The 115,343-nt window shown below is 35.0% G+C and carries 111 protein-coding genes, 4 pseudogenes, 2 riboswitches and 1 other annotated feature (2 of these 118 only partly in view); of the genes and pseudogenes, 23 read left to right on the forward strand and 92 right to left on the reverse strand.

Annotated elements, in window-relative coordinates:
• Positions 1-1,109 carry the 3' portion of an MFS transporter gene (locus AB1280_RS09155; RefSeq protein WP_429755636.1) on the forward strand. The gene continues 97 nt to the left of window position 1, outside the view, so the window shows 1,109 of its 1,206 coding nt (coding positions 98-1,206); the start codon falls outside the window, past its left edge; its stop codon occupies positions 1,107-1,109.
• Positions 1,110-1,205: 96 nt separating this feature from the next.
• Here the strand turns inward: AB1280_RS09155 and AB1280_RS09160 are convergent, their stop codons facing one another.
• From AB1280_RS09160 to AB1280_RS09170, 3 genes are all read right to left on the reverse strand, one after another.
• Entirely contained in the window at positions 1,206-3,398 is a 2,193-nt protein-coding gene (locus AB1280_RS09160; RefSeq protein WP_429755637.1) for a transglycosylase domain-containing protein, read from the reverse strand.
• Between the two features lie 88 nt (positions 3,399-3,486).
• On the reverse strand, positions 3,487-3,711 hold the full coding sequence (locus tag AB1280_RS09165) for a hypothetical protein (RefSeq protein ID WP_251228677.1): 225 nt from the start codon (positions 3,709-3,711) through the stop codon (positions 3,487-3,489).
• Between the two features lie 700 nt (positions 3,712-4,411).
• A complete protein-coding gene (locus AB1280_RS09170) occupies positions 4,412-4,651 on the reverse strand; it encodes a P-II family nitrogen regulator (RefSeq protein WP_429755638.1) in 240 nt (79 codons plus the stop codon).
• A 512-nt stretch (positions 4,652-5,163) separates the two neighbouring features.
• Between AB1280_RS09170 and AB1280_RS09175 the strand changes: the two genes are divergently transcribed.
• On the forward strand, positions 5,164-5,883 hold the full coding sequence (locus tag AB1280_RS09175; RefSeq protein WP_429755639.1) for an MIP/aquaporin family protein: 720 nt from the start codon (positions 5,164-5,166) through the stop codon (positions 5,881-5,883).
• A 654-nt stretch (positions 5,884-6,537) separates the two neighbouring features.
• Here AB1280_RS09175 and AB1280_RS09180 read toward each other — a convergent pair.
• The 6 genes from AB1280_RS09180 to AB1280_RS09205 all read right to left on the reverse strand — a co-directional run bounded on the left by AB1280_RS09180 (position 6,538) and on the right by AB1280_RS09205 (position 14,092).
• Positions 6,538-7,932 (reverse strand): PepSY-associated TM helix domain-containing protein, encoded by a 1,395-nt coding sequence (locus AB1280_RS09180; RefSeq protein WP_429755640.1) that lies wholly within the window; start codon positions 7,930-7,932, stop codon positions 6,538-6,540.
• Positions 7,933-8,141: 209 nt separating this feature from the next.
• The gene (locus AB1280_RS09185) at positions 8,142-10,007 is read right to left on the reverse strand and encodes an FtsX-like permease family protein (protein WP_429755641.1); all 1,866 of its coding nucleotides are present in this window, start codon (positions 10,005-10,007) and stop codon (positions 8,142-8,144) included.
• Between the two features lie 12 nt (positions 10,008-10,019).
• Positions 10,020-10,787, reverse strand: coding sequence for an ABC transporter ATP-binding protein (locus AB1280_RS09190; protein WP_429755642.1), 768 nt, complete (start codon positions 10,785-10,787; stop codon positions 10,020-10,022).
• A 146-nt stretch (positions 10,788-10,933) separates the two neighbouring features.
• On the reverse strand, positions 10,934-12,562 hold the full coding sequence (locus AB1280_RS09195) for a YndJ family protein (protein WP_429755643.1): 1,629 nt from the start codon (positions 12,560-12,562) through the stop codon (positions 10,934-10,936).
• Positions 12,550-13,179 carry a DUF4166 domain-containing protein gene (locus AB1280_RS09200; RefSeq protein ID WP_272189423.1) on the reverse strand — a complete coding sequence of 210 codons (630 nt, stop codon included), beginning with the start codon at positions 13,177-13,179 and terminating at the stop codon, positions 12,550-12,552. Before AB1280_RS09200 ends, AB1280_RS09195 begins: the two co-directional genes overlap by 13 nt.
• Before the next feature lie 4 nt (positions 13,180-13,183).
• Positions 13,184-14,092, reverse strand: a complete 909-nt coding sequence (locus AB1280_RS09205; RefSeq protein ID WP_429755644.1) for a DoxX-like family protein — start codon at positions 14,090-14,092, stop codon at positions 13,184-13,186.
• Positions 14,093-14,292: 200 nt separating this feature from the next.
• Positions 14,293-14,480, forward strand: a riboswitch (Lysine riboswitch).
• 370 nt (positions 14,481-14,850) lie between these two features.
• On the opposite strand from AB1280_RS09205, the gene AB1280_RS09210 reads away from it, so the two are divergent.
• Positions 14,851-16,080, forward strand: a complete 1,230-nt coding sequence (locus tag AB1280_RS09210; protein WP_429755645.1) for an aspartate kinase — start codon at positions 14,851-14,853, stop codon at positions 16,078-16,080.
• A 163-nt stretch (positions 16,081-16,243) separates the two neighbouring features.
• On the opposite strand, the gene asnA is transcribed toward AB1280_RS09210, so the two are convergent.
• A complete protein-coding gene (gene asnA, locus AB1280_RS09215; RefSeq protein ID WP_429755646.1) occupies positions 16,244-17,227 on the reverse strand; it encodes an aspartate--ammonia ligase in 984 nt (327 codons plus the stop codon).
• Positions 17,228-17,300: 73 nt separating this feature from the next.
• Positions 17,301-17,560: a binding site (T-box leader), on the reverse strand.
• Positions 17,561-17,774: 214 nt separating this feature from the next.
• Here asnA and AB1280_RS09220 point away from each other — a divergent pair.
• Positions 17,775-18,971 carry an MFS transporter gene (locus tag AB1280_RS09220; protein ID WP_429755647.1) on the forward strand — a complete coding sequence of 399 codons (1,197 nt, stop codon included), beginning with the start codon at positions 17,775-17,777 and terminating at the stop codon, positions 18,969-18,971.
• Positions 18,972-19,196: 225 nt separating this feature from the next.
• On the opposite strand, the gene AB1280_RS09225 is transcribed toward AB1280_RS09220, so the two are convergent.
• From AB1280_RS09225 to AB1280_RS09235, 3 genes are all read right to left on the reverse strand, one after another.
• Positions 19,197-20,090 (reverse strand): sigma-70 family RNA polymerase sigma factor, encoded by an 894-nt coding sequence (locus AB1280_RS09225; RefSeq protein ID WP_429755648.1) that lies wholly within the window; start codon positions 20,088-20,090, stop codon positions 19,197-19,199.
• 236 nt (positions 20,091-20,326) lie between these two features.
• Positions 20,327-21,178 carry an NAD-dependent epimerase/dehydratase family protein gene (locus AB1280_RS09230; RefSeq protein WP_429755649.1) on the reverse strand — a complete coding sequence of 284 codons (852 nt, stop codon included), beginning with the start codon at positions 21,176-21,178 and terminating at the stop codon, positions 20,327-20,329.
• A 152-nt stretch (positions 21,179-21,330) separates the two neighbouring features.
• Positions 21,331-21,837: a uridine kinase gene (locus tag AB1280_RS09235; RefSeq protein ID WP_429757318.1), complete on the reverse strand. Its 507-nt coding sequence runs from the start codon at positions 21,835-21,837 to the stop codon at positions 21,331-21,333.
• A 603-nt stretch (positions 21,838-22,440) separates the two neighbouring features.
• On the opposite strand from AB1280_RS09235, the gene AB1280_RS09240 reads away from it, so the two are divergent.
• On the forward strand, positions 22,441-22,617 hold the full coding sequence (locus AB1280_RS09240) for a DUF3934 family protein (RefSeq protein ID WP_429755650.1): 177 nt from the start codon (positions 22,441-22,443) through the stop codon (positions 22,615-22,617).
• A 252-nt stretch (positions 22,618-22,869) separates the two neighbouring features.
• Here the strand turns inward: AB1280_RS09240 and AB1280_RS09245 are convergent, their stop codons facing one another.
• The 7 genes from AB1280_RS09245 to cls all read right to left on the reverse strand — a co-directional run bounded on the left by AB1280_RS09245 (position 22,870) and on the right by cls (position 32,404).
• Entirely contained in the window at positions 22,870-23,802 is a 933-nt protein-coding gene (locus AB1280_RS09245) for a response regulator (RefSeq protein WP_272189413.1), read from the reverse strand.
• 4 nt (positions 23,803-23,806) lie between these two features.
• Positions 23,807-25,111, reverse strand: coding sequence for an ATP-binding protein (locus AB1280_RS09250; RefSeq protein ID WP_429755651.1), 1,305 nt, complete (start codon positions 25,109-25,111; stop codon positions 23,807-23,809).
• A 73-nt stretch (positions 25,112-25,184) separates the two neighbouring features.
• A complete protein-coding gene (gene malS, locus AB1280_RS09255) occupies positions 25,185-26,918 on the reverse strand; it encodes an oxaloacetate-decarboxylating malate dehydrogenase (RefSeq protein ID WP_429757319.1) in 1,734 nt (577 codons plus the stop codon).
• A 52-nt stretch (positions 26,919-26,970) separates the two neighbouring features.
• On the reverse strand, positions 26,971-28,410 hold the full coding sequence (gene aspA, locus AB1280_RS09260; protein WP_429755652.1) for an aspartate ammonia-lyase: 1,440 nt from the start codon (positions 28,408-28,410) through the stop codon (positions 26,971-26,973).
• 168 nt (positions 28,411-28,578) lie between these two features.
• Positions 28,579-29,850, reverse strand: a complete 1,272-nt coding sequence (locus tag AB1280_RS09265) for a cation:dicarboxylate symporter family transporter (RefSeq protein WP_272189410.1) — start codon at positions 29,848-29,850, stop codon at positions 28,579-28,581.
• 211 nt (positions 29,851-30,061) lie between these two features.
• Positions 30,062-30,736 carry a hypothetical protein gene (locus AB1280_RS09270; RefSeq protein WP_429755653.1) on the reverse strand — a complete coding sequence of 225 codons (675 nt, stop codon included), beginning with the start codon at positions 30,734-30,736 and terminating at the stop codon, positions 30,062-30,064.
• Between the two features lie 456 nt (positions 30,737-31,192).
• Positions 31,193-32,404 (reverse strand): cardiolipin synthase, encoded by a 1,212-nt coding sequence (cls, locus tag AB1280_RS09275; RefSeq protein ID WP_429755654.1) that lies wholly within the window; start codon positions 32,402-32,404, stop codon positions 31,193-31,195.
• Between the two features lie 152 nt (positions 32,405-32,556).
• Between cls and AB1280_RS09280 the strand changes: the two are divergent.
• Positions 32,557-32,844: pseudogene (locus AB1280_RS09280) on the forward strand (acetyltransferase); the annotation flags it as partial.
• A gap of 210 nt (positions 32,845-33,054) precedes the next feature.
• On the opposite strand, the gene AB1280_RS09285 reads toward AB1280_RS09280, so the two are convergent.
• The 11 genes from AB1280_RS09285 to AB1280_RS09335 form a co-directional block, all read right to left on the reverse strand.
• The gene (locus tag AB1280_RS09285; protein ID WP_429755655.1) at positions 33,055-33,570 is read right to left on the reverse strand and encodes a phosphoribosylanthranilate isomerase; all 516 of its coding nucleotides are present in this window, start codon (positions 33,568-33,570) and stop codon (positions 33,055-33,057) included.
• 277 nt (positions 33,571-33,847) lie between these two features.
• Positions 33,848-34,993 (reverse strand): ABC transporter permease, encoded by a 1,146-nt coding sequence (locus tag AB1280_RS09290; RefSeq protein WP_429755656.1) that lies wholly within the window; start codon positions 34,991-34,993, stop codon positions 33,848-33,850.
• A gap of 1 nt (position 34,994) precedes the next feature.
• Positions 34,995-36,104, reverse strand: coding sequence for an ABC transporter permease (locus tag AB1280_RS09295; RefSeq protein WP_429755657.1), 1,110 nt, complete (start codon positions 36,102-36,104; stop codon positions 34,995-34,997).
• Between the two features lie 24 nt (positions 36,105-36,128).
• Complete coding sequence (locus tag AB1280_RS09300; protein ID WP_429755658.1) at positions 36,129-37,067, reverse strand: ATP-binding cassette domain-containing protein; 939 nt, start codon at positions 37,065-37,067, stop codon at positions 36,129-36,131.
• Between the two features lie 136 nt (positions 37,068-37,203).
• On the reverse strand, positions 37,204-38,304 hold the full coding sequence (locus tag AB1280_RS09305) for a sensor histidine kinase (protein ID WP_429755659.1): 1,101 nt from the start codon (positions 38,302-38,304) through the stop codon (positions 37,204-37,206).
• A gap of 4 nt (positions 38,305-38,308) precedes the next feature.
• Entirely contained in the window at positions 38,309-38,947 is a 639-nt protein-coding gene (locus AB1280_RS09310; protein ID WP_429755660.1) for a response regulator, read from the reverse strand.
• 185 nt (positions 38,948-39,132) lie between these two features.
• The gene (locus AB1280_RS09315) at positions 39,133-40,020 is read right to left on the reverse strand and encodes a virginiamycin B lyase family protein (RefSeq protein ID WP_429755661.1); all 888 of its coding nucleotides are present in this window, start codon (positions 40,018-40,020) and stop codon (positions 39,133-39,135) included.
• Positions 40,021-40,280: 260 nt separating this feature from the next.
• Positions 40,281-41,528 carry a DUF445 domain-containing protein gene (locus tag AB1280_RS09320; RefSeq protein WP_429755662.1) on the reverse strand — a complete coding sequence of 416 codons (1,248 nt, stop codon included), beginning with the start codon at positions 41,526-41,528 and terminating at the stop codon, positions 40,281-40,283.
• A gap of 157 nt (positions 41,529-41,685) precedes the next feature.
• Positions 41,686-43,353: a potassium-transporting ATPase subunit KdpA gene (kdpA, locus tag AB1280_RS09325; RefSeq protein WP_429755663.1), complete on the reverse strand. Its 1,668-nt coding sequence runs from the start codon at positions 43,351-43,353 to the stop codon at positions 41,686-41,688.
• Positions 43,354-43,482: 129 nt separating this feature from the next.
• Positions 43,483-43,621, reverse strand: a riboswitch (cyclic di-AMP (ydaO/yuaA leader).
• Positions 43,622-43,734: 113 nt separating this feature from the next.
• On the reverse strand, positions 43,735-44,157 hold the full coding sequence (locus tag AB1280_RS09330; protein ID WP_272189397.1) for a DUF3995 domain-containing protein: 423 nt from the start codon (positions 44,155-44,157) through the stop codon (positions 43,735-43,737).
• A 106-nt stretch (positions 44,158-44,263) separates the two neighbouring features.
• On the reverse strand, positions 44,264-45,526 hold the full coding sequence (locus AB1280_RS09335) for an MFS transporter (RefSeq protein ID WP_429755664.1): 1,263 nt from the start codon (positions 45,524-45,526) through the stop codon (positions 44,264-44,266).
• Positions 45,527-45,805: 279 nt separating this feature from the next.
• Here AB1280_RS09335 and AB1280_RS09340 point away from each other — a divergent pair, with 279 nt between their 5' ends.
• Positions 45,806-46,357, forward strand: coding sequence for a DUF1697 domain-containing protein (locus AB1280_RS09340; protein WP_429755665.1), 552 nt, complete (start codon positions 45,806-45,808; stop codon positions 46,355-46,357).
• Between the two features lie 37 nt (positions 46,358-46,394).
• Here the strand turns inward: AB1280_RS09340 and AB1280_RS09345 are convergent, their stop codons facing one another.
• A complete protein-coding gene (locus AB1280_RS09345; protein ID WP_429755666.1) occupies positions 46,395-46,547 on the reverse strand; it encodes a hypothetical protein in 153 nt (50 codons plus the stop codon).
• 185 nt (positions 46,548-46,732) lie between these two features.
• On the opposite strand from AB1280_RS09345, the gene AB1280_RS09350 reads away from it, so the two are divergent.
• On the forward strand, positions 46,733-47,452 hold the full coding sequence (locus tag AB1280_RS09350) for a class I SAM-dependent methyltransferase (RefSeq protein WP_429755667.1): 720 nt from the start codon (positions 46,733-46,735) through the stop codon (positions 47,450-47,452).
• 19 nt (positions 47,453-47,471) lie between these two features.
• Positions 47,472-48,392 (forward strand): DMT family transporter, encoded by a 921-nt coding sequence (locus AB1280_RS09355; RefSeq protein ID WP_429755668.1) that lies wholly within the window; start codon positions 47,472-47,474, stop codon positions 48,390-48,392.
• 234 nt (positions 48,393-48,626) lie between these two features.
• On the opposite strand, the gene AB1280_RS09360 is transcribed toward AB1280_RS09355, so the two are convergent.
• The 8 genes from AB1280_RS09360 to AB1280_RS09395 form a co-directional block, all read right to left on the reverse strand.
• Positions 48,627-49,490 (reverse strand): SMP-30/gluconolactonase/LRE family protein, encoded by an 864-nt coding sequence (locus AB1280_RS09360; RefSeq protein ID WP_429755669.1) that lies wholly within the window; start codon positions 49,488-49,490, stop codon positions 48,627-48,629.
• Positions 49,491-49,644: 154 nt separating this feature from the next.
• Positions 49,645-50,973, reverse strand: a complete 1,329-nt coding sequence (locus AB1280_RS09365) for an MATE family efflux transporter (RefSeq protein ID WP_429757320.1) — start codon at positions 50,971-50,973, stop codon at positions 49,645-49,647.
• A gap of 63 nt (positions 50,974-51,036) precedes the next feature.
• On the reverse strand, positions 51,037-51,393 hold the full coding sequence (locus AB1280_RS09370; protein ID WP_272189391.1) for a GIY-YIG nuclease family protein: 357 nt from the start codon (positions 51,391-51,393) through the stop codon (positions 51,037-51,039).
• 225 nt (positions 51,394-51,618) lie between these two features.
• A complete protein-coding gene (locus AB1280_RS09375; protein WP_429755670.1) occupies positions 51,619-52,383 on the reverse strand; it encodes a DUF2087 domain-containing protein in 765 nt (254 codons plus the stop codon).
• Positions 52,384-52,860: 477 nt separating this feature from the next.
• Positions 52,861-53,559, reverse strand: a complete 699-nt coding sequence (locus AB1280_RS09380; RefSeq protein WP_272189389.1) for an ABC transporter ATP-binding protein — start codon at positions 53,557-53,559, stop codon at positions 52,861-52,863.
• The gene (locus AB1280_RS09385; protein ID WP_272189387.1) at positions 53,556-54,368 is read right to left on the reverse strand and encodes an ABC transporter permease; all 813 of its coding nucleotides are present in this window, start codon (positions 54,366-54,368) and stop codon (positions 53,556-53,558) included. The genes AB1280_RS09380 and AB1280_RS09385 overlap by 4 nt, the downstream gene beginning before the upstream one ends.
• 51 nt (positions 54,369-54,419) lie before the next feature.
• Positions 54,420-54,938, reverse strand: coding sequence for a nitrous oxide reductase accessory protein NosL (locus AB1280_RS09390; protein ID WP_272189386.1), 519 nt, complete (start codon positions 54,936-54,938; stop codon positions 54,420-54,422).
• The gene (locus tag AB1280_RS09395) at positions 54,935-56,212 is read right to left on the reverse strand and encodes a right-handed parallel beta-helix repeat-containing protein (protein WP_272189385.1); all 1,278 of its coding nucleotides are present in this window, start codon (positions 56,210-56,212) and stop codon (positions 54,935-54,937) included. The genes AB1280_RS09390 and AB1280_RS09395 overlap by 4 nt, the downstream gene beginning before the upstream one ends.
• Positions 56,213-56,717: 505 nt before the next feature.
• Between AB1280_RS09395 and AB1280_RS09400 the strand changes: the two genes are divergently transcribed.
• On the forward strand, positions 56,718-57,479 hold the full coding sequence (locus tag AB1280_RS09400) for a glycosyltransferase (protein ID WP_429755671.1): 762 nt from the start codon (positions 56,718-56,720) through the stop codon (positions 57,477-57,479).
• Between the two features lie 355 nt (positions 57,480-57,834).
• Here AB1280_RS09400 and AB1280_RS09405 read toward each other — a convergent pair whose 3' ends face one another.
• The 5 genes from AB1280_RS09405 to AB1280_RS09425 all read right to left on the reverse strand — a co-directional run bounded on the left by AB1280_RS09405 (position 57,835) and on the right by AB1280_RS09425 (position 64,596).
• Entirely contained in the window at positions 57,835-58,692 is an 858-nt protein-coding gene (locus AB1280_RS09405) for an RNA polymerase sigma-70 factor (protein ID WP_429757321.1), read from the reverse strand.
• Positions 58,693-58,709: 17 nt separating this feature from the next.
• Positions 58,710-59,993, reverse strand: coding sequence for a phytoene desaturase family protein (locus AB1280_RS09410; protein ID WP_429755672.1), 1,284 nt, complete (start codon positions 59,991-59,993; stop codon positions 58,710-58,712).
• Positions 59,994-60,454: 461 nt separating this feature from the next.
• The gene (gene fumC, locus AB1280_RS09415) at positions 60,455-61,843 is read right to left on the reverse strand and encodes a class II fumarate hydratase (RefSeq protein WP_429755673.1); all 1,389 of its coding nucleotides are present in this window, start codon (positions 61,841-61,843) and stop codon (positions 60,455-60,457) included.
• Between the two features lie 174 nt (positions 61,844-62,017).
• Positions 62,018-63,421: a Na+/H+ antiporter NhaC gene (nhaC, locus tag AB1280_RS09420; RefSeq protein ID WP_429755674.1), complete on the reverse strand. Its 1,404-nt coding sequence runs from the start codon at positions 63,419-63,421 to the stop codon at positions 62,018-62,020.
• Positions 63,422-63,720: 299 nt separating this feature from the next.
• Complete coding sequence (locus AB1280_RS09425; protein ID WP_429757322.1) at positions 63,721-64,596, reverse strand: LysR family transcriptional regulator; 876 nt, start codon at positions 64,594-64,596, stop codon at positions 63,721-63,723.
• Between the two features lie 109 nt (positions 64,597-64,705).
• On the opposite strand from AB1280_RS09425, the gene AB1280_RS09430 reads away from it, so the two are divergent.
• Complete coding sequence (locus AB1280_RS09430; protein WP_429755675.1) at positions 64,706-65,119, forward strand: tautomerase family protein; 414 nt, start codon at positions 64,706-64,708, stop codon at positions 65,117-65,119.
• Positions 65,119-65,427, forward strand: coding sequence for a carboxymuconolactone decarboxylase family protein (locus AB1280_RS09435; protein ID WP_429755676.1), 309 nt, complete (start codon positions 65,119-65,121; stop codon positions 65,425-65,427). Before AB1280_RS09430 ends, AB1280_RS09435 begins: the two co-directional genes overlap by 1 nt.
• A gap of 345 nt (positions 65,428-65,772) precedes the next feature.
• Here the strand turns inward: AB1280_RS09435 and AB1280_RS09440 are convergent, their stop codons facing one another.
• From AB1280_RS09440 to AB1280_RS09475, 8 genes are all read right to left on the reverse strand, one after another.
• Positions 65,773-66,276, reverse strand: a complete 504-nt coding sequence (locus AB1280_RS09440) for a DinB family protein (protein ID WP_429755677.1) — start codon at positions 66,274-66,276, stop codon at positions 65,773-65,775.
• Positions 66,277-66,508: 232 nt separating this feature from the next.
• Positions 66,509-67,330 carry an ABC transporter ATP-binding protein gene (locus AB1280_RS09445; RefSeq protein ID WP_429755678.1) on the reverse strand — a complete coding sequence of 274 codons (822 nt, stop codon included), beginning with the start codon at positions 67,328-67,330 and terminating at the stop codon, positions 66,509-66,511.
• 33 nt (positions 67,331-67,363) lie between these two features.
• The gene (locus tag AB1280_RS09450; RefSeq protein ID WP_429755679.1) at positions 67,364-68,341 is read right to left on the reverse strand and encodes a FecCD family ABC transporter permease; all 978 of its coding nucleotides are present in this window, start codon (positions 68,339-68,341) and stop codon (positions 67,364-67,366) included.
• The gene (locus AB1280_RS09455) at positions 68,338-69,369 is read right to left on the reverse strand and encodes a FecCD family ABC transporter permease (protein ID WP_429755680.1); all 1,032 of its coding nucleotides are present in this window, start codon (positions 69,367-69,369) and stop codon (positions 68,338-68,340) included. Before AB1280_RS09455 ends, AB1280_RS09450 begins: the two co-directional genes overlap by 4 nt.
• 13 nt (positions 69,370-69,382) lie before the next feature.
• Entirely contained in the window at positions 69,383-70,345 is a 963-nt protein-coding gene (locus tag AB1280_RS09460) for an ABC transporter substrate-binding protein (protein WP_429755681.1), read from the reverse strand.
• Between the two features lie 147 nt (positions 70,346-70,492).
• Entirely contained in the window at positions 70,493-71,590 is a 1,098-nt protein-coding gene (locus AB1280_RS09465; RefSeq protein ID WP_429755682.1) for an alanine/ornithine racemase family PLP-dependent enzyme, read from the reverse strand.
• Positions 71,591-71,775: 185 nt separating this feature from the next.
• On the reverse strand, positions 71,776-73,581 hold the full coding sequence (locus tag AB1280_RS09470; RefSeq protein WP_429755683.1) for an IucA/IucC family protein: 1,806 nt from the start codon (positions 73,579-73,581) through the stop codon (positions 71,776-71,778).
• Complete coding sequence (locus AB1280_RS09475; protein ID WP_429755684.1) at positions 73,565-74,758, reverse strand: MFS transporter; 1,194 nt, start codon at positions 74,756-74,758, stop codon at positions 73,565-73,567. Before AB1280_RS09475 ends, AB1280_RS09470 begins: the two co-directional genes overlap by 17 nt.
• A gap of 129 nt (positions 74,759-74,887) precedes the next feature.
• On the opposite strand from AB1280_RS09475, the gene AB1280_RS09480 reads away from it, so the two are divergent.
• Entirely contained in the window at positions 74,888-76,867 is a 1,980-nt protein-coding gene (locus tag AB1280_RS09480) for an IucA/IucC family protein (protein WP_429755685.1), read from the forward strand.
• Between the two features lie 220 nt (positions 76,868-77,087).
• On the opposite strand, the gene AB1280_RS09485 is transcribed toward AB1280_RS09480, so the two are convergent.
• The gene (locus AB1280_RS09485; RefSeq protein ID WP_429755686.1) at positions 77,088-77,591 is read right to left on the reverse strand and encodes a GNAT family N-acetyltransferase; all 504 of its coding nucleotides are present in this window, start codon (positions 77,589-77,591) and stop codon (positions 77,088-77,090) included.
• A 333-nt stretch (positions 77,592-77,924) separates the two neighbouring features.
• Here AB1280_RS09485 and AB1280_RS09490 point away from each other — a divergent pair, with 333 nt between their 5' ends.
• A complete protein-coding gene (locus AB1280_RS09490) occupies positions 77,925-79,109 on the forward strand; it encodes a GTP-binding protein (RefSeq protein WP_429755687.1) in 1,185 nt (394 codons plus the stop codon).
• Positions 79,110-79,655: 546 nt separating this feature from the next.
• Here AB1280_RS09490 and AB1280_RS09495 read toward each other — a convergent pair.
• A complete protein-coding gene (locus tag AB1280_RS09495) occupies positions 79,656-79,841 on the reverse strand; it encodes a Fur-regulated basic protein FbpA (RefSeq protein WP_272189362.1) in 186 nt (61 codons plus the stop codon).
• Between the two features lie 208 nt (positions 79,842-80,049).
• Entirely contained in the window at positions 80,050-80,811 is a 762-nt protein-coding gene (locus AB1280_RS09500; protein ID WP_429755688.1) for a protein phosphatase 2C domain-containing protein, read from the reverse strand.
• 152 nt (positions 80,812-80,963) lie between these two features.
• Between AB1280_RS09500 and AB1280_RS09505 the strand changes: the two genes are divergently transcribed.
• The 4 genes from AB1280_RS09505 (at position 80,964) to AB1280_RS09520 (ending at position 82,775) form a co-directional block, all read left to right on the forward strand.
• Positions 80,964-81,371 carry a transcriptional regulator, SarA/Rot family gene (locus tag AB1280_RS09505; protein WP_429755689.1) on the forward strand — a complete coding sequence of 136 codons (408 nt, stop codon included), beginning with the start codon at positions 80,964-80,966 and terminating at the stop codon, positions 81,369-81,371.
• The gene (locus tag AB1280_RS09510; protein WP_429755690.1) at positions 81,355-81,684 is read left to right on the forward strand and encodes a DUF3147 family protein; all 330 of its coding nucleotides are present in this window, start codon (positions 81,355-81,357) and stop codon (positions 81,682-81,684) included. Before AB1280_RS09505 ends, AB1280_RS09510 begins: the two co-directional genes overlap by 17 nt.
• Before the next feature lie 12 nt (positions 81,685-81,696).
• Positions 81,697-81,852: a hypothetical protein gene (locus AB1280_RS09515; protein WP_429755691.1), complete on the forward strand. Its 156-nt coding sequence runs from the start codon at positions 81,697-81,699 to the stop codon at positions 81,850-81,852.
• Between the two features lie 341 nt (positions 81,853-82,193).
• Entirely contained in the window at positions 82,194-82,775 is a 582-nt protein-coding gene (locus tag AB1280_RS09520; protein ID WP_429755692.1) for an SMI1/KNR4 family protein, read from the forward strand.
• Between the two features lie 263 nt (positions 82,776-83,038).
• Here AB1280_RS09520 and AB1280_RS09525 read toward each other — a convergent pair.
• From AB1280_RS09525 to AB1280_RS09545, 5 genes and pseudogenes are all read right to left on the reverse strand, one after another.
• Positions 83,039-83,188 (reverse strand): annotated as a pseudogene (locus tag AB1280_RS09525) (MepB family protein); the annotation flags it as partial.
• A 446-nt stretch (positions 83,189-83,634) separates the two neighbouring features.
• Positions 83,635-84,024, reverse strand: coding sequence for a hypothetical protein (locus tag AB1280_RS09530; protein WP_020060554.1), 390 nt, complete (start codon positions 84,022-84,024; stop codon positions 83,635-83,637).
• Between the two features lie 89 nt (positions 84,025-84,113).
• Entirely contained in the window at positions 84,114-84,686 is a 573-nt protein-coding gene (locus AB1280_RS09535; RefSeq protein WP_272189353.1) for a histidine phosphatase family protein, read from the reverse strand.
• A 243-nt stretch (positions 84,687-84,929) separates the two neighbouring features.
• Positions 84,930-85,091, reverse strand: coding sequence for a peptidase (locus tag AB1280_RS09540; RefSeq protein ID WP_272189352.1), 162 nt, complete (start codon positions 85,089-85,091; stop codon positions 84,930-84,932).
• Between the two features lie 97 nt (positions 85,092-85,188).
• Positions 85,189-86,463, reverse strand: a complete 1,275-nt coding sequence (locus AB1280_RS09545) for an MFS transporter (protein ID WP_272189350.1) — start codon at positions 86,461-86,463, stop codon at positions 85,189-85,191.
• A gap of 116 nt (positions 86,464-86,579) precedes the next feature.
• Between AB1280_RS09545 and AB1280_RS09550 the strand changes: the two genes are divergently transcribed.
• From AB1280_RS09550 to AB1280_RS09565, 4 genes are all read left to right on the forward strand, one after another.
• Positions 86,580-87,794 (forward strand): helix-turn-helix domain-containing protein, encoded by a 1,215-nt coding sequence (locus AB1280_RS09550; protein ID WP_272189349.1) that lies wholly within the window; start codon positions 86,580-86,582, stop codon positions 87,792-87,794.
• A 106-nt stretch (positions 87,795-87,900) separates the two neighbouring features.
• Positions 87,901-88,080, forward strand: a complete 180-nt coding sequence (locus AB1280_RS09555; protein WP_090912300.1) for an H-type small acid-soluble spore protein — start codon at positions 87,901-87,903, stop codon at positions 88,078-88,080.
• A 255-nt stretch (positions 88,081-88,335) separates the two neighbouring features.
• On the forward strand, positions 88,336-88,659 hold the full coding sequence (locus AB1280_RS09560; RefSeq protein ID WP_272189348.1) for an antibiotic biosynthesis monooxygenase family protein: 324 nt from the start codon (positions 88,336-88,338) through the stop codon (positions 88,657-88,659).
• A complete protein-coding gene (locus AB1280_RS09565; RefSeq protein ID WP_429755693.1) occupies positions 88,659-89,255 on the forward strand; it encodes a dienelactone hydrolase family protein in 597 nt (198 codons plus the stop codon). The genes AB1280_RS09560 and AB1280_RS09565 overlap by 1 nt, the downstream gene beginning before the upstream one ends.
• Positions 89,256-89,387: 132 nt before the next feature.
• On the opposite strand, the gene AB1280_RS09570 is transcribed toward AB1280_RS09565, so the two are convergent.
• The 18 genes and pseudogenes from AB1280_RS09570 to AB1280_RS09655 form a co-directional block, all read right to left on the reverse strand.
• A complete protein-coding gene (locus AB1280_RS09570; protein WP_272189346.1) occupies positions 89,388-89,681 on the reverse strand; it encodes a hypothetical protein in 294 nt (97 codons plus the stop codon).
• A 26-nt stretch (positions 89,682-89,707) separates the two neighbouring features.
• Complete coding sequence (locus AB1280_RS09575) at positions 89,708-89,914, reverse strand: DUF3951 domain-containing protein (RefSeq protein WP_272189345.1); 207 nt, start codon at positions 89,912-89,914, stop codon at positions 89,708-89,710.
• Between the two features lie 116 nt (positions 89,915-90,030).
• Positions 90,031-90,351 (reverse strand): AzlD domain-containing protein, encoded by a 321-nt coding sequence (locus AB1280_RS09580; RefSeq protein WP_429755694.1) that lies wholly within the window; start codon positions 90,349-90,351, stop codon positions 90,031-90,033.
• The gene (locus AB1280_RS09585; RefSeq protein WP_429755695.1) at positions 90,342-91,061 is read right to left on the reverse strand and encodes an AzlC family ABC transporter permease; all 720 of its coding nucleotides are present in this window, start codon (positions 91,059-91,061) and stop codon (positions 90,342-90,344) included. Before AB1280_RS09585 ends, AB1280_RS09580 begins: the two co-directional genes overlap by 10 nt.
• Before the next feature lie 302 nt (positions 91,062-91,363).
• Entirely contained in the window at positions 91,364-92,050 is a 687-nt protein-coding gene (locus AB1280_RS09590) for a class I SAM-dependent methyltransferase (protein ID WP_429755696.1), read from the reverse strand.
• Between the two features lie 61 nt (positions 92,051-92,111).
• A complete protein-coding gene (locus tag AB1280_RS09595) occupies positions 92,112-92,885 on the reverse strand; it encodes a flagellar hook-basal body complex protein (protein WP_429755697.1) in 774 nt (257 codons plus the stop codon).
• Positions 92,886-92,931: 46 nt separating this feature from the next.
• Positions 92,932-94,197 carry a flagellar biosynthesis protein FlhF gene (gene flhF, locus AB1280_RS09600; protein WP_429755698.1) on the reverse strand — a complete coding sequence of 422 codons (1,266 nt, stop codon included), beginning with the start codon at positions 94,195-94,197 and terminating at the stop codon, positions 92,932-92,934.
• A 17-nt stretch (positions 94,198-94,214) separates the two neighbouring features.
• Positions 94,215-96,281: a flagellar biosynthesis protein FlhA gene (locus AB1280_RS09605; RefSeq protein ID WP_272189339.1), complete on the reverse strand. Its 2,067-nt coding sequence runs from the start codon at positions 96,279-96,281 to the stop codon at positions 94,215-94,217.
• Between the two features lie 23 nt (positions 96,282-96,304).
• Entirely contained in the window at positions 96,305-97,351 is a 1,047-nt protein-coding gene (gene flhB, locus AB1280_RS09610) for a flagellar type III secretion system protein FlhB (RefSeq protein WP_429755699.1), read from the reverse strand.
• 10 nt (positions 97,352-97,361) lie between these two features.
• Positions 97,362-98,123, reverse strand: coding sequence for a flagellar biosynthetic protein FliR (locus AB1280_RS09615; RefSeq protein WP_429755700.1), 762 nt, complete (start codon positions 98,121-98,123; stop codon positions 97,362-97,364).
• 19 nt (positions 98,124-98,142) lie between these two features.
• Complete coding sequence (locus AB1280_RS09620) at positions 98,143-98,415, reverse strand: flagellar biosynthetic protein FliQ (RefSeq protein WP_272189336.1); 273 nt, start codon at positions 98,413-98,415, stop codon at positions 98,143-98,145.
• 46 nt (positions 98,416-98,461) lie between these two features.
• Entirely contained in the window at positions 98,462-99,220 is a 759-nt protein-coding gene (locus AB1280_RS09625; RefSeq protein WP_429755701.1) for a flagellar biosynthesis protein flip, read from the reverse strand.
• A complete protein-coding gene (locus tag AB1280_RS09630) occupies positions 99,217-99,540 on the reverse strand; it encodes a flagellar motor switch protein FliN (RefSeq protein ID WP_272189333.1) in 324 nt (107 codons plus the stop codon). Before AB1280_RS09630 ends, AB1280_RS09625 begins: the two co-directional genes overlap by 4 nt.
• A 12-nt stretch (positions 99,541-99,552) precedes the next feature.
• Complete coding sequence (locus AB1280_RS09635; RefSeq protein ID WP_272189331.1) at positions 99,553-99,912, reverse strand: FliM/FliN family flagellar motor switch protein; 360 nt, start codon at positions 99,910-99,912, stop codon at positions 99,553-99,555.
• Positions 99,913-99,929: 17 nt separating this feature from the next.
• Positions 99,930-100,916 carry a flagellar motor switch protein FliM gene (gene fliM, locus AB1280_RS09640; protein ID WP_429755702.1) on the reverse strand — a complete coding sequence of 329 codons (987 nt, stop codon included), beginning with the start codon at positions 100,914-100,916 and terminating at the stop codon, positions 99,930-99,932.
• A gap of 14 nt (positions 100,917-100,930) precedes the next feature.
• Positions 100,931-101,155, reverse strand: coding sequence for a flagellar motor switch protein FliN (locus tag AB1280_RS09645; protein ID WP_272189329.1), 225 nt, complete (start codon positions 101,153-101,155; stop codon positions 100,931-100,933).
• Positions 101,156-101,211: 56 nt separating this feature from the next.
• Positions 101,212-101,916 carry a lytic transglycosylase domain-containing protein gene (locus AB1280_RS09650; protein ID WP_429755703.1) on the reverse strand — a complete coding sequence of 235 codons (705 nt, stop codon included), beginning with the start codon at positions 101,914-101,916 and terminating at the stop codon, positions 101,212-101,214.
• Positions 101,917-102,274: 358 nt separating this feature from the next.
• Positions 102,275-102,755 (reverse strand): annotated as a pseudogene (locus AB1280_RS09655) (DinB family protein).
• 239 nt (positions 102,756-102,994) lie between these two features.
• Here AB1280_RS09655 and AB1280_RS09660 point away from each other — a divergent pair.
• Entirely contained in the window at positions 102,995-103,816 is an 822-nt protein-coding gene (locus AB1280_RS09660) for a flagellin (protein WP_272189327.1), read from the forward strand.
• Between the two features lie 307 nt (positions 103,817-104,123).
• On the opposite strand, the pseudogene AB1280_RS09665 reads toward AB1280_RS09660, so the two are convergent.
• From AB1280_RS09665 to fliE, 13 genes and pseudogenes are all read right to left on the reverse strand, one after another.
• A pseudogene (locus AB1280_RS09665) lies at positions 104,124-105,066 on the reverse strand (DNA-binding domain-containing protein).
• A 185-nt stretch (positions 105,067-105,251) separates the two neighbouring features.
• A complete protein-coding gene (locus AB1280_RS09670) occupies positions 105,252-106,160 on the reverse strand; it encodes a chemotaxis protein (RefSeq protein ID WP_272189325.1) in 909 nt (302 codons plus the stop codon).
• Positions 106,161-106,223: 63 nt separating this feature from the next.
• The gene (locus AB1280_RS09675) at positions 106,224-106,709 is read right to left on the reverse strand and encodes a FliG C-terminal domain-containing protein (protein WP_429755704.1); all 486 of its coding nucleotides are present in this window, start codon (positions 106,707-106,709) and stop codon (positions 106,224-106,226) included.
• Between the two features lie 114 nt (positions 106,710-106,823).
• Positions 106,824-107,159, reverse strand: coding sequence for a DUF3964 family protein (locus AB1280_RS09680; RefSeq protein WP_429755705.1), 336 nt, complete (start codon positions 107,157-107,159; stop codon positions 106,824-106,826).
• A gap of 56 nt (positions 107,160-107,215) precedes the next feature.
• On the reverse strand, positions 107,216-108,496 hold the full coding sequence (gene flgE, locus AB1280_RS09685; RefSeq protein WP_272189322.1) for a flagellar hook protein FlgE: 1,281 nt from the start codon (positions 108,494-108,496) through the stop codon (positions 107,216-107,218).
• Between the two features lie 36 nt (positions 108,497-108,532).
• Positions 108,533-109,039 (reverse strand): flagellar hook capping FlgD N-terminal domain-containing protein, encoded by a 507-nt coding sequence (locus AB1280_RS09690; RefSeq protein WP_429755706.1) that lies wholly within the window; start codon positions 109,037-109,039, stop codon positions 108,533-108,535.
• A gap of 3 nt (positions 109,040-109,042) precedes the next feature.
• Complete coding sequence (locus tag AB1280_RS09695; RefSeq protein ID WP_429755707.1) at positions 109,043-110,149, reverse strand: flagellar hook-length control protein FliK; 1,107 nt, start codon at positions 110,147-110,149, stop codon at positions 109,043-109,045.
• Positions 110,150-110,159: 10 nt separating this feature from the next.
• Complete coding sequence (locus AB1280_RS09700; RefSeq protein WP_272189319.1) at positions 110,160-110,570, reverse strand: cytoplasmic protein; 411 nt, start codon at positions 110,568-110,570, stop codon at positions 110,160-110,162.
• A 179-nt stretch (positions 110,571-110,749) separates the two neighbouring features.
• Entirely contained in the window at positions 110,750-112,054 is a 1,305-nt protein-coding gene (locus tag AB1280_RS09705) for a flagellar protein export ATPase FliI (protein ID WP_272189318.1), read from the reverse strand.
• Positions 112,051-112,752 (reverse strand): FliH/SctL family protein, encoded by a 702-nt coding sequence (locus AB1280_RS09710; protein WP_429755708.1) that lies wholly within the window; start codon positions 112,750-112,752, stop codon positions 112,051-112,053. Before AB1280_RS09710 ends, AB1280_RS09705 begins: the two co-directional genes overlap by 4 nt.
• Positions 112,739-113,743 carry a flagellar motor switch protein FliG gene (locus AB1280_RS09715; RefSeq protein WP_272189316.1) on the reverse strand — a complete coding sequence of 335 codons (1,005 nt, stop codon included), beginning with the start codon at positions 113,741-113,743 and terminating at the stop codon, positions 112,739-112,741. The genes AB1280_RS09710 and AB1280_RS09715 overlap by 14 nt, the downstream gene beginning before the upstream one ends.
• Before the next feature lie 12 nt (positions 113,744-113,755).
• Positions 113,756-115,309, reverse strand: coding sequence for a flagellar basal-body MS-ring/collar protein FliF (gene fliF / locus AB1280_RS09720; RefSeq protein WP_429755709.1), 1,554 nt, complete (start codon positions 115,307-115,309; stop codon positions 113,756-113,758).
• Positions 115,310-115,332: 23 nt separating this feature from the next.
• Positions 115,333-115,343: the 3' portion of a flagellar hook-basal body complex protein FliE gene (gene fliE / locus AB1280_RS09725; RefSeq protein ID WP_272189314.1), read on the reverse strand. The gene runs 286 nt beyond the window's last position; the window shows 11 of its 297 coding nt (coding positions 287-297); the start codon falls outside the window, past its right edge; its stop codon occupies positions 115,333-115,335.

The raw sequence follows: 115,343 nt of genomic DNA on the forward strand, positions 1-115,343 counted from the left end.
TGCTAGCGATGCTACTACATGTAACCGGTTCAGGATTCGCTGTAGGAATGACTTTAGCAATCCGTCTCATACCCTCTTTAATTTTTGGACCAATTGGCGGAATGTTAGCTGATCAATTTTCAAGAAAAACAATATTAGTTATAACAGACCTTATAAGAATTCCATTTGCCTTATCCTTTCTATTTGTTCAAAGTAAAGAAGATATTTGGATCGTTTATTTTAGTTCATTTATTTTGGCAGCAGGAGAAGCTATATATGGACCTGCAAGAAAATCAACAATACCGCAACTTGTTAATAAAAAACATCTTATAAAAGTAAATAGTTTGGAACAAGTAATGATAGGGATTGTTTTAACCATTGGAGCACTTTCAGGCGGAATAGTTTCGTCTATTTTCGGACCTAATGTGACTTATTGGTTAAATGCAGGATCATTTTTAGGGGCTGCTGCTATCAACTATACGATTAGGTTTCCAGGAAATGAAGATGTAAAAAAAGTAGGGAAGTCCGAAAATCTACTCTTTACCTTTAAAAAGGTAATCTTGATTTCTATTACGGTGCAAATTCTTTTTTTCTGTGAAATATTAATAGCTTCAATAAATGGAATTGATAATGTTTTAATTAGTGTCTATGCGATTAACGAGTTCCATCTTGGGGATGTTGGTGTAGGTCTTTTTTATGCCGCATTAGGTATTGGCTTAATATTAAGCTTTTCTGTTGCAAATCAACTACGAAAAAATTTCCTTGTTACAGGTTTAGTATGTTTATTGCTTGAGGGAATATTTCAACTGTTATTAAGTCAAACACATTTAATAGTTTTTGCATTTCTTATGTTTTGCGGGATCGCATTTATGTCCGGGATTGGTAATGCATGTTTTGATACCATTCTTATGAAGAAAATTCCTGAACAACACCAAGGAACCATGTTTGGACTATTAGCAACAATCATAAATACCGTATTGGGAATATCTATGTTTATTTCTGGATTGGCGCTCCAATACCTTACGCCACGTGCCTTAGGTTTGACTGGAGGTATCGCCTATATCCTTATTGCCATTTCCCTAATTGTAACTATTTCAACGAAAGCATATCGAAAAAGAGGTACCATTTGAGAGGTACCTCTTTTCTTATGAAGACTTTTTCCTACATCTTCAATTAACTAAAACTATTACAAGTTATAACTAAGTTACACCTTGTTTGTGCACATTTTAGTCATGCTTATGTTTATGTTTATCTTTTTTATCTTTATCTTTTTTATCTTTATCTTTTTTATCTTTATCTCCACCATGATGTGAGTCTTCATTATCATTCCCTTTACTATCATCCTGTTCCGGTTTTTGAGTTTCCGGTAAAACAACTGTGGATAGGACTGCTGCTGGTGGAACAGTGTCCGGACTAACCCCCTTAATGTATAACTCATTATTCATTGGATATACGCTACTCGGCTGTTGGAATCTGGATGTGTCTGTTCCAAACGCTTGAATCATTGCTTTAAAAATAAGGTGTGAAATTTTTGTTGTATCTCCAAGTATATAATTGTCTGGGCCATTCTTCGCATAGCCAGTCCAAACAACCATTGTGTATTGTGATGTATAACCGGCAAACCAACTATCATTTGTCGCTTTAGATGGATAGTCGAACTGACTGAGTGTCTTTTCGTCAAAGTTTGTTGTTCCCGTTTTCCCTGCAATATCAAGACCCGCTACATTAGCCGCTGTACCTGTTCCGTTAGAGGCATTCACTACACCACGAAGCATATCGGTAATCATATAAGCCGTATAGTCATGCATAACTCGTTTACCTTTCGACTTAAAGCTTATTTCTTTGCCACCTGAGAAAACAACTTTTGTAACAAAATGCGGTTTTGTATACACACCATCGTTTGCAAATGCACCATATGCTCCTGCCATCTCAAGAGGAGATACAAGATTACTTCCAATTGCGTAAGACTCATAAACCTGATTATCTGGAAACGCAATCCCAAGTGATTGCGCAAACTCTCTTGCTTTATTCAAACCAACTTCCTGTAATGTTTTCAAGGCTGGAATATTACGTGACTCTACTAAAGCATTTCGCATAGACATAAAACCTTTATAATCTGTATACACGTTTCGTATAGGTTTTCCATTTGAGTAATGATACGGTTCGTCTACAAGTTGGTGGTACGTTGACCATTTTAAATTTTCAATCGCCGGACCATAATCAAAGATTGGTTTAAACGTCGAACCTGGTTGACGGTTTATATCAATAGCGAAATTATTTCCTCGGAATGTTGCTTTGTATTCATTGCGGCCACTTCCAATCGCACGTACTTCACCCGTTTTCGAATCCATAAACGTGAAAGCTGCCTGGAAACGGTCATTCGGATAACTCACAATGTCTTGCGTATTCATGATTTTATCGGCATACTGCTGTGCCTTCGGATCGAGTGTCATATAAATTTGAAGACCATCCGTACCGATATTGATATCTTTCAACTTGTCTTCAACTTCTTTTGTTGCAGCATCTAAAAACGCTTCGTAAGGCATAGCTTCTTGATTAATTTTTGAAACAATCCCATTCGCTACTGGAGCTTTCATCGCATCCTGCATTTGTTGCTTCGTGATATATCCTTGTTTATGCATAGAAATTAAGACCAGGTTACGGCGCTTTGTCGCTGCTTCTTCGTTTTCCGGTTTGGACGGATCGTAGTTATTTGGACTTTGCGGTAGTCCTGCCAACATAGCAGCCTGCGGAAGGGTCAATTTTTTCAAATCATTCGCTTCAATACCGTAGTAATTTTTGGCTGCAGTAGCAACGCCGTAAGAGCGGTTTCCAAAATTAATTTTGTTCAAGTATATTGTCAAAATATCATATTTGGAATATTTTTTCTCCAACTTATACGCCAAGTACCATTCCTGTATTTTTCGTTTTAACGTTTTTTGAGGAGACAAAAATGAGTTTTTAATAACTTGCTGTGTAATGGTACTTCCACCCTGAGATCCGAAGTCCCCAGTCAAGTTTTCGAAAATTGCTTTACCCGTTCGTTTTACATCTATACCATGGTGTTCATAGAAATGAGCATCTTCAGTAGCAATAAATGCTTGTTCCAACACTTCTGGAACTTGATCATACGTGATTTTTGTTCGTTTTTCCTTTCCATATTCATAGATAAAATTTCCATCTTTATCATAAAACTTCGTGGATAGCGGGTCCTCCAATTTTGAGGCCTCTATTTTGGGAGCGTCCTTAATCATATAATAGAAAATAACGACTCCTGTCCCTACTAAACTGATGCCAATCAGTAAACAGACAAGTAAGACTTTTTTCAACAATGATCCTTTTTCGGAGGACTTTCCACTCCCTTTTTGTTTTTTCTTTATCTGTTTTCGTTCTTCACGAGAACGATACATTTCTGACATTATTCTTCTCACCTACGTTTGTTTAGTTTACTTATGAAAGTTGAAGACCATGTTAATTGTTAGCTTACTACCTACTAAATTATGAATACTATATTTGACCTAGTACTTTCTCATCTATAACACGTACATAACGTACTAAATAAGAATTTATGATATAATCTCCTTCATCACTTTTCGCAACAAAAAACTTGTCATGTTTCACCTTTTCTAAGACTTCTTGTATAACCTCTTCCTTTTTAACACCTAATCCTTTAATTATTTTTTCTTTTTTAATATCATTATCCAAAGTATAGCAAACAGTAAATTCCTTCAAATTGAATCTCCCTTTCTAGTACGTTTTCCAGTGTTTTAAATTGAATTTCTATTTATTCAGACAGTATAGGTGTAGAATTTATATACTACATACGCACCTAGGTATCACTCAGTTTTGTCTTTCATAGATTTCATAAGCGAAATAAACGTCCATATCGATAAAGTGAAACTTCTATCAGTGATTTCACCTATCTTTCTCGCTTCTCTCTAAATCTTGAGGAGGAGACCTTACTGCACCAAAATAGCAGAACAAAATTAAGGATAGTATTACATACCCATCTATGTTGTCTATATATGTTTATACATAGTAAAAATAAGACCTAAAAAGATAATATGAACCATTCGCAGGAATTCTAATTGTTCTCACTCCTATATGGCTTCTATCTATATTTATTTCGCAGGAAACCTTATTTTTAAGGGGGTCAAAAAAGTTTTTTTAGAAAACAATTTCATCCTCGAGACCAATTCCATCCAAAAATAGGAATCATTAGTTTTTGAAGTTTTATAGGAAAAGCTAAAGCGGTTGCGAAAGTAGAGAATATGATTGTTTGCGAAGTAGAAATTCCTTTTGTCTAACTAATAAAACAGCATCCACATACAGGATGCTGTTTGAATTTATATAACTCCATTTTAATTTTTCGACATATAAGTCGCTGCTATGTTATTCATAAAAAGCTCTTTTTTCTTGATCCATCTCATCCTCATAAGCTCATGGCTCTGGAATCGCCACCATCTTCACCTGTTTGGACAGAAGCAATAATAGCCTTTATCGTCCTTTCCACCATATAGTCTGAGAGAACGATTTTAAGTTTTATTTTCGGATGAAGAGTAACTTTATAATTCCTCCCACGATACATCACTGATCCAATGTTTCCCAACCCCTTAACCGTATCCGTTAACCTTTCAGGTCTTATAATAGCAATAGCTTCAATCTGCTTCATCCAGCACCCTCCTATACGAGGTTTTCTAACATCGATTGAAATGAATTATAACAACAAACAAAAAGATGCCAATCCATTGTTAGAATATTTTTTAATATTCTAATTGAGCGGAAAGAAAAATAAACCTTGAGAAAAAAATGCATTTAATTGAAGAAAGTCAAGTTGCTAATCCTAAAGTTATACAACTCACGAAACACCAAAATCCATATATAGTAAATATATTGCCATTTTTACCAAAACAGATTATTCATAGAGATACACATCTATCTAATTTAGTTTTGCTGGGAATTGATTTGCAGGATTTTTAGACTTTGAAATTGATGGAATAAACATAAGAATTTTTGATATTTGTTATTTTCTAACGAGCATATCGAGTGAACTATTCACTAATGAAAAGTAAAAAAACAATGTTTTAGCTTAATTAAACTATTTATTGAAAGTTACAATAATCTCCTGCGTTTTTAAGCAAACTATATTTAGTATTTAATTTACATATCTAGAAAGGAGATACTATGACAGCATACATCGCAGAAGTATTTGCCACCACTTTACTTGTCATATTAGGAAACGGCGTGGTTGCAAATGTTCATTTAAAAGGAGCAAAAGGTCACAAAACAGGTTGGATGGTAATAGCTACTGGCTGGGGGTTTGCAGTTGGAATCCCTGCTGTTATCTTCGGTGGTATTAGTGGGAATCATATTAATCCTGCCTTTACCATTGGTTTGGCGCTGAACGGCAAATTCCCATGGGAAAAAGTTGTTCCCTACATTACAGCACAACTCATCGGTTCATTTATTGGCGCTGTCATTGTGTGGATAATGTATAAACCTTTTATGGATGATACAGAAGATACTATAGAAGTGCTAGGTTGCTTCGGTTCCGTCCCGTCTTACAAAAAGACATATTTTAACGCATTCATAACGGAATTCATTGGTACGTTCATCTTAATTTTTTGTGCATTAGGGATCGTACATTCTCCGCTTATGGGAAAGGAACATCTAACAGCCCATGTAGTTATCGGCTTTTTAGTATGGGGACTCGTTCTTTCAGTAGGAGGTCCAACTGGCCCTGCTCTAAATCCCGCCCGTGACATTATGCCTCGTCTGGCTCACACACTTTTGCCAATTAAGGGAAAAGGAAGCTCACACTGGCACTATGCATGGGTACCTGTTATCGCTCCAATTGTCGCCTCTATTGTAGCCGTATACACCTACTTTCATCTATTTAAATAAAATGAAAATTCCGTCAGTGGGGTTTTCTTCACCCCCCACTGACAGTTAGTTGAACCAATCGGGCTTTTACGGGCAGTTATCCCTCACCTATCTTCTTTGCTCTCTCTAAATCTTGAGGTGTGGGTCTTACTGCCCGTTAATGCGGGATAAACAAAACGAAAAAACGTAAGAAATATAAAACAGAAAATTACGGAAATATCATTCAAAACATTCTGTTCAATATACGCTAGCAGGAACAATAATAATCAAATGACGTTTTAAAATAAATTAAATTTTCCAACAGTGAGGGTTTTTCATCCTCCACTGTTGGTTGGTTAAAGCAATCAGGCTTTTACAGACAGTTATCCCCCACCTATCTTCTTCACTTTTCTCTGAATCTTGAGTTTGGAATCTTACTGTCAATTATTGCGAGATAAATATTAAAACTTTTGTGAATACAATTGTGCTTTCTTATTTCTCTTAAAATGATCCACTATTTTCAGTACTCTACTTGTTGGTATGACAGGGCGGCGTATCTGTAACTTTTGTTTCATATGTTTTATAATAGTCTATATATAGATATATACCTATTATTAATAAAACACTCCCTACTATGTATACAAAGTTTTTCTTTTTCATATAATTCCCCTTACTTTATCATAAATGTAACCTACATTAACCAAACCATTTTTTCAAAGTTGGCACTCTCTTTATTACCAGCCAATCAAGCGCCAAAGCCACAAGCAACGAAATACCTACTAGCGGGAACAAAATCCCTAGCATGATAATTAGTATTACTGCTCCTTTCATTAATTTAAAGTTCTTTGGTAAAGAAGGTGCACCTAACGTACTAGATGGCTTGCGTTTCCACCACATCATGCAGCCTGTTACAGCAATTCCGATTAATACAAGACAAATTACAAGATCCAATAGTTGATTAACTAATCCGAAATAACGCCCTTCATGCAGCGCAATCCCTATAGAAATTGCCTTAGCTAATATTCCATAATCTGCAAATTGCAAATTCGCTAACACATTTCCGCTGTACTGATCAATATGCAGCGTTGCTTCCCCTTTTGGATTATCAGGTTTAACGGATAATGTGTACACACCTTTTTCTCCTTTAGGGAATGTAATTACGTATCCATCTTCTAAATGGTTTTTTTCTGCTATTTCCATAATGTCTGCCACCATAAGAGTAGCTGTTTTATTCTCCTTAGATTCTGGAACTGGTAACTTTTCTGCTGCCCAAGGAACATCCGCTACCGCTTTAGATGGAACAGTAGACTGCGGCAATTTACCATCCCATAGTCCTGTCGGGTATCCTGTTTTTGTAGCCGTTGCGATTTTATTAATATAATCTCCCCATAATCCAGACCAAGGAAGCCCTGTCAGTATAAATAGAGAAATGAACAGTGAAAACCAAAACGCCGGAACAGAGTGTAAATCCCTTAGCATGATCCTCTTTCCTTTAGAAACCCTTGGAATCAATGTACCAAAAATTGATTTTTTATTGCGCGGCCACCATAAATATAGACCGGTAATCAACAAAATCATGGCCCAGCAAGCAGCCATTTCTACAATCCGATCTCCTGCCTTGCCAATCATTAGCTCGCCATGCATCCGCTCCACTTGGCTCATAAATTTCTCTTCTTTCTTTAAATCGCCTAAAATCTTTCCATTATGTGGGTTTACGAATACCGTCATTAGAACTTCCTTATCTACGATTCCTACTTCTGCTGAACGATTTGACGCAAAAGATGGCTTGTACTTTGTAATAGAAGCACCAGGATACGCTTTTTTGACTGCTTCTATTTGCTCTTCAGCAGTCAACTTTTCTTTTGTAGCCTGTACATAGTAATAATCCTTGTATATAACATTTTCAATTTGCGGTTTAAATAAATAGATTATACCTGTGATTGCTAATAAGATTACAAAAGGTGCAAAAATAAGACCAGCATAAAAATGCCAGCGCCATACAGCTCGATATAAAAATTGTGCTTTTGAACTGTCTACCTGAGCCTCATGTCCTCTAGTAGAATGATTTACTGTTTGTTGTTTTGCAAACATATTTCATTTTCCTCCTAAATGATACTTATCCTTCCTATCTTTATAGAAACTTATAAAACTATAATTTTAATTTTTAATATATCGGATATATGTGAACATTTTGTGAGGAATTTTCAAACTTATTTGTAATTCTTTTATGAAACTTCCTTTATATATTTTATTATTTACAAAAAACGATTGCTTTTTTCAAGCAATCGTCTATCCCTTTACTATCCTTTTGGCAGTACCATACCTTTATATAATTGTACTGTTATCCAGTAATATGCAAGATAAATGAAGACAAACAAACTAATTGGCATCCAAATTTTCACATACGGATCAAGTAAAATGAATGAAAATAGATTCATGCCAACTAATACATGAGCAATTCCTACAATCCCAGGAAATAAGAAGATGAAGAATACTTCTTTATAGATACTGCGAGAAAGCACTCCTTTTCGAACACCAATTTTTCGAAGCATAGCATAGCGGCGTTTATCTCTAGATGCTCCTGTTAAAATTTTAAACATAAGTGAACTAGCCATCATCGCAAGAAAAGAAGCGCCTAGGAAAAAACCCATAAACATTGTGCCACTCATAAAAGTATACATAAACTGGTACGTTGTCATTTTCGTTTGCATCGGTACTTCTTCACCAACATGTTTTTCAGCGGCTTCTTTTTGGCGTTGATCAATTTTCGTAAGAAACGATTTATATTTTTGCAGATCATCAACACGAACTAAAAGGAGTAAATGTGTTGTCCCTTGTACTTTTTCATAATTTTCTTTGTCAGCAATGCGGAGCGGCTTTCCTTCAAATTGATTGTAACTAATTTGAAATTCACGAACGAGCGCCTCCTCCCATTGCTGAGGCATGCTTGGATATTTCCTTGTTGATGGATTCTCAAGCGATGTATATATAGATTCAGGTAGTGTCTCACTTACGCGGACACGAATTGGCTCTTTACCTTTTTTCGCACTTTTGTGCTCTGAAATAAGCGGTGGATGATCAAGTAAATCGTCACGTAAAAAGTATACCGCTTCTTCAGTTTCTTTATAAGCATACTTCTTTTCTTCTAAAATGTTCATTTGCTTTAATTCTTTTATTTCTTCAGCATTGGGATCATGAATCGTCGCATCATACACTCGCGAAAATTCCGTTGTCATCCCAACATTTTTTTGAAATGCCATCCCAGCTGTCATCGCACCAGCACCTAGTGCAATCAACATAGAAACTGTTCCTAGCACTCTTGATAAACTATTAATTCGAAAACGTAGCTGTGCAAGCGTAAAACTATTAAGTCCTGCTTCGTTTCTTTTTTTATTTCTTTTTAACATCGTAACAAATAAAGGAAATAATGAACCAAATATAAAATAAGTTCCAATTGTTGTACAAAATGTTGCAACTATAAGTCCCAGTTTCTGCAAGTCATTCACATGAATGATTGCGTAATATCCAATACCTAACATCAAAATTCCGAGCACCGTAAAAACCGTAATACGAAGTTTACTTTTTTCAACCTCATCTTGCGTTTCATCTTCTCGTATAAGCTCTAATTCTGTTTTGCGCAGAAGACGAAAGCTATTAATTATCCCTGTCACTACAAAAAGAACAAAGAAAAAAAGGAACGTTGCAATTAAAGCAGGAAAATAAAATACCTCATATCCCTTCGCTGATACATCCATACTTTTTATAAGAGTCTTTCCTACTGCACTGGCTAATCCAATCCCTACCGCATTTCCAATCATTAAAGCAACTATTCCAAGCCCTAATGTTTCGATAAATAGCAACTGTGCAACCTTCTTCTTTTTTGCCCCAAGCATCATATACATACCTAATTCTTTTCGGCGCAATGTAAGCAAAAATGAATTTGCATAAAGAATGTAAAATAAGGTAATAAACGAAAGTAACACAGAACCAATCCCGAAGACAATACGAATGCTGTTAATGATACTATTTTCTTTCGTAAATTCAGTATTTAAGGCCATCGTTTGAAACATATAAAAAATACTTATACTAACGATAAGACCAATTAACAAAACAAGATAATCTTTCATCATCTTTCGTATACTATGTACAGATAATTTCAGTAACATGTCCCCACCTCCTTATATCGCTTCCTTAGAAGAACTCATTTTTCCTAGCACATTTAAAATATCTTGATAAAATGCTTCTCTACTTCCATTGCGGTGAATTTCCTCATAGAGCAATCCGTCTTGGATAAATAATATTCGTTCGCAATAACTAGCACTAAATGCATCATGCGTTACCATCATAATGCTAACTTGATGATTTTCATGTAAATCACGCATCGCTTCTAATAAACTTTTCGCATTTTTACTATCAAGCGCTCCTGTTGGTTCATCTGCAAGAATAATAGCTGGATTATGTACGAGTGCACGAGCTGCTGCCGTACGCTGCTTTTGACCACCAGAAACTGTAGTTGGATATTTGTCTAAAATTGCTTCTATCCCAAGTTTTATCGCTACCTCTTGTACTTTTCCATCAATATCTTTTGAAGGCACTCCTTGCAGTGACAACGGCAACACAATATTTTCATAAATTGAAAGGTTTTCAAGAAGATTAAAATCTTGAAAAATAAACCCTAGCTTTTGCGCTCTAAAATCAGATAATGCATTTCCTTTCATATTTGTTATGTCTGTTCCAGCAATTTTCACGGTACCACTAGTCGCTTGATCAAGTGTCGAAATTACATTCAACAACGTCGTTTTCCCTGATCCCGATGGACCCATTATTCCAACAAACTCACCTTCTTTTACCGATAACGTTATTCCTTTTAATACCCTTGAATGGTTTTCTTTTTTCTTTCCATATATTTTTTCTACTTGATTTACTTCTACTACATCATTTTTCATCACTTCATCCCCTATCTCTTAGTATCTATTAGTATCTTCCCAGAAATTTTTTAAGTTTCTTGTAGGTAAATTCTTAAGAATTCTTAAGATTTACGATATAAATACGAAAAAAAATGAACTTGGTATCATACCAAACTCATTTTTCGTTAAGCAATATTCTCTTTTTGTTCTATCTCGTAATCAATCTCGAGAAACTTCACACCAAACAGCCACATTTGATGATGTGCTGTTAACGTTGTTGTAGCCTTCTCTCTTATCGTAAACGTTTCTGCGAGTGGCAAGCGAATGGTAAAGAAGCGGTTATGTAAATATATCCCCTCATCCCCTCTTGCACTATTCCTTAATCGACTCGTAATGATAAGATTGTTTTTATCATTACGAAATTTTAATATCCCCGTCATATTTGCATACGGTAATGGCAATGCAATATTCATGTATGTTTCCTCGTTATATTCATGCTGAGAATAGAGCGCGACAAAGATTGTTTCATTTTGTTCATTTTTCCGAACCCACGCTCTAACATCATTTCTACCATCTTTTTCATCTTTTATAGCAACAATTTCCCCATACATCCTCTCTAAGCGATTTCCCATCCCTAAATGAATTTGTTGTACACGCCGACTTATTTTTTCATATAGAAAAGCAAATGGCAAAAACCAACGTGACCAGTGAATAGTTGCTTTTAACTCATATTCTTTCGTGTTCTCATAAAAATCAATAATAAGCGGTGATACATTCTTTGTATTAAACTGTTTACTGTCAAAATCTATCACTTTATTTATAAGGCCTGTATATTCCTTCTCCTCTATTAAACTATTTTCTAATAAAATATTTTCTCCAATTTTCATCTTACCTTTTATACGACTCACCGGTTTTCCATAACGAATATATATAGGTGCAGCTTTTTCAATCATCCAGCCAATACAACCAGGTAATGCTACGCCCAATCCATTCACAACGCCATGAATCCAAACCATTTGCGCAATTGTAATCGTCATGACTTGCTTAAAGTTGCCATATGAATAGAAAATCGAAAAAAGAATAGTTACCATAAGTGTACTAGAAGAGATGATAAGAAGAATCTTTGCACTCTTTGAAGTAAACTTTGTTTTCCATACAAAAATCCCGTACATATAAAGGGAAATAAGATAAAGTAACACTGCAAAAAATTCAAACGTTCTTGAATATGTAATCCCAATTGCAACTGTCATTGGTGAAATAATCATAATGAACATAGCGACTGTATACAACTTACTTTTCTCTTGTTGTTTTCTTCCTAATAAACCTGCAAACAAAGGAAGTAAAAAAGCAGAGTAATGAAAATGAGCCGCTGTGAGTAAAACAATATCTGAACTAAACTGCATAATTGGTATATTTGCTACAGAGGCAAAGAACCAAAATCCACCTAAAAATAAATATATAAATCCACTATCAATTGCAGTTTCTTCTAACGGTTTCCATCCTCTTTCTAACAATCGGGATACTCCAAACAGTGCGACAATACCGGTATATAAAAACCAAATTATTGCAAATAGAAAATAGTCTGTTACAAAAGCAAGCATTGCACTTATTGCTGCAACCGGATAAAAAAATGCTGCGAGCTTATAACAAAACAGTTCGTCTCCATTTCTTTTTTTCTTATCTACAATAGAAAACGCTATTGGGATAAATAAAAGAATAGACAATAATATAATCGATTCAACAGGGTGTAATTTTGGCCATTCTAATATAAGAAAAATGACATAGCACATGCAGCCAATCATTATATTTCGCATAGATTTGTATCCCTTTCTGTAAACGTCCCCTTATAGGAGAAAAGTGGTCCTAATAATGAATTTTGTACTTGTACATGTATCCGATAACACTCTAATTCATCATCATAGCTTTCTACAATCTTTGCCTGCCCATATAAAAACTTTGGCAATGGAATCTTCATTCCGTATAAGTAGAACCATTGTTTTTTAGATGAAATATGCATTGCTCCTTTTGAATCAACATGAAACGCAAGCGTCGATACAAGCAAATGCGGTTCACCAAAATAATCGACAATTTCATTTTGTTTATCATTCAAATACATGACAGCATGAAAATAACGCTTTTTTTCACCGAACAAAAACATCCGATTCCATCTTATAAATGTCTTTCCTTCCCTGTCTTTCTCTGCTTTATTTTGGATAATAAACGGTACTCCTGTCCCTCTTTCTGAAAAGAACATCCGGAATTTTGCTGCTACTTTTAAAAACATTCTTACAGCAGCAGAACCTTCTGTAATTTCATCCATTTTCCCTTCTCCTGTAAAACCAAGTTCCTCTGTAATCGCATACCGTTTTTGTAATTTTGGATGTAACCGATGATAGGATTCTCCTAATAATGTTTCATAAATGGAAGACAATTTTCTACTCCTTTCTACTTCTCTTACAATTTCTCGCTTGCGGTAAGTCATTACTATTCATATAACCGATTATTGAGAATCCGATTAATATGATGTTTAACGTAATCGGATTAAAAGGTTGCATAAAACTAGCGATATTTGTAAATCCCGCCGCAACTGTCAAGATTAATAGTATGAAACTATGAAGAAAAAATAATTTCTGTTTTTTGAAAGGTAACAACCAGATCACCCCAAACACAATTTCCAAAGATCCAACCACTTTAATCATTGCGGACGCATAATTTTCTGAACCTATAAGCTTGGAAAGCATCTGTACCTCTTCTGGATGAGTATATAATATTTTCGGAATAAGACCTTGATAGATCCACACAAAAGATAGCAAAAAGCAAATGAGATAATATGTAACAGCTCTTTTTAATAATAAACGTGGATGAAATCCTTTTTCTAACCACAATTTTAAAGCATCAAAACTCCAAGCCGTTGCCCATCCTAATAACGGACGAAATATGTATGAATCTATACATCTTCCTATACCTCCAAACCTCGTTTCATAATCATACTGCGTTTCAAAACGAACCTTATTCTCATTCGGTATATACTTCCAATAGCCTCTCCCTACCGAAATTAACGAAAGCTTACTATCTGTCCAAAATTTCAGTGACGAAATACATTCCCCGCCTTCTTTTTGTAATTCTCCTATTGATTCTCCTTCTCCAGCAATTTCAAATCCGAAACCAATTTTTGTTTTGTATAAAAAACGCTGTGGTTCACCTTCGTTCTTCTCTAAATACGATATTTCTGTAAACCGTGCATCCCATTCCGTATGTATCTTTGGATCTTGTGTATACTTCCAAAGTTCATCCATTTTAGTTTCTATTTCTGTTTTTACATAAATAGGATTTTGTTTTTTCATTCTCACCCCTCCACTCCAATTACATGTAAAATTTTGTTGGAACTACTTCTTTTAACCACATTTTATACCACTTTTATTTTTTTCCACGATAGTTTAAATATTCAAAATAATTATAACCTACTTGATTTCTCTCGACATTTTGATTACTATGAAACAAATGTTACAAACAACTTCATACAACCAATTACTCTCGCCTAATGACGTGAGATAGAGGTCGCAACTATTATGAGTATTCTATAGGAGACACAGAGATTGTCAGTGAATGTAGATGAAAGGAAAAGTTGCCGAAATGTATATGTGCCTCTGAGCATATACATTGGGGCTGTTTTCGAATAGAAACAGAACTGTCATATATACAGCGGTGTATATATGAAGAGCTATCTACAAAAAAGAGTGATCATGTTTTTTATGATCATCTTCTTTTTTGGCGGTTTTTTTGTTAGCTCCGTTTTCTGTTCCCTTTTTCCTGTAACAGCACCATCCTCACCTATTTGAGATGGTGTTTTTTTATTTACTTTTTTACAGGAGTAAAAGGAATCTATATTCCCCATCTTATGTTTAACAACATTTTTCCTAATTTATCCCGCACTAACGGACAGTAAGACTCCCATCTCAATATTCAGAGGAAGCAAAGAAGTTATGTGGGAGGTAACTTCCCGTAAGTGCCCGATTGGTTCAACTAACCATCAGTAGGGGATGACCCCCCCACTGACGAAAGTTTCACTTTATCTATATCAACTTGAAAGAGGGCTTTTATCATGGAAATTATTGTTCAAAAATTTGGTGGCACATCTGTCGGAAATATTGAACGGATTCAACATGTTGCGAATTTAATCATTGAAGAATATGAAAGAGGACACGGAATTGTAGCGGTTGTTTCTGCAATGGGACATAGTACAGATGAACTTGTATCTTTAGCTGCTAATATTACAGATCAACCAAGTAAACGAGAAATGGATATGTTACTTACAACAGGTGAGCAAATTTCAATTTCTCTATTAACAATGGCTTTACAAACGAAAGGGTACGAGGCAATTTCACTTACAGGCTGGCAAGCTGGGATTACAACAGAATCCATACATGGCAGCGCTAGAATTACCGACATAAATACAGAGCGGATTCAATCTTATGTACAAAAAGGAACGATTGTTGTTGCAGCCGGTTTCCAAGGATTAAGCGCAGAACAAGAAATTACAACACTTGGTCGCGGCGGTTCTGATACAACCGCAGTTGCGTTAGCTGCAGCATTACAGGCAAAAAAATGTGATATTTATACAGATGTAACAGGCGTTTACACAACCGATCCACGCGTTGTAAAGAACGCTTACAAATTAGATGAAATTTCCTATGATGAAATGTTAGAACTCGCAAATCTAGGTGCTGGCGTACTTCATCCAAGAGCAGTCGAATTTGCCAAAAATCATAGCGTTATGTTAGAAGTTCGTTCAAGCATGGAACAAGAAAATGGAACAATAGTAAGGGGAGAATGTAACATGGAGCAACAATCAATCGTAAAAGGCATTGCATTTGAAGATAATATAACACGTGTAACAATGAAAGGCTTACAACCAGAAAAGCTTTCCACAGTCTTCTCCACATTAGCGAGCGCTCATATTAATGTAGATATTATCATTCAAAGTATTACAAATGAAGGAACTGTACATTTATCCTTCTCTATACATTCAAATGACTTAAATGAAACATTAACCGTTTTAGAAGAAAATCGTGAATCAATGCAATATGAATCTGTAGAGCATGAAAACCACTTAGCAAAAGTATCAATCGTTGGATCAGGTATGGTATCTAATCCAGGTGTCGCTGCGAAAATGTTTTCCACATTACAAGAAGAAAATATTCACATTAAAATGGTAAGTACATCGGAAATTAAAGTATCTGTCGTAATCGACCGCCTTCATTTGGTAAAAGGTGTCGAAGCACTTCATGAATCATTTATGACAAAAATCGAACCTTTTGTATCAATCAATTAAAAAACAAAGAGCCGACTCCCCAAAGCACCTATGTGCCTTTGGGAAATCGGCTCCTTCTTACGTGTTCATCGATATATCGGTGAACATGGTACATTTATCAGTTCTTTTCACAATATATCGACGATTCGACACAAGAATAATCTAGCACCTGAAGCAAAGTCTTTTAGAACAAGTGAATGTTTTGCTTTTTACACTCTTCACGCATTTCATCTGGCCATACTGAAGACTGTACTTCACCGATATGTGCTTTACGTAAGAAATACATGCACATTCTTGATTGTCCAATGCCACCGCCAAGTGTTAACGGCAGTACATCTTCTAAAATTCCTTTGTGGAAATCGTATTCACGTTTGAAATCTTCTCCTGCTATTGTTAATTGTTCATCAAGAGATTTACTGTCGACGCGAATCCCCATAGAAGAAAGCTCAAATGAAGACTGCAATACTGGATGCCAGAATAAAATATCACCATTCAATTTCCAATCATCATAGTCCGCTGCACGCCCATCATGTTTTTCACCAGAACGTAATGCCCCGCCAATCCCACTAATAAAGACAGCACCGTATTCTTTTGCAATCGCATGCTCACGATCCTTCGGTGTTAATTCTGGATATTTATCCTCAAGCTCCTGTGATGTGATAAATGCAATATCTTCTGGTAAATATTTACCAAGGAACGGGTATTTTTCAAACAGATAGTCTTCTAAATCTTTGAATATTCCGTAAATTGTCCGTACTGTTTCTTGTAAATAATCCATTGTACGCCATTCTTTTTGAAGAATTTTCTCCCAATCCCATTGGTCAACATAAATGGAATGCGTTGCATCTAACTCTTCATCACGGCGAATTGCGTTCATGTTTGTATATAAACCTTCACCCGCTTCATACCCATATTCATGCAGTGCGAATCGTTTCCATTTTGCAAGTGAATGTACAATTTCTAACTCTTCTCCCGAATATAGCATATCAAATTCAATTGGACGCTCTACGCCGTTTAAATGATCGTTTAATCCTGATTTTTTCGTTACAAATAATGGTGCAGATACGCGGAATAATTCAAGACGTTTTGATAATTGCTCTTCAAAAAACGTTTTAACTTCCTTAATTGCGATTTGTGTTTCTCTTACTGTCATTAATGTTTGATACATGATGTATTCCTCCTAAAATGTTTTGATGTAATGAGGAAAGAAACCAATAAAAAAAAGCCCTTCTTTCCCAAAAAACTGGGACGAAAGACTTTGGTTCCGCGGTACCACCCAAATTAGCAACAGAGGTTGCTCACTTATCAGTACGGAGATTAGAGATAACTCGATACTGTTCTTCTTGTAACGGCGAAGTTCCCGGCTAAGTCTACTCTCCTAAAAAGGATTTTGGTTAGCGACTCCAGGAGGTTCTTCATAACAGGCTTCGTATCAGGCTCACACCACCCCTGACTCGCTTGGACTACGTCCTATTACTACTCTTCCTTTCACAGTCGTTTTACTGTCACATCTCTGAAACATTTTATTAATGTTTATTCTATACAAAAAAAGAAGAAAGTCAACAAAAAGTTCTAAAATGTTTTTTAATTTTTTATTTTATGTATTTATGAATAATTTGTTATAAAGAAACATTCGCAAATTCACAATACAATGTGTCACACTTCAACAAATTAATCTGTCTTATTAATACAGATTAATTATAAGGAGGATCTTCATGAGTAATTTAACCAATAAAGCTCCTGAATGGTTATACGTATTTATTTTTTGCATTGCTGGGATAAGTGTCGTTTCTCAAGGGTTCATCATGATTCCAATCGAAAATCAACTTATATTCCATCTTCAAATCCCTAAAGATACTGCTTATCTCTCAAGCAGTACATTTTCCATTTTCTACGCCATCGGATTCTTAATTTTCGCTCCTCTATCCAATCGATTCGGAAAGAAAAATATACTAGTTCTCGGGCTATTCGCTTTGTCTTTTTGTACACTAACGATTAGCTTTTGCAAAATATACAACCTATTTTTGTTCCTTAGAGCTCTGCAAGGACTAGTAGCAGCAACATTTACACCTTTAGCTCTTGCATATGCATTTGAATTGTTTATTCCAAAGCATCAAGGCTATGTCATCGGAATCTTAAGTACAGCGTTCACAATGTCTAGCATATTAGGACAAATACTCAGTAATTGGTTTATATCTCAATATACTTTTCCTACTCTTTTTTATTTTTTCGCTTTCATTCATCTTTTATGCGGGGCAATTTTGTATTTCATTCTGCCTACATCTATCAAAAGTAATCGTCCATTATCTATCACATACTGGCTTGATATGTTTAAATTATTTCAAAATCGCTACTTAGCAATTTGTCTTGCGATTACCTTTACGCAATTTCTTTCATTCGTTGCCATTTATAGTTCTTTGCATCACTTATTAACCCAAATGTATCACCTTACAAATCATGAAATTTTGCTCTTTCAATGCCTTGGCTTAATTGGAATGTCTGTTTCTCCTTTTATAAATAATTTTATTACACATACTAAGGCCCCAAAAATAATTACTCTAGGGCTTATTATTACGTGTACAGGAGTGCTTTTGTTCTTAAAATGGGATCGTCTTTATTTTCTATCTGTCACTACAATTATATTTGCGGCTGGAATTTCAATTGTACTACCCTCTATCATTTTTCATATTGGACAAATAAGCGGGAAGAAAAAAGGAGTTGCAATGGCACTTTATACATTTACTTTATTTTTAGGATCTAGTATTGGTCCATATATCGGGACAAAGATGATATTTAAATATGTCGTGCTTATTATTTTCTCGGTCCTATTCTTGACTATCCTAATATCACTTTCTTTACGAAAGAAGCAAAGTTATTTCTACGAAAATATACAAGTTAATCAAAATGATTAACTTCTAACAATATAAAGTGAAACTTTAATCAGTGGGGGTTTTCTTCATCCCCCACTGATTATTAGTTGAACCAATCGGGCTTTTACGGGCAGTTTATCTCCCACCTAACTTCTTTGCTTTCGCCAAATTTTGAGGTGGGAGTATTACTGCCCGTTAATGCGGGATAAATAAGAGCTGTTCTAAATGTCATGACATTTAGAACAGCTCTATGTTTCAATCTTAATTTTAATATCCTGAGATACGTTTGAGCTTATCTGGATTTACGACATAAAAAATTTGCTCAATTTGATTGGTATCTTGTTTCCAAGCGAAACTGAAAACACCAACTACTTCTTTACCTTTTACTATGAGAACACCTGGTTGATTATTTACCAATACTGCTTGCGCTTTTTTCCCGGCAAAGAATTTCGTAGCAATAGCAGATAGCAACCTTAGGACATGTTCTTTACTAATAATTTGATTAATCGCTGTAACGACATTCCCTCCGCCATCTGCAATAAGAGTTACATCAGTAGTAAGAATTTCTGAAACTTCTTGAACATTACCTCTTGATAAAGCTGAAATAAACTTCGTAATTTGACCTTGTTGAATTTCGTATGATGTAGGATTTTCATCAAAAGATACGTCCATCTTCTTCTTCGCTCTACTAAATACTTTACGACAATTCATCTCTGTAATATTTAGTAAATCTGCTATTTCACTATGTTTTACATCTAATGCTTCTTTTAGAACATAAACGGCTCGCTCTGTGGCAGAGAGTTTTTCCATAAGAACAACAAATGTATAATATAGTTGATCATCTTGAATGATTTTCTCCGAAGGATCCCATTTCATATCCTGTACAATCGGTTCTGGCAACCAAGTACCAACATAAGTTTCTCTTTTTTTTCGACTTGATTGTAATTCATTTATACAACGATTTACAACCATTCTACTTACATACGACTTTATATTGTTAATATCAGTTAAATGAACCTCGTTCATCTGTAGCTTTAGAAATGTATCTTGAACAATATCTTCAGCGTCACTTATCGATCCAAGCATTTTATAGGCAATAGCAATAAAATAAGGTTTGTACATTACATACAATTCATTTATGTCTAAATGATTTTCTTTCACCCTACCCCTCCTCGAAGTTAACTCACCCAAATTTTAACATGATATACAATCACAAATACCCTAGAAAAAACTTTCTAGGGTATACCTATGTAAATTTCTCAAAAAACATTTTTTGAAAATAATATTTACAAAAAATTACGAACTAAATAAATCTATTCTGATTTTCCAGATAGAAGTTACTGCTATGCATAACTAGACGCTCTCTCCCACCTAACAATTTGTATTTATAATTGATTCTACAAATGATTTTGAAACCCTTTAGACCAAGAAGAATGAATGGGCTCCCACCCATATTCTTTTCGGGCTTTTGTATTGGAAGCGCCGCGTTCCCCTCGATTACTACCAGTTTGAGCAGAAGGCTGAGGCGCGCCGATTGCAGAAGCATAAACTGGCAACCAATCCTGTCCCTGTGCAGGATAATCATCAACAATGTTGACCGGACCAGATGGCCATTCTAGTGCTAGTAATGCCGCTCTAGCTGCATCGTCTACATGTAAAAAAGAAACGATACCATCCGTTGCGGCCATTTCTTGTCGTCGTACTTGTTCAGCGATCATTCCATCCGTTGCATACCAAGTTCCTGGGCCATAAAGCGTTCCGTAACGAAGTATAACAAACTCTGGCATTTGAGACACTTTTTCTTCTAACGCCATAATACCTTCTATCGTTGTTTTTCGCGGAAACGAAGCAGTAATATCTAACAGTTCTTCCTCTGTAGCTGGAACCTCTCCAGGTTCATACGCCCATGAAATACTTTGTGCAATGATTCGTCTAACTCCCACCGATTTTGCAGCCTCTACAAGATTTTCTGTCCCCTCAATTCGCATTTTTGCATTATCTACCGAGCTTCCCTCACTTAACGATGTAAGTTGATGAATCACTACATCTGGCTGACTATTTTGCAATGCAGTGAATACAGCATCTCGATCAAATGCATCTGCCACCACGGGCTTTGCACCCATTTTTGTAATTGTACTTGCATGCGATTCATCACGAATCATCCCGAACACTTCGTAGCCCTCTTGCACTAACAAAGGAATTAAAGAACGACCTATTACACCAGTTGCCCCGGCAAGAAAAATTTTCATTTCTATTCCTCCCATATACGTTTCAACTTATTCGTCTAGTTTTTCAAACTGCTATTTTGCTGTTCATATATAAGACAGATTAAGTTTATAAATCGTGACATAGATAGAAAAAAATTTCTGCAATAAAGAATCCTTTATGAATACACTAGATTTTACAACTTATTTACGATTGCTTCTATGATATTTTCAACCGTCAGCTCCCCATCAATTACATAATCAGCATTAGGTTTCACACTTTTCTCCATCTCTAAGTATGCCTCTCTCCCAGCTTGCAAGTATACCTCACATTCGAAAAGAACCTCATCAATAGTATGTAAAGGATTACGAATAAGTCTTCTCACCATTGCTATATCTAATGGCGTATCAATATAAAATGAAATGTCTATCACATCTTTCATCTCATTATTAAGGTACGAAAATGGATAGTCCAAAATAATATAATCTGCAACTGAATCATTTAATACTGATAGAATATCTGTCAGTATGGGACTAACATTCCACTCATTATAATCTGCACCTTTTTCCATCCATGCACAAATGTCACTTGGCCCATCTAAATTATAATCATCAAAATGAAAAGTCTTGGCGTTATTCAGTCTATTAGCTAACTCCTTCGTAACGGTTGTCTTACCGCCGCCAGAAACAGCTGAAATAGATATTACTGTTGTTTTTTCCCCATATTACTCCTCCATGAAATAATAGAATTTAAATCTCTTTCCTATCCCTTTACTCTAAAATAATCTTTTGCTGGATTCTATAGTTACAAATGGGCGTATATTAAACAGTAAAAAAAAGGAATTACTCAGCTATACACCACTTATTACCTTTCAGCACATAGATTGCTGCCGTGACGATACAAATGACAATGCACTTTGCTGCCTTTCTTTGTTACCATACTTTGCGCATGGCAGAAATAGGCACTGATCGCTTCTATGCATGGCCAGCCCCTCCCAGGCCATTTTTAAAAATTCTTTTCTATCTTTTTTACAGAGTGACTGAGTAGTTACAATGTATTCAAGATTCACCACCTTTTACATAACACATTACTATCAGCAAAAATTAAAAGATTTCTATTAACGGGATAAACCTGAGAATTTTGCGCATTACTGTCCATGTTATGATATACTATTATATCCTGCTGTTCATTTTTATGAGCAACTGTCGGAAAGGAAAAAGTCATAAACCCAAATTATATTTTAAAGATTTATTGACTACTGTGGAAACAGATTTGCTATACAATAATAACGGAGTGATTATATTATATGAGTAAAGCTAAAGGTAAAGGCGGAACAGGTAGAGGAACAGGCAGTAAGGGCTGGAACCGCTGGAAAGCCAGTGCCAACAAAAAAAAGAGTGCCAAACCTTATACAAGCAAAGGTGTTAAAAAATCAGGTGGCGCAAAGACAAACAGTAATACAGGTGACAAATCCGAAAGATAGGGACTGCTGTTTCCGTTTGACATCTTTCGTGTAAGTGTGAGATAGATGTTGTGTGGGTTTATTTTGCGGAGAAAGGCAAAGATTTAAAACAACAAAACAGGTGGTTACTCATTGTAAAAAGACAACTTTTAAAATTCATTAATACGATATATTATGAAAAAATGGGCGTTTATCAAACAGTAAAAGTGATATACAAAAAGATGTTTGCCACAAATAAGCAAACATCTTTTTCTTTTACCGCTCTTTATCCACTTAGTCATCTTCAGTCAATCGCTTCGCTTCAAAATACAACACTTGAATAAATTTCTTCGTATTAATTCGTGTATGACCGGCCGTTGCTAATGATTCGTTTGTTAACTCTGTCATTCGCTTACGCACAATTGTAAAATCAAAAAATTTCGGAGCATAGCTTTCAAATTTTGGATTCGAAAAATCTGTTAAACCAAGAGAAGCTAAGTGATTGAGCGATTGATATATTGCTCGGCGCACCCTTTGCTCTGAAGCTTTTCTCTCTTTATCAATCTCACCTTCCGAAGCCATTTCACCTAACTTTTTGACCGTAATATGTTGAAAAATATCTTTTAATACTGGAAATCCATGTTCAAAGGTTGCCTTCTTTTCATATTGATATAAGTATTCCAGCATACTTAGTAAATCTTTACTTCCGTTCTCCCCAGCAATCCCTAGTTCTGCTAATAAAAAACGGCCAGAATCAGCAAATTTTTTCTCTTCTAGCCCTGATTCTATTCGCCCCTTTGGTTGCTCCCATTGGAATACATTGTTTAATGACTTTTGAATATCTTGAATAGACCGTTCCAAACGAATACGTTCTATCACTTTTCGTACAACGGATACAACTTCAATTTTATTAAGAGGTTTTGTAATATAATATTCAACACCAAGAGAGTAAGCTTCACCTATTAATTGTTTTGATTCTACTTGAGAAATCATAACCACTTTCCCGGAAAATGACGGGAGAATGTGCCGAACCGTTTCAATCCCATCACGAATTGGCATTAATAAGTCAATAAATAATATATCTACTTTTTTAAAATTTAACTGATCTCCTTCTACGAAAGCCCCATCTTCTTCTTCTCCAACTACTTCTCCAAGGTCTTCATCTTCAATAATTTGTGCTAACATAGAACGAAATACTTCGTCGTCATCTACGATGTAATAAAACATAGGCTCATCCTTCCTTAGTCAGGCTAGATTCCGGCAGCCGTACAATAAACTTGCAGCCTCTTTCAGCATCTCTGTCTTGTAGTATAACCTCTCCCTCAAGTTCCGTCACCATCTCTTTTATATAAGATAAACCAATTCCTGTTGACGGTGTTCCAGTTTGATCATATTTTGAAGTAAAACCAGGCTTAAATACTAACTCCTTATATTTCCCCGAAATACCCGGACCATCATCTATTACTTCAAACGTAACAAACGCTCCTTGTTTCTTAACATAAATTGTAATTGTACCAACACTATCAATCGCTTCTACAGCATTCGCAACTAAATTATTTAAAATCGACAACACGGTATATACATGATACTGCGTATGCTCCCCTTCTATCTGTTTAGAAAATGCGATTTCCTTTTGTAATAACTGTGCGTATTTCTCGTTAATTCTTATAATCATTTCCGCCAGTTCATTTCCATTTATATATTCCGATAGATTTTTATCTAAAAGAAGTTTAGATAACCCGGCAAAAATTCTTTGATTATCTTTTTTTATTTCATGTACTTCTCCTGCAATTTTCAGCGCGTTCTTACTATACGACTCTATATTATTCTCAGCGCTACCTTTCTTTTGTAAGTTTCGATATAATTGGTACGCTTCTTGTGTAATCCTTTCTGCATTTTGCAGTGTTTTCTTCAAATGAACAGATTCTACATACAAATTGGAAAGATGCATAAACATCTTTTCATTTTCTTTCCGAACCTGCGCTTCTTTTAATTTTGTCTCATATAAACTCATCATATTTAAAAAACCGAGTGCAAAAAAACTGCGAAAAATAGCGATAATAATAATTTTATTGACTTCTGAAACTGTAATCATCGTGCTGAGCACAAAAATATGATAAAAAGCAAGTTCTGCCATGCTTGAAAAAATTTCAATCGTAATGCCAAAACACCCGATTACAAATGGTTTTTGATGAAATCGATTTACTCTGCATACTGAAAAAAGACTTCCATATACGAAATAATAAAAGAAAACTGGATAACGCATACTAAAGGAATCTGAGAAATGAAAAGAACTATGTAGCATCCAGTCAAGGCCAATTCGAAATGTTACTACAGATGCCCCAACTAAAATTCCCGCTATAACAGCTGGGATTTTCCTTAAAAATAATAGTAAAAAGAAGAAAATCGGTGTTCCAAAGCTAACACGAAACGTATCATTAAATGGATGAAAGTTCAGTTCTCCAGCAACCGGAACAATCAAAATTAACATAATTAAAAGTGAAATATCTTTCTTCCACAATTGATGCCAGTTCAAATACGTCACTTCCCGTTATTGAGTCTTTAAATATAATAAGGAAGCCCGCTTAATATATAAACGGGCTCTATTCCTATAGTGTTACTTTTTCAACTGCTTTTATTTGACGATAAACAGGTTGCCACATTGCATCTTTTACAGCCTTCCTGATATCGTTATCACTTAATATATCACGAGCAACACCTTCAGCAACTGCCGCTTTAGCTACTTCAACAGCAACGATCTCAGAAATATTACGCAACTCCTCTACTTCTGGAAGAATTGGTGCACCAGGTTGACTTGTATCTACCATACTTGCCACCGCTTCTGCTGCTGCCGCAAACATACCATCTGTCATGACACGAGCACGAACAACATTTGTACCAAGACCAAGACCTGGGAAGATAAGTGCATTGTTAGATTGTCCAATTACATAAATAACCCCATTGTATGTAACTGGATCAAATGGACTACCAGTTGCAACAAGCGCTCGCCCTTCTGTCCAAGAAATTAAGTCTGCTGGTTTTGCTTCCGCAAGAGGCGTTGGATTAGACATTGGTAAAATGATTGGTCGTTCCACATGTGCTGCCATCTCTTTTACAATTTCTTCTGTAAATGCACCAGCAACTGTTGACGTTCCAATTAAAATAGTTGGTTGTACATGTTTTACAACTTCAGCAAGACCAATCGTTTCTGACTGCTTCCATCGTTCGACTTCAGACATCTGACGTGCATAAGGACTTTGGAAATCAAGAAGGTCATCCATATTATCAGTAAGTAAACCATTACGGTCAATACACCAAAAACGGCGATTTGCTTCTTCCTTTGATAAACCTAAGCGTACCATCGCATCACGTACTTGATCTGCAATTCCAATTCCAGCAGTACCTGCACCAAAAACAACAACGCGATGTTCACATAGCGGAACACCAGAAGCTTTCACAGCTGATAACACAGCTGCCAATGAAACCGCGCCAGTTCCTTGAATATCATCGTTAAATGTACATACATTATCACGATATTTGTCTAAAATTTTGCGCGCATTACGTGTACTAAAATCTTCCCAGTGCAGCAGTGCATTCGGCAACTTATTACATACAGCTTCTACAAACAAATCAATAAATGTATCATATGCTTCTCCCGTTACACGTGGATGGCGATTTCCAATATAAAACGGATTATTTAATAACTCTTCATTGTTTGTACCAACATCTAAAATAACCGGTAATACACGACTTGGATCAATACCAACTGCTGCTGTGTAGACAGCTAGTTTTCCGATAGCAATATTAATACCGCCAACGCCCCAGTCTCCAATTCCTAAAATACCTTCACCGTCTGTTACAACGACTAAATCAATATTTTCCGCAGTTGCACCAATGTTAGAAAAAGCTTCCTCAATACCATTTGGATCATTAACTGATAAATACACACCACGTGGCTTACGATACTCATGACTATATCTTTGAATCGCTACACCAACAGTTGGCGTGTATACAATCGGTAGCATTTCTCGCAAATGATCTGTAAGAATACGATAAAATAATACTTCATTACGATCATGCAGTGCTGTTAAGTATACGTTTTTTAATAAGTCATCAGGCTGTGAACAAAATTGTTCATACGCACGGCGTGCTTGTTCATCTAATGTTAATACCGCTGGCGGTAACAACCCTTTTAACCCTAATTCTTCCCTTTCCTCCGCCGAGAAAGCGACACCCTTATTTAATAGTGGTGTTGCTAATACTTCTGCTCCTCGTAATGTTGTTTCTAAAGTTCCATTCGAGGAAACTGTAAATTTACTCATATAACCCCTACCTTTATTGATATATAACATTTCTATATTGTAAACAAAAAAAAGGGGAAAGTCCCCCCCTTTTTTAATTTTTCTTTAAAAGAGATGCTCCTGCAATTCCAGGATGCGTCATTTCAAACGGATCTAAAATCAAGTCTAATTCTTCTTGTGATAATACACCATTTTTCAAGCAAAGTTCTCTGACAGATTGACCAGTTGCAATTGCTTCTTTTGCAACACGGGCTGCTGCTTCGTATCCGATATGTGGATTCACAGCTGTAATAATACCAACGCTTTTCTCAACATATTCTTTTAAGTGCGCTTCATTCGCTTCAATTCCTTTTAAGCAATTATCTGTGAAAGCACGGAAGCCGTTATTCATAATGCTGATTGATTGAAGTAAGTTGAATACTAACACTGGTTCCATTACATTCAGTTCTAATTGACCTGCTTCTGAAGCAAGACAAATTGTATGGTCGTTCCCAATTACTTGGAACGCAATTTGGTTAATTACTTCTGGCATTACAGGGTTTACTTTCCCTGGCATAATAGAAGAACCAGGTTGACGAGCTGGAAGCATAATTTCACTCAATCCAACGCGCGGACCTGATGCCATTAAGCGCAAGTCATTTGCAATTTTGGACATATTCATCATACATACTTTCAGCGCAGCTGAAACTTCTGTATATGCATCTGTATTTTGCGTTGCATCTACTAAATCTTCTGCTCCAACAAGAGGCAATTTACTAATATTCGCTAAATGTTTTACTACAGCCTCAATGTACTGCGGATCTGCATTTAATCCAGTACCAACAGCTGTCGCTCCCATATTTACTTCATATAAATGTTGACGAGATTTCTCGATACGTTTAATATCACGTCCAAGTACGCGAGCATATGCTTTAAACTCTTGTCCAAGACGAATCGGTACAGCATCTTGTAAATGCGTGCGTCCCATTTTAATAACATGGTCAAATTGCTCTGCTTTTAATTCAAAGATATCACGCATATATCCCATCGTTTGTAATAATTCCTCTAATGAGTTTAACGTTGCAATATGAATTGCAGTTGGGAATGCATCATTTGTTGATTGCGCCATATTCACGTGGCTATTTGGGCTAATGTAATGATAGTCGCCTTTTTCCATTTCTAATAATTCAAGAGCACGATTGGCAATCACTTCATTTGCATTCATATTCATAGAAGTTCCAGCTCCGCCTTGAATCGGATCTACGATAAAATGCTCGTGCCATTTCCCCTCAAGAATCTCTTCTGCTGCCTCTGCAATTGCTGTACCTTTTTTTAGTTCTAATCGTCCAACATCTGTATTTGCAAGCGCTGCCGCTTTTTTTACAATCGCTAATGCGTTAATTAATCCTTCATGGATTTTATAACCTGTAATCGGAAAGTTTTCGACCGCACGCATCGTTTGAACACCATAATATGCATGCATTGGTACTTCTTTCTCACCTAAAAAATCTCTTTCAATTCGCACATCTTTTTTAGCTTCAGTTACTGTTGCCATATATATTCCACTCCTCACCTTATTTTGCCCCATATGTAACCATTCTCTTACTTCAAATTTTACAAGAAATAAATAATGAATCTGGAGATATACTATTTGTAATACATCAATTCGTTTCACAAATAATCAGCGAGAGCTAAATAATCTCTCACTAATTAAACTTTTAATTTATGCTGCTTTAGCTTGGTTTACAGTTTCTACATACTGTTTTGCTTTTTCTTGATCAAATTCGCCTTCCCATTTCGACATGACAATCGCCGCTAATGCGTTCCCTAATACATTGACAGACGAGCGAATCATATCTAAAATGCGATCAATACCAGCAATTAAAGCAATTCCTTCTAATGGAAGTCCCATTGAACCTAATGTTGCCAATACAACAACAAAGGAAGCACCAGGAACACCAGCCATTCCTTTAGACGTTAACATTAAAACAAATAACAACGTAATTTGTTCTGTTAACGACATGTGTATACCATACATTTGCGCTACAAATAGTGACGCTAACGCTTGATAAATAGCTGATCCTGTTAAATTAAATGTATAGCCCGTAGGTATTACGAAAGAAGCAACGGCTTTCGGACAACCGAACTCTTCCATTTTTCTCATAATATTTGGTAAAACAGCTTCTGAACTTGCTGTTGTAAAAGAAAGAATTAATTCTTCTTTTACAACTTTCATTAAGGTGAAAATGTTTACTCCCACTATTTTCGCATTGATACCTAATACCACAATAACAAATAACACAACCGTTACATAAACAGCGAGAACTAGTTTCCCTAACGGAAGCAGAGTAGCCACTCCAAATTTTGCAACCGTAACAGCAATTAATGCAAATACACCAACCGGAGCAAATTTCATGACTTGATTTGTAACCCAAAACATTGCTTCTAATACACCTTCAAAGAAATTAAAGACTGGCTTTCCTTTTTCTCCGATTGCAGCAACTCCTAAACCGAATAACACTGAGAAGAAAATAATTGGTAATAAATCCCCTTGTGTGATAGATTCAAATACGTTTTTTGGTACAATATGAACAATTGTTTCTGCAAAACCTTTTTTCTCCGTTGCATCAGCTGTTGCTTTATAAGCTGAAATATCAGTTTGCTGTAAATGGCTCATATCAACGCCCGTTCCTGGATGGAACACGTTCGCTGCTACTAAGCCCATTAAAATAGCAATCGTCGTGATAATTTCAAAATAAAGGATTGTTTTCCCACCTAATTTACCGAGCTTCTTCATATCGCCCACACCAGCTACTGCAACAATAAGTGCAGATATAACAATTGGAACGACAATCATTTTAATTAAATGAATAAATATGTCCCCAAGCGGTGTAATATAGGAAATAGCTGTTTTATTTCCATAAAAGATTGCCCCTACAACAATCCCTAAAATAAGCGCTACAAAAATTTGTGTAGCTAATCCGAATTTTTTCATGTATTTCATCCCTTCCATGCGAACGCTTTCAATTCCTAATATATAAAAGCATAATCACATGATAAAGACGAACCTACAAAATCAGACAAAAAACTACAAGTTTGTCACAAAACTTTCAAATTTTTTTCTTAAAATCTTCAATTAATTGTGCTCTTCTTCATTATACAACCAAAAATTAGAATTTATAAAACATCAGATTATTCCGTATAATCTAAAAAGAACCCCCATTAAATACAGCTACTGGCCCTTCTATATTATTATTGTTTACAACTACATCCGCACACTCCTTTGGTGCATGCCCTTCTATGTACATACGACAAGCCGCATGATAGCGCTGTATAAACATATCCTCAGCTTTCTCTTTACTTCCAAAAGCTTTTGCTTCTCTCTTGGAACCACGTTCTCTAGCAATCTGAAAATCTGTTTCCACATATACTTTATAGTCAAATAAATGTTTCAGTTCTTCTTTAAATAAAAAGGTTCCATCTACTATACATATCGTATCTTCTGAAGCCAATATTGGTTCAGAGCGGATATACAGATCGCTCTCTAAATCGTGTGATTGTATCTCATAACGTTTTGTCCCATTTGGTCCTAATGGGATTAATAATCGTTCAGAAATAGCTTTATAATCATGAGCATCCTCATAATAGCCTTTCGCCGATTCCTTCCCTTGTGCATATCGAATTGCTCTTGGATTGTGGAAGTAATCAATACTTGTTCGAATTACTTTTCTTCCTTGATTTTCAACTTCTTTCGCTAATTCATTAGCAAATGTTGTTTTCCCTGAAGCTGTTATACCACTAACACCCACTCTTACAGGATGATTTAATGTAAGCGCACATATATGCTCCGCAATTTCGCGAATAACAGTTTGACGTTTCACTTCAATTCCCCCTCATAGAATCTCCCACATACTTCCTTAGTCTTTATGAAAAATAATTCTTCCCTGCCAGTTTAGTTTATCACCCAAAGTATATATTGTAAAAATATGTATTCATTTCTTGAGCTATTAATATAAGTGAAACTTTAATCAGTGGGGTTTTCTTCATCCCCCACTGATTATCAGCCCTCACCAATCGGGCTTTTACGGGCAGTTTATCTCCCACCTAACTTCTTAAGAAAAGCGGAAGCGGCTTGCTCAGAATCGCAGGCCGTTGGAGCACCCGACAGAGAGGCGCTTTTTGCCTCGTCCGAGGGGGCGAAACGACCGGAGATTCTAGCCGCTAGAGCTGGACAATGCTTTTGCTGAATTTTGAGGTGGGAGTATTACTGCCCGTTAATGCGGGATAAATAAGAAAAAAACTGCAGTATCATATCGCAGTTTCTCTCATTCATATTTCTATAAATAATAATTAAACATCCCTACCATCTTTTCCTTACACTTCTCTAAAAAGGACAAATTGTTTAAGAATGATATCGTCATTTCTTTTGAATCTTGAATATCTTGCGCTAATGCTTGATTTAATTGTTGTAAAATAGGACCGCCCTTTATATAGAAGTTCATCTCATCATTGATATGAAAGCTGCGCGGGGTAAAATTTGCTGTTCCTATAACAATTGTTTCATTATCAAACACCATAGCTTTCCCATGAAACATCCCTTTTTTATATCCATATACAGAAATGCCATTCTCGACTGCTTGACGAATATAAGGATAGGCAGCTTCTTTTATAAAAGGAACATCCGGCTTATAAGACCACAATATTTTAACAGAAACACCCCTCTGCCTCGCTTGAATTAAAGCATTCATAAGTTTTTCATCTTTTGGTATAAAATACGGAGTGGCAATCACAATAGATTGTTTTGCCTGCTTTATTAATTCAATATACTTTTGGATTAGATCATGGCCATTATAACTAGTTAATGTATGTAACGTTTTCCCTGGGGCACTCTGTTGCGAAATACTTGTTATCGCTTCAGAAGTATCATGTTTCCAGTCTGAGGCAAACTGTTCTTCTAAATCTCTCACCCCTTCTCCTATTATTCGCATATGATAATCTCGCCAATATCCAAATTTCTTATTTTTTCCTAAATATTCATCTCCTATGTTAAAACCACCACTGTATCCTATTTTTCCATCAATTGTTGTAATTCGGCGGTGATTTCGATGATGTAGCGAATAAAAAAAGAATGGCAATTCAGCTTTTCTACTATATGAAAAATGAACACCACTTGCTTGCAATTCATTTTTCATTTTTCTTTTGAAAGACAAATCATTAATCCGATCGATTGCTAGGTATACTTGTACACCCTCTTTTGCTTTTTCTTTCAACAACTCCAAAAAAGTATGACTGCTTTTATCATCTGAAATGATAAAGAAATAAGTGAAAATCGAATGTTTCGCCTCTTTTATATCAGAAAATAGCTGCTGATACAAAGATTGCCCCTCAACATATAGTTGGAAATCACTATAGTGAAGTGCATATTCTTTCGTTTGATTTTTTTTCGCTTCTATCTTTCTTCCCAGTGTAACATCAACATGCATACAAACGAGTAGAAGAATGAATATAGCAATAATAATAGAAATAATCCGAAGTATTTTTTTCACCATTTCGATTTCCTTCCGCACAAAATAATTGTTTCTACATAGTATTTCAGCAGAAGTTATTTTTAATGCTCGTTTACAGGTCGTTTCATATTATTTTTTACTATTATATATACATACGGGAGGAACAGATGAAAAGTCTTAACACAAAATCACTTCTCGATGAATTAAACGAAAATAGAAACGTGATTCAAAAAAGAAATATTCATACTACACTAATCTCAGGTGATGGAGAAGAAACGACTAAATATATACAAGTAGTTCCATCTCATTCTAAAGAAAAATGGATAGATGGAAAGGTAGTAGGAGACATAACTACCAAATTTGGTGATGGAAATGTTACCACAAATAGTGTGTTTCTTTTAGACGGGGACAACTACATTGTGCAAGGAACACACAATGTAGTCTTGTATAAATGCATACCTATATTACAAAGGATTCTTTAGTTAACCTACGAAAAAAAGGGGGGTAGCGTCAAACTAAGTAGTTCTGTTATTGTGGAGAAAACCTAAAATAATATAATAAGCTAAATAACATTTGAATTCACAAGTTAAATCACAGAGTAACTAACGCGCAAACAAGCTCAGGGTTTATTTCTCTGAGCTTGTTTTTTAAGGAGGACTTCTTAATTAAAGCACTCCGTTAGCACAATAAAATTAGTAAGAATTGTAGTCATTATATATCATACTTTTTAAGAAATCTATTTTTCTAATATCTTTATTATTATTTTTATCTGCTCGATAACTATCCTTAGATGAAGACTCGTAAACACGTAAATATTGCTCAGGATTTAGTAAATAATACTTTATGTCTCCATTTTTATGTATTTCTAAATCCTCTAATTGTACTCCTGCAAAATTTGGTAAAGTGTCAATAATACCGAACTCAACTGATAATCCCTCTTTAGAGAACTCATGTTCATGCAAATCAATTAGGCTATATTCCATTGAAGTCATGACTTTCACAATATCATTCCAGTTATGTATAGATAGTTCAGGTGGCACTTCCCATCCTCTTTTATCACCAGGTACATGAACATCTAAGTCTTGGGCATCCCAGCTCTTTCCTGTAATGACTTCTAAACCAACCGAACCTATTAACAATGGAATAATTTCAATATCATTTAGTTTTTTTGCAATTTTAATAAACTCATCAAACTTGTGATTATCCATTTGCCCCTCCACTTTTTTTAACTTTACCGAACTAGGTTCAACAAACCTGTCCATTAACTGAACAATGATAAATTTGCTTCTCTTTACACTTTAACATAAATTACCTATTTTTGTTTATTTTTCACATCTCAAATAACACCCTGAATTGCACCCAAAATAACGAAAGCAGATAGTACCTTACATATCAATAAAAAATCGAGTATAAAACCGTTACGATTTCACACTCGATTTCGAATGCTAATTCTAGTGTTTCTCCACGTTATCTGAACTACTTAGCTTAAATAAAATTCCTAGCATCGTTATTACGCCCAAATTTATAAATAGCAATTAAGAAAAAGGAAATGGCAAATGCGAATAAGATTAAAATGTTTAAATATATGTCTGTAAACTGCGTTCCTTGCTGTAATTTCATAATTGTATCTAATAACCAACGCTGCGGAAGAAATTCAGCAATTTTTTGTACTGATGCTGGCATAATGTCAAATGGAAAGAAGCATCCCGCAAGCAAACATGTCGGTGTAATAATAATATTTTGCAATGCATTTGCTGAAGCTGAATTTTTCGCAAAAGATACAATCGCTAACGATAAACCAATTGCAATTAAACCAAATATCATCAATAATCCAATCATAACAATTAACGGTATATTGGGATCAATATGAAATACATTGGTCATAAACAGTACCGTTACAATGATTTGCACCATCATGATAACCATATTAACAGCAACGTTAGATAATATATATTTTCTCCCATCTATCGGTGTCGACAATAATCTAAAATACGTTCTATTTTCTTTTTCTTTCAAAATGAGTTCTGAAAAATTCACCGCTGAAAATAGCATAAACATCATGAGATAACCAACTGTTTGATTCGTCATATCTTTATTTTTCGAAGTATCCTTAAGCGTATGGGCTGTTAACTTGAACGAATTTTTTTGATAACCTGTATACATCTTATCAAACTTACTTTGATCATCTTTCGCTACTTTACTTATTGCCGTTATATTATCAATATAATTATACAAATAAGATTTGATAAAACTTGTGATTTGCTCTCCTTTAATGGAAGAGACTTCAATATGACTGGGTTTACCGTCACGAACACTTTGCGAAAAACCAGAATCTAATGTAATCACTGCATCAAGTTTTTTTGAGGCAAGGTTCTCTTCGATTTCTGATGATTGAATTTTACTTACTTTTACATGATCTAATCCTTCTATAAATTTCACCGTATCATTTGCTATATACTGATTTTCATGATTTACAACCCCAATACGCAATGTCCCCTGCCCTACGTTTCCATAAATCAGAAATGAAAGTAATGCTCCTGCTATTGGCAATCCAATAATAATAAGTAATCCTTTTTTATTTTTCAAAAGTACAGATAATGTTTTTTGTATGAGCCATAAAATATCTTTCATATTATAGCCCCTCCCGTCTGCGTAATGCGATAATCGCAATCAATAAAAACAGTGCTGAAATTCCAAGATTTAATGAAATTACCGGAAATGCTGCTCCTAAATCATTCGCATAAATAATTTTCATAATCGCTGTATTTGCCCATGTTAATGGCGACATGCTTGTAATCATATTTTCTTCGACTACAAAATATGCTCCGCCAAAAAATGAAGCTAACTGTACAACAACCATAATAACCGCTCTAGCTGCCTCACCTGTTTTCATAATATATCCCATTCCTAACCCAAAGCTAATCGCAAGTAATACTTCTGTCAGTAGAATAAGAAACACTACGCCAAGATGGTCGCCCCAATTTGCCTGATATACAAACTTACTAAAGAAAATAATAGGAAGTAGACAAAGTCCATTTGTGACAAGACTACCTAATATTTTTCCTATGAAAATCTCCGCTTTACTAACAGGCGCTGCAATTAAACGCTCTCCTGTTTTGCGTACTCGCTCTTCTCGAATCAGAGAACTTGCTCCCATCGCTCCGTACAAGGCAATCATTGTCGTCACCACAACCGAATAATAATCCATAGAACTTGGTTTTTTAGCAGCTTGTAAGGATGTCTCTTGTATATAATCATCATGATTTCCACTTGAAATTACTGTACTCACTTTCCCAGGATCTACTTTTGCGACTTCAACTGCTACATTGTACTTATCGACAAATGTAGTAAGCATCCCCTGGAGAATACTTCCTTCAATGCTATTTCGATCACTTTCATATAATTTCACACCATCTTGATTCATTTCTACATAGCCAGCATATTTATTTTGTTTCACTTCTTCTTTTCCATCTACATCGGCTGAAACCTTTTTAAAGCGAATTCCCGATTTACTTGTTTCTTTTATAAACGCTTCAAATGACTGTAAGAATTTACTATCTGCTTCATCTTTATATAATACTTGTATATTTTTAATAGAGAGACTGTCACCATTAAATGCATTTGTTAAAGCCGTTCCCAAGATGAGCATAAGCACCACTGGGAATGCTAACATAAAAACTAATGTTCTTAAATCCCGAAACTCTTTTTTCAGTTGCGTGATAGCAATATTGAAGATGTTCAAGCGGTGAACCTCCTTTTCTATTTACTATTGATCTCGTAATTTTCTTCCTGTCAACGTCAGAAACACTGTTTCAAGGTTTGGTGCCTGTTCCTCTAATGATCGTATTTCTACATCGTGACTAATAAAATATTGAATGATTTTATTTAAATTATTCACTCCAGTATCAGAATTCACTTTAATTACGTTTTCTTCTACTTGAACAGCCTTAACACCACTAACTTCCTTCAGTTGGTTTACATCCATATTTTCAATTGCTTTTACTTCAATCCAAATATCTTTCGTATCAGTAATGATTGCTTTTAACTGTTCTTTCGTTCCTTCTGCAATAATCTTTCCATGATCGACAATCGCAATTTTCGTACAAATCTCTTCTACTTCCTCCATATAGTGACTTGTATAAATGATTGTGCTCCCCATTTCATTTAACTTTCGAACAGACTCGAGAATGTAGTTTCTTGACTGTGGATCAATTCCCACTGTCGGCTCATCCATAATAATTAGCTTCGGACGATGCGCAATTGCACAAGCAATGTTAAGTCTTCGCTTCATTCCACCAGAGAAATTTTTCGGGTAGCTTTTATGTTTATCACTAAGTCCTACAAACTGAAGAGCATCTTCTACTCTCGCTTTTAATTCCGTTCCTCTTAATCCATATAATCCCGCAAAAAACTTTACATTTTCATAGGCTGTTAATTCCTCGTAAATTGCTATGTCTTGCGGGACAATACCGATGTTCATTTTTGCAAAACGGTTATGCCGTTTTACATTTTTACCTAGTATGCAAATCTCACCTTCGTTACTTCGTAATAATCCAGCAATCATATTAATTGTTGTACTTTTACCAGCACCATTTGAGCCTAAAAACCCAAATATTTCCCCTTGTTTAATAACTAAAGACATATTATCTACTGCGATGAAATCACCAAATTTTTTCGTTAAGTTTTTGATTTCTAATGCGTTCATCATTTCACCCCTGTTTCAGTTTCTCTACTGTTATTATAAGTAAAAAGAATGAACCTGCTCAGTGCATAAGTTCATTCTTTCCACATGAGAATATTCACTTTTTTCACATGAAATCATTCATCTCACTTAATCTTTATTACATTGGCAATAGCATTGTTACAGAAAAACCATTTGTACCATCTACAATTATCGTCCCGTTAATAGAAGCTGTACGCTCTTCCATACCGATAATGCCGAGCCCTTTTTTCACTTGCGGTACACCATTCCCATTGTCTTTCACCTGCACCTTCACAACAGTATTGAGCACATGAATATCAATCGAAACAGCTGTGGCCTCAGCATATTTCATAGCATTCGTTAACGCTTCCATTACATTTTCTCCAATGATTTTCCATTGTATCGGCGAAATAGCTTCCAAATTCCCCTTATGTACAAATAGAATTTTCATATCATGTTTCACCGCAAATTCATCTATGAATAATTTCATACGATGAATACCCATTTGTTCAGTTGGTGGTTTCATATTTTTCAACGTAATTCTAATACTCTCAATTCCGTCTTTAGAAATATGAATGGCGTTTTGAAGCAACTCTGCCGATTTCTTCTTTTCAGTATCCATCAATCTTTTCGCAGCTTCCATTTGAATCAACGCAGATGTCATAGAGTGACCAATTTTATCATGAATTTCTTGTGATAATCGATTTCGTTCTTCTAGTTTAAATGTGTATTCCGATTGTCTGATGTATGCTTTATTTTCATTCAAGTTTTTTGTGAGCCTTTGCAAATCTTTTCGCATCATGTCATTTTCTGATTCGAGTTTACATAACCTTTCCATATAAAGCTTGGCCATTGTAAAAACAACAAAACTAAATACAGCGATTAAACCGTATGTCATACGTATATTTTCCTGGGCAAACATAACTGGAAGAAGCATAATAAAAAGAAGCATCTCTCTTTTCTGTATGTAATAAGAAGTATATTCATATAAATTCAGCGGTAAAAATAAAAGTAATAACGGATGAATTTGTTTATACGAAACAGCTATAGTCACAATTGATATAAATATAATCACTTTTTTCACTGCATCTATTTTGAAAATGTAGATCGAAACATTTATACAAAGATACAAAAGTAACGTAAATACAATCCATGGCAAATTTGTAGCATTAGAATGGACATAACTAAACACGATGTAAAGGAAAACGATAAGCTTACTAATAATCATCCAAAAATTCATTTTTTTATTCCACAGTTCCTGTTAAATAATAAATTGCAATTTGCGTACGATGCTCAAGCCCTGTTTTATTCAGAACTGACGTAATATAGTTCGCAATTGTCCCTTCTGATATAAAAAGCTGTTTTGAAATCTCTTTATTCGAAAAGCCTTTCGCAATCAGAGCAATAATACTAAGCTCTCTTTCTGTGAAAAGACTCTTATCTATTTTTGATCCTTCTTCTTTATTGCCTTGTAAGTTAGATTTAATTTTATTAAGAACTACATCTTGCATCACAGTATTGCCGTGATGAACACTTTTTATTGCATCTCGAATTCGCTCTGGATCATTATTTTTTAATAGATAACCTTTTGCCCCATTTTTCACTGCATCTAAAATGTATTCATCATCATCAAATGTCGTTAAAATAAGCGGCTTTGTTTTTGTTTGTTCGCAAATTAATTTCGTTGCTTCCACGCCATTCATATTTGGCATACGTACATCTAAAAGTGCAATATCTACATCATGTTTCTGGCAATAATCCAAAGCCTCTTGTCCATCATTAACTGTTTCTAACACCTCAAATTCTTCGTATGTACTTAAAATGATTTTCATGCCTTCTCTTATAAAAGAATTATCATCAGCTATTATCACTTTTATTTTCATAGTTGTAAGTAAGTGTTACCTTACTTACATTCACACCCTTTCAATATACAATTTTACTATTCTTCATTACATATTTCTTTAACATACTTCCGAAAGAAGTCCCTATCTTCAAGCGCGTAACAGGCAATATCCACCTGGCACTGTTATTCCTTACATGTTAATCGATTATTTAGATTTACAAGGTTTTATAAACAAATTAACTGTCCTATTTGATTACATTCTTCTGCAAACCATATTGCTCCATCTGGTCCAAGTACAATTCCATGTGGTTCCGAGTTTTTGGTAGGAATTTGATATTCGGTAATTTCTCCATCCACCGTAATTCGTCCAATCTGATTTCCTGCCCATTCGGTAAACCAAAGTACTCCATCATCCCCTGCAACAATAGCATGTGGCCGGGCATTTTCGGTTGGAATAGGGTACTCGCTAATTTTTCCCGATGTAGTAATTCTTCCGATTTTATTTCCGTTTATCTCTACAAACCATATTGCTCCATCTGGTCCATTCGTAATGCCTACTGGAGCAGAATTTATTGTAGGTATAGAATATTCAGTAATTTGACCAGATATAGTGATTTTACCTATTTTATTACTTTTGTTCTCCGTAAACCAAAGTGCCCCATCTGGTCCTGATACGATAAATGACGGATAAGACTCCGAATTAGGCAATGTATACTCTGTAATCTCACCTAACGATGATATTCTTCCTATCTTATTACCTGTAAGTTCCGTAAACCAAATCGCTCCATCTGGTCCTTCAGTTATTCCATAAGGTGCTGACTTTACAGTAGGTAACATATATTCAGTAACCTTACCTTGCATTGTAATCTTTCCAATCTGATCGGCCTTGTATTCTGTAAACCAAAGATCTCCATTCGCTCCAGATGCTATACATGAAAGCCCTACATCTGATGTAGGAACGAAGTATTCCTGTATTTCACCGGTTATAGTCATTCTTCCTATTTTATTTCCCTTATGTTCCGTAAACCAAAGAGCTCTATCAACACCGACTGTAATCCCATATGGCTCTAATTCAGTCCTAGGAAGAAGATATTCATTAAATTTTATTTGCATTGAACTCCCCCCCTTTTTGATTGATGCATGTACTTATTTATGAAAACAAACATTGTAAATATTTCCGTGAATGCAATTCCTTTCCCTTCATTACTTAGAAGAAAAACTACAAAAAATTACATCTCAACAAAATATTGAATTAAAACCCAATAAAAAACCTTGCAATGCTATATGGAAGGCTGTGCAAGGTTATAATTTTTATCTTTTATAAGAATAAAGATGATATATATTTTTTCAGCAGTACTATTCAAATTATCTCATTATATAATCGCTTTTAACCCTTCTAAAACTAACCCAATCATAAATCCACAAACAGCTCCATTTACGCGAATCCACTGCAAATCTTTCCCTACATTATTTTCAATCATTTCAATTAGCGTTTGATCATCTAGCTTATCAAGATTTTCTTGTACAAGCTTTCCAATTTTAGAATGATTGTTTTCGACAAGGGTTACAATTTGTTTTTGTAACCAATCATCTATTTTTTGAATCGTTACTGGATCTTCTTTTACTTGATTCATTTGCGTCTTTAAAAATGAAAGAAGATATTTATCTATAAACTCTTCTTTTTTTACAAAAGCAACTGCTCTTTCCTGTACTTGAGCTAACAATTCTGTTATTTTTTCATTTGCTTTCCAATTTGCAATCAAACTTTCTTTCCAATTCTCTAACTCCTGCAATACCGCTTCACTTTCCTTTACACGGATAAGTTCTTGGCGAATCTTCATTAATATAAGTTGTCTTGTGCTATTATCAGGATTTTGCAAACTACTAATATTACTGATTATAAACTTCTGTAAAACACTTCCGATTTTTTCTTCATCTACAATATTCATAAAAGATTTAAGCGTAAACTGTAAAAATCCATCTACTTTTATATTTTCCATCGTTTTCATCCCTAAACTTCCGAGCTGATAACGCGCTTCATCTTGAACTGTCCACTCTTTTGCTTTAACTAACATAAAATCAAATGTTTTTTCATCGTATTGCTTTGCAACTAGTTGATCAATAAGAATTTGCAGGATTTTTCCTGTATGAATCGTATGTAAATACGTTTTTAATTCTTTTTCAATAACAATAGCTAATTTTTCAATATTCATTTGAAGAATCGCTTTTTCAGCAAGTTGCACAATCACTTTTTTCACGCTATCCGATTGCAACTCTTTTTCTGCAATTTGTAAAACGATTTGTACTAACTGCATCTCTTTCACTTTATTTGTTATACTTTCTTTCGTCAGCCAGTCATTTTCCAGTGTGGAAACAAGTCCTTTCGTAATTCGTTTCCGATTTTTTGGCAGCAGTGCTGTATGCGGAATCGGAATTCCCATCGGATGGCGAAACAGCGCCGTAACTGCAAACCAATCGGCAAGCCCGCCTACTAAACCCGCTTCAAATCCACCTTGTATGATTCCACCTGCTATCGTTCCTTGAATCGGAAGTGTTGCGGCAAACCCAACTCCCATCACTCCAAGGGAAATTCCCGCTATATATTTTGATTGTAATGACATTTCAATTGCACATCCTTCTTTATGTAAAGTAAACTTTTCAATCTATAATTAAATCCTTCAACAAAAGCGTATATCTATACTATAATGAATGCCATCAAAAACCACAAAGAATTCATTATAAAAACGAGAGGCCTTTGCACCCCTCGCTTTTATAATTTTATGATATTGTTAAAAATTCGGCAATTGGGCCCAGTACAAGTATTGGTAAAAATGTTAAAGCACCTACTATAAATATAGTACCAAGTAAGATTCCACCAAACAAACGACTATCGGTTTGAAACGTACCAATCGTTTCTGGTACAATTTTTTTCTTTTTTAATCCAACTGCAACAGCAAGCATCGTAATAATGCTAAAATAACGACCAATGTACATAACGAGACCTGTTGAAATATTCCAAAACGGTGTATTATCATTTAATCCTTCAAATCCAGAGCCATTATTCATCGCAGACGATGTATATTCATATATAACTTGTGTTAAACCATGAAAACCAGGATTCGAAATGCTGTCTGTTCCTAAATGTGTTGAAAAAGCAATTGCCGCAGCACCAAGAATAAGTAATGGCTGAGACACAATGGTAATGGCGATTAACTTCATTTCTTTCCCTTCTAATTTTTTATTCAGAAACTCCGGTGTACGTCCAACCATTAGCCCTGCCAAAAATACTGCAATCATTGCATACATGATTACGTTTATGAATCCGACTCCAATCCCGCCAAATACAGTTCCTAGAAGCATATTGACGAGCGGGACCATTCCTCCAATTGGCGTTAACGTATCATGTGTAGTATTCACGCCCCCCGTACCTGAAGCACTTGTAACAGTTGCATATAAGGCAGAAGATATAACGCCAAGGCGCATTTCTTTCCCTTCCATATTTCCTTGTGAACTTTCTACACCAATTTGATTCAACAACGGATTTCCTTTCAATTCAGATATGGCAAGTGTTGAAAATCCAGCGATAAACAAAATAAACATCGATACAAAAAAACTTCTTCCTTGTTTCCGATTTCCAACCATTCGTCCATATACAAATGGGAATGCCATCGGAATTAACATTTGCAGCATCATTTGAAGCACATTACTAATCATATTTGGATTTTCAAATGGATGTGCCGAAACTGTTCCAAAAAAACCGCCGCCATTATCTCCAAGTTCTTTAATAGCTAATAAAGATGCTACTGGCCCGCGAGGAATTACCTGTTCCGTCCCTTCGAACGTTTTTGCGATAACTGTAGAATCTAATGTTTGCGGTGTTCCTAATGCTAGAAAAATGAGCGACGCTACAAATGAAATTGGTAACAATACCCTTACAATAGATTGAACAAAATCAACAAAGAAGTTCCCTACCTTTCTACCTGCTAGCACACGAATAAACGTAATCCCAATCGACAGTGAAGTTGCAGGTGCTGCAAACATCATAAACGTTATCCCAGCCATTTGAGAGAAATAAGATAAATTACTTTCGCCCCCATAATGTTGTAGATTCGCATTTGTCATAAACGTAATGGCTGTATGCAATGCTAATGTTGGCTCCATTCCTGGAAAATGATTTGGATTTAACGGTAACATGCCCTGTAATCGAAATATAGAATATACAACAAGTATACAAAATAGATTCGTTATGATTAAACAAAACAAATAGCGCTGCCAGCTTTGACTATAGCCCTTTATGCCCGCGATTTTAAACAAAATTTTTTCTAGTGGATCAAATATCTTTTGAAATGATCCCTTTTGCTGAAAAACATTGTATATGTAATCCCCCATCGGTTTTGCGACAACTACAAATAGACAAATTGTAAGTAGACTTGTTAGCCAGTTCACTCTTTTCCTCTCCTCTGTTATCTCTATATTTTTCTCCATTAAATATAGAAATGATTTTATTTGTGAATATTTACCACAAAGAGAATAAAAGAAAACACTAGGCCGCACCTAGTGTTTTTTACACACAAGTCCCCCCCTCTCAAAACGCTGACGAGGTTAGCTGTCGGATTCGGACCTTGAGAGTAGCCCTACCTAAAAAGGATTCACCCCGAGTGACAAAGCACAAAATTGGTTCCCCCGCTCCTATTGGATTAAGCGATATTGATCTCTAAAATTTTCCATTTGTCTGTTAATATACTCTTCTAAACTCTTATTGTAAAGAGAGAAAATACAAAAAAAGAAAACCTCCCTTAATGAAAGGTTTCCTTCCACATACTACTATCAACAAACCACCACTACAAAAGTAAGTGCGATATATAAACAAATAGGACTATATAACCACGTATCATACACCGAAAATTTTGTCCCTTTTACCTTTTTAAAAAACCCAACATATTTCATATCACCGACTGCACGTAACAAGAAAATCCCAGCTAAAACAATACATCCCCATCTTGTGTAGCGACTTGGATTCCAAAAAGACAAATATCCACTTTGTGCTAATAGAATCATAGCAAAACATAAAATGGCAAGTGCCACTGCAAAAGTCCCTATTTTTCGCGGAACAAAAGCATATTCGCCGCTGTCTTTTTTCATCGGAAGAACAACCTTACTCCCCCATGATCCACCACATGCCCAGTACATATGAATGAGACTGATGAACACAAGTATGCTCGCACCTAAAATGATAAAAAATGCTGCCATTGTATTCCCTCCTTATACATATGATAAATCATTTTTCTTCTTCATAGTTTCTCTAATTTTTAGGAACTCCCTTGTAAACACAACCCAATATAAGGAAATCTTCAGCTTATAACTTACGGATAGGACTCATAACCGCAATAAAAACTTCCACCATCTTTGCAGCTGACGCCAACGCAAACACTGCAACTGGATTATAGCTAGAGATTATCCCACCTATTAAAGCTCCTAATGGCATCGCAAGACGAGTAAGTACTCGCGAGAAGCCTAGAACCCTTCCCTGTATTTCGGTAGGCACTGTTTCTTGCCGGATTGATGCTACGATCGTGTTCCAAGCTATATTACAAATCATCGCAACACCAAGAGCAATACCGGGTGCTAGCCAATATTTACTCCAGATTGCATATGTTAACCCAATTGCACCTATACCTAGAAGAACAGGGATAAGAATTCCACGCCGAAAGTGCCTTTCGAGTGGAACTGCAATAATACTTCCTATAAGTCCCCCAACTCCAATTAAGGTGTAATTATAACCGCTTTGCTCAGCGGATAGATGTAATGTTGAAAGCAAATAATACATGAACACGCCCAGTACAGCACTCGCACCAAAGTTACCAACCGAAGCTTGAAGAGATAAAGCAAGGTTAAGGCGATTATTCGTCAGCCATTTCAGTCCCTCTTTTAGATCTCTCGCTATGCTTTGTAATACATTGCCTTCTTTAACGCCGACCTTATTTCTCCCTAATTCAGGTAAGAGTAATACTGCGATTACAGTAGCTGCAAAGGAAAAGACATTTAACCAAAGCGCGTTAAACCCTCCAATTATGGCGATTATCATACCTGCTAATGTTGGACCTACTAAACTAGCAATTTGATTAACCATTTGATATGCCGAGTTCGCTTTTATTAACTTTTGATCTGCAATAAACGGAATTGCTGTAACAGTAACTACATCAAATAACATGGATAAGACAGCTAGAATAAAAGAAATAACGTATAGATGCCAGATTTGGAGCACCTCCAAAAAATGGAGGATTGGAATTAGTCCAACCAAGAACATACTTCCTAAATCAGCTATCCACATCAACCTTCGTCGATTCCAGCGGTCTACCATTACACCAACGATAGGACCAAATAAAACAATAGGTAATACACTAGTAGCAAAAAGCGAACTCATAACTACTGCCGAACCAGTCAACTCATAAGCAATCCAAGGAATCGCAAACGTATAAAAAGCGTCACCGAGCCGAGAAATGAGTATACTAGAAACAAAAACCATATAGGAACTAGGTAAATGTGTAACTTTTGATAACCACTTATTTTCTTTCGTTGGCAACGATGAGTTGAACCTTGTTTCTTTTTTAAGGGTCAATCCTAGTCCTCCTTTCTGTATATAAATGTTATAACTTATTTAAATTTCGCTGTTCAGACAGTAATTACAAAACATTTCCGAATCTTAAGAATCCTATTCTTAGTTTAACATAATTGTGAGTGAATCCTCTTACTTCAAAGATAGTGTAACCAGACAGCATATGATAAGAAAATTTTGGAATATAAAACTACTATTTTTTTGCGAAAAAAAGGAGTCCTTCCCTAAATCAACGAATTTGTTAATTACAACTTAAAACATAAAATGACTGAAGGTGACTAGATGGTAATTTATATCGCGTTATTACGAGCTATTAACGTAAGTGGACATAACAAAATTAAGATGGCTGAACTAAGAAGTACCTTCGAAACACTAGGCCTTAGCCAAGTGCAAACGTATATTCAAACTGGCAATGTCCTTTTCAAATCGGATGAAAGCAAAGAGCAGCTACGCCTCCGAATCGAGGATGCAATCAGAACCAATTTTGGCATTTCAGTCACCGTTATCTTAAGAACAGCTGATGAACTGGAGCGAATCATTGCAGAATGCCCATATGCAGATGTCCCTTTAGCTGAAGGAGAAAGCATTCATATTTCAATATTGACAGAAGCGCCGCCGCAGAAGATAGTCGATCGATTGGCAAGCAGCGAACGTAATAACGATGAATACCATATCGATCGACGTGTAATTTACTTCTTGTTTCGGCAAAGCATCTTAGATTCCAAGTTGGCAAAAAATATGCAAAGTCTTGGCAATACAGCAACAACGCGTAACTGGAATACAATCAACAAAGTTGTGGCGTTAGCAAAAGCAATGCAAGATAAGCTTGTTTGAATTGTATGATCAAAACCCTATAGGTAAGCTATAGGGTCTACATTATTTTCGACATATAATATTCATTAATAAATTCATCCCCAATGATAAGAGAATGACGTTTTATTCCTTCAATTTCGAACCCTGACTTTTTATATAAGGCTATTCTCGCTTCAGCTATTTTAATTTTTCGAATTCGTACATTTTTCATTTTCAATTCCTCCATAAGGGTTTTTATATGTGTAATCCCCTCTTAGATGACTCTCTTACATTATTTCTTTCTATTACATTAATGGTTCACTTGAGAAAGTTTTTATTCCTTTAAAAACATGGCGCCCTTATTGTAATATAATTCTATAAATGGATTTTATTACAATGAAAAAAGAGGGGATAAATATGATTAAATATGATGAAAAAAGATATGAAACATATATGCAGTTACCTAACGCTGATGAGGTAAAAAAACATTTAGAACTACAAAGTGTTTTAAAAATTGTAAATGAAAATCCAAATATTTCACAAATTTTAGATATCGGCACCGCAACGGGAAGATATCCAATTTTATTTGCTAAAAAGAAATATGAGGTTACTGGAATAGATATTTCCGAAGAAGCTCTGACAATCGCGTCTAATAATGTTATGAAAGAAAGAGTTTCGGATAGAGTTAATCTATTTAAAATGGATGCAACAGAGCTTGATTTCCCTGAAAATTCATTTGATTTAATTACGTGTATGATGGGTACTATTTGTCATATGAACCAAGATCAGTATGAGGGTTTTCTTAAAAAAGTTAAATATATTTTAAAACCAAGAGGTTTTGTTATTATTTCATCTTGGGACCCTGATTGTTCTTTCACTGAATTTTTATCATTTTATAACGAACAAGAAAAAGTTAAATTAAAGAATAATAGTATGGCTGCTAAAGAATTTAAAGGGTTAATAGATTCAATATTTCCCTATGCTAAAATTCAAAATATCATTCCATTTTCAGATGAACAGATGGCTTCTTTTCAGCCAGATAATGAATTTGATGCATTTATAGACATCCAAGAGCATATTTATAGTAGAATTCATAACAAAGTCGGTCAAATGTATCTTGCTATTGGATATAAATAAACGAAAAGATGGTATGTATATGAATAGGAACTTTTTAAAAGGCTCGTTAGCCCTATCGATGGCTGCTGCTATTTGGGGCGGAATGTATGTAATTAGTAAAATTGTTTTAGGATATATTCAACCTTGGCTATTATTAGAAATTCGTTTTATTATTAGTTTATTTGTTTTAGGATCCATAACTTGGTGGAAAGGGTTATGGAAAATTCACCGACAAGATGTTTTTAAAATGGCTATGATTGGTTTAGTTGGATATACCGGTTCTATTGGAATGCAGTTTGTTGGGACAAACCTATCTAGTGCCGCAATGGGATCTTTGATTACAGCTGCTTCTCCAGCACTTATTTCTATCTTTGCTTTCTATATTTTAAAAGAAAAATTGCAAATAAATAAAATAACCGCACTTATTCTTGCAACGATTGGAGTACTTTGTGTTATCGGTCTTCCATCCACCAATAATCAAACCGAAAGTATGTATCTAGGAAATATTATACTCTTCGGTGCTGCTATTACTTGGGCTATTTATACAGTACTAAGTAAAGTACAAACACAAAAATATTCTTCTCTTACAGTTACTACTTGGTCTAATTTGTTTGGTGTAATTTTTACTATTCCTATTGTAATTTGGGAGCAAGCAGTTACGCCTACTGATTTACCAAAAGACGTATGGATTTGGTTAGGAGTATTGTACTTAGGGATTATCTCAACTGCAGTAGCCTTTTATTTTTGGAACAAGGGCTTTGAATATCTAGATGCTAGTACTGGTTCTCTCTTCTTTTTCCTTCAACCTATAGTTGGTAGCTTGTTAGGCTTTTTATTACTTGATGAAAGTTTAGGCATCACTTTCATTTTAGGAGCCTGTTTAATTGGAATTGGCGTCTACTTATCTTCTAAAGAGAAAAGGATACTACTTTCTAAAAATAAAGGTATTAGCAACAAATAACGTTTTATCTTATATTGACTATATCGTATCATCATTCTTTACAATATAAAGGGGAGTTGACAAATAAAGGTCAACTCCTTTTTATCATCCGATAAAAGTTCCTTCTAACACATGTATATCAGGATTCAATAATACGTTATCTTCCTATTCGGGAATACCACTAAGTACTAATAATTCGGATTTAAATCCTGCAATATCTACGAATTTGATTTACCATAACTTAGAAAAAAGAATTCATTTTCCACTAAACCGATATGTAGGACATCCTCTTATATTCGTTTTTACTCGAAATACTCCACCAGCGCTTGCATCTGTAGTATCCATTTTGGCTGTCGTAATGTATAAATCTTTTAAGTCATTTCCGCCAAAGGTGCAAGACGTTACATATTTGGCCGGGATAGAAATACTTAGCAGCCGCTCTCCATTCAAAGGATTCCACCTCGATACTTTAGAACCGCCCCAATGAGCGATCCAGAGCATTCCTTCTTCGTCAATTGTCATTCCATCAGGAAGTCCTTCTTCTTTTTGTATGACAACAACATCTTGTGGATTTTCAATATTTCCTGTGTAAATATCATAATCAAAACGAACTACTTTTCTTGTCGGTGTATCTATGAAATACATATACTTATGATCTGGTGACCACGCTAACCCATTAGAAGTACTTACCTGTTCTACTTTCTTTGTTACAGTTAAATCGGTATCTAAACAGTAAAGAGCTCCCTTACCATCAATGCCAACACCATCAGTAGTACCCGCCCAAAAACGCCCCCTCGGATCACATTTTCCATCATTAAAACGATTTTCTGGCAAATGACTTTCAGGGTCACAAATAGTCCGCAATTCTTCCGTATCTGGATTTAAGAAATAAAAACCATTTTCTAGCGCAAGAATCATTTTACCACATTCACTCGGAGCCACTGATCCTACCATTTGTCCAAGAAAAATTCCCTTGCTTTCTTTTGTAATAGAATTATAGATATGAACCTTCTTCTCCAAAATATCAACCCAATACAATAGCTTCTTTTTACTATCCCAACAAGGCCCTTCTCCAAGAGTAGCCTTCGCATCAATGACTAGTTCTAATTCCCCAAGCAAATTAACCCCTCCTCATTAAAGAATATTCTGTCTTTTTATAATAACATGTAATGATTTTATATATGAATTAGTGGCATTTATTCTTTATCTAGAACTACAAAAATCCCCTTCAGATCGCTTATCTAAAGGGGATTCCTTATTTACGCAATTAATTCTAATTTATAAGACGCGTAATTCGCTTCTTCTTCCATGACAACCTATAATATCCGTATTGCAAAAGTAAACTCATAATAAACGCAGCTGGATATCCAACCCATATTCCTTTTATCCCAAGACTCGTATGATATGACAGGAAATAAGCAACTGGAACTTCCACAAGCCAAATCGCTATTACTGCAAAAATAGTCGGCCACAATACAGTTCCGCTCGCTCTCATTGTTGCCCCAATAACTTGCGCATGACCGAAAATCAAGTAACTCCATAACGTAATCATAATGAGACTATGTGCAATATCAATCGTATTCTGACTCGTTAAAAAGAGTGCTAAAATTTCTTTTGAGAATAAATAAATAAATGAGATTAATATTCCACCAATTACATAGTTCATAACAAGTCCTGCCCAGATTACTTTTTGCAGGCGATCAAATTGATTTGCGCCAATGGACTGCGCTGCAAATATGGAAACGGTAATCCCAAGGCTCACTGCTGGCATCTGTACATAACTTGCTACTTGGTTTACTACTCCGTATGCTGCAGTTGCATCTGATCCAAAGCGATTTACAAAGGAAATAACAGCAATCTCTGATAATGAAACAAGTATCATATTAATACTTGCTGGAATCCCAAGACGTAATAATAATTTTAACAACTCCCCATCCATGCGAAGATACTTTCGAACCGTTGCATCAAATTGCAATGGATGTTTCGTTTTTCTTAAATAAATTAACAGAATTATAAATGTAACAATTGTTGATATAACAGAAGCATATGCTGCGCCGTACACACCGAGTTTCGGCAGGCCGAACCACCCAAATATAAGAATAGGTAAGAATGCCATATTTAGTCCTGTACTCACAATTAAAAAGTAAAATGGTATTTTTGAATCCCCTGCTCCACGCATAAATGTTGTATATGCAAAATACAAAAATAGCACTGGCATGGAAATAAATAAAATTCGCGCATAATGAACACTTATATCAATAATATTTTCCGGTGTCCCGACTAGTCGCATAATATCCATTGCAAACATACTACCCACTACCGCTAATATTGCTCCAAGTACGAACGTAAATGTCAACGTTGTACCAATAATGGCCTTTAAGCGGTCTTCATTACGAGCCCCAAAAGCCTGACCAATTAAAATTGAGCTACCAGAACCAATCCCAATTACAAATGAAATGAGTAGAAAAAACAATGGAAAGAAAGCGGAAATAGCAGCTAATTCATTAATGCCAAGCCACCGCCCTACTACTACCATACCAAACAACTGTCCAAGTGACTGCAATACATTACTTAACAATAAAGGAATAAGAAACATGGCCATAGAACGCCATATCGGTTTATTTTCTGTTCCTTCTTCAGTTATTTTCAAGTTTCATAACCCCTTTTATTGAGAAATGTCGCGATTATATCCTCGCTCTCCAAACGGCTGCAATTTCTCTAACCACTTCTCTTCTAGTTTCTTTAATTCTTCTTTTTCATTAAAATATCCCGTTTCTTTCTTTTTCAGCACTTCTAATATTTCAAATTCAAAAACATCTGCCCCGTATTCCTTCCAATCATCTTGCAATGCCTTATTCGTATGAGAACCCATATTAAGTAAAAGCCGTCTTCCACTCATCGTTTTGAAATTTCTTGTACTCTCTACATACACTTTTTCGTTCTTTATATTTCTAATACAATAAATCCCTCCTTCTATTTCTGTTTCTTTATACAGTTGTTTTAATTCTTTTTTTCTATTCAATTTCCTTTCTCCTTTCATTTTATCTATATATATCTTTTCGCCATCTAAGTCACTGCTATGCAGAATTCAACATGTATGCTACTTGCTTGCTCCTTTTGTTTTAACCTGGCATGCGGTAGAAAAAGGCCCTGACCGCTTCTATGCACGGCCAGATGCTCTCACCCATCTAAAAAGAAAGATGTTTTTTATATCCATTTTTTAATTTGTATTTATCTACATTGTTCTCTATAATTTCACCCAGTACTGACTTCCATCAGATGTTCTGTCAAGGAAACCATATTCAATTAAATACCTTCTTAACGTGACATAATCAGGAAATACACGTTCTAAAATCTCATTAACTTCTTTTTCTGTATATTTTTGATCGCTATCAAACTTTTTCACTAAATGTTTCAAAATAATGAGCTTTCGCTTTTGTTTCTTCGGAAATTTAGAAAGCGGTCCGTCTAACCCTTCTGTAAAATGTAATTTTAAAACTTCTTCATTCTCCTCTTCGGTAATGTCATACCGATGATCAAGCATCATAGCTGTACGATGAATCGGGAGAAATTTAGGTTGATTCGTCGCTTTTTCTTCTGATAGCTCCATAAGCGCAAGAAACACTTTTGCTTGTTTCATTTTCTCCCTTAATGTAAAACGATGATTTCGAATTGTTGAAGTGCTTCCACCGTCCATTTCTTGTACAATCTCTTTATCGTTTAAACCCATATAAAAGAACTGGACCATCTTCTTCTGCAAATCTGTTAAACCAGTTAATTTCTTATCCAACCCTAATAAATAGTCGAACATAGAAATATGTTCGTTTGCGATATGAATTTGCGTAAACTTCTCTGCTTCATAAAAAATGTTCTGCTCTTGATATATAATACCTTTCATAAATTTTTCTCCACAAGCTAAACAAACGTATTCTTCAGTATCCTTCTCAAATACATATCCTTTTTTCAATTCCTCTACTGTGGCATTCCAAAACCATTCTGAAATATCATTCATGCTAAACAATCCCCTAAAAAGTTTATTTTAAAAACAAACAAATTATGATTTGGTTTATTTTCATTTATAATACCACAGCAAAATAAACATTTCAACGTTCTGTTTATCTATTTTTTAAACAAAATCAAATAACGTTTATACCTTTAAGGTTTTACACCCCTCTAATAAAGCAAAATTTTTATCAACGAAAAAGCCCTGTCCCTCGGTAGTGCAATAAACAAATGCAAATTTTGTTTACAAATGTATATGAAAAATAAAATAACAAATAGGACTAGTCATCATACTAGTCCTATTTCTCATTAGTTCTATTAAATTCTTTTTTCTTAATTAACTTGAGGATAATAAAAGCAACTATTGTAGATAAAAAGATGAAGAATAATTGAAGATAGTCTAAATGGAATAATTGATTGAAGCTGTCTAGAGTTAACACTGCAACGCATGTCCTTATTTCACCAAAAAGAATTTATGCTTTTGGTTTCATCCCTGCCGATGCAATTGTAACAAGTGCAGTGTTTTCTCTTCTTTACTCCCTTTATGTTCAATACGCTTCGTCACAATCCCATCTTTCATAAACAAAATACAATCTCCTATTTCCGCTGCCACGTCCATCATATGTGTGGAAAAAATAACAATTGTCCCATTCTTCTTAATGTCCTGTAAAACCTCGACGAATGCATTAACCCAAAATGGATCTAAACCATTTGTTGGTTCGTCTAATAATAATAGTTTCGGTTTCCCTAATAACGCTTGTCCAAATACTAAGCGTTGCCGCATTCCCTTTGATAAATGTTTTACAAGTTCATTCCCCTTGTCAACCAAACCTATCTTTTCTAAGATTCCCTGTATTTGTTGTTGACTTACCCTTCGTAACATACCATAAAAAGAAAGAAATTCATGCACAGTCATCATTTCCTGCGCATGGAAGTCATCTGGCATATATCCAATTTGAGACACGTATGCATTTCTGTTTTCATGAAGAGCAATACCATTCAATACAATCGTACCTTCTGTCGGTTTTGAAATACCTGCCAATATATGAAGAAGTGTACTTTTTCCCGCACCGTTCCCACCACATAATACGATGCACGTTCCCCCGTCTACTTGAAGTGAAAAGTGAGTAAGTGCTTGTTTTGTCTTATATTCTTTTGAAACCTCTTTAACTTGTAAAAGTGTCATTGCATTTTTCTCCTTTCTAGCTTCCATGCAGAGAGAGTAAAACCAAAAGCCACATATATTAGTGTATATAAAATGAGAACTCCCCACGCAGCCTCAGATTGTAAGAAAGTAATGAGAGAATCGTACGCTTGTCCAAATATCGCACCACCGCCTAATTGAACAACAAATACGATGCGAAGCAATTCAGCAGGATTAATAAACAAAGCTATTTTTAAAAGCACAGCAATCATCGGATACGGAACAAAACTAAGAACAGCGACAAGCGCAGTAGGCCAAATCATAATTAAGAAAAACCAAACCCCAACAGATATTGTTAACGCTTGCCATCTTGTTACGACAAAAGAACCGATCACGAAACCAATTATTAAAAAGAAAAGTATTAATACTACCCCGAATACATAAAGAGCCAGTATCCATTTCATAGATAGCGCACTTCCACAAACGAGACCGATTAGAAGACTTATGCCATAACTAAGTGTAAAAATAATAAGTTGCGCTGTAAATTGTCCAAATGCTTTTCCCATTACGTATGCAACACTAGAAATGGGATACGTACTTAATAACCGCCACTGTCCGTTTTCCATTTCATTCGCAACAGAAAAAGAACTAATAATAAGCATGAATAACGGTATAATATACAGTACTACATTCGCCATTGTACCTGTCATATTTGTGTATCCTGTTATAGTAGGCGTATTTCGCTCTAGTAAAAATAGTAAAGACAGAACGCTCGTCCAAAGGATTACAAATGTATAAGATGAGCGTTGTCTTATCGTAATCCGCCACTCAGATTGCCAAATGTGCCACATAATATCCCTCTTTCCACAAAAAAGGACAACCGGAACGGTTGTCCTTTTTTATTAATGAGAATGATTCATATCCTTTTTCTTTGCATTCTCTTCTTTTATTTTCATCATCATATCCATGTTTTTGTTCCATTCATGCTTTTCTAAATCTTTTGCTGCTAACACTTCACCTTTATTTTTAGAAACAAAACTGTCCGCGTCTTTTTTATCTTTGAAAGAAATTACATTATAAGCCATCGGTGTTTTAATCTCTTTGTCATAAACATAAGTCGCTTTCTCTACTTCAACCCACTCTTTTGTATTGTAATCACGTACAAATTTTGCTTGCAACTTTTCATTTTTATTTTTGTTCATCCACTTGTACATACAACCTAGATCATCAAATTTTAATGATTTACCGTTTTCAAGAATTACTTCTGTTCCGAATTGATCGTTCGTCACAAGCATATTACAATTGGCACATTTATCATTTTTCTCGTCAATTGCTACTGGCTTAACTTCCTTTTTTCCGCAGCCAGCTACCGTCAATAAAAGAGCTGCAACTATTGTAATAAATAAACCTTTCCATTTCATCTTCTTTTCCTCCCAATTTTAAATAAAGTGATACTTATTGCTAACATACTCACACTAATCATTCCGATTTGCATCTTAAATGAGGATTTGTTTTCTTCCTTCTTTCCTCTCATTGTCATCATAGGCTCATAATCAGTTAAAACTTGGCTTTCAGGACTTTTCAACAACGTTTGAAGTACAATCATACCAGGTGCTTGGAAAAACAACTGATATTCAGGGACTTCATTTGTTAGTGTTAGAAAAAACGGATCTGCTCTATGTGGAATGCTACTAATACCATTTCCCTTTGTATCCAGCTTCAAGGATGTGTCCCAATAATTATGTATAATTTTGTTTTCAGTGCTGTTTATCGCTTGAGACTCGTTTACATTTCCAACAAAGACATTGTCAGACACATGATTTTCATTCGCATTTTTAAATTGCATGCCAATAAAATTCCCGTTTACTTCATTATCTGAAATACGGTTGTTATTCGCATTTTCCACATACATCCCAACACGATTATAAGAAATTCGATTTTCAATCGTTTCTGTTTTCTCTGCATCATACAACAATAAACCTTGTGCGTTGACATTCCGATTATTGAAAGTTAACTCGTTCCTTTCAATTTTTGTTTCTTTTGTTCCCATCACCATGGCACCTGTAATATTGTTGTGAGACTTGTTATTTTGTACGGTTATGTGATTTGAAAACATAATATGTATACCATAACGAGAATTTCCGATAGCATTACGAGTTATTCGATTAAAATGACTGTTTTCTATATAAATGCCATCTCTTACTTTCTCAATCTCGACTCCTTGAATCATATTGTCATTTGATTCCCATAAGTCAATTCCGTTTCCTTTAGAATTCCCTTTAATCAAACCGCCTTCTACAACCGTACCACTCGCCCTATTTAATTTAATCCCGAACTGCTTTGTGTAGATTTGAAGATTTTCCAACCGATGATTCTTACCAGAAACAAGAATAGCTTCCGCGTCTGGCTCACTACTGCATTGTTCTACCTTTATATGCTGTAAAGTGACAGATTGTCCATTTACCGTAATAACGGGTTCTTTACGACAAGAACGAATAGTGACTTCCCCTGTTCCCTCTAAAGTAACAGGTTTTGAAAGAACAATCGTTTCATTATAGATACCACTCGGTATTTTGACGATTCCATATTCAGGAGCAGCGTTAATTTGAGATTGCAACGTGTCCTGTGCATCAGCATGGAATAAAAAACTAAAAAAAGTAATACAAAAGAGAAAAAAAACTCGAGTTATTTTCATAGAGAAATCTCCTCTAATTTATGTCGACCTGTAAGCATGATAACAAACAATTGTGTGAAATTTGTGAAGTAACTTTGTATTTTTTGACAAAAAAAGATATTTTTTAAACTTATATACATTCCATTTTGTTTTTTCAACATATGTATTAAACATTGCACGTGGCAGGAACAGGCCCTGGCCGCTTCTATGCATGGCCAGATACTCTCGCCCCCGTCAAAAATGAAAGCGGTATTTATGTTGTTTTCTTAGCATTCATACTTGATTCCCTATGCCCATCAACTTAAGATCACATAATACCCCCATAATGAACATTTTGTGCATTTTGCTCATTTTTATTGTTTTGGGGAACCTGTTCTCCTTAGCTTGATGGGCATGGAGGCATTATATCATTCTAGGAAAATTAAACTTTTGAATAATAGTTTAATTTTAGTTTCTATAATACAACCTCATACATGTTAATATATATTATGTATGGAAAATATTAACTTAAAAAAGGAGGAATATTATGACTGAAACAAACGAATTTTCAGAGGTAGATTTTAAAAAAGATGTGAAGTTTTCTATTATAATCCCTGCACACAATGAAGAAAAGTACATTAGAAAATGTTTGGACTCAATCGCAGAGGCATCAGAGGCATATAAAGATCAAACTGAAGTCATAGTTGTTTTAAATCGTTGCACAGATAAAACAGAGGAAATAGCAAAGTCTTATAACTGTATTACATTAAAAAATAACGATAAAAACTTATCCAAAATCCGAAATGCAGGGGCCAAAATAGCTAGTGGAGAAATAATCATTACTATAGACGCTGATACCCAAATGACAGAGTCTCTGTTGTCTAATGTAGATAAATATTTAGCTTCAGGTAAATACATTGGCGGTGGGGTAACTGGGAAGTTTGAAAGAATATCTTTAGGAATATTCGTTTCCGCAATATTAATAATAATCCCCTTACTTTTTAAGTATGGAGCTATATCTGTAGGGATTTTTTGGTGCTATAGAAAAGACTTTATAGCAATCAACGGATTTAATGAAAACATGCTTATGGCAGAAGATGCAGATTTTGCTAAACGGTTAAAAAAATGGGGAAAGCAAAATAATAAGAAATTCGGTACAATTAAGAATGGGATGATAACTTCATGCAGAAGATTTGATAAATATGGAGACTGGGCTTTACTTAAAAATCCAAAAATAATCTTAGCCTATCTAAAAGGAAATGATAAAAAATACGCAGATAAAACATATTATGATAATCAAGAAAGATAACGGTGAAAAATCCTAAATAAATTATCATCAAATGAACTAGTGAAACAAGCTAAATAAAATTTAAAAAGAACTAAAAGAATATTATTTATTTAGGATTGTAAATGTCAAGGTAAAAATGTACAGAAATATTTAAAATATCGACAGAAATTTTATTGTTCGTGAAAAAAGATACATTTATCTTTGTATCTTTAAATAAATGTATCTTTGCTGGATTTAGTACACTATAAAGTTTTGAACACACTTTGCATCTGATAGTAGCTATTTTGTCTCCCGAAATCATGAAGTACGTAGACTACAAGGTTTACCCAACATCATTTTTTATTGATGTTTTTGATAACCCCTTAGATATTTTCTTTTAACGGCTAAGCTTATCAGGATTCGCCACCATGTAAATGGAATTGATTTTCCCTTCTTTAAACTCAAATGAAACTACGTAGGCTAGGTAACCGTTAATCATAATAACAACCCCTGGTCCACCGTTAATCTTTTTAAATTTGAACAAAGCATCTTCAGGTAACTTTTTAATTACATTCAAGAATAGGTGTGAAATTCGATCCGCAGTATAAATAGGTTTAAGTGCAGTTGTAACTTTCCCACCACCATCTGCATAAAAGATTGCGTCTTTTTGCAGCATTTGAATCATTTCCGAAACTTCACCGTTTTGCAATGCCACAGTGAACCTTTCTACATAGTTACTAAATTGCTGATAATCTTGTTGGTAAACATTCGGTTCATATACAAGGCCTTTCTTCGCTCTATGAAATATTTGCCGACAGTTTGTGCTGCTTTTATCCACCATAGAGGCGATTTCATCATAGTCGTATTGAAAGACTTCTCGTAAAAGAAACACCGCTCTTTCAACTTCTGATAACTGTTGCAACAACATTATATAGGCGGTGGATAAAGATTCCTTCATAAAATATGAATTAGCTGGATCATCAAAGTAATCTTCCACAATCGGTTCAGGAAGCCATGTGCCCACATAAGTTTCTCTTTTGTGGGCAGCAGACCTTAAATGATCAATACAACAATTGGTCGTAATTTTACATAAATAGGCTTTTACATTTGTAATGGACTTGGAATCTTTACGTTTTGCAAAAGTAACGAATGATTCATGAACAATATCTTCTGCATCCATCACACTTCCTAGCATTCGATATGCTAGTGAAAAAAGCAGTGGCTTGTAATCTTGATAAATTTGTTCTAATTCCATCTTCTTTTTCTCTTTATTCATACTAACACCCAATCTTTTTTCAATATGTGTAATGCTGCACGTTTCGCGCTTGCAACAGATGCATCAACCAATAGTTCCTCGTCTCCGGCCCAATCCCCTGCTATATAAAGGCCCTTTATTTCCGGAACAGCTGGACCTGGTTTTTCCGTTCTACCGGTATGAGGAAAATTATGCACAACGGTTATTTTAGGTAAATATTGCTGTTCGACCACCCCTTTTTTCCAGCCTGGATGAAGCAAATCCATTGTATGTTCTAATTGTTGTTTCTCTGTTTGAGACTCTATCGAAATTCTATTCAAATCATGATATTTAACCAAGCTAACTACAGATGTTCCGTTATTACTCAGCTTCGCTGCCCTAGATTGATTTACAAAGGCGACTGGTTGGTCAAGCCCCAGCACAAATTGATGATTTATATTAGGCAACGTTTTTAATCCTAAATCGTAGCAGGATGCGGTTACAGGAATTGCTTTCTCCTTCCAACGATACAGGGAGGTTTTTTCAACATGGGGTACAAGACGACATGCTTCGTTAGGGGGTGTTGCAATAATCACACTTTCTATATCAAACGATTCTCCATTCGTACAACTCACTCGTTCAATTTGGCCATTGTGGTCAATGCTATTCACATTCATAGATTCAAGAAGTTTAACACCGAAACTAACAGCTTTAGACCTTAATTCGGTTACAATAGATTCCCAACCATGATCGACATAGAGAACACCTTCTTTCATCCCCCTCTGGATCTGCCTTACAACTGGACGAGCTAGCTGTATACTTGGAGCATATGTTAGAGTGGTTAATCTGCATAATGCATAAAAGAAGTGGCGTACCATTGGATCAATGATTTCCCTTTCTGCCCAAGCTTGCACGTTTTCATTTGAAACCAAATTCACATCCATTTTACTGAGCTGAAACATAAGCTTCGCAAGACGGACCTTCCCTAACCCATTAAGAAATTGCTTCGAAAATAAGGAACGTAAACCCATCGGCACTTGATAAACCTCATTTTTCCAAATAACATGTGCATCCGTAGAGGGTTCATTTCCCTTGATTGTAATCCCGAGTTCATCAAATATCTTCATTGCTTCACCGCCTTTATAAAGGGCATGTGCACCTAGGTTCATGAGAACGCCATTTTTATTAATGGTCATCGACCGTCCTCCGTATCGATCTGATTTCTCAAGCACCACTACCTTCTTACCTTCCTTTGCTAGAAAAAGTGCAGCTGTTAATCCAGCAAACCCGCCACCAATAATAGCAACATCAAATTTATTCATTTAAATCCCTCCTATTCTTTTCATTAATCAAGACGGATAGAGGGGTTCAATTGTGACAAAAAACTTAATTTATGAAAACCTATTTTTAGCCAAATATACGAACCAGTTTACCTATGGGCGGTATCCATTATGTAAGAAGTAAAAGAGCGCTACATATTAGTCATGTATAATATGTAGCATCCTTTATACTTTATGACTTTTATATTTTAGGTCTTGATAATATAAGAACTTCGTGACTTTATTTCAATTCCACACTACAACTATTTTTCAATAGTCTAATACATTTTTTAACGGAACATTTACAACTATAATTTATCGTAATAAAAGGAGTGGTATACCCACTCCCCTTCTACACCCTTATATTTATTAAACAATATGTTTCTGTGGTTAGATTAAGTTTCAATCTCTATTTTTCATGTCTTTCAGTAAAACACTCGAGGATCCTATCTTTGAAAAACATTTCATTCCTTCGGCTCAATCATTTTCTTCGGATCTACAATTTCATCAAATTGTTCCTCTGTTAACAAACCTGATTGCAGTGCTGCTTCTTTTAGTGTTAATCCCTCTTTATGTGCATGCTTGGCAATTTTTGCTGCATTTTCATAACCGATATGTGGATTTAGTGCTGTTACAAGCATTAACGAGTTATTTAAGTGCTGCCCAATAATTTCTTTATTTGCTTCAATACCTACTGCACATTTATCGTTAAATGAAACAATTGCATCTGCTAATAACCGAGTAGATTGTAAGAAATTATAAGCAATGACTGGCTTAAAGACGTTTAATTCAAAGTTTCCTTGACTTGCTGCAAAACCGATTGTTGCATCATTTCCCATAACTTGCGCTGCGACCATCGTTATAGCTTCACTTTGCGTTGGATTTACTTTTCCTGGCATAATAGAGCTCCCTGGCTCGTTTGCTGGAATCGTAATTTCCCCAAGTCCACTGCGCGGTCCACTTGCAAGCCAGCGTACATCGTTTGCAATTTTCATCACATCAGCAGCTAACGCTTTTAATGCACCGTGCGTATAAACAACTTCGTCATGACTTGTTAACGCATGGAATTTATTTGGCGCCGATACAAATTGTTTTCCTGTAAAATTACTAATTTCTTCGGCAACCATATCACCGAATTTTGGATGGGCATTAATCCCTGTTCCTACCGCAGTACCACCAATTGCCAGCTCTTTCATATATGTGCTGCTTTCTATAATCATCCGTTCTGTCTTTTCAAGCATCCGATGCCAGCCGCTCACCTCTTGCCCTAACGTTAACGGCGTTGCATCCTGTAAATGAGTACGACCAATTTTAATAATATGAGAGAACTCGTTTACTTTTTCTTGTAACGTGTCTTTTAATTTCACTACTGCTGGTAAGACTTGTTCTTCTACAGCTACCACACATGCAATATGAAGTGCTGTTGGAAATGTATCATTTGAGCTTTGAGACATGTTCACATCATCGTTCGGATGAATATGTAGATCAAGCCCTTTTTCTTGTAAAATTTGATTTCCGCGGTTAGCGATCACTTCATTCACATTCATATTAGATTGTGTACCACTTCCTGTTTGCCAAACAACAAGCGGAAAATGATCATCCCATTTTCCTGATAAAATTTCATCAACCACCTCTACAATCGCATTTGCCTTTTCATCTGCTAGCTTCCCTAACTTTTGATTACTAATCGCTGCACTTTTCTTTAAAATGGCAAATGCTCGAACAATTTCAAGCGGCATCCGCTCTGTTCCAATTGGAAAGTTCTCCTTACTACGCTGTGTTTGCGCTGCCCATAATTTATCAGCTGGAACTTTCATTTCTCCTAATGTATCTCTTTCCATTCTGTAATCCATGTTTTCATCCCCTTAGAATTAAATACCTTCTTTTTCATTTTATCGAAAACACAGAAAATAACAAATATTGCCACCGGAAATCAAAATTACCTATTGAATGATGATTTTGATAATATAAATTAGCTTATAAAAAAATCATCCTTTGCCATAAGCGAAAGGATGATTTTTTCCATACTATGATACTTGTTTTTCTTTCTCTACATCATCTACATACCAAATAAATTTACCTGTATAGCCGTAAATAACAGCGAGCGCTAATGATACAAAGCTCAGCCACATAAATGGTAGGTAAGATAGCGTCGAGACGCCTAAAATACCCGCCATAAAAATACCGTTATCAGACCATGGAACCATCCCAGAAGTAAGTGTTCCACCTACTTCTGAGTTACGTGCTAAAATGCGGCGATCTAATTTTAATTTATCATAGCTTTCTTCCATAATTTTTGGCGTTAAAATTAACGATACATACATGGCACAGCCAAATACATTTGCTAAAAATGCAACAATTAAAGTCGAAAGGGTTACATTACCTGCATTTGTTAATTTTTTCTCAAACTTTGAAACAATAACTTTTAAAACACCAAGCTTTTCTAATAAACCACCAAAACCAAGTCCGAAAATAATAACAGCAACTGACCCAAGCATTCCTTCAATTCCACCGCGATTTAATAATTTATCGATGAAATCGATACCGGAATCAATAGAAAACCCTTTGTAAGCTGTACCAATCGCTTCTCCAAAAGGCATGCCTTGGAACACAGCTGCCCAAATCGCACCAAGAAGAGCCCCCATTGCAATTGTAGGCATAGATGGGCGTTTCATCGCTAAAAGGATAATGACTACGACCGCTGGAACGAGCATCCAAATGTGAATATCAAACTGCTTTAGTAAAGATGCCTTTAGAAAATCTACTTTTTCTAAATCTACATTCTTCCCGCCATATACCCAGCCTGCAACAGTGAACATAATACCCGTAATAATATAAGCTGGAATATCTAAATACAACATAGCACGAACGTGCGCAATAACATCTACTTTTGCCATAGAAGCTGCAAGTACAGTGCTATCAGATAATGGTGATAATTTATCTCCGAAATACGCACCGGACAGCACTGCACCAGCTACAAGAGGAAGTGGTAATCCAAGTCCTTCACCAATTGCCATCATGGCAATACCAGCTGTACCTACCGTCCCCCAAGAAGTACCTGTTGCGATAGATGTAATCGAACAAATAATTAATGTTGCTAATAGAAAGATACTCGGGTGAATAAACTCTAAACCATAATAAATTAGTGTTGGCACAACACCGCCAGCAATCCAAGTTCCAATAAGAGCACCAACCGCCACTAATATTAAAATTGCTTCAAGTCCATTCGAAATTCCTTTTGTAATTGCATCTTGTAATTCTTGATAACGAAACCCAAGTCTTAATCCAAGCGCAATGACAAGAAACCATGAAATAAATAACGCAAGCTGAATTGGTAAATCAAAAGTTGTCTGAAATGAAAATACAACCCCTAAAAATAATAGCAAAAGAATGATGATTTCGATCATCGATGGTAATCTTACACTTTTCAAATTTCTTCTCTCCTTATGAAGCAATAACATGATGCATATCGTTTAGTTATTTTTTACATAAACATAAATATTCATATTATTCCGATTTGTTTTTTTAGTATAATAAATACACGACCTTTTTATTTTAAAAGTACCGCATGTATTTCGCAATGCTAATTTGAAAAAATACATTAATTTTTCTTATTTCATTAATATTCAAAAAAATAAACTATTTTAAAATTGATAGAAATAGTTTCTTTTTATATTCTCAACTTTCAAAAGTTTATATAATGCATTTAATCAAATAAATAATTATTTATTTATAACAGCAACGATTCAATCAAAGTCATAAGTTGCTGCTTTGTTTGATTTAAATAGTTTCTTTTTTTAGAAGAAATTAATAATCCTATCGGCATTTTAGGATCAAATCCCTTAACTTTAAAGGTTATTGAATTTTGTTTTAAAATAGTTCCTTTAGGGATGATGCCTATTGCATCTCCAAAAACGAGTTGTGGAATAAGGTGTAGCGCACTACAATTATAGACTCTCTTAAAAGATAAATCGTTCTCTGATAAAAAAGCATTCACAGATTGATAATAATAACAACTATTTTCTCCAATCAAAATGGGGTAATTAATAATATCAGATATTTCAACTGATTCTTTTGATAATACTGGATGATTGGGATTACTTACGATAAATTCGATTTGTTCTTTGCATAGTGGAGTGAAATTCACATTAGAAATATTTTTGTTGTTTCCACAAACAGCAAAATCAATCTTATTTTGATCAATCATTCCTAATAAAAGTGCTGTATTTCCCACGACAAAGTCACAATGTATGTATGGCTTCTCATCGTCTAAATACTTTAATATATATGGAATTACTTTTTCTGCAACTGATTCCAATAAACCAATTCTTAAATTCCCCTTCTCTTCATTACTTATTCGCTGCGCTTGAGATATTGAATAATCCCAATGCATTAATAAGTTATCTACTTCCTCAGCAAATAATATACCTTCATCTGTTAATCGAGCATCCCATCCTCGTTCAAATAGAAGAAACCCAAGGTCATTTTCTAGTTTTTTTATATGTGTTGTTACAGTTGACTGCGCATAGTTTAATTTTTTAGCTGCGAGTGAAAAAGTTCCTTCTTCTATAATTTTTTTAAATGTATTTAACTCTTTTATTTCCATTTTCACACCTAATCTCCATCGATTTTATTGATAATATTATTATTTATTTTCAATTATATAAATCAAGAACACCGATGTAAAATAAAGTTATAAGAAAGGGAGTGCATATATGCCGTTTGTTAATGTTTATTATCCAGATGGGCAATTGAATAAAGAGGAATTAAAAAAGATTAGCAATAGTATTCATCATTCACTAATTGAACATTTTAATATTCCCAAGAATGATTACTTTCAAATGTTTTTATCCTATCCATCTAATCAATTTTTTTATGATCCGTATTATCTCTTAGAGGGTGAAAAAAAAAGAACAGATAAAATGATACATGTTTCTATTACATGCGGATCAGGAAGAACAATAAATCAAAAAAGAGATTTATATCAATCAATCGCGGAAGCTTTTTATAATCGTTTAAACATCCCTACAACTAATATTTTTATTACATTAAACGAGACATCTGCTGAAAACTGGTCATTTGGTCAAGGAAAAGTACAAATGGTTACTATGAAGGAGGAAAAAGAATAATGAATGATCGTATCGACTCCAATATACCAAAGGAAATGAGAGAGATTGCTCCCGAGTTTGTTGATTACGGTGAAAACATATTATTTGAAAAGGTATGGAGAGATCCGGCATTAACATCAAAAGAAAGAAGTTTAATTACCCTTTCCGCTCTAATTAGTATTGGCAGTACGGAGCAACTACCATTTCATCTACAGTTAGCTAAAAAGAATGGAATTAACGAAAAAGAAATTATTGCTTTGATAACACATATGGCTTTTTATGTTGGATGGCCGAAAGCAACTACAGCGCTAAATAAAATACTAAGTTAAAAATAACATTATAGTATTTCTTAAAGCATCTAGTTAACATCAAAAGAAATAATCAACTTTTCCATGAAACCAAAAATCTACATTCAAACATAAATGCCATTTTGACTAAGCTTTTTCAAAATGGCTGCTTTTTATCCCGCATTAACGGGCAGTAAGACCCCCACCTCAAGATTCAAAGGGAAGCAAAGAAGATAGGTTGGGGATAACTGCCCGTAAAAGCTCGATTGGTTCAACTAACCGTCAGTGGGGGATGAAGCTACCCACTGATGGAAGTTTCACTTTATTTTATCGTACAATCCAGTTTTGAGGAACACTTTTAATCAAGCCTGATTTTAAGCTACATCTTTATTTTATAAATAGACTGTTTCCCCCTAGAAATTGTATAATTTGCCTTTGATGATGGTTATCATGGTCTGTAAATTCCTTTACAATATATATAAGTGAGTAAGGAGTTCCAGTATGTGGACAATGAGTTACACCGTTTGCAGTTAATGGCCTTTTTAATTTTTCGGTTGATAGTTCGTTAAGTTCTTTTACAAGTAGTTCCCTTGTATTTTTTGCTTCTTCAAGAAGTTTTGATTGTGATATACCTGATTTTGCGTAGTTTGCCGCCTTTTTATTATGTGTATCAAAATCTGGAAACTTCATTCCCTTTTCATTTTGTACAGATGGGAGGACTTCTGTTAATAAATGATTATCCCAATTCATAATATGTGCTATTATCTCACTTACAGACCATTTACCATCAGCTATCGGTTTAAACCATAATGTTTCATCGATTTCTTTTAAAGTGGTTAACCACAATGAATAATGATTAAAATGACTAATTATATTTTTCACCTCACTCAAATTAATCCCTCTTTCTAAATTAAGTTAATATAATTATAACATAAAATTCCAAAAACCAAAACGTATGTTCCTTTTATGTTTTATGTTACAAAAACAACAATCTTTGAGAAAACAGCCTACAATAAAATGAAATAACTTTATTATTTGCACTTCTTTCTCCATCTTGAGATGCGAAATAGCGAGCTAAAATTCCCGATAAAAAAACTGCTGAGAATCTTCTCTCAACAGTTTTTCATCCAACAATTCTTTCTTCGAGCTTTTCTTTTTTCTCTGAAAGTAATGCATACGGTGTACACATATACGTCATTGCAACTGGATCATATACAACACGAGCTTTCACACCAAACACTGTTTCAAACAATTCATCATTTAAAATATCATTTGGTGCTCCCTCCATTACTTTATCTCCATCTTTAATCGCAACAATATGATGTGCATATTTAGCGGCATGATTTAAATCATGTACAACCATGACAACCGTTCGATTTTCTTCTTCATTTAATTTTTTCAATAACTCTAATATTTCTAACTGATGGGCCATATCTAAATACGTTGTCGGTTCATCTAGTAATAATAACTCCGTATCTTGCGCAAGTGCCATCGCAATCCAAACGCGCTGACGCTGTCCACCTGACAGTTCTTCTAATGTACGATCTGTAAATTGATTCATTCCAGTTACTTCAAGCGCCCAGTTTACCATTTCATGGTCCTTCTCCGTTCGCTTTCCAAGTAAGCGTTGATGCGGATAACGCCCATGCCAAACGAGACTTTCTACCGTTAATCCTTCAGGTGCCGTCGGTGATTGTGGTAAAATTGCCAATTTCTTTGATACTTCCTTTGTTGGCATCGTATGAATGGCTTTACCATCTAAATATACGTGACCCTTAGTTGGTTGCAGCAGCCGTGCTAACGATTTTAGAATCGTTGACTTCCCGCATCCATTTCGGCCGACTAGTGCCGTAATTTTTCCTTCTGGAATATATAAATCAAGATGATTAATAATCGTTTGATTTCCGTACGTAAGCTCTAACTGTTCCGTATGTAAACTGGTCATCTTGTTCACTCCTTATTTGTTATTTAGAGGAGACTATGTTCTTTTTCTAATCACGAGTAAATATATAAAATACGGTGCGCCAATAAGAGCTGTAATAATACCAGCTGGTATTTCAATTGGCGGAATAATAATTCTCCCCATCATATCTGCACCCGTAACGAGTATTGCACCAAATAACGCTGAAACTGGCAAAAACAATCTACTGTCTGACCCAACAAGAAGTCGCGCCGCATGTGGGATAACGAGCCCTACAAAACTAATTGTCCCTCCTACCGCTACTGAACTGGCCGCTAAGGCAACAGCTACGCCGATTAGCACAAGACGAACAGCATTAATACGCATGCCTAAACCTTTTACTATTTCTTCATTTAATAATAAAAGATTCATTTGTTTATAACTTGCAAATGTAATGACCGCTCCAATTATCGTCCATGGCCATAGCATATCAACATGTTCCCAAGACCTTGCATATAAACTTCCCTTTAGCCATACAAGAGCTTGTGAGGAATCAACCGCAAATTTCACAATAATAAATGTAATAAGGGCCTGTAAACCCGTAGAAATGGCAACGCCGCATAGTGCAAGACGCTCCGATTTTACTCCTCCTTTTTGATACGATAATACATACACAAGCAAACTCGCAATCATCGCCCCGACAAATGCAGCAATAGGGAGCATAATTGCCGGTACACTTGGAAACATAAGGAGCATAATAACAGCTGCTAATCCTCCGCCAGCAGAAACTCCAATAATATCAGGTGCTGCAAGGGGATTTCGTGTTACACTTTGTAAAATCGATCCTGATAACGCCATGTTAATTCCAACTAAAATCGCTATGATAAGACGCGGTAAACGATATTTTAGTACAACACCTTCTCCTATCATCAGTCCTTCTATAATCTCAGCAAGTGGTGTTGGTACAGCGCCAAGCCGTAAACTTAGCAGAGAAAGCGCAATTAGCAATATAAAACCTACTATGATAACAATTGTAAATCGGCCAAGCTTCTTCATTTCACAGCACCTCTCTTCCTTCTCATTAAATATATGAAGAATGGTGTACCTAAAAGTGCTGTAATAACGCCAACAGGTGTATCCGCTGGATAAGACACCCATTGCGCTGCAAAATCTGCGATGACAAGAAGATTAGCACCGAGCAATGCCGAAAATGGTATAATAATTCGATAATCTTGACCAACTAGTTTTCTTGCAATATGTGGAACTATAAGTCCGATAAATCCAATCGGTCCAGCTACCGCAACCGTGCTACCGACAAGAATAACAATTAAAAACGCAAATAGTCTCCGAATCCAAAGTACATTTACACCAAGTCCACGTGCTGTCTCTTCACCAAGAGATAAAATATTCAATTGATTTGCTAGAAAAAACACAAGAATCATAACAGGAACTGCCGAAACTAACATCATTTTTATATCTTGCCAGTTTGCCCCTGATAACTTTCCAGCCATCCAATATAAAATCTCTGTTAGTTGTGTTTCATATAACAAAATCGCTCCTGTCGTTAATGATCCAAGGAATAGACTCATCGCAATCCCAGCAAGCACAAGACGTGAAGGTGTATATTCACCGCGAAATGCTAATGAATAAATCACACTTCCACCTGCAGTCGCCCCAAGAAAAGCTGCTAGCAAAATAATAAAACTCGTATCCTTCTCTCCAAATAGTAAAAGGGCAATGACAACAAAACAAGAAGCTCCTTGATTTATTCCCATATTTTCTGGATCAGATAACGGATTTCGCGTAATCCCTTGTAATAGACACCCGGCAACAGCTAATGCCGCGCCAAGTAAAGCTCCTAGCACGACACGCGGTACACGTACTTGCCAAACTGTATAGTAAATTAAATTTTTTGTATCCGTTGCAAATACTTCCGATATGTTATGAAATGATAATCCTTTTACACGAAATAATGCAGAGAGAGCTCCAACCATTACTAATAGTAGAAAAAAGAAAATAAATTGCAAAGTAGAAGAAGCATACGGGTGTAATGCCCGTCTGCTTCTAGTTTGTGTATGATACAAAGTCTCCAACTCCTTATTTAGAAGACTGACCTGTTAATGCCGGGAGTGCCTCATTTAAAATTTTATCTGCTGCAATTGGTCCGCGCCCACGTGCCCAAAGATTACGATCCACATTAATGACATGCTTTTCTTTTACTGCTTTTAAGTTATTGTACAGTGGATTATTTTTAAACTTCTCTACATTTTCTCCATATAAGAAGATATAGTCTGGATTGATTTCATTTAGACGTTCCATCGTAATTTTGGCAATTTCTGCTTTACCTTCTGTTTTTTCTTTTTTCCCTTCATATGCGTACTTCACGCCAACATCTGTCATTAACGAACCAATAAATGAATCTTTAATCCATACAGAAAACTCATCATCAAAAGCACCAATAACAAGTACTGATGGATTTCCTTTTACTTTCTCTTTTGCTTTTGAAATTTTATCTTGTAATTCTGTACGAATCTTTTTTGCTTGCTCTTCTTTTCCAACTGCTTTAGCAATGGTGTCCATATTTTTCATTACTTCTTCATAACTGTTATCATCAAATGCAATTGTTGGAGCAATGTCTTTTAATTCTTTTTGAATCATATTGTGTCGATCTTTACTTGCAATAATTAAATCAGGTTTCACTGATGAAATCACTTCTAAGTTTGGTGCTTTTCGTTCCCCAACATCTTTGACTTTCGATGCTTTATCCTGTAAATATTCTGGAATTTTCGTTTTCCCTACTCCAGCATTTGCAACTGGTGTAACACCTAAATCTATTAATGTATCAATAAATGAAAAGTCAAGAGTTACAATATTTTTTTGTGTCTCTTTTAACTCTGTTTCTCCCCACTCATGTTTAATTTTCACTGCCCCCGCTTGATTTTTTGCTTCTGCTTTATCCTCTTTTTTAGCTGTTTCTTTTGCCCCTCCACTGCAGCCAGCAAGCGCTCCCACCGCTAATGACATCGCTACAAGTAAAGTACTCATTTTTTTCTTATTCATTATGTAATCCCCCATACGAGTAATATTGATAATCATTTTCATCTAATATGATAGCATAATTTTAGGAATTGTCTATTATTTCCCCAAAAAAAGTGTTGGGGGAATGATTCATACACTCGACTGGCTAGCAATAGCTCTCGTTTCACTTTATAAAATAAGCGCTTTTTGCAGCACTTCATCATACACATATTGTTTTCGTACAAGTGATGAAACCATACCACTTTGCAATGCACTATACGCTGGAACAAATGTCATTTTGTCCCCTATGCGGTGTGGTGTACTATCCGTTATATCAACAATTAAATGATCACTACTTCCACCCAGAATTTTAATATTCTTATCAGAAGCTCGTAAACCGCTAATATCAAGATCCTGTCTTCCGATTGCAACAATTGCTCGTAGTCGCTCTCCTTTATCTTCAAAAGACGGAACTTGGCCAAACGCATCTCTTCCAATGACTCCCCTTGGCATAGACGGCTTCCTTTTTATTTCGATGATTTCTGCTTCAATTGAAAATACATCTTGGTACATAAAGGGAATATTTTTTCCATACGCTGTTTCTTTTCCTAGAAAAATAGCTTCTCCAATCCGTAGAGAATTGACACGTCCAATATGTTTCTTTTGCATAATAAGTGGTAACGAACTTGAATTCCCTCCTGAGATAAACCGAAGTTGTGCGCCTATTTCCTTTTCTACTAAATTTGCTAATTGCGTTAATTCTTGCAAAGAACTCTCAGTTGGAATCACACCACTAAAGCAAGTAAAGTTTGCTCCAATACCATCAAGTGCAATTCCGGGAATATTTGATACCCTTTGCGCTGCTTCTACTACTTGATGCGGCATCATTCCTTCACGAAGATCACCTAAATCAACCATTAAAATGACACGATGTACTTTTCCATATGTTCTCGCTGCTCTTCCTAATGCTTCTATGATACTTAGTTCAGAATTCAAACTAATATCCGCACAGCGAACCGTTTCTTCTACTTCCGACAAAGCTGGCGTACGAATCAATAAAAGCTCAGCTTCTTTTCCGACAATAGAACGAATGTGATGAAGATGCTGTAATCTAGAATCAGCAAATCTTGTATACTTTGCCTCTTGAAGCGTTTCAATGACCTCTCTCGCAGCGCCAATCCCTTTTGTCACTGGAAAACATATCAGATTTGAACGCTCACATAATCGCTTCATCATCATAGCATTATGCTTCAATTTTGAAAGATTTACTTTCATAATAGGCATCATGTTGCTTCCTCCTGCTACATAAATAAATTTTCATTTTTCAACATATAAGGCGCTGCTATGTAGAACAAGACATGACCGCTACTTACCTTCGCTCCTCTTGCATGTGGCAGGAAAAGGCTCTGACCGATTCTATACACAGCCAGCTGCTCCCTCCCACCTAAAAGAAAGTTTTTTTCACTTTGTATTTATATACAGAGCGGATTATGAAACTTTGTATATAAATAAGATTTCGCTTGATCTTGTATTCTCATGGAAAACAATGCTTTTGTTTCAATTTGATCTGCAAATATGGCTGCTTTTTGCTCTTCTGTTGCATCGACCATATACTCTTTCACAATCGCAGCAACGATTCCCCATAACTCTTTTTCCTGTACGTCGTCTATCGCAAGAGCTAATGTAAATAACACATCTCCAAAGTGGTTTTGCAATACGGAATGAATAAACTTGTTATAAACTTCATTTCTATCATCTGTAAATACAACTGCTTCTTTCAGATTCGCAATATCTACTACCTTCGCTAATGTCTTCTTATGAATTCGCACGCCTCCTAAATCACGCACAAAAATTCGTTGGATTGCTCCGCTTTTTGTAACAATAATAGAGTTTTGCATATGCCCTTCTAGTGCAATTCCATATTGTAAAACAAGCTGTAGTAAAGGAATCATAACTTTCTCAGTATAGTGAGCAACATAATGAAATACTTCTTTTTTACCAATCGTTTCAGTTTCAAAATATGTGCGCATCATATCTACAATAACCGGTTCATCTTCTCTTAATGGATTACTCGCTGTTAAACTAGCTCCAACCCATAGTAATTCTCCTTCTTGCTTATATACATGTGGGCTTTCTCGTAAAATAAATGCAAGATTCCGTCCTAAATGAACATCATCATTTTTCGTAAAAGTAGCTCCAACTCGTTCACGAACAACAACTACTGACTGTGCTAACTCTTTCTCATTTGCGTAAATCGTATCAAACAACGAAGAAAGAACCGGTCCGTTTACAGTTATTTCTGGTGATACCGTTCTGACCGCGCTCGTAGCTTGCGCACGTACCGGAAGCTTGACATGATACGACAGTTCTAGTAGATTCATCGTTCGAAATGAAAGCGTCGCCCGGGACGGAAGTTGATACGGAATTGGAATGATGCGCCCTTCTGCTAAATCCGTATCATACTCTTTGGTTAGCACATGTTCATATTGCCATGGGTGAACAAGAAATGGATAATAATCTTCCATTTGTTTTCTTTGATTTACTAATGTTTCATATGCTGTTTCATATAAATCTGGCATACTTTCATATAATAATGTTTTTCCAAAACGCTCTCCTGTAACTGCTATTACACCTTTATGAACAAGTAATACATATAACGGAACAACTTGTTCAAATTCAGGTGCATAGCGCTTTACTTCTTCTTTCGATAAACCAAGTTTTGTTTTTGTTGAAGGGTGCAGTGGATGTCCTTCAATTACTAATGACTCTGTATATAAGAGTTCATCAAACGACGTACATCTTTTTAACTCTTCGAAAAATTGATATAGATTATTTGGTTTGTATTTCGCATAAAACATCATGTTTGTTTCAAGCTGTTGTTTTACCCATTCCTGTTTTTGTTCCCATGCCTCATAAGCCAATTCTAAGTTCTCAACGCTGTTCTGTAATTCATTTTGCAGAGCATCTGAAACATGGAGCTGAAAGAATGGTGCTACCTCTTCAAAGAACACTTGCAATGAATCAATCCATATCACATGCCCTCTTACTTTAAAACGAAGTGGGAAAGAAAATTCATATCGTTCAAATGCCCCTTCTTGTTGCACTTCTAGTAATAATTCTGCTTCATTCATACTATCTATAATTTCAATACCATGCTCATGCTTTAGCACAGCACAACTTTCTAATAAATTTTTTTCACGAATTAACGCATTACAAAAACGATTTAAAATACGATATTCTGCTTGTACTCGATTGGATTGTTTACTTTGAATGGACAAAACTCTTCACCTTCCTATTTTGTTTTTTCACTTTTATGTATTGCAATACAAATGGGATCATACATAAAATCCCCATCATCACAAATGTCTCAGAAATCCCCACATACTCAATTGCGTAACTTACTATAATTGAACCGAGCGGAATCATTCCTCGGTCCATTAATACAACACTAAGCATGAGACCTCGTTCTTCTTCACGAACATTGTTTTGAAAATAAACACGATTACTAGAGCGTAACAACTGTCCAAAAAGACCGATAGAGAATAATAGTATAAAAAACATAAATGTATTACTAATAATTAGGAGCGCTATACTACTGGAAAACAAAGATACACTCATGTAATAAATCTTAATTTCTGAAATATACTCTAATATTCTAGGAAGAATAATTGTTGCTATAATCGCACCAACTGCTGCTGCAGACATCGCAATGCCGAATACTTCCGCTTTTCCAGTAAATTGATGAGAAACAAGTACAGGCAATACAGATGTATACGAAAAGCCAAAAGCCATTGTAATCATTGATGTAATAAAAATATTTCTTCCCATATGATCATTGGAAAAGTATTGAACAATTTGTTCCCAGCTTGCCTTCTTCTTTTCTTTTCGTTTTTTCATCGTTCGATCTTTCATCGGTAATACGAGAATGAATGCAATAAGTGAACAAATTGCCTGCATCATTAATGTCAGCTCAATATGTCCTCCTGCAATTAAAAATCCAGCTACAGCTGGCCCTGTCGAGCGGCAAACATTCATTACAAATGAGTTCATAGATATTAATTTACTAATTTGATGGTTCGTATCAATATCAGAAAGAATCGTATTTCGATTTGGTGTTTCCAATGCACTAATTACTCCTCTCACAAATGAGAAAAGAAGAAAAATAGAAAAAGAAGGAGTAAGAAACACAACATAAATAGCAAGTGCTGTTGTAACCACTAGTCCCCAAAAAGAATAAGACTTCATTAACTTAATACGCGGATACAGATCACAAAGCTTCCCTGCATATACACTAAACAATACAATAGGAATCAGCCTTACAAAGTTAATCCATCCTAAATACGTGGCACTATGATACAGGTCATAAACGTACCAATTGATCGCAGTCATTCCAAGCCAATTCCCCATAAATAAGAAAAATGAACTACTAAAAAATAGTTTGCGAATAAAAACCACCCCGAAATTTTCAGTTGCATTTTTACATGCACTCTTTATAATTGAAATTGATTATCATTATCCTTGTAAAATAATATAAAATATTCTTTTTTATCTGTAAAGATAGAAAATTCGAGAAAGGTGGTTTCTATGCAACTCAATAAAATTCAAACATTAGAATTAGAGGAACAAAACTTGCTTTCTTTTTTACAACAACATCACGCACCGCTACATGAAACCTATCAACAAATGATTCAAAAAGGACGAGCTGGTATACTGGAACGATTACTATCTTCCTTCATTCGTGAAAATATATGTAACATGACAGAGACTGGGATTTTGCTTCGCAAACATAAAGGGGTATTTGTTTCATTTTCAGAACAGTGCTGCCCAGACTTTTTAATAGATTATATAAATACTCATACACGGCAGTTTAACGAATTTCCAATGGTACAAGGACTATATTTTAAGAAGCAAAACGCATACCTGCTTATACCTATTCGGCACATTTATGCTTTTGAACGACCAGTTATAAGTGGACCGTATATTCTCGTATCACCATCTAATGAAAAAGAAATTACACATCCGAATGAAGTATTGACATTACTAATGAAGGAAAATTGGCAAGGACCTCCTTCCTATTTTCATATGTTTGAAGAAGATGTTACAAATAGCGCTGCTAATTTAGCTCTTGCTTATACATTTCATAAACAAACTGAGAATACGAAGGCGCTACAAGCTGCTTCTCAGGCACGCGATTCCTATGCCTTTTTTGAACAGCTTGTTATTGAAGGGCATCCTTGTCATCCTGGTGCCAAAATGAGAAAGGGATTAAGCCCTGAAGAAACATTGGCATATTCAGCAGAGTTTAAAAATGCCATTCCACTCTGCTTTGTAGCTGTACACGAAAATTACATAAGCTCAGCTTTTATGGAAGAACAAAATTGGAATGCGGTATTATTCTCTTTTGAACCTGCACTTCAAGTAGAAGCAGAACTGAAACTTGGTGATAAAATAGACGACTATATACTATTACCAATTCATCCATGGCAAGCTACTCATACGTTACGTGAAATTTACATTGAAGAACTTGAAGAACAAATGATTATTTTATTGGATTATAGAGCAACATATTTAGCTGGTATGTCGTTTCGTACGATCTTTCCTGCACAATACGATACGATTAGACCACATTATAAACTAACAACAAATATTCATTTAACTGGAGAAGTACGAACATTATCAGAACAAACGATTCATAACGGACCAATTATGAGCAACATTTTAAAACAAATTGTTACGCAAGATACAATGATTGACGATACTCGTTTTGTTCCTATTTTGGAGCGGGCTGGTGCTCATTTTCTTCATCCAAATGACGTAGACGATGAATTCCAAACATTACGAAGTGAAAATCTTGCTTGCGTCATACGTGATAATATTCATGCTTATGTGAATCAAGATGAATGGGCGATTGTCGGATCTGCCCTTGTCGCTTCCGTACACGGTACAAATAAACCAGTCATAGTAGAACTAATTGAACTATATAAAGAGAACCATAACCTACCATTACACGATGCAATTGTTATGTTTATTGAGAAATATGTAACAAATGCTCTTACCGGTTTTATTCCCCTCATGGTGAAATACGGCATTGGCTTAGAAGGTCACCTGCAAAACACAGTCCCTGTCTTTAAAAAAGATGGTACACCGGATCGATTACTCGTGCGTGATTGGGAAGGTATTCGTGTTCATCGTAACCGTTTACAAAATGCAGGGTTTGATTTAAACATGTTTCATCATAAATCAAGAATTTTAGTAGACGATGAAAAAAGTATGCGTAATAAAGTATTTTACTCTGTGATGCAAAATCACTTTGGCGAATTATTTTTACATATCAGTCAGTTCTATGAATTCGATGAACAACTGCTATGGAATATCGTAAAACAAGTCTTACACAATATTTTTGTAGATTTACAAGAAGATGTTAACTACAAAGAATGTACAATATCTGACTATGCTGTCTTTTTTGCAGATCAAGTAGATTATAAAGCTTTAACTCTTATGCGGATGATGGGAGAAGCTCATGCTTATTTTTATGTGAAAGTTAAAAACCCATTATGCGATTGAAATAGAAACAACTTCTTTTGACTTCTGTATAAACGAACAAAAAGAAAGAGCGTGTTTTGAAAAAAATTTAATCAAAACACGCTCTTAAAATATTCAACTGAGGCATCTGTTAATTAAACAAAGGTTTGTCATTCTATTAATCTACATTGTACTGATGCCTTAACTAAGAGACATCACTATAAAATGATGACTCTTAGTTATTTTTTTCATGGAACTTATTTCAGACAAATCTCCAAAAATATAATTCATCTGTTTCTTTATACATTTCCGCACCTGATTTTTGTAATACCCTGTGCGATGGGATATTGTCTTTATCAGTATCAGCAATAACGTACATAACACCGTTCTGATTTAACAACCAGTTTTTCATAGTATGAATTGTTTCCGTCATATAGCCGTTTCCTTGATATTCAGGAAAAGTATAATAACCAATTACTACTTCACCAGTTTCATTTGGAAGACCTTTTAACATGATTCCTCCAACACTACAATTTTTATCTTTCGACACAATTAACCAATTGGTATACCATATATAATTCCCCTCATCAATTAACAGCTTTGAAAGCCTTGTTTCCATAGCTTGTTTAAGCTCCAGGCTAAGAAATCTATTTGATTCACTCAAAGATAACCTTAGTTCCATTTTCTTTGGATTATCAATTAGTAATTTCAAGTTTTCTGCACTCAAAGGAATTAGTCTTAATCTTTCAGTGTTTAATTCGATCATTTTTACACTCCTATCATAATTTGTACGCCATTTTAAATTGGCAAAAACAAATTTTAAAATAGGTATATGTTATTGGCAGCTCCCCCAATATATGTAATCCAAAATAAAGGAAGCATCACACTTTGCAATCCATTATTACAGGTTACTTAAGTGTATCATTCCAAAAATATCCTGTAAACTATTTCCATAATTTATCCCCTTCGTATCATGTTTATTACATTTATTTTACAAATCGTAATAATTACGATTTATCATTGAAATTTCCTTTTATCTCCTTTATGATATAACAAGAAATAAAGCGTAATGATTACGATTTAAAAGGGGAGTCTTTCTATGAAAAAAGTTCCGGTTACTGTATTAAGTGGATATTTAGGATCTGGTAAAACAACATTATTAAATCATATACTTACAAATCGAGATGGGCTAAAAGTTGCCGTCATTGTAAATGACATGAGCGAAGTGAATATTGATGCTGCACTTGTCAAACAAGGTGGGTTTTCTAGAACTGAAGAAAAACTTGTTGAAATTCAAAACGGATGTATTTGCTGTACTTTACGTGAAGATTTAATTATTGAAGTGAACCGTCTCGTTGAATCTGGAGACATTGATTATATCGTTATCGAATCTTCAGGTATTAGTGAACCGATTCCAGTTGCCCAAACATTCACATATATGGACGAAGAATTAGCAATCAACTTATCAAATGCATGCCGTCTAGATACAATGGTTACTGTCGTAGATGCGAATCGTTTTTGGGATGATTATGCTTCCGGTGAAAGTTTATTAGATCGTCAAGAGGCAATTGATGAGACAGATACACGCGAAGTGATTGATTTGCTCATCGATCAAATTGAATTTGCAAATGTAATTATTTTAAACAAAATCGATATGCTAGAGCAAGATGATATTACAGAGCTTCATCGATTATTACAAAGATTAAATCCGGAAGCTCGTATCATTGAAGCTGTTTATTCACAAGTACCATTACAAGCAATCTTAAATACAAACCTATTTGACTATGAAAAAGCCAGTCAAGCAGCTGGATGGATAAAAGAATTAAACAGTGAGCACATTCCTGAGACAGACGAGTATAATATTTCATCATTTGTGTATCGTCGAAAACGTCCATTCCACCCGGAAAGATTGATGAAATGGCTTGAAAATTGGCCACTTGACGTTGTTAGGGCAAAAGGTTTCTTTTGGCTTGCTTCTCGCAATCATATGATCGGGCTTCTCTCACAAGCTGGTTCGTCGATTATCATTCAAGGAGCTGGTGAGTGGGTTGCAGCTGCTTCAAAAGAAGAACAACAGCAACTCATCGCAGAGGACCCTGACATTTTAAAACGATGGGATGACATATACGGGGATCGGATTACAGAATTAGTCTTTATCGGTATTGATATGAATAAACAAGAAATAGAACAGTCTTTAGATCAATGCTTATTAATGGAACTAGAAATGTGCCAACCTTGGGATCGACTACATGATCCTCTCCCTCCCTTCACGACTGTCTCATAAAGTGAAACTTTAATCAGTGGGGTTTTCTTCATCCCCACTGATTATTAGCCCTCACCAATCGGGCTAACTTCTTCAGAAAAGCGGAAGCGGCTCGCCCAGAATGTGAGGGGGATGGAGCTTCTGACGTAGAGGTGCTTTTTACCTCGTAGGAAGAAGCGAAGCCACCGAACATTCTAGCCACTGGAACTGGACAATGCTTTCGCTGAATTTTTGGGTGGGAGTATTACTGTCCATTAATGCGGGATAAACAAATTCCCCTTTCTCTGCATAACGCTGTGAAAGGGGAATTCATAAATAAAGCTTTCTTTATCTCCTACTAGCAGCTAAACTTTTCCATCAATCAAAATTCTTCTAAAGAAAAGAATACTGAGTAAACCATCTATTCATTTTAATTTTTCGACATATAAGTTGCTACTATGCAAAATAAACCATGATGTGCACTCGTTTTCTATTTTGTTTTAAGTAGTAGAAAAAGGCCCTGACCGCTTCTATGCACTGCCAGATGCTCTCGTCCTCTCTAAAAAGGAAGGACTTTTATGTCGCTTTTTAACTAGTATATACAGAAGCTTGCACTCCTTCATATTTTAAAAGATCTTTATATTCTTTTTCCAATTCATCTAAAGTTAATTCGTATAACTGTTTATTTAATACTTTATATATCCCTACATCAATTAACTTCTCAATCAATTGTTTTTTCCTCTTCTCTACAGTATAACGAAGTCCATAACTCATTCTTTTTCAAACTCCTTTCGACAATTTACTGCATGAACGTTTTGTGGCCACATTATATATATGTATGATAGTAAATAAAAAAGATTCATATTTTATTTTGAGCATTGAAATATCATTAACACTCTAAGCTATTATCGTAAAGAAAAACGCAGAAAAGAATTAATTCTTTTCTGCGTTTTGTAAATAGCATAACTTTTTTATATTTGCTTTATTCATTCTCAGTTAGACAATTTACATCCACGGTCCAACCTATCATTGCAGCACTATTAGGCTCTTTCCAAACGTTCATCTTTTCTAGTATAGCTCCAACATTAAGCAACGATTGGTTTAAGAACTGATCATCTTTAAACATTCGTTCACCACATGCAATGATTCCATCTGTTACGACCACAAGATGATTGGTTCCTTTCTGTAATTCACGAACACCAGATGTAAAACAAGGAGTTGCTGTTGCAAAAATATTTCGTCTACCTATTCGCTCATAAAACTGTTGTTCATTTAAACGGCCCTGTTTACATTGTTGTGACTCTGGTTGAAATAAATAAATGAAACATTCTCCTACTGACAACCAATATATAAACTGGTCTACTCGAAGACAAATGAGACAATCTGTTTTTCCTTGCATCTTCTCACTTTCTTCAATAAATGTTTCATCTGTAAATAACGATAATAAATACATATGCGTATGATGAAAAACTAAATGATTTGGATATGAAAACAGTTGTAGTAATTTCTCTTTTCTCTCACAAATTATATCTATAATAAACTTTGCTCTTTCAATTGTATGGTCTGCATCAAAAATCATCACAAATTCCCATGTACCTTGTGGATCACACCAAGCAAGCACAGCATCTTCATTTGTATTGCCGCCATATAATCCGATAAAAAGAGGACCGAGCTTTTCAACATGCATTTCATTTAAACGCGCTTTTTTATCACCAATCCATTTAAAGGTATGTACAGCCTTCATCCTCATCCCTCGTTTCATTGTGATTATAAGATAAGCTTATATTATCTACTAAAAAAAAGATACTTTTCAATGAAATTTTTTACAAATAAAGCCATATGCATCTTTACAAACGATTATATCGTATTATACGATATAAAAAAGGAGTTGGAATCATGCTAATCAATAAACATTGGGAAACAATTTATTTTTATCTCCGTCATGAATATGAAGAAAATTTAACTCACCAAGCCATTCGAATTTTACAAATGATATCTCGACAAGAAGCTCAAACCATTAGTACGATTGCAGCAAAACTGCACCTCTCGCATAACACAGCTTCTGAACATATTAAACGATTAATTCAAAAAAACTTTGTAATAAAGGAGCGTAGCCAGCAAGATGAACGAGTTGTAATTGTAAAGCTAACTGAAAAAGGACAGCAAGCATTAGCTACACACACATTGCTCGATGAAGCGAAACTAAAACAAATAGCAGAGAAATTATCTGAAGAAGAAAAAGAGCTGATTCAATCTGCATTCGAATTATTAGCAAAGGAGGCTTACGATGTCTTTTCTCATTAAAGTAATCGTCTCTGCACTTATTATCGGGGGCGTTACAGAGATTGCCAAGCACTATAGTACACTCGGTGGCTTCATTGCCGCACTTCCGTTAATTAGCTTACTCAGTCTATTCTGGCTTTCTGTTGAAGAAGGTTCTAAAGAAAAATTAAGTGATTTTGCACTTGGCGTGTTATATGGGTTTCCTGCATCAGCCTTACTATTATTCATCGTTTATTTAGGACTTCGCAACTCATTTTCACTTAGCACTTCTATTCTATTCGGTATAGGAGTATGGGGAATAATATTAACTTGTCAGAGATTTTTTCAAACTTAAGGGTGCTTTATTTTGATTGCACGTGTAGATGTTTTCGGAAAAAAAGTTGAAGTGCTGATTACAGGACAAGGTAAACAAACTGTTGTGATTCAAACCGGTATGCTTTGCTCCTTTTATAATTGGATAGAAGTTGCAAATGAACTTTCTCCATACTACAAAGTTGTTTAATTTACAATAAAATCCTTTGAAAAATAATAAAGTTCTTTAATTCTTATTGAATTAACCGTGCAGGTTAACTCTCTAAAAAATTTTAATTTATTACAAAAAGAACGAATCATTGCCGTGCCCCTAGTAGAGTGAAAATGACCTGATTTTGATATTTACGGACATATTTCAATAGTGAAATATGCTAAAATTATCCTATCAATAATTACAATGGGATTATCTGCTTACATTTGCTTGAACAAAAAGATGCAATGAGGCTTTCGATAAAAATGAATAATCTTATGTATGTTAGGCATATAGCCTAATAAATAAATTTTATATTTTATTATTGGGAGGACGAAATAATGGATTTGGTAAACAAATTTTTAAACGGCTTGAGATCAGCATTATCAACAGATGAGCTCGAGGCACTAAATAAAGCGTACGGTGCTACAAAAGAGGATATTGATACATTACGGTCAGAATATCCAAATTGTCCAGAATCATTAATCTCTTTACTTGAAAATATTGATGGTACATATTGGCGAAAATATGGAGAAAACAAAATTGCGGTATGTATTTTAGGCTCAGATGTTGAAGAGTATCCATATTATTTGCTTTCTACACAGCAGATGCTCGAAAGTTCAAAAGAAGAAGAAGACGTCTCCTATCTTTTAGAATACCAAGATGACGAGGATGCTGTTGATTCTAAGATAAATCCAGAAGGACTTCTCCCTGGCACGTATATTCATTTTTCAGACTGTATGAACAATGGTGGAACATCAAGACTCTATATTGATTTTAACCCTTCTGATGAAGGTGTATGTGGTCAAATAATTCGCTTTTTGCACGACCCTGATGAATATGAAGTGATTGCAAACAGCTTTGATGAGTATTTACAGGATCTTCTTGATGGTGGTTTTAATTTTCTAGACGAAGAAGAATAATCTCAATAATTTGTAAAGCATTACACTTCAACTAACGGGTGCTTTAGTTGAACAAGATTTAAACAACTTTATTATTGATTTTTGTCTACAAATACATTTAAAAGGTTAGAAATTAAACAACTTTAAAGAGCCTTACTACAATATGATTTGTAGCGAGGCTCTTATATTTTTAAATCAGAATTAAATAACTTTATTATCACTTTACACCTGATAGTTTAAGTGTATAAATTCACAACTATTTGCCAGCTTATGGCTATCCAATTTTAGTTAGAGTATAGCTTTAATAGTTCTTGTATTGGTAAACTATTTGTATTGTTCATCCCAACAAAATATTCTAATTGCCATTTCTGTGCTTCGATAGCTTGTTTGCTAGTGGGATTTTCCCATCTAGGATAAACTCTAATTGCCATTTTTAACACCTAACTTTCGTTTCATCCGCTCTTTTCTACCAAAGATAATATTTCCTTCTTGTAGGGTATTGAAAATGTTTTGATAACGTTATAAATACTTTATATATTTCATAACTGGCATTACAGGGAATCCTTCTTGATCCAGTAATATGTATCTTTTGTTGTTATTCTCTATGAGAACCTCTTGTACCCTCATAGCACTTCACCCCTAAAAAATATTAACGCTCGGTCTAAAGACCTCACTACGCCTCCCGCTATAGGCTATGGGCTACGTCCTCCGCCTAAGTACACTTTATTTTCTGAATATTATATACATACTGAACTACATTTCCAATATCTGTATAACTAATTTTATATGTATAAGAAAAGAGGATATATGCTCATATATTGAACATAATATCCTCTTCTTAGTTTAGTCTATTTAAAATAGCACTGCTTTCCTCTTCTTTTTATTCAAAGTCTTCTTCTAACTCTTCTACATCATAAAACAAGTTCCCAGTACTTACATGAATAGGGCCGTTTGCGACATCAACGCGTAATACCCACGCCCATGGCACAGATAATCTCTCATGCAATGCCCGCCAAAAAGCCATTGACTTTCTTTCATATTCTTCAAATTCTTCTAGCATCTCTTTGTAGGAGGCACCGTCTAATTGAATATTTGCTTCCATTAAACGTGAAAAAGCGTAATGCTTTAGTTCTAGTTCTGCAGCAATTTCCATTTCCTCAGGTGTTGCCATGCCAATAATCGTTCCGTCAGGTGGTAAAATCTCATACACATTATGAACTTCTACAACTTCTCCTGGCATGGATGAAAATCGATTATTTTTCTCGAACATATGAACAGCCTCCTTTTATTAAAAACGATTGTATTCCAGCCATTTATTTCTATTACTGCTGTATCATTTCCTGCTCTTTTCCTCAATCTTCATACATTCTTTACAAAATCTTCTTTCCAAATTTGATTTACTTGAACAAGTTGGCTTTCTGTAAATGTCAGCTTATATATGTCAGGCATCTGTAGTTCCTTCCAAAATGAAAAATCATATTTGGAATCGAAATAATTCATGATAAGAGCCATAATATTTCCATGTGTTCCTATTACAATATTTTTCTCTTTATATTTCTCTAAGATTTTCATTATACAAGAAACTCCGCGCTCCTGAGCTATAACGTTTGACTCTCCACCTTCTAAATAAAACGTGGGATCTTCCCATACTTTTGTAATAGCTCGTTCAAAATCTTGAACTGGCTGCAAACTTAATAAACGCTCTCTTACGTCTTCCTCTATCTGAATTGTTAATTCGAAATGTGCGGCAACCCCTTCTACCGTTTGAATAGCCCTCTTATACGGACTAGCAATGACAACATCTATCGGTTCATTTTTCAATACTTGTGTCACTCTTTCTGCATCTTGCCAACCTTTCTCAGATAACGGTCTTTCCCTCTCATCAGGTGTATATGTAGAATGTGCGTGCCGTACAAAATAAATAATAGTCATTCCCCTATCCCCTTTACTTTATTTATTATTTTTTCAACATATAAGTCGCTTCAATGCATAGCTAGTTGCTCTCATTCTCTTACCAAAACAGGGTTCCTATATTATTTGTAAACTAAACTTATATAAGTTTAGTAATATCATGCTTTACTTAGCAAAAAGCATGATGTTTTATTCGAACACCACGCTTCTCTTGTTTACATAATAAAATTATAAGATTAAAAATGTTACGGATAATAAATAAAATTATTCCCCGTGATGTAACATGAAATCACTTACTTCCTCTTCAATATGGTCTAACTTTGCATTCCCTTCTTTCCACTTATGAATATAACGTGTTACGCCTATAATGAAAGAAACAAAAAGAGAAGAAAGAATAACTCCATATACAGCACTAACCGTACTCATTCCGACACTTCCTTGTAATTGGATTATGATACTAGTATACTCCTTTTTTTCTCCAAATGTAGGAAGTTCATATTTTTGTAACAATGACTGCTCTTTTTTACGAAACAGCTATACCCTCTTGTTGCTGAATATTCTTCCATTTTCTTGTTCCAAAGAACACAACAATAAACAGTCCTAACGTAGATATGAAAATCACAGTGGATGCTGGTATATAGTCTAAAAGCACTCCATACAAAATTGTTCCAAGAGGGATAATTGCAGTTGCAATCGTTTCAATTAATCCAAATACACGTCCTAAATATTCAGGTGCTATCGTTTTTTGAACGTATACTTGCATTGGAACATTAATTGTGATTAAATTCACCCCAAAAAGAATCATAAGGATAATGTAATATATAAAAATCATTGTATTAGATAATGAAAGAAACATTGGCAATGCAATACAAAACAATAAGGCTGATAATATAAAAAGGTTCCTGCGAATCGTCTGAAACTTATTTGTTGTCTCTGCTCGAACGGATAAAATAATAGAAGCAATTAGCATCCCAACCGCAAACATTCCTTCTATGACTCCAAATTGCTGAGAGGAAAGTGCTAATTTTTGAACGATTATATATGGTAGTGAAACGTTAACTGCACAAAAAAAGAAATTCAGCCAAAATGAAAGTTTTACCATCGAAAAGATGTCACTTTTCTCTTTCACATATACAAAACCTTCTTTTATGCTCGTTAAAATATGTTCCTTCTCTTCTTTTTTGTTTCCTTTATACAAGTCAAAAACCATAAATACTTCTATCAGCGCTGCAAGAGCAAATGTAATACCATTCAGTAAAAAAAAGAATTTCATAGAAAATAAGCCGTATACAAGACCACCAATAACCGGTCCTAAAATGGTTGCAAGCGATATAGCTGTTTGATTTAATGAATTCGCTTTTTGAATACGTGTTGTATCAACTAGAAATGGAATTGAAGATGTTAAAGTAATAGAGAAAAAACTTGCACATATCGATAACAGTGCTGCGGATACATAGATGAAGATTAACGAAAGTCCAAATGAAGTTGAAAGTAAAAACATGATGAACATTATAAGAGCGCTTAATATATCAGCTCCAACTGCGAGCTTCTTCCGGTTCATTCGGTCTGCTGCTGCCCCGGCAATTGGTCCACAAATTAAACGTGGAACGGAACCACAAACAAGTGTAATCGCAAATCCCATTCCAGATCCTGTCGTTTTTAAAACGTATAACCCCATTGCGAACGTATAAATATTTGCTCCAAGCATTGATGATAATTTTCCAATCATCATCAAAACAATATTTCGCGTTGCAATTTTCAATCGTGTATCATCTTGATTTTCTAATACACCCTCCATAGAATCACTCTCCCTTTAAAAGTTAAATTGTGTTAAACTTATTATATAATCAATTTTCAGAATTCAGCAACAGAAAGTTTAATTATATTTAACTTTTGTATAAAAGGAGAAGTTCTATGACTACTCTCGGAGAAAAAATACGGACAATACGAAAAGAAAAAAAACTTACCCAATCTGAACTTGCTGGGACAGAACTAACAAAAAGCATGCTCAGTCAAATTGAAAATGGTAAGGCAACTCCTTCTATGAAAACATTACATTATCTCGCTGACAAGCTCGGCTGCGATGCAAGCTTTTTATTAGAAGAAGACGCAAATGAACTTGCTACTCTTGTACAAGAGATGGAACAACATATACAAGATTTGCGTTTTAAAGAGGTATATGAAATCCTTCATCCTATTGTACATGATGCACTACCGTCTACATTGAACGCTGCACGTTTATATAAACAATATGCAAGAGTAACAGCTTATACAGGAAACTACGATGTACAAACGTATATCGAGAAAGCCATCATCATTTTTGAAAAATATGCTTTATATCGGGAAAGTACCGAAACAAAACTTATTTCCTACTACTCATTGTTTCGAAAAAAACAATATAATGAATGCTTACAATTGATTCATTATATTCGTGACGAATATAATGAAAAACATTTAGAAATGGATTTAATCATGCAAATTGAGCTTTTTTGGTATGAAGCTATTCTTTTATTAGCACTTGGGAATTATGAGGAATGTAAAGCTATCCTTTTACAAACACTTGATTTTTCTAAAAAAAATCAAGTGTACTATAAAATGGATGAGTTTTATCGTATTTTATCTTTTCAAGCTATATTTGTTAAAGATACAGAAGGATATTTACACAATTTAGAGAAATCAAAGCAATTTGCCATCTTTACAGAAAATAATTTGTCATTAACCACGCTTCATCTATTAGAAGGTTATTTTCATAATACAATCACGAAACAATATGAAATAGCACTTTCTCATGTTGAAACATATGGAAGGGAGCTTATTATAAAGCTAGAGCCCGAAAAAAACGGCTTCTATTATCTTGAAAAAGGAAAAGCATTATATGGTTTAGGGCGTTATCACGAAGCATTACATGAGTTGGATCAAGTAACAATTCCTTCATATACGCACCATCCAATAGACCAAGCATTATTGACTACAGCTGGCTCTTTTCGTGCACTATGCTATATGCACCTAGAAAATAAAAAACAAGCACTGTATGAAGCACAACAAGCACACAATGCTATGCAAGATTACCATGCCCCAGTGTTCTCTTCTTTCACTGAAGAAACATTACAAATGATTCAAAAACTTTAAACTCTCTATCAATTGGTATATTATCCCTTGTTCTTAGGGAACATAATAGTACAAGAAAACTTCCATCTTGATGATTTACCAATCGGATATAGAGAGGAGTTTGAAAATGAACATTCAAAGAGCAAAAGAAATTTCAGAATCAATGGAACAAACCAATGTAACATTTCAAGGCATGTCTGTTATGATCCAACATGTCGATGAAACAAATGAAACTGCGCGCATATACGAGGCAACAAACCCAAATCGTGAACTCACCGTTCCAATAAACAGCTTAGAAGAAATATAAGGACTCCCACTTCATTTTATTTTGAAGTGGGAGTTCTTTTATGTTCAACACTTGCAGGCAATTCCCCTCTTAAGAAACTGTCTTATTGCTGATGTAAACACAAAAAATGAGAGAATCCTTATTTTTTCTTTTTATTGTTTGATATTACATTCATTACGGTAAATGAAATTAATGTATGGTTCCGAACAAAATGACACATTATTCAGATTTCGTGATAAACTAAAAAGAAAAAATTTATAGTAAGGGGGAAACACAATGAACAAAGCTCCATACTATGCTGTCATTTTCACTTCGCAACTATCATCTGAAACTGACGATTACGAAACAGTTGCAGATGAAATGGTTAAGCTAGCTGCTGAGCAATCCGGATTTATCGATGTTGAAAGCGTCCGTAATGAAACTGGATTTGGTATCACTATTTCATACTGGGAATCGCTTGAAGCAATCAAGCGGTGGAAAGAACACGCTGCCCATACAGTTGCTAGAAAAAGAGGAAGAGAACAATGGTATGAACAATTTCATACAAGAATTTGTCTTGTTGAAAGAGAGTATCAAGCCACAAAGGAGAAAAAATCTTAATGGAACAGAAAACAGCAATTCTACTCCTACACGAAATATATGGAATCAACCAACATATGAAGCATGTTATTCAGACACTATCATCCTCCACTATAGACGTGGTTTGCCCAAATTTATTACAGCGCTCCACTCCTTTTCATTACGATCAAGAAACAGAAGCATACTTACATTTTATGAATAACATTGGATTTGAACAGGAAAAGCAACAAATTGACAGTATGCTCACTGAACTTCGAAATAACTATGCTTTTGTTGGAGTTCTTGGATTTAGCGTTGGCGCAACAATTGCTTGGTTATATAGTGAAGATTCTAGAATTGATTTTGTTATCGGATGTTATGGTTCACGTATCCGTGATTACACAAATATTGTACCGAAATGCCGGGCGCTTTTATTATTCCCAGCAAACGAAACTAGTTTTTCAGTTTCTGCTTTAATTGAAAGTTTACAAGATAAAGGTCATCAACTTCTAAATATAAAGCAACTGAACGGAGAACATGGATTTCTTGATCCATTTTCTACAGCGTACAATGAACAAATTGCAGATCAGGGGTATGAGATGATACGTTCTTTTCTTCAAAACATAACAGAGAAGTAGCACCTACTCCTCTGTTATATTTCTTCTTTCGATTCGAATAGGAACCATTAAATAGAGAACGTATGCAAGAAGCATCAAATTGTAAATGATAAAATTTGATGTGGTGAAAGTGCTAAGAAGACATGAGAATTTTTATTCCCACGTATTTTGAAGTTCATATATCTTCCATTTATAGTTCATAAATGTGTAATATTCCTGAATTACAACATATTCTTTTGTATCTGCTTTAACAACATAAGTGTGGTCACCTTTATAAATAACATTTTGTACATTTTTACCTTCAAATTCGTCTTTTAATCCTTTTTCTTGCAAAATCTCTTCTGCATGAACACGATTTAAAACATTATAAGGTGAAAAAATTGAGATTCCCAAGACAATCAAAATTGTTACAATACCAGTAATACTAATTATTTTCAAATTCTTCATTTTTTCCCTTTCAACATAAAATAGTTTTATCTGTTATTATCTTTTTCTGCACGTTTTTCTCTATCTCCCTGCTCTTCATGAAACTCCACACGCGATTGCGCACTGATGGAATCAAACGGTGTGTAGTAAATTTGAGGCGTCACTTTTTGAACAAGCATTTTATATGTTGTAAGCCCAATGATAACAAATAACAACATTGTAAACATAACAACAGCAATTCCTAAAATGAACATGGCACCCTCCCTTTGTAATCGTTATACTACAAAGTTCGATACAATATGAGATACTCCTTTTTCTAAACTACGAAACTTACATTATTGAGAATTTTTTCAGTAAACTCCATTCATAATTATAAAATCGAGAGAAAGAAACGCAACAAAAACACCACAATAACTCCCGTTAATACAGCTCCAAGTAAACTCCGTGTGAAAATCGCAACAAGAAACGTCGGAATAGCCGCTACTAAATAATCTACTTTCATCGTTTCATACATAAATAACGTTTGTGCCAACAATGCTGCTAATATTGCAATCGGAATATAACCCAGCCATCTTAATCCCCATTCTGGAATTTCTACTTTACTTAATACAAGCAGTGGTATAACTCTTGGAAGCAATGTGACAATCGCAGCTCCAAGCACAACAAGTAACAAATCCCATCTCACTTCCATTTTTCAATCACCACCCCAATTGTCGCTGCTGCAAGTGTAGCAACAATAACAGCTACGCTATTTGATACAAAGAAATGGGCACTATATGCAATGATCATGGATGAAATAGCAACGCAAAGATGAACAAATATATCCGGCCGATTGCTTACAAGTTGTAAAACAAATAAGCCGATAAACATCGCTGGAATTGCATAATCCATCCCGTATGTGTGCGGATCTGGTATCCAGTCTCCTAAAATGCCGCCAATAATATTTGCAAATGCCCAGTTTATATAACCTGTCATATTTAAACCGAGCATCCACTTTTCACTTATATATTGCTTTCCTGTTACATGCTGCGCTGCAACGCCAAATGTTTCATCAGTAATTTGCGAACCGATCACTACGTTTTTCCAAACTGATACGTTTTTTAAATATGGAGCTAATGCTGCGCTCATTAAAAAATGCCTTAAATTCACAAAGAAAACTGTAAAAATAATAGTAGAAGCTGGTGCACCTGCTACAAACATTCCAGCCATAATGAATTGTGCTGAACCTGCATAAATCAGCAATGAAATCAGCGCAATTTCTGTTAATGAAAATCCTGCTGTTTTTTCAATAATACCTGATGCCACCCCGATACTTAAATAACCGAGAACTGTCGGCAAACAGTCTTTTACACCTTGCATAAACGTTTCATCTTGCGCCTGTAACACTGTTACTCGCTCCATTCCCACTCCTCCTTATCTTTATATAAGGTGAACTTAAACTGAATCATAGATTTTCACAGTCCATAATCACTTCTATGCCTGAACACACTCCTTCTGTCATCCTCTCACTTCTTTAGTAGTTATAACTATACCTACTAATATAAGAAAAGATTTCTACCGAGTCAATAATATTCTGAATTTTTAATCAATAAAATGGATTTAAAAGAAAAAAAGAAGATAATCACCTACTAAATAGAAGATTATCTTCTTTTTAATTTCTGTATATTGATATCCTGTTATTTACTCAAAACAGACGCTTTTTACTAATAGCCCTTCTTAATTTGCAGCATCGTATTTCCATTCTTTTGAAACTCATATGGGACCTGTACTTCTGCTACTTCGCATCCCTTGTTTCGTAAGTTTTCTATGAGCTCGTCTAAAAATTCATATCGTTCACCCTTTAAGTCGACACACGGGAAAATTCTAATTTCTTTTTTCACAACGCGGAGCAATTCTTTAATCGTCTCAACATGGAAGTCATAATCGAAGCGGTCACTATACATAAATAAAAAGTGTGCTGATAAGACTATATCAAATTCTTCATCTTGAAAAGGCAGGTTAGGTAACGTAGCATACACATACTTCTCTGGGTTATGTTTCATATCCGCTCTGCAAACTTGAAGTGCATTTAATCGGTGCTTCTGTAAATCTTCTACACTAGAAAAGTAATTCCATATGTAATTATCTTTTGCTTTTTTCATATGCTCCATCGTATGTATTACATCTTGTAATCCTTTTTCATATAATGCTTCCCCATCAAATTGATATACAACGTCACAAGCTGTTACATCTCCACCCTTTGCATTTGCAACTGCTGTAAATGAACAAGCACCAGCTGGACAATCTAATATTTTCTTATTTTGTATGTCCTCATCACGTAATTGGAACATATCACAGTACTCTTCAAACGTACGGCCAATAAATACAACTCTTTCAATGTCTAATTTCATTTTCTTCACTCCCTCTTCCTTATTTTAACATAAAAAAGAAATACCCTATTCAGGTATTTCTTCATCTTAATATTTCATTAGATTCTTTATCATACACTTTATCAAATGTTGTCATTACACGCTGCGATGCTTGAACCATCTTCTGGTTCGTCATTACATCAACCATCTCTTTCGCCATATCTACATTAGAATTCTCTAACATGTAGTTGCGAACAGCGGACATCCCATTTGGTAAATCAGCAATGTTCGTTCCATCTATTGTAAAGCTTTTGTCTTCATGCTTTACAAGACGTGCTTTCATGTCTCCGTCAACTGACTTCGTTTGTAGACGCGCAATATTTTGCTGTGTCGTTTCATCATAAATGGTACCCTCTTTGCTCACAGCAAGTTTTGCCCCCTCAGGAATACGAATACGCTCATTATTACTATCAAGTACATATGCACCAGATGTTGTTTGTAAATAGCGATCCGCATTTACAGTAAAATGACCATCTTTTGTCATAACCGTTTCATTATTTTTTGAAACAACAAAGAAAGAAGCCACATTATTCGTTCCATCTTCTAAAGCAAAATCAGTATCACTATTTGTAATTTGCATCGTCCCTTGTGCCAAATTCACATGAGTAGCAGCCGGTACAACCGCATAATCAACTGTTCCAACTGCAGTTCTATTTCTATTTACTTGGCGGTACGTCACATGTGTATCAAACACTTTTGATGTCATTTGATCTGCTTTAAACCCTGTTGTTGGGGCGTTAGCAATATTATTTGCATGTACATTTAAATGCTGCATGTAGTTCATCATTCCCATAGAACCAATATATAGACCGTTCATATTGTGCTGAATAAGGCTTAAACCTTACTCTTCCCTCTCTCTCTATTTATGATATGTACAACATCTTTTCAACTAAATGTTCAGCTGTTGCAATATGCAAATGTTGCGTAACATCTTGTCCATCTGTTGTAAATACAATTGGTGCAGTTGAAACAGCTGGAATCTTTAGTAGCTCACCACTACTTGCCGTTTCATCAAACTTTGTAAATATTAATCCACTAATTTGTATATCTTTGAAATTTGCAATAATCTCAACCATGTCTTTACTCTTCATTGAAGCTGATAATGTTAAGCAAATATAATCTGGCTGGGTCTGCTCCATCATTTCGATTATACTTTGAACAGATTCTTTTGTGCGATAATTTCTTCCTGCTGTATCAATTAAAATATAATCGACAGGTGCTTCCTGTTTAAAATAGGAAAGTGCTCGGGACAGTCCGTCTGCATCACGTACCGCCAAAACTTCTGCTCCAATTATTTTTACACTCTCTTGCAATTGCTGAACCGTTCCAACCCTAGAATGATCCATTGTAATAAATCCAACCGTTTTGTTTTTCTCATATAACTGCCAAGCAATCTTTGCAAGCGTCGTTGTCTTCCCAACACCTGTTGGCCCAATTAAAGCAATCGTTTGCACTTCCTTATCAAACACATTTTCTGTATGAAAATATGTTCTCATATCTTCAAGAATAAACTTTAATACTTCTTCTTCAGTTATGAAAGACGTATGCTCAAACTTCGCTCTCAATTTCTTTTCATATACTGCTAGGAAATGCCCTTCCACTTCATTTTGCTCAAGTGTACGAAGTACCTTTTTAATAATAAACGGTACTGCTGCTCTTTGTTCTTTCTTTTGCCAGGTTTCATCTGCAGTATACGTAGGTGCTTCTACCTTTTCTTCTTGTTTTGCTACGGTTTTCATCACAACAAATCCGTTATCGAACACTTGAAGCAATTTTTGTTTCTTTTGGATCCACTCTTCACTTTGAGCAAATGGCTTTGGTGTATACGGAATGTTATGCGTTTTATTCTCAAGATCATGTAAAATCGATTGTATCTTGTGCGCACGAACCATCTCTTCTGATTGTTCTTCTACTATTTCTGATTGTTCTTGCATTTCTTCATTTTTTTCAGGGAATTTCACAATCATTTCATATTGTTTTTTCCAAAAGAATGGTTTTTTTCGCTTTACTATTTCATCAATAACGTAATAATAATCATTTCCGTGCTCTTCAAAAAGCTTATGATACAATTCACTTTTAGACTCCGCTTGAATTCGCTTTATACTTTCCTTCTTTGCTGTACTTTCCACCTTTGTTCACCTCAGCCCTACTCAATATACGCAATTTGATCTACAACAACTTCAGGTGCTAATTCACTTATGCACAGTACTTTTGCTTCAAGTTGATAGCGATCAAGCAACCTTACAATACCGAATCGAAAATCTTTACGACGTGTTAATAAAACTGGATCTCTTCCCATTAAACGAGACTGTTTAAAGATATGTTGAATTTGATCAACGACGTGTGTTTCTTGTTCTAAATCCCAGTTTAATAAATAACCTTGATATGAATTGTTTACAACATCTGCATCAAGTTCTATCGAATCTGAAAACAACGCTGCATAAACTTTTCCATCATAGTTTTTCGCATGCTCACAAATTACTTTGGAAATACATTCACGTACAAAAGCCGTTACGCCATCTGCATGATTTTGATATATTTCTTTTCCATCAATAATTCCTTCCATAATCGTTGGTAAATCCCGAATCGAAATTCCCTCTTTTAACAATTGTTTCACGACATTTTGAATAAGAGATAAATCAATTTCCTTTTTCTTAATTTCTTCTAATAATACAGCGTGATCGTTTTCTAACGATTGAATTAAATCTTTCACATGCTGACGTTGCAGTAGTTCATGTACATTACGACGAATAATTACATCTAAATGCGTAATTAAAATGCTCAGCGGCTCTAATACTTGATAGCCTTTCATTTGCGCATCTTGTACGAGATGCTCTAAAATCCAGTAGCCATCTTCACCAAAAATTGGGTCTTTTGCGGGCTCAGCATCTAAATCTGCCATAACGTTTGGTGTTTTCAGTGCTAATAAATAACCCGATTTTAGAACACCTTCTGCTACCTTTGCACCTTTAATCCGAATCACATAACGTCCGCGTGGTCTAAAACTAGTATTATCTTTAAAGTTAATACCAGGAACGTTAATCCCCAAATCTGTAATAATCGATTTACGCATTAATACAACTTTATCTCGAGCCGTTTCCCCATTAATTTTTTGTTTCACGAGCGCGGCTAAATCAAGACCTAGTTCAACAATGATTGGATATTTATCCGTAAAGACACCAAATGAATCTTCCACTTTTTTAATTTGATCTTCATCATTTTGAATCATTTCTAATTCTTTTTGCAGCTCTTGATCCTTTTCTTTCTTTAAGCGCTGCTTATTGGTGTATCCTAAGAAGATAATGCCCCCACCAACAATTAGAAATGGTATAAGTGGCAGCGGTGAAAAGATACCCATCGCAATAAATAATCCACCAAGCGCATAAACAACAACGTCATGTGCCATTAACTCTTTATAAATACCTTCATTTACGGTATCAGATGATCCATCAAATACTCGTGTAACAATAATCCCTGTCGAAATAGCCAATAATAGCGAACCAATTTGGTTCACAATTCCATCGCCGATTGTTAATTTTGTGTAATGATAGGCAGCTTCTTGGAATCCCATCCCTTGCTGCATCATCCCAACAATTAATCCGAAAACAATATTAACGAATAAAATGACGATACTAAAAACAACATCACCTTTTACAAATTTCCCGGCACCATCCATTGCACCGTAAAACTCTGTTTCCATATTCAATTTCTTACGTTTCTCTTTTGCATCTGTATCTGTAATAATGCGCTGATTTAAATCCGCATCAATTGACATTTGTTTACCCGGCAAAGAATCCAGTGTAAAACGTGCCGCAACTTCTGCAGTACGAGACGCACCATTTGCGACAATAAACTGGAATATAATAAGTACTATAAAAATAACAATACCAATTAATAAATTTCCGCCAATAACAAACTGACCAAACTCTTCAATAACATGACCAGCATTTCCATCCGTTAAAATGGCCCTTGTTGTCGAAACGTTAATCGAAACGCGGAAAATCCCAATTAATAATAGTAATGTTGGGAATGACTTTAACTCATCCCACTCTTTAATACTCGTTGCTCTCATATACACGAGCACTGCCATACCAAGTAAAAAGACAATAACGACATCTAATATAAATGTTGGCAATGGAATTAAAAGTGCCACAATAAATGACACTGCTAAAAAGATAGAAAAATAAGTTCTTGCAGAATCTATCTTAAACAAACAGAATCTCCTCCAAACGCGCCCTATACTTCAATTTGTTTCGTTTGAATTAAATAGCGCATAACTTCAATAACAGCAACATATAAATCTTCCGGAATCGCTTCGTTTTCCTCAACTTGATAATATATGGAACGCGCCAATGGTCGATTTTCTACCATCGGTATATCTTGTTCACGTGCGAGCGTTCGCATATAGAGCGCTAGCTCATCTTCACCTTTTGCTACAACAATCGGTGCTGCATCGACTAGCTTATCATAACGAAGTGCTACAGAAATATGGGTCGGGTTATTCACAATAAAGGTGGCACCGTCCATCTTTTTCGCAATCGCTCCCTGTAATATGGCATGCATGAAACTTTTTCGCTTTCCTTTTACTTCAGGGTCCCCTTCGTTATCTTTATGCTCTTGTTTTACTTCTTCTTTTTTCATTTTCAAATCTTGTGAATGCTCCCACTTTTGATAAATAAAATCAATAATAGAAACAACAGCAAGGATAACTAAAATCGCTAAAAATACTGATTTAACTTGTCCTATAATTTCAACGAGTGACGCACTCCAATTAAATCCAATCATGCTCACAAGTTTCTCTAAATTCCGCTTAAAAATAACATACGCCACATAGCCAAGAAGAAGCATATAAAATAGTGACTTCAAAATATCAACGACACTTCTTCTACTAAATAATCTCGTAAAATAGTTTTTCGGATTAATACGCGATACTTTCGGCTTAATAATTTTTGCTGAAAATAAAAAACGTACTTGCACCATATAATTCAAGATATGAAACGCATAAACGAGCACAAGAATAGGTACAGATATTTTTAATAGAAGCATCCCCATTAAATAAAAGTACTCCGTTGTATCAGTCTTCTTTCCAATTTGATCAAATAGTACTGTAACCGAATTCGCGATATCATATCCGAGACGATCACCGAAAAAGTAAATAACTGTTGCTAAAACAAGCACAGAAAACAAATTATTTAAATCTTTACTCCTTGCAATATTCCCTTCTTCACGTGCTTTTTTAATCTTCTGCGGGGTGGCTTTTTCTGTTTTATTGTCTTTTGCCATAACCGTCCCTCTATTTCGTTAAGAAAAAATTAAATAGTTTCGTATATTCATCAAGTAATACGTTTGTTAAGTTTTTAAATACATACGCAAACATTGGTATACTCATCGCAATAAATAAGATACCGCACGTAATCTTTAATACATATGCATTTGCAAAAATATTAAGCTGTGGTGCATTTTTTGCGATTAAAATTAATACGAAATTTATAATAAATAAGCTACCCATAAGCGGGAGTGCAATTTCCACTGCAGACGTGAGCGTAAATAATAACGTTGCTAGTAAACTATCTAAAAAACTTTTCGTCAATAGCTGTGAAATTGCTTCTGTATATTGAAACGACTTCAAAATTGTCGCCACAAAATAATTAATTCCGCCAAGCGCAACGAAAATAATCATAAAGAAAATATCAAATATCGTTGAAATCAATGTCGATTGCGAGCCAACATTTACATCAAATAGACTCGCCTGTGATAACCCAATATCAAAATCTAAAATATTTCCTGCCATCCTTGGAATGTTCCATAAAAGCTCTACAATTTTCGAAAGCGTTAACCCAATTACAATTTGCGTTCCCGCGTAACCAACGATATCCCATATCGTCTGAACATGAGAAATATTCACTTTATCAGCTACTGTCACCGATAATCCAAGTGCAAATGTAATTTTCGCCATTGCCGGCATGGATCGTCCTGAAAAAAACGGCAAAAAATACAAAAATGAAGCAATACGACAAAATGCAAAAAATGTTGCAACCCATAAATCCATATTCATCTTCCGTCACCCTTCTTCATTATGAACGTAGTAACGTCGGAATTTTATCAAACAAATCTACAATTAACGTTGTAATTTCTTGAAACATCCAAGGTCCAAGTATAATGATTGTAAAAATAATAGCGGCCATCTTTGGTAAAAACGTCAGCGTCTGTTCTTGAATCTGCATCATTGCCATTAATACCGCCAGAATAATTACGACGATCATACTTATCCCTGCAACCGGGAGTAAAATTTCAAATCCTTTATAAAAAAACGTTTGAAAAATTTCTGTAATTGGTGATATATTCATGAAAATATGACTCCTATCACATATAATACATAGCGACTAAAGGTCGCTAAGAAACCGTTTTAAACATAATATCGACGATTTTCGTATATCCACCTATATATACAAAAACGAGAATTTTAAATGGTAAACTTAAAACCATCGGTGGTACCATCATCATACCGAGATACATAAGCAATGTACTGATAATTAAATCAATAAAAACAAACGCTAAATAAATGAACATTCCGGTTAATAACCCTTTTTGAATTTGAGTTAATGTAAAAGACGGAACGAGAGTAAATAAAGAAATATCCTTCATATCTTTTGGCAATTTTTCATTTCGAACTTTTAACATCATCTTCAAATCATGGCTATATGTATGCTTTGCCATATAAGTTTTCATAATCGGTTCTGTCTTCGCTGCTGCTTCACTTACTGTAATTTTATCTTTCGTCATCGGATCCCATACATCACTCTTCAACTGTCCAAGAACAGGCTGCATCGTAAATAATGATAAAAATAACGCTAAACCAACAAGCACTTGGTTTGGCGGTAAATTCATAACACCCAACCCTTGACGAGTAATTCCAAGAACAATCATAAAATATGTGAAGTGCGTAAACAGCAGCACAATGGAAGAAGATAATGATAAAAGCGTTACAAGTAAGAACAGCTGTACACTTGAATTATTCGTAAACTCTTTTCCATTATCGAAATGAATAAAACCATTTGGTTCTGCATACGCCGAATTTGCAAAAATAATACAAAAAACAATAGAAAATGCAAAAACAATACTAATAGAAGATATAATTTTTTTTATTTTCATAATACATCCTCTACTTTTTTCTGCTGAATTTGTTCCTCTTTCATCGCATCTTCTAGTACCTTATGAAACTGATTTCCTGACAGTTGGATCGAATGACTGCCGTTATTACTTACAATCGTAAACACTTGCTTTCCGTCTACTTCAAATAAGAAGGCACTCGTTTGATGATTCACGTACATGCCGTCTTTCACTTGAATAAAACCATTTTCTCCTTGCTTAAAAAACTGATGCTTTCTCGTCTTTTTGATCATATAGTATGCACCGTAGCCGAGAGCACCAAATAATAATAAAACTTGCAACAAGGTCGTCATATAGCTCATATGACACCTCCCCTATTCATTCTCATTTAACTCTTGCTTCATGGCAGCTAATACGACTTTTTTCTTATCTGCTTGAATTTCAGAAATAATAATGCCGAAATTTTCATCCATTACAATCGCTTCGCCAATCCCTACTTTTTCACTACTTAAATAGACATCTACTTTATGCCCTAAATTTTTCTCCACTTCCAAAATATCGCCAACCCTCAGATTTTTCACGTCACCAAGTGTCAATCTTGTTCTTCCAAGTCGTACACCAAGTTCAACAGAAATATCTGAAACGGTTTCAATGTGCGCTTTGGGTAGCTGGTTTTCATCTTTTGTACACTCTTCTAAATTTACTAGCGCAACAGATGATACCTCATACTTCATATCCTTATCCCCCTCTCTTACTCTGCAAAGTTTTTAAATAAAAATGCTTTTCGCGTACCATCTTTTCCGATAAAACAGTTAAACTTATGTTTACCATCAACATATCCACGCAGTTGATTTGTTACCTTTGTTTGCAGCGGGATAATATCTCCTTCTTCAAGCTGTTTCAAACTACCAATTGAAATCTTATGTTCGCCAATCGCTATGTGTACTGGCTTACGTACTTTTTGTATTTCTGCCTCGACTTCTGTAAAATATGTTTTTCGTTTATCAGAAGAATGTTCAACAATATTTTCTGACGTTAACTTATCCATAATTTCTTCGACTGATAAAAACGGAATTCCTAACCGCACTGTTGTATTCCAATACTCCGTCTTCATATTTACATTTAAGAGTGAAATAATATCGCTTGCAGTTGTAATTTTAAGAGCATTCGGATCTGTTTCTGTTGCCACAAGATGCGGCTGTATCTCACTTACTCCCTCAAACGCCCTCTTCAAATTATCACAAATAACAGTAAATAGATTATCAAGCGTTAAAAACTCAAATGAAGTCAGCGGCCTGCGAAGTGTAAAATCACGCTTCGAATCGCCACCAAGCCAACATTCATGAATATAGATAATAAACGCTAAATCCATTTCAACGACAATTTCACCAAGATTCGGCAAACCTAAATCAATTACACAATATAAATAATAATCTTTTGGCATCTTCTCCACATACTCAGTTGTAAATGGAACTTGCTCAACTGTTGGTGGTTCTAAATCAACCGGAAGACGCATTCGCGCCGCAAGCGACTGAGACGTCTGCTTTCCAAAGTTTATCGCAATCGTTTGTAAACTTCGTAAATGCTCTACTCCGAACTTTTCCGGTCTATTAAAATCATACTCTTGAAACTTCTCTTTCTTCTCCGCTTCTTGTGCAAAATCAGGCATTTCTGCCCCTTCATTCATCGCTCTTAACAATTCATCAATTTGATCTTGGCTTAATTTATCGCCGCTCATGAAAATCCCCTTTCCTATCCCTTCAACTCGATAATTTCAACGTACATTTTTCCGTTTTTGGTCAAAATTTTACCAATACCAATTTCTTCGTTTTCTAACATAATACGAACTGTATTTTTCGTTGAATGTTCAAGGCGATACAATGTCCCTTTCGTAATATGAAGCAAATCATCAATCTTTTTCTTTGTTTTTCCAACTTCAAAATGAATTGTTAATGGAATATCTTCATGTAATTTCATTTCTAGCAACTCCCATATCGTGTTTACAAAATTCCGTTATACTTATAAGAATTCTTTTATTTAGAAACAGCGATGTTTAATATCTTTTTAATATAGTTTTCTGTTTCTCGAAACGGCGGTACACCTCCATACTTATTCACATTTCCTGGCCCTGCATTATAAGCAGCAAGCGCCAACACAAGATCACCGTTATATTTTTTCAAATATCCGGTTAATTCTTTCACACCGCCCTCAATACTTTCAGCTGGTGAAAATGGATTTTTCACACCTTGCTCCTTCACATTCTCCGGCATAAGCTGCATTAATCCCGTTGCTCCTGCTGAAGAAACTGTATTTGGATTAAAGTCTGATTCTACTTCAATCATTTTTTGAATTAACGCTTTTGGAACTCCATATGTAGTACTAACTTTTTGAATAATATCCTCATACTTTCCTTCATTACTAGGACGTATATTTTGAATATCATACTTTTTCGTTAATCCCCACATATCTATTCCTTGGTTATTCTTATCAGAAAAACGACGCGTAAATTCCTGATTGGCCACCTGCAATGAATCGGTATTCGTTGCCTGCGCCATTTCTACTTCCTGATCATTTTCTACTTTCGAAACCTGTGCAATCTCTTTCGGTTCCTTTATTGTTTCACTTTGAAGCGCTTGTCCAAATGTACTATTTACAAATGCCTCTGGACTACTTAATTTTTGTTGCACTTGTTCTTTTCTATAAGAAAGAACTTCTTTTACTACATTTCTTATTATCATAATATCACCTTTTTAAGAAACAAAGATAACTTAATATTAGAGTTTTTTGCTTTACTTTGCAATAATCCTTTTTAAAAATAAGCCGTTTTCGTGAAGATTGTTGTTTTTTCAGCATACTAAAAGATGAAATACACTGTAATGTAAGAAGGTATATAAATATGAAGAAAGATATATATATGAAGAATTCTACCAATAACATGAAAACAAATAGCACTATTTACTCCTATATAACAAGAATTATTTTCACAAAAACGAAATAAGAGTACACCATGATTCATAAAGCATATCCATTAAACACAATGGCAAATATCCCTCTCGACAATGCCTAAGACGTAAAAAAATAAAAAAACAACTTGAATTAGTCCAAGTTGTTTTCCTTTAAAAATTGTATCATTTGTCTTTTGTGATGGTTATCATGATCTGTAAATTCCTTAACAATATATATAAGTGAATAAGGCGTTCCAGTATGAGGACAATGAGTTCCATTATTTGCAGTTAATAGCTGTGTTAACTTTTCGGTCGGCAATTTGCTAAGTTCTTTTATAAGTAGTTCCCTTTTATCTTTTGCTTCTATAAAAAATTTTGATGATGATATACCTGTTTTTGCGTAATTTGATTTTTTATTATATGTATCAAAATCCGGAAACTCCATTCCTTTATCATTTTGTACAGATGGAAGGATTTCTATTAATAGATGATGATCCCCATTCATATATATGAGCGATAATCTTAATTACCGACCATTTCTCTTCCACTATCGATTTGAACCATAATGATTCATCAATTTCTTCTAAAGTACTTAACCAGGATGAATAATAATTAAAATTACTAATGAAAATGGATTTATATAGTTATATAATCAAAAAAACTTAGAGAAAAACCTCCAAAAACCCTATAAAAACAAGTAAATCATTAAAATTATATTTTTATATATTTATTAATTCAAATTTATTGTTGACATGTCCCAAAATAAGAGTTACAATCAAGTCAGAAATTGATTGATTGATATATCGAACTTTAACGATTAACAAAAGATCAATTTAAAAAAATACAAACAAAAAAATGGGGGTTCTTTATTATGAGAATTAACACAAATGTAAACAGCATGCGTACTCAAGAGTACATGCGCCAAAACCAAGACAAAATGAATACTGCTATGAACCGTTTATCAAGCGGTAAACGTATTAACAGTGCAGCTGACGATGCAGCTGGTTTAGCAATCGCTACTCGTATGCGTTCAAAAGAAGGCGGCCTAGAAGTAGGTGCTCGTAATACACAAGATGGTATGTCTTTACTTCGTACTGCTGATTCAGCATTAGGTTCTGTTTCAAACATCTTACTTCGTATGCGTGATCTTGCAACACAATCTGCAAACGGTACAAACCAACAAAAAGACCAAGATTCTTTAGACTTAGAATTCCAAGCATTAGCTAAAGAAATTGATCATATTTCTGATAAAACAAACTTTAACGGAAATACAATTTTAGACAAAACTGGTGGCGGTAAAGACGTTGACCTACAACTTTCTGATGTATCTGGCGATACACTTACAATTTCAGCTGTCGATGCAGATTCAAAAACACTAATGGGTGGTGCTGTTGGTGATTTAAAATCTGCAGCTAATGCTAAAACTGCAATGGACGCTGTAGATACAGCTATCCAAACAGTTGCTGACGCACGTGCAACTTTCGGTTCTCAATTAAACCGTTTAGACCATAACTTAAACAACGTAACTAGCCAAGCTACAAGCATGGCAGCAGCTGCTTCTCAAATCGAAGACGCTGATATGGCGAAAGAAATGTCTGAAATGACGAAATTCAAAATCTTAAACGATGCTGGTATCAGCATGCTTTCTCAAGCAAACCAAACACCACAAATGGTAAGTAAATTATTACAATAATCCATTTGATGATATAACTAAAATACACCGCCCTGCTTGCAGTGCGGTGTATTTTTCTATATAGAAATAAACAAGTAAACGTATTAACTATGCCGCTGATGATGCAACTAAACTTGCTACTATGACTCGTATGCAAGCTAGAGAACGCTGGAATCAAAACCTATAGATTTAGCAATTTCCCTCTCCCCTTCAGTACCCTATATATATATTCTCTCCTTTGAAGAAAAGTTAGCCATAAATAACTGCACCTCCAATTGTTAGACACAGTCTAACAATTGGAGGTGCAGTTCAAATCAGATGCCTTCTCTTATTTCACCACTGACACGACCTGCCCACTTACGATCAATCATAACTTTTAATTGGCCTTCTGCTGTACCATTATATAATCCAAGTTTATATAACTCTTGCTTGCACACATTTACAAAATACGGAAGTGTCCGAATTTGTTCCACGTCGGAACTTGTAATAAAATGAATAATATTATTTGTGACTCCTTTCATATCCTTAAGGAGTTCTTCCTTTTCTACTCGTAATCGCTCTGTTTCAGCACGCAGAGCGTTAATTTGCTCTTTTAATTCATCTACACTCTGCTCTTCCTTCGTGCGCTCTGCCGCCATACTAGATAGTTTATAAATACCTTCCATAAAGTGATGTAATTCATTTTCTTGCTGATAATCTTTTGTATCTATCACTTGAAAATTATTCACGATTCCTGATAATAAGGTCACGAGATTTTTTTCTGTTTTTCCACTTGGTTCTTTCATTTTTTCTTCTTCTCGATTTTCCATATGTTTAGAAATTGATTGTTTTGTAAAATCGTTTTTTCGTTTTCGTCCTGGTTTTTGTTTCATTATATTTTCCAGTGGTATTTCTTGTTTTCGTAATTTATAGTACGTATTTTGTAATTGGCTCGGTGTTTTTGAAAAAAGTTGCAACTTGTCCTGACTTATATATTCTGAAATACTCAAAATATTCATATCGTGCTGCTGACAAAAATGATACACTTCTAGTAGCAAGTCTAATTCAGATTTTAACCATGCAATATCTGATTGTTCATATACTGCAAAACCACCTAATTTTTCTATATCGATTTGAAACATAGACATTTTATTATATAAAGCTATTAACTCTTCATAACCTACATGAAAATTCTTTTCTATTTTTCGAAATTCTGCCTCTAAATTTTCCTCTGTTTTTTGTATTAGTTTCTGCAACGATTCTAATACGGAAATTGCTATTTGATGTGCCATCTCCCTATTTTACACCTCTCATTTCTTATGAATACTCCCCTTATCATTTATAAAAATAGAAAATTTTACATGTTAATATTATAATATCCTAAATTTATATGTCAACAATTAACAAACAAAACTGTATAAAAATATAAAAATATGAAAATTCCCCCTTTTTATAAAAAGGGGGAATTTTCATATTTTTATAAAACAAGTTTATCTACAAGTCCAATTAATTCTTGAATATCTGGTTTACTTACTTGTGCATTTGCACCAACAGATTCACCTTTATGATACAGTTCATTCGTAATTAATGAAGAGAAAATAACAACTGGTAGCTTGTGCATTACTTTATGCTCTTTAATTACTTTCGTTAAATGGTGTCCATCCATTTTCGGCATTTCAATATCTGTAATTAGCAAGTGAATATGCTGGAACATCTTCTCATCTTGTTCTTCTGCTAGTTTTTCAATTTGTGCCAATGCTTCTGCACCATTGCTGAAGAAATTAATCTTCGTATATCCGGCTGTTGTTAATGTTTCTTCTAATATTTGACGAAGCATTGCAGAATCTTCAGCGATGTAAATAATTTTTTCCGCACGATCTGTTTTCTCTATTAATGCTGGAAGTTTTTGTGTGTCATAGCCAGTATTACTAATTTCACAAACGATTTTCTCATAGTCTAGTAATAAAATGATTTTCCCGTCAAGCTTAACAATTCCTGATGTTGTTTCTTCTAATCCCATCGATAAAGATGCCGGTTCATCAATTTGTTCCCATGAAATACGTTGAATGCGATGTACTTCCTCAACACGGAAAATGACTTTCATTTGGTTTAGTTCTGCAATAATAAACTTAGTTTGATCTAATGGTTTATTTGTTTTTAAGTTTAATGCTTGCGCTAAGTTAATAACTGGTAAAATCTCACCACGTACTTGTACAACACCTTCTACCGCTTGATGTGCTTCTGGAACTGTTGTAACAGGAAATGGATTTATGATTTCACGTACTTTCATAACATTTATACTAAATAAGTTATCCGCAATTGTATATGTAACGATTTCTAATTCATTTGTTCCACTTTCTAATAAAATACTCTGTGCTTGTGACATAAGTGAGTTAATCCCCTCTCCACTGGTTATATTATTGTTATACTTCGTTGAATAAAGGTAACCTTATTCATTTGTATGTGAAACGAGCGTATCAAGTAATAGTTCTTGTGCTTCTGATATTTCAGATGGTGTAACTTCCCACTTTTGTGTAAGTTCCTTTTCAACCTGTACACGAAGATGATCATCCATTTCTGCTAAAAGAAATACTTTTGTCTCTTCATCAACATCAAGTAATGCAAGTGCATATACTTCGGGAGTACGCATCGTTTGAAATAATTTTCTCACAACATTTGGTGCAACGTGCTTTATCTTTTCAATATGAATTGCTTTATCAGAAAATAAAAGCTCATATTGAATAAACGAAACATTTTGCTTTATAACTTTGAAATAACAATTATTTTTTTTGTCATTTATGAAATAGCCATTAGGATCTTCCATCACACTTTCAACTTTGCGAATTACATCTGGTAAACTATTTCCTGACATAATAGTCCGCTGCTCAATTTCACTTGGCGAAACAAACGTTACGCGGTATTTATTTTGTGCCATATTCGTTTTCTCTCCTTATTATTTCGCATTTAACGGGAAACTCATAGCCGTTAATGCGGGATAAAAGTTTCTTATCTAAGGAAGGATGTAACCCCACTAAAAAAGCGGGGTACTTTATGAAACTGCCAACAACTCTATATTATTGAACCAAAAAGCTAACTGCTGATCCGTAATACCCGACAAACCAATAAAGAATGAGCGACACTTCATCACATCAGTAAACGCTTGATACTTCCAAACGTTGTCTTTGTAAATGCCAATAAAATAAAACTCATGAATGCGGCCAATTACTACTTGTTTATCTCCAAACGTGTATGGCGGCACTTGTTTAATTTCAAATTGGTTTGGTAAATATTGATGTTCTTGTTGTTCTATATTCATTATTTGCTCTGCCAGTCCTCGTTTATCTTTAAAAAATGGCAACAGTAAAATTCTTTGTTCTCTTGTCATACTTATAGAAACCTCACTATTCATAATGAGAAGATATAGATTCTATATCTTCTTGCTTAGCGGATTAAATTTACAACTTCATTTAACACGTCATCTGCTACTTTAATTACTTTTGCATTACCCGTGAATCCTTTTTGATAAAGCATTAAGTCAACAAACTCTACTGCTAAATCAACGTTAGATCCTTCTTGTGAGCTTCCCATCACTTTGGTAGATGAACCATTAGCTCCTCCAACAGAAGGCTCCCCAGCTGAAGATGTTGCAATGTAGTTACCATTACCTGTTTTCATCAATCCATTTGCATTTGGGAACGTTGCTACTGCCAATTGTCCAGCTACTTTCATACCACCATCTGAATATTTCAGCATCACATAACCTCCATCAGCAATGAAATAATCATTTGCTACTGCTGCTGCATTTCCTGTTATGTCTTTTGCAGTTAAAGTTTTTTCCGTAGGATAATTTGTTAAACCACCAATATTTAATGTGATTGACGTACCGTCAAACGGAACGGCTACGGTTCCACCTTGTGTAATTTCACCAGTAACATTATCACGTACTACTGGAACATCTGTTTTAATCAGGTTTCCTTTATTATCAAAAGTAAGAGACTTGTTGAACGGTGCCCCATTATCCATTACTGGAGTAAATTCTTTTTCATTTTTAGAAACGTTCTTTGTTAATACTGAATAATCGTATTCACCAGGATTTGCTGATTTGTTAAACTGCACACGCATAATGATTTTATTTCCAGCATCATCAAAAACATTAAAATCTTGTACCATATCTTTTAGATTCCTGTCGATATTCCCAAGTACGGAAGCTTTATCCGTACGCACCCCTGGAATGGCCGATCCTAGTGGAATAGAGATTGGTTGTGGTGAGCCTGAAGTATCAATTTGTTCTGTTCCAGGTTTTACACCATATCCTAAAACATATTGGCCATCACCAGTAATTACTTTATAATCTCTTGATACATCAAATGTACCTTTACGTGTATATTGTACATTCCCTCCATTTATATCGCCTGCCATGAAAAATCCATTACCGTCTATTGCTGCTTGTGTTTTTACACCTGTCATCGTAATAGAACCTGTTGTAAAATCTGTTGTTGTTCCGCTTAATTTTACACCGTTACCAATACTTTTCGGATTCGTACCAGCATAAGTGTCACTACCTCTGGAACCAATCGTATTGTTATATAACAAATCATCAAAAATTGCTTTTTGTTTTTTGTAACCAACTGTTTGTGCGTTAGCAATGTTATTTGAAGTAACGCTTAATGCGTTTTGTGTTGCGTTCATCCCTGTAATACTTGTATATAATGCTTTAATCATATTGTTTGTACACTCCTTAACAATTGTTTTTTTATTTTACTTGTTTGTTGTTTCAGTAGTTGGCTGCGTTCCTTCCGATAAGTCAAGTTCTTGATCAGAAACCCTTTCGACAAAACGAAGTGACACTACTTTCGAGCCAATTACAAGTTGCACGTCATTATTTGCTCCAAGACGGACAGTATCGACCTTACCTTGTACTTCCGTCCCGTTGCCATCTACACCTCTAACATATTTACCTAAAAATTTCATACCACTATCTAATGGTGTTGTATACATTGTTTCTCGCAAAGAATCTACAGCCTTTGTCATATTTTGCACTTGTTCCATAAGAGACATTTGCGACATTTGATTCATCATTTGATTCATATCCATCGCATTCGATGGATCTTGATATTGTAAGCTTGTTAAAAAGAGCTTTAGAAAATCATCTTTTCCCATAACTCCATTCGTTTTTTGCTGGGTTGCACTTGCAATCCCATTATTCTGCATTTGCGGCGCCGAGATTTGATTTGTATTTGTTGTATTTAGTCCAATAGATGGCATTCTCTATTCCTCCAATAACCCAGCAAAGTCTTGCTCTGCTTTCTGTTCTTCCCTTACAACCACTTGTTTCGGCTTATGTGGTTGCTCTCTTTCATGTCTCTCCCGCTTTTGGTCTTTATCTGTATAAGATAGTTCAATATGGATTTCTTTATCTTTTAATTTCGTTTTTAGTTCATCAAAGATAAGTTCTACGCGTTTCTTCACATCATGTTTATCCATTTCAACATGAACTTCAATTTGATCTCCTTGCTTCTTCATATAAACCGTTAATGTACCTAGCTTTTCTGGATTTAACTGAAAGAGAACACGTTCTTGCCTCACAACAAATTTTTGCAACTCTTCAACTTGCGCTTCCATTTTCTTTCCAAGTTCAGGAAGAGATACTTTTTGTGTTTGGATATTCTCCTTCACAACTTGGTCATTTCCTGAAAAAATTTGTTTTACATCATGCTCCTTTGTTATAAGCTGAACATCTGTATCACCTAATTCAATCGGCTTCGCTTTTTCTTCTTTCTTTAGTACTGTTGTTACTTCTTGCGGTAAATCTTTCTTCGTTAAATCACAAGTTTCACTTTGAACATTTTTTGCAAATTCCATCATTTTTTCAGGAGGTGCTAATTTATCTAACGTCATTTGAATTGTTTCTTCTAAACATACAGTATTTTGGATATTTAAATCTTTCACAAACGAAACGAGCTTCTGCAATTCATTCGGTGGTAATTCGTTTAGTTTTATATTACCATATGTTTTACACAACTCTTGTAATTTCTGTATGTATTGATATAACAATTCTGGTTGCGCATGTAATTGCTGAATTGCCAGTATTTGCTCTGAAACGGCTACTAATAATTCTTCGGTTGATTTTTTCTCTTCCGCCTCTTCTTTTAAGACAGGCAACTCTTTTTTCTGAAGTTTACTTCCTTCTTGAACACATTGTTTTATTTCTGTCGGTAGTTCATTTTTTTCTGTTTGTTGTGAATCGTTCTTTTTCACTAACTTCTCATTCATTTTTTTTGAAAAAGAATTGTCCTCTTCTTTTGATTGCAACTGAAGTTGACTGTCTCTTCGTTGTGTCATCTGGATTTGCACTGGCAGGACAAATTCAATCATCTTTTTCACCTCATCTATTCATGCACATTCTTAAGTCAAGTAACATTTTTTCTTCGTGTTTTTCATGTTTTTTTAGAAGCTTCTTACAATCTTCTTGAAACATTTCATTAATTACACGCTCTTTTTCTTTTATTTTCTCCAAAAGTCTTTCATTTTTTTGAATAAACCCTTCTATCTTTTGTATTTTTCGATTCCATTCTTCGATTCTTTCAGGTGAAAATGTATGAGAAGATAGCATACCAATACGAATGCGCTCGTTTGTTTGTATCACTTTACTTCGTGACTTGAAAACATACAAATCATACGCTTTTTTTTCTTCTAAAGTTCGTTTCTGTGCCGTTAATTCGTATACCTCTTTTAAAACTTGTTCTTTCTCTTGGTTCATTTGTAGTTTTATAATGTCATACTGCTTTTCATTCACCTATTTTTTTACCCTCCTCTATTATACATTCCTTATATCCTATTATATAGTTTTTTCATAAAAAAATCTGTGAAATATTCAAAAATGTAATAATGATTTGCAATAAAATTATGCTTCCATATGTAGAGGATCTCACTGCCCAAAATAGCAAGATAAAAAAGACCTCAATATTGAGGTCTTTATTCAACATGATACATATGTTGAATTGTATCGGCAAAACGATAGCTTTCCGTTCGACCCTGTTTTAAAAACATATTAATACCTTCTATTTTATCTTTACATGTAAAAATATAAGCATTTTCTTCATTTTCTTGAATTGTCCCCAGTTTAAAATACAACTCATTTTCTTTGTATATCGATAATGTTTTTCTTAATTCATTTGCAAGCTGCCAATGTTCTGGTGTAACAATCTCTTCCATAATCCGACTTACAGAATCTAACACAGAAATCGCTGGATAATGATTTAATGTAGCTAAATCACGTGTTAACACAATATGTCCATCTAAAATTCCCCGTGCTAAGTCTGGTACTGGACCATTTAAATCGTCTCCGTCAACAAGAACTGTATAAATACCCGTAATAGAGCCTATTTTCGTTTTCCCAGAACGTTCAAGTAATTTTTTCATATAGCTTTCCATTAAAAGTGTTTTCCCGCCAATCGGCAATTCTTTCACCGCAATGTCAACACTTCTTCTTGCATCAGCAAAACGAGTCACAGAATCCATCATTAAAAGAACATTATTTCCTTGATCACGGAAATATTCTGCAATAGAAGTTGCTAGCTTTGCAGCACGAAGTTGCATAAGATGGCTTTCATCAGAAGTTGCTACAACAACAACACTTTTCTTCATGCCTTCTTCGCCTAATTCTTTTCGAATAAAGTCTTTTACTTCACGACCTCGTTCACCAACTAAACTAATGACATTAATGTCAGCTTTCGCATTTTTCGCAATCATACCAAGCAGTGTTGATTTTCCGACACCTGAACCTGCAAAAATACCAATTTTTTGGCCAATTCCAATCGTCAGCATTCCATCAATCGATTTAATTCCTGTCTCAAACACTTCTGTAATTTCTTCACGTTCAAACGCATGAATTGGCGGTGCATCCAGCTTTATTTTTTGTAATGGCACAGTTACTTCTCGTTCGTTTATGATTTCGCCATTTGCGCTTAACACTTTTCCAAGTAAATGCTTTCCACGCGGTACAACAACGTCTTCACTAATGAGCGTAACGGCATCACCATAACATACTTTTTCTGTTTGTTCGAATGGCAACAACATATTGTTTTCTTTTTCAATCGCAATCACTTCGCATAAGACGTTATGTTCCCCAACGTGACAAACATCACCAATTTTTGCTTTCGGTCCTTTTGAAACAAAAAATTGTTCTTGTACACTATGTACTTTCCCTTTTTGAATATAGAACGGCACTTCAATAAACTCATTCCATCTTTCATGTTCTGTTACAAGACGCTCTTTCATACTTTCTGTCCCTCAAATAATTGCTTTTCTTCCCATTGCTGGCGTAGTTTTTCAAAAATTGGACTGAACTTAAATTCGAAAAACTCTTTTTCCTCTTCTAAAATAAACTCACCAAACTGTAGAGAAAAGTCATATTTCCACTCAACAAGTTCAAGAAGCCAGTATTCTTTTGCTGTCACCTTTTCCTGTTCAATTTGTTCAAATGTTTCCGGATGAACCGTTATAATAAGTTTTTCAAACGATGTTGGTAATGTTTGAACGATTCCTTTTAAAATTGGTAATAGTTCCATTTGCCGCATATCGATCGCTTGATTGACAATTTTTTGTGCAAGCTGCAGTGATTGATCCCAAAGCAATTCTGACCATTCAACGGCCATTTCCTTCTGCTCTTCAAGCAATACCTTGCGATCGGCTTCCAATTGTTTTCGATGCTCTTCTTGTAATAAGCTAAACTGTTCTCGCTCTTGCTGAAGTCTTATTTTCTCTTTTTCTAGCTCTTTTTCCATATGTTGAACCTTAAGCATTTGTAATTGTAATTGTTCCTGTTGTGCAAGCAATTCTTCCTTAGCCGCGCTTATTTTTGTTACTTCTTCCATATTTTCTTCTGACAATATGATTTCTTCTGGAAATTGTAACTCATACGTTTCATGTGAAAAAGAAACAGAATTCTTAGGAATTCTGTTTTTAAATAAGGACATCTTCTTCACCTCTTTGAACAACGATTCGTCCTTCTTTTTCTAGCTTTTTCACCGTACTTGTAATCGTTTGCTGTGCTTTTTCAGCATCTGTCACTTTTAATGGACCAATGCCATCTAGCTCTTCTAAAATCATATCTTTACGGTTACTAGACATACAAGTAAAGAATTTCTCTTTAATTTCTTCTTTTGCAATTTTCAATGCTTTTGCAATGAGTCCATTATCAGTAATTTCTTCTAGTACGCGGCGCATTGCTATATCATCAAGACGCAGTAAGTCTTCGAAGACAAACATGTTTTCTTTAATCTTTTCAGATAGTTCATAATCAATATCATCTAACTTTTCAAACACTGCTTTCTCTACACCACGAGAAACATTGTTTAAAATATTTACAATTGTTTTTAATCCATCTGTTTTGTTAATCGCACTAAACGCCATCATGTTTAATTTCGATTTTAATAAATCACCAATTTGTGCAATTAAGTCACTATCAACTTGTTCAAGCTTTGCAATTCCCATAACCGTTTCCACTCTTTTATAATCTGGCAATCTTTCAATTAATCTTGAAGCAAGCTGCGGTTTTATATACGACGCAATAATTGCAATTGTCTGTGGTGACTCATCATTTAACACTGTCAATAATGGCTCTAAATCCGTCAGTGAGTTGAGAAACTCAAATGGATTATCTTTATTGTACCATAAGTCTTCTAATAGCTTCTCCAACTCTTCTTCCCGCATATTTTTGAAAATACGACGAATATATTCTTTATCCGGCGTAACTAAATTCAATTCTTTCACGTTTAATTCATATAAAAATTCTCCTAATACGTTTTCTAACGTTTCAGGATTATACATACGAAACTTTGCAATTTCTCGAAGCAGTACCTCTTTTTCCTCTTCATTCATATATTCAATAATTTTTGTTGCCACATCTTCTTCTAACATACGAACTAGTATGGCGGCTTTTTCTTTTGAAGAGATTCCTTCTATCATAACTTATGTCCCTCACTGTCCGTTTAACCATTTTTTAATAACTTTTGCAGTACCTTCAGTATGTTCTCTTGTCACTTGTTGTACTTCTTGATCTAAAGATGTTCCTTTCGATTCTGGTTCTTCTATCTCTTGATCAAACAACACATCCTCTTCAACTGTCGCAGCTTCTTCGCTTATTTCCGGATCAAATTCTGGAATAAACTGTTCTTCCTGTTTTTTCTTGCGCTTCGCTAAGAAATACCATAAAACACCGCCTACTAATAATAGGCCAACTGCAACGCCTCCAATGATCCACCAATTGAAGCTACTTTCTGGTTCAGGTTTTGCTTCTGTTTTCTTCGGTTCATCAAATTGTACAGTTACGATATTAACTTGGCCATTTGCAAAGTTTCCATTTTGATCCGCCTGCAGTCCTGCCGCTGTGCCAATTGCTTGTTTAAAAGCATTAATATCAATGTTTCGCTGTGTTAATGTTTTGTTATCTACCCAAACTACGATATTCGTTTTTGTTAATTCTGGGTGTTTCTTAACTGTTTCAACCGTTTTATCAATTTCATAGTTTTCAATTTTATTTCCACTATTTTGATCATACACAACTTTTCCATTTTGCGGATTCGTCGTTCCGTAATTTGGAACTTGACCATTTGCTGTAATTCCTGCACTTTGTTGTGCTGCGCCTTCTTGTGCTGTTGATTTCTCTTGTTGATCTTGTTTACTGCGAAGTACACCTTTATCTCCGTATTTTTCAGATTGTCTTGTGACTTCGTCATAGTTTACAGCTACTTTTGCATTGACTTTAAATTCATCTAACTTAAACATAGACGTTAATGTTGAATCAATGTCTTGCTTTAATCTATCTTCAATTTTTTGTTGTAATTCTAGTTCTTTTTCATAAGAAGATGAACCCATATTTTTTGATTCACTTGCACCTTTTGATATAATGCCTTTTTGGCTATCAATCACGCTCACTTCTTCCGCTTTCACACCTGGAACAGCAGCGCTAATCATAGATTGAATGCCCATAATTTGGTCTTCTGTTAATGTTTGTCCTCTTTTCACACCAATTGTCACAGCTGCTGTCCCTTTTTCCTTCGCTTCATCAAAAATTGTTTCTTTTTCTGGCAAAGTAATTTGGACATTAGCACTTTCAATTGTCGCAAAGTTCCTTACAATATCCTGCTCTAATTGCTTCTTTGTTCCAACAAGCTGCTTCATCTTTTTGTCTTGCTCACTAGAACCTAGAGAACTTTCAAGCAAAATATCTTCCCCGCTTTTTGAGTTGAACGGTAAACCCATTCCTGTCATTTCTTTTCGAATCATTGTGGCATCTTTCTTTAAAACACCAATCGATCCGTCTTGATTTAGCTTATAGTCAACTCCTAGCTTTGATAATTCAACAGTAATGTCCTGTTTATCTTTATCGCTTAAATTTTGATAAACAACAACATACTTATCAGGCAAAGTGTAATATAGCAATCCAGCTGTAACAATGGCCAAAAGAGCGGCTCCAATCACCATCTTATGCCACATTTTTAACGACTGGAAAAGGCTTTTTATTTTTTCCATTTCACACACATCCGTCCATATCTCTAAATTTGCA

Origin of the sequence: Bacillus sp. S10(2024) (genome assembly GCF_050473865.1) — a bacterium.
GTDB lineage: Bacteria > Bacillota > Bacilli > Bacillales > Bacillaceae_G > Bacillus_A.

Bases quoted from the DNA above. Each gene is read 5' to 3' on its own strand.
- AB1280_RS09690 (WP_429755706.1), bottom strand. From the start codon at position 109,039: ATGCCATCTATTGGACTAAATACAACAAATACAAATCAAATCTCGGCG.
- AB1280_RS09190 (WP_429755642.1), bottom strand. From the start codon at position 10,787: ATGAAAAATGATGTAGTAGAAGTAAATCAAGTAGAAAAAATATATGGA.
- AB1280_RS09300 (WP_429755658.1), bottom strand. From the start codon at position 37,067: ATGAACGCATTAGAAATCAAAAACTTAACGAAAAAATTTGGTGATTTC.
- flhB (WP_429755699.1), bottom strand. From the start codon at position 97,351: ATGGCAAAAGACAATAAAACAGAAAAAGCCACCCCGCAGAAGATTAAA.
- AB1280_RS09540 (WP_272189352.1), bottom strand. From the start codon at position 85,091: ATGAGTACGGTTAGTGCTGTATATGGAGTTATTCTTTCTTCTCTTTTT.
- AB1280_RS09510 (WP_429755690.1), top strand. From the start codon at position 81,355: ATGTCTTTTCTCATTAAAGTAATCGTCTCTGCACTTATTATCGGGGGC.
- AB1280_RS09175 (WP_429755639.1), top strand. From the start codon at position 5,164: ATGACAGCATACATCGCAGAAGTATTTGCCACCACTTTACTTGTCATA.
- cls (WP_429755654.1), bottom strand. From the start codon at position 32,404: ATGGTGAAAAAAATACTTCGGATTATTTCTATTATTATTGCTATATTC.
- fliF (WP_429755709.1), bottom strand. From the start codon at position 115,309: ATGGAAAAAATAAAAAGCCTTTTCCAGTCGTTAAAAATGTGGCATAAG.
- AB1280_RS09505 (WP_429755689.1), top strand. From the start codon at position 80,964: ATGCTAATCAATAAACATTGGGAAACAATTTATTTTTATCTCCGTCAT.
- AB1280_RS09530 (WP_020060554.1), bottom strand. From the start codon at position 84,024: ATGTTCGAGAAAAATAATCGATTTTCATCCATGCCAGGAGAAGTTGTA.
- AB1280_RS09265 (WP_272189410.1), bottom strand. From the start codon at position 29,850: ATGAAAAAATTCGGATTAGCTACACAAATTTTTGTAGCGCTTATTTTA.
- AB1280_RS09395 (WP_272189385.1), bottom strand. From the start codon at position 56,212: ATGAAAATAACTCGAGTTTTTTTTCTCTTTTGTATTACTTTTTTTAGT.
- AB1280_RS09180 (WP_429755640.1), bottom strand. From the start codon at position 7,932: ATGTTTGCAAAACAACAAACAGTAAATCATTCTACTAGAGGACATGAG.
- AB1280_RS09650 (WP_429755703.1), bottom strand. From the start codon at position 101,916: ATGATAATAAGAAATGTAGTAAAAGAAGTTCTTTCTTATAGAAAAGAA.
- AB1280_RS09240 (WP_429755650.1), top strand. From the start codon at position 22,441: ATGAGTAAAGCTAAAGGTAAAGGCGGAACAGGTAGAGGAACAGGCAGT.
- AB1280_RS09460 (WP_429755681.1), bottom strand. From the start codon at position 70,345: ATGAATAAGAAAAAAATGAGTACTTTACTTGTAGCGATGTCATTAGCG.
- AB1280_RS09580 (WP_429755694.1), bottom strand. From the start codon at position 90,351: ATGGAAGTGAGATGGGATTTGTTACTTGTTGTGCTTGGAGCTGCGATT.
- AB1280_RS09425 (WP_429757322.1), bottom strand. From the start codon at position 64,596: ATGGAAATAAAAGAGTTAAATACATTTAAAAAAATTATAGAAGAAGGA.
- AB1280_RS09205 (WP_429755644.1), bottom strand. From the start codon at position 14,092: ATGAAAAAACAAAATCCTATTTATGTAAAAACAGAAATAGAAACTAAA.
- AB1280_RS09195 (WP_429755643.1), bottom strand. From the start codon at position 12,562: ATGCGAAATATAATGATTGGCTGCATGTGCTATGTCATTTTTCTTATA.
- AB1280_RS09480 (WP_429755685.1), top strand. From the start codon at position 74,888: ATGCAACTCAATAAAATTCAAACATTAGAATTAGAGGAACAAAACTTG.
- AB1280_RS09500 (WP_429755688.1), bottom strand. From the start codon at position 80,811: ATGAAGGCTGTACATACCTTTAAATGGATTGGTGATAAAAAAGCGCGT.
- AB1280_RS09635 (WP_272189331.1), bottom strand. From the start codon at position 99,912: ATGAAGTATGAGGTATCATCTGTTGCGCTAGTAAATTTAGAAGAGTGT.
- AB1280_RS09340 (WP_429755665.1), top strand. From the start codon at position 45,806: ATGGTAATTTATATCGCGTTATTACGAGCTATTAACGTAAGTGGACAT.
- AB1280_RS09670 (WP_272189325.1), bottom strand. From the start codon at position 106,160: ATGTCACAAGCACAGAGTATTTTATTAGAAAGTGGAACAAATGAATTA.
- AB1280_RS09410 (WP_429755672.1), bottom strand. From the start codon at position 59,993: ATGAATAAATTTGATGTTGCTATTATTGGTGGCGGGTTTGCTGGATTA.
- AB1280_RS09345 (WP_429755666.1), bottom strand. From the start codon at position 46,547: ATGAAAAATGTACGAATTCGAAAAATTAAAATAGCTGAAGCGAGAATA.
- AB1280_RS09350 (WP_429755667.1), top strand. From the start codon at position 46,733: ATGATTAAATATGATGAAAAAAGATATGAAACATATATGCAGTTACCT.
- asnA (WP_429755646.1), bottom strand. From the start codon at position 17,227: ATGTATCAAACATTAATGACAGTAAGAGAAACACAAATCGCAATTAAG.
- AB1280_RS09495 (WP_272189362.1), bottom strand. From the start codon at position 79,841: ATGAGTTATGGACTTCGTTATACTGTAGAGAAGAGGAAAAAACAATTG.
- AB1280_RS09555 (WP_090912300.1), top strand. From the start codon at position 87,901: ATGAACATTCAAAGAGCAAAAGAAATTTCAGAATCAATGGAACAAACC.
- AB1280_RS09445 (WP_429755678.1), bottom strand. From the start codon at position 67,330: ATGACCAGTTTACATACGGAACAGTTAGAGCTTACGTACGGAAATCAA.
- fliM (WP_429755702.1), bottom strand. From the start codon at position 100,916: ATGAGCGGCGATAAATTAAGCCAAGATCAAATTGATGAATTGTTAAGA.
- AB1280_RS09285 (WP_429755655.1), bottom strand. From the start codon at position 33,570: ATGGATAATCACAAGTTTGATGAGTTTATTAAAATTGCAAAAAAACTA.
- AB1280_RS09705 (WP_272189318.1), bottom strand. From the start codon at position 112,054: ATGAAAGAGCGTCTTGTAACAGAACATGAAAGATGGAATGAGTTTATT.
- AB1280_RS09160 (WP_429755637.1), bottom strand. From the start codon at position 3,398: ATGTCAGAAATGTATCGTTCTCGTGAAGAACGAAAACAGATAAAGAAA.
- AB1280_RS09680 (WP_429755705.1), bottom strand. From the start codon at position 107,159: ATGACAAGAGAACAAAGAATTTTACTGTTGCCATTTTTTAAAGATAAA.
- AB1280_RS09435 (WP_429755676.1), top strand. From the start codon at position 65,119: ATGAATGATCGTATCGACTCCAATATACCAAAGGAAATGAGAGAGATT.
- AB1280_RS09185 (WP_429755641.1), bottom strand. From the start codon at position 10,007: ATGTTACTGAAATTATCTGTACATAGTATACGAAAGATGATGAAAGAT.
- AB1280_RS09375 (WP_429755670.1), bottom strand. From the start codon at position 52,383: ATGAATGATATTTCAGAATGGTTTTGGAATGCCACAGTAGAGGAATTG.
- AB1280_RS09615 (WP_429755700.1), bottom strand. From the start codon at position 98,123: ATGAATATGGATTTATGGGTTGCAACATTTTTTGCATTTTGTCGTATT.
- AB1280_RS09595 (WP_429755697.1), bottom strand. From the start codon at position 92,885: ATGAACGGTCTATATATTGGTTCTATGGGAATGATGAACTACATGCAG.
- AB1280_RS09450 (WP_429755679.1), bottom strand. From the start codon at position 68,341: ATGAAGAAGCTTGGCCGATTTACAATTGTTATCATAGTAGGTTTTATA.
- AB1280_RS09585 (WP_429755695.1), bottom strand. From the start codon at position 91,061: ATGGAGCGAGTAACAGTGTTACAGGCGCAAGATGAAACGTTTATGCAA.
- AB1280_RS09645 (WP_272189329.1), bottom strand. From the start codon at position 101,155: ATGAAATTACATGAAGATATTCCATTAACAATTCATTTTGAAGTTGGA.
- aspA (WP_429755652.1), bottom strand. From the start codon at position 28,410: ATGGCAACAGTAACTGAAGCTAAAAAAGATGTGCGAATTGAAAGAGAT.
- AB1280_RS09320 (WP_429755662.1), bottom strand. From the start codon at position 41,528: ATGTCATTACAATCAAAATATATAGCGGGAATTTCCCTTGGAGTGATG.
- AB1280_RS09575 (WP_272189345.1), bottom strand. From the start codon at position 89,914: ATGTTCATTTTAGGAATTGCTGTTGTTATGTTTACAATGTTGTTATTT.
- AB1280_RS09170 (WP_429755638.1), bottom strand. From the start codon at position 4,651: ATGAAGCAGATTGAAGCTATTGCTATTATAAGACCTGAAAGGTTAACG.
- AB1280_RS09715 (WP_272189316.1), bottom strand. From the start codon at position 113,743: ATGATAGAAGGAATCTCTTCAAAAGAAAAAGCCGCCATACTAGTTCGT.
- AB1280_RS09535 (WP_272189353.1), bottom strand. From the start codon at position 84,686: ATGACTATTATTTATTTTGTACGGCACGCACATTCTACATATACACCT.
- AB1280_RS09365 (WP_429757320.1), bottom strand. From the start codon at position 50,973: ATGGCCATGTTTCTTATTCCTTTATTGTTAAGTAATGTATTGCAGTCA.
- AB1280_RS09355 (WP_429755668.1), top strand. From the start codon at position 47,472: ATGAATAGGAACTTTTTAAAAGGCTCGTTAGCCCTATCGATGGCTGCT.
- AB1280_RS09695 (WP_429755707.1), bottom strand. From the start codon at position 110,149: ATGATTGAATTTGTCCTGCCAGTGCAAATCCAGATGACACAACGAAGA.
- AB1280_RS09490 (WP_429755687.1), top strand. From the start codon at position 77,925: ATGAAAAAAGTTCCGGTTACTGTATTAAGTGGATATTTAGGATCTGGT.
- AB1280_RS09390 (WP_272189386.1), bottom strand. From the start codon at position 54,938: ATGAAATGGAAAGGTTTATTTATTACAATAGTTGCAGCTCTTTTATTG.
- AB1280_RS09675 (WP_429755704.1), bottom strand. From the start codon at position 106,709: ATGGCACAAAATAAATACCGCGTAACGTTTGTTTCGCCAAGTGAAATT.
- AB1280_RS09520 (WP_429755692.1), top strand. From the start codon at position 82,194: ATGGATTTGGTAAACAAATTTTTAAACGGCTTGAGATCAGCATTATCA.
- AB1280_RS09405 (WP_429757321.1), bottom strand. From the start codon at position 58,692: ATGGAATTAGAACAAATTTATCAAGATTACAAGCCACTGCTTTTTTCA.
- AB1280_RS09565 (WP_429755693.1), top strand. From the start codon at position 88,659: ATGGAACAGAAAACAGCAATTCTACTCCTACACGAAATATATGGAATC.
- AB1280_RS09310 (WP_429755660.1), bottom strand. From the start codon at position 38,947: ATGAAAATAAAAGTGATAATAGCTGATGATAATTCTTTTATAAGAGAA.
- AB1280_RS09380 (WP_272189389.1), bottom strand. From the start codon at position 53,559: ATGACACTTTTACAAGTTAAAGAGGTTTCAAAAGAATATAAGACAAAA.
- AB1280_RS09660 (WP_272189327.1), top strand. From the start codon at position 102,995: ATGAGAATTAACACAAATGTAAACAGCATGCGTACTCAAGAGTACATG.
- fumC (WP_429755673.1), bottom strand. From the start codon at position 61,843: ATGGATTACAGAATGGAAAGAGATACATTAGGAGAAATGAAAGTTCCA.
- AB1280_RS09560 (WP_272189348.1), top strand. From the start codon at position 88,336: ATGAACAAAGCTCCATACTATGCTGTCATTTTCACTTCGCAACTATCA.
- AB1280_RS09230 (WP_429755649.1), bottom strand. From the start codon at position 21,178: ATGAAAATTTTTCTTGCCGGGGCAACTGGTGTAATAGGTCGTTCTTTA.
- AB1280_RS09220 (WP_429755647.1), top strand. From the start codon at position 17,775: ATGAGTAATTTAACCAATAAAGCTCCTGAATGGTTATACGTATTTATT.
- AB1280_RS09625 (WP_429755701.1), bottom strand. From the start codon at position 99,220: ATGAAAATAAAAAAAATTATATCTTCTATTAGTATTGTTTTTGCATTT.
- AB1280_RS09315 (WP_429755661.1), bottom strand. From the start codon at position 40,020: ATGCAAATAAAATTTAATGAATATCTTCTTCCTAGGACTGAATTAGAG.
- AB1280_RS09245 (WP_272189413.1), bottom strand. From the start codon at position 23,802: ATGTTTTATTACATCGTAGATGACGACGAAGTATTTCGTTCTATGTTA.
- AB1280_RS09305 (WP_429755659.1), bottom strand. From the start codon at position 38,304: ATGAATTTTTGGATGATTATTAGTAAGCTTATCGTTTTCCTTTACATC.
- AB1280_RS09330 (WP_272189397.1), bottom strand. From the start codon at position 44,157: ATGGCAGCATTTTTTATCATTTTAGGTGCGAGCATACTTGTGTTCATC.
- AB1280_RS09465 (WP_429755682.1), bottom strand. From the start codon at position 71,590: ATGATGCCTATTATGAAAGTAAATCTTTCAAAATTGAAGCATAATGCT.
- AB1280_RS09550 (WP_272189349.1), top strand. From the start codon at position 86,580: ATGACTACTCTCGGAGAAAAAATACGGACAATACGAAAAGAAAAAAAA.
- AB1280_RS09710 (WP_429755708.1), bottom strand. From the start codon at position 112,752: ATGTCCTTATTTAAAAACAGAATTCCTAAGAATTCTGTTTCTTTTTCA.
- AB1280_RS09630 (WP_272189333.1), bottom strand. From the start codon at position 99,540: ATGAGCTATATGACGACCTTGTTGCAAGTTTTATTATTATTTGGTGCT.
- AB1280_RS09290 (WP_429755656.1), bottom strand. From the start codon at position 34,993: ATGAAAGATATTTTATGGCTCATACAAAAAACATTATCTGTACTTTTG.
- flgE (WP_272189322.1), bottom strand. From the start codon at position 108,496: ATGATTAAAGCATTATATACAAGTATTACAGGGATGAACGCAACACAA.
- AB1280_RS09210 (WP_429755645.1), top strand. From the start codon at position 14,851: ATGGAAATTATTGTTCAAAAATTTGGTGGCACATCTGTCGGAAATATT.
- AB1280_RS09590 (WP_429755696.1), bottom strand. From the start codon at position 92,050: ATGAAATTAGACATTGAAAGAGTTGTATTTATTGGCCGTACGTTTGAA.
- AB1280_RS09570 (WP_272189346.1), bottom strand. From the start codon at position 89,681: ATGAAGAATTTGAAAATAATTAGTATTACTGGTATTGTAACAATTTTG.
- AB1280_RS09485 (WP_429755686.1), bottom strand. From the start codon at position 77,591: ATGATCGAATTAAACACTGAAAGATTAAGACTAATTCCTTTGAGTGCA.
- AB1280_RS09430 (WP_429755675.1), top strand. From the start codon at position 64,706: ATGCCGTTTGTTAATGTTTATTATCCAGATGGGCAATTGAATAAAGAG.
- AB1280_RS09400 (WP_429755671.1), top strand. From the start codon at position 56,718: ATGACTGAAACAAACGAATTTTCAGAGGTAGATTTTAAAAAAGATGTG.
- AB1280_RS09620 (WP_272189336.1), bottom strand. From the start codon at position 98,415: ATGAATATATCACCAATTACAGAAATTTTTCAAACGTTTTTTTATAAA.
- AB1280_RS09545 (WP_272189350.1), bottom strand. From the start codon at position 86,463: ATGGAGGGTGTATTAGAAAATCAAGATGATACACGATTGAAAATTGCA.
- AB1280_RS09385 (WP_272189387.1), bottom strand. From the start codon at position 54,368: ATGTGGCACATTTGGCAATCTGAGTGGCGGATTACGATAAGACAACGC.